The sequence below is a fragment of the Gemmatimonadota bacterium genome (genome assembly GCA_016714015.1).
Lineage (GTDB): Bacteria > Gemmatimonadota > Gemmatimonadetes > Gemmatimonadales > Gemmatimonadaceae > Pseudogemmatithrix.
In genome coordinates this window covers 288,357-400,792 of record JADJNZ010000004.1, presented here as the reverse complement: position 1 = coordinate 400,792, position 112,436 = coordinate 288,357, and the positions used below count along the sequence as shown (strand labels likewise).

Genomic DNA, 112,436 nt, shown 5'->3' with positions numbered 1-112,436 from the left:
TCCCCGCCGGGGCTTCCGTCTCCCCCGCCACCGTCGCCCTCGGCGGCGTCGCGTTCCGGTATCTCACCGCGGGCACGAGCACGGTGCAGGTCTCGCACGCGAGCCTGCTCGCGGCGACCACGGCCGGAACGGTGACGGTCACCGTGACGCCATGACGAGGCCGCGGCTGTAACGCTTCGTTCTACCGCTGGAATCAATTGATAGAGGCCGCCGGCACCCGCCGGCGGCCTATATCGTTCCATGACAACGAGTTGTCCGACACGGGTAGGACGGCACCAAGGTTGCCTAGTGAAGTATCGCCGGATCGAGCGATCCAGCCCCCTTCACTACCTCAGCCCCACCGCCGATGCGAAAGCTCGCTGCCCTGCTCGCCGTCACGCTCATCCTCGCCGCCTGCAACGATGTGAGCTCCACGTCGCCCGATCTCTCGAGCGCCTCCTCGTCGGCACTCGCCAAGGGTGCCAGCGGCGGCGGTGGCGGCACCACCACGCCGGTCCCGCAGATCCTCCCGACCACCGCCCCCGCCCCCGGCGTCCTCCTGCGCGAGTCGTTCGGCCAGGCCGACCTCCTCCGCCCCCACGGCGGAAAGGGCACGCTCCGCGAGACCTACATCCACACGACGATCGGCGGCTTCTGGCTCGAGTGGCCCGGCTCGAAGAACGCGCAGTGGATGACCCCCAACGGCGACCAGACCTGGAAGATCGCCGCCTGCACCGACGACCCGTACGAGACGCTCCCCGCGCCGCTCCAGCTCACCTACGGCAACGGCTGCATCTCCTCCGAGTGGTTCGACGCGGTCACCGAGTACCCGGCGGCGCTCCAGCCCTTCCGCGCCCCGTCCACCGCGTACGAGGTGAGCATCGACACCTGGGTCGCCCCGATCCCGGGCGCCTACATCGGCCTCGGCTTCACCAACTCCAGCATCCTCCTCAGCAACCTCGCCACCTCGGCGCCCATCTGGATCCGCATGACCGATCCGCTCGACGGCGGTGACCTGCAGTACGAGCTCCGCACCAACGGTATGTCCGGTCCGGTGCTCGCCACCGGCCGCGGCGGCGTCTCCGGCTGGGATCCCATCGCGCTGCGCTATGACCCGGTCGCGCAGACGGTCACGCTCCGCGTGAACGGCGAGACCATCGGCACCTACCCGTTCACGATGGCCCCGCCGCGCTACGTCGGCTTCGAGGGCGTCGGCGTGCTCGACAACTTCGTCGTGCGGCAGTAACGGACGCTCGTCCGGTCGAAGCGAGAGGGGCGGCGCCGCATCGCGGCGCCGCCCCTCTCGTCATCGCGTCGTCGAAGACGCTCAGCGCGGGCGCGCGATGGGGTTCGTCCGCCGCCCCGCCGCTTCGTCGAGCGCCTCGGTGATGTCCGGCGCATGGTCGGTGTACTCGCGCTTCCCCTTCGCCCGCTCGCTCGCCGCCGAGGCGGTGAGCTTGGTGCCGAGGGCCTTCGCATCGGCGGTGCGCCCCTGCGCCGTCGCCGCGCGCATGCCGAGCGAGAGGCCGAGCAGGTGCGTCGGCTGTGCCTTGAGGATGGTGTCCGCCTGCGCGCGCGCCGCCGCGGGGTCGCCGGCCGCGAGGCTGATCAGCCCGAGATCGTAGCGCCGGTGCTCATCGAGCGGCATGAGCGCGGCGAGGGCGTTGATCGCCATCGGCGCGAAGAACTCCACCGAGTCCTGCTGCCCCGCCGCGGCGAGCGCCATCACGCGATTGAACAGGCGATCGACGCGCTCCTCGGGCGAGAGCGACGAGATGTCCGGCGCGGCGATGATCGACGGGTCCTGCGCGAACGGGGCGCCCCCGGCCGCGACCGCCGCCGAGGCCGGCGCGCTCCGCGTGCCGATCACGTAGCCCACGCCGACGAGCATCAGCGAGGAGAGCACGAACCAGGGCACGAGCGTCGCGAGGCTCACCATCACCGCGCCACCCGCGGGCGCCGGCGCGCCGGCGGCGGGTGCCGACGCCGCCGCGGTCGCGTCGAGCGTGTTGCCGCAGTTGGCGCAGAAGCGCGCGTTGGGCGTGAGCGGGGTGCCGCAGTGCCGGCAGAACTTGGGGGTCGCCATGACGTTCGAGGTCGCGAGAAGGGGTACGGCGGAGACGCGCGGGGAGCGATGCGCCGCGGCTAGCGCGGCGCGCCGAACTTCGTGTCGATCGCCACGCCGCACGACTGCAGGAAGGCCGTCGGGAGCTCGCCACCGGCGAAGACGAACACGAAGTCGTTCTCCACCACGACGTCCGCGCCCTTGATCTCGTCACGGTACCGCACCTCGGTGCGCCCGATCTCCTGCAGCGTCGTCTTGTAGAGCACCTCCACCTGCCCCGCCTGGATCGCCTTGTCGATGCGCGAACGGTTGGCCGGCTTGAGGCGCGCGAACTTGTCGCCGCGATACGAGAGCTGCACCGTGTTCCCCGGCTGCGCCGAGAGCGCGAGCGCCGCCTCGATCGCCGAGTCGCCACCGCCGACGACGATGATCCGGTCGCGGTTGTACGCCTCGGCCTCGGCCAGATGGTAAAGCACCTTGGGCAGCTCCTCGCCCGGGATGCTGAGCTTGCGCGGCGTGCCGCGGCGGCCGATCGCGAGCACGACCCGCTTCGCGCGGTACATCCCCTGCCCCGTGAAGACATCGAATCCGCCGTCGCGCGCGACCACGCGATCCGCGCCCTCCTGCGTGTTCACCGTGAGCCCCGACTTGTGGACGATGTCGCCCCAGATGTCGATGAGCCGCTCCTTGATGATCTCCGGCCCCGTGAGCCGGCCATAGCCCGGCACCGAGAGCGGCCGCGTCATCACGAGCTTCTTGCGCGGGAAGAGCCGCACCGTGCCGCCGATGTCCTCGCGCTCGATCGTCGTGAGGCCGAGCCCGCGCTCCATCGCGTAGAGCGACGTCGCGAGCCCCGCGGGACCGCACCCCACCACCAGGATGTCGGCCGCTCCCGCCTCGTTGGAGATCGACCCTTCCTTGATGATGTTGTCCACCACCTGCTTCCCCTGCTCGAACGCGTTGCGGATGAGCCCCATCCCCGCGAGCTCGCCCACGATGTAGAGCCCTGGCACGTTCGACTCGAAGTTCCCCTTGATGCGCGGCAGGTCCACGCCGCGCTTCGACGTGCCGAAGACGAGCTGGATCGCGTCCACCGGGCAGCTCCGTTCGCAGAGCCCATGCCCCACGCAGCAGGCCGGCTGCACCGGATGCGCCTGGCCGTTCTTCATCACCAGCACGTCGCCCTCGGGGCAGACGTCGATGCAGCTGCCGGTGCTGATGCAGCGCGTCACGTCGACCACCGGATGCAGCGTCGCCGGTTCGTCGAGCCCCAGTTCCTTCGCCTCGGCCTCGGCCTCCTCGGCCACCCGCTCCTGCCGCCGCGAGCGCAGGATGAACGGCGTCATGATCCCGCCGATGAGCACCACGGCGATGCCGTAGAGGAGCATCGTCTCGTCCATCAGAACCGCACCTCGAAGCTCGTGAAGACCGTCGTGCTGGTCATGTTGTGGCCCACGCGCTCGGTCACCTGCAGGATCCCGTTGATCCGGTCGCCGAACGGCTTCCAGAGCCGGAAGTCGATGCCGTGGGTCTGCATCGTGTACGCCGGCTGCGTGACCGAGTAGAACTGGTAGCCGCCACGCAGGCGCGACTGGCCCAGGCGGTACTCGAACGAGGGGCTCGCGAGGAGCCCGGAGCCGCGTCCGTCGTCGAACCAGCTCGTGTGGAAGGCGAAGGTCCCGGCGCCGATCGCACGCGGCACCGAGACGGTCGCGCCCGCCGCGGTCCCCCGCTGGTCGCCGCTCGGGTCGTTGATCGACGCGTTGAAGTCGACGTAGCTCCCGTTGGCGAGCGACATGCTGAAGCCGGAGGTGAGCCGTTCGCGCCGCGTGAAGGCGGCGAGGATCGTGGTGTCGAGCGGCGAGAAGCGATCGCTCACCGCGGTCGCGTAGAGCGTCCCGCGCGGACCCGCGGGCAACGACAGGCGCGTGACGAAGCGCGAGATCCCCCAGCGCCCCATCGCCGTCGGCGGCGTCGCCTCGAGGTCCTGCGAGAGCGAGAAGCGCCCCACGCGCAGGTGCACCGCGAGGTCAGCCCCCGCGCGCCACTGCGTCCGGTCCTTCGGCATCGTCTGCGTCACCGCGAAGTCGGTGATGAGGTCCATCCGGCCGCGCGTGTGCCGCGTGCCGACGAACGCCGCGGCCTTGGGGCGCGTGAAGGTGATCTCCTCGTTGCCGCGCTCGGGCTCGAAGCCCGCCGCCACGCCGGCGCTCACGCCGCGCCCGTCGCCGAAGCGCACGCTGGCGCCGTCCCAGAAGGCGCTCTGATGGTCGAAATCGGAGTAGAAGCGACCCATGGTGAGGCGCGCGGTGCCGATCGAGCGCTCGAGCCGCGCCTCGTAGACGCGGATGCGCGTCGAGCGGTCCCACACGCTCGTCGGTCCCGTGCGCTGCTGCGCGCGCATGCTCAGGCGGAAGCGCGTCCGGTCGCCCGAGACCATCGTGTTGAACCGCACGGCAGGCATGCCGATGTCGCGCGTGGTGCGGATGGGGTCGGCGCCCAGGCCGACGGTCTCGCTGTGCGAGCCGTACATCTCCAGGGCCACCGCGCCATCCACGCGCGGCCCGCTCGCCACCGCCGGCGGAGCGCGCGGGCGGGTGGCCGCCATCGCGACAGGCGCGGGCATCCCCGTCACCGCGTCGCGGGGACGGGCCGAGATGAACAGCGTGTCGCCGCGCGTCACCGGGAACGGGGTGCCAGCGAAGGTCAGCACCGAGCGCGTGCGCGTCGCGGAGACGACCGTCAGTGCCCCCACCGGCGCGGCATCGGCGCGCTTGCGTACCGCGACCGTGTCGCCGGTGACGACGCCCGAGTCGGCGCCGACGCTCAGATAGACGTTCGCCCCCGCGATCTGCACGACGACGGTCGGCCGCGGGGCCTGTGCGTCGAGCGCACGGGCACCGAGGACCCACAGCACCGCGAGCAGCACGCGGCGCATCACGCGCGGCCGTTCGTGTGGCACGAGTAGCAGCGCGCGCTGTCGTACGAGTACCCCGACCGCCCCGAGTGCTTCGCGTTCATGCTCGTCTGATTGTGCTCGTGGCACGTCAGGCAGGTGAACGCCTTGTAGTCGCCCGGGGTCGTGTGGCAGGTGGCGCAGCTCGCCCACTGCCCGCGGTGCGCGCCCGAGTTGATCGGGAACTCGTTCGCGTGATTGAACGTCGAGCTCCAGTTGTTCTGCGTGTGGCAGCTCGTGCAGGTCTGCGGGAACTGCTGCGCGGCATGCTCGCGTTGCCAGTCGGGGAGATGGCACGAGACGCAGTCGCTGTTCCCCGCCGGCGCCGGCGCGAACTTGAGCGCGTTGCTCGGCTGGATGTGGCACGCCGAGCAGGGCTTGCTCGCATGGACACCCTGGAGCGCGAAGCCGCCGGCGACCGCCACGTGATCGAACGTGGCGCCGCCCCAGCTGTTCACGTTGTGGCAGTCCGCGCAGGTCGTCGAGAAGCCGCCCCCCGCGTGCTCGCGCGCGTACTCGTCCTGGTGGCAGGCGACGCAGTCCTGGTTGGTCGCCGGCGGCGGCGAGAAGGTCAGCGCGAAGCCGGGCGTGGTGTGGCAGGCCGCGCAGCGTTGCACCGCATGCGCGCCCTCGAGCACGTACCCGCCCGACACCGTCACATGGTCGAAGCTCGCGCCGCCCGACCACGAGAGCGTCACGTGGCACTGCGTGCAGTCGCGCGGGAAGCCGCCGTGATCCACGCCCGACGCCGACGCCTGGTCGAGCGCCGCCTGGTGGCAGGCCACGCAGTCGCGCGGCACCGCGGCGAAGACGCCCGCGCGCTCGGTCTTGTGGCACGCCTCGCAGGGCGTGGTGACGTGCGCACCGGTGAGCGGGAAGGCGGTCTTCTGGTGGAGCGAGAGCGACTCGACGTCGCGGAAGTCGTTCGTGTTGTGGCAGCTCGTGCAGTTCTGGCCGAGGTTGCCGCGATGCACGTCGGCGTGGCAGCTCGCGCACTGCGAGGCCTCCACCTTCGGCTCGTCGAAGCGCAGGTCGAGGTGGCAGCTCGCGCAGGTCACGGTCGCGTGCGCGCCGGTGAGCGAGAAACGCGTCTCGCGCGAATGGTCGAACTTCGGGTCGCGGCGGAGCGTCTTCCAATCACTGCCGGTATGACAATCCGAGCAGTCGGCCCCGGCCTTGAGCGGCCCATGCGGATTGGTGGGCATGGGCGTCTGCTGCCCCTGCCCCGCGCGGAACGGCAGCGCGAGCGCCGCCACCAGCATCGCCACCCTGATCGTGCTCATGGACGCCTCGGCGTCGTCGCGCCATGACAGGCGCGACAGGTTGTCTCGAGCGGACGGTACTTCGTGACGGCCGCGCCGTTGAGGCCGGTCGTCACCGTGTGACACTTGGCGCAGGCGACGTTGCGATGCGCCGCATCCAGCGGGTAACGGGTCTTCGCGTGATCGAACTGCGCGACCTTGAACGTCTCCGTCACGTGGCATTCGGTGCAGGCGCGCGTGCCGAACTGCCCCGCGTGCGGATCGACCGTCTTGTGGCACGAGGCGCAGTCGCGCGACGGCAGCTTGAACTGCGGCGGGCCGCCCGGGCGCACCGGCTGATGGCACTGCACGCAGGCCACGGCGACATGCGCGCCGGTCAGCTCGTACGTCTCCTTGTTGTGCCGCGCCAGGTCGTACACGCTCGGCAGCCACCGCGTCTCGTTGTGGCAGTTGGCGCAGTTGGCGCCGCCCGGCGACCGCGCGAAGGTGCCGTCGTGCGCATCCACATGGCAGGAGGCGCAGCTCGTCGCGTTGGGCGCGGGGTACATCGCGCGCAGCTGCGCCGGCGCCCAGGTCATCTTGATCGTCGCCGTCGCGCGCTGACGCGGGTCATGACAGGTCGCGCAGGCGAGCGGCGCGTGCGCGCCCACCAGGTCGAAGTCCGTCCGCGCGTTGTGGTCGAACCCCGACTCGAACCCCGAACGGTTCTTGAGCGCGCGCCAGCCGTCGGTGCTGTGGCACTGCTCGCAGCGCTGCGGCATCGCGCCCTTGTGGTAGTCCGCGTGGCAGGTGGTGCAGGTCTGGGACCGCACCCCGTTGTAGCGCGTCACCGGCTCGGCGATCCCCGGCACCGTCATCGGCTTGTGGCAGTCCGCGCACTCCACCGTGCGATGCTTCCCCGTGAGCACGTACTCCGACGAGTCGTGGTCGAAGCGCGGCGCCTTCTCCCACGTCGCCTCGTCATGGCAGGCGGTGCAGGTGCGCTGGCCGAACTGCGTGCCGTGGACGTTGTCGGTCTTGTGACAGTCCATGCACCCCGTGCCCAGCCCGAGGTAGGTGCGGCCGAGCACGCGGTGCCGCGTCGCGTAGGCGCGCACCGCCGCGTTCACCACGAGCTCCGGCTTGTGGCAGCTGCGGCACCCTTCCTCGCGGTGCGCGAGCCGCAGCTCGAAGCCCGCCTTCTTGTGGTCGAAGGTCGCCGTGTCGAAGCGCACCAGCTGGAAGTCGGTGCCGAAGTGGTCCTTGTGGCACGAGGCGCAGCTGCGGTTGCCGTAGGTGGCGTGCAGACCCTCGCGCGCCTGCACCCGCGCGCGCAGCGTCTCGTGGCACTGCAGGCACTTCGCATTGGAGATGCCCGGCTTCCCCAGCTCGTGGCACTGCGTGCAGTTGCTCATCCCCTCGAGCGACGCGTGCGCCTGCGCGAGCTTGCCCGGCGAGAGCAGTTGGGCCTCCGCCGCGCGCGGCAGGGCGAGCGACGCCACCGCCCCGAGGACCAGGCCGAGCCAGGTCCCGAGGAGCCGCAGGCGTCGCCGCGCGCGCCGCATCAGGTGAACCCGAACCCGAAGAGCGTCGCCACCGTGACGTGCACCGCGACGATCACGAACATCGCGATCGCCAGCGGGAGGTGGAGGATGTGCCAGTAGCGGAAGAGCTTCTGGAACGGCATCAGGTGCGCCATCTGGTGCTCGACCGTGAGCTGCCGCTCGACCAGCCGCAACGCGCGCGCGCGCTGCTGCGCCGTGAGCGGCGCCTTGGCGAGCACCTGCTTCACCTGGCGGACCGTGCGGCCGTGCGTGAGGTCGAACATGAAGGCCGACCAGATCGACGCGAAGAGCCCCTCGTTGGGCTTCGTCGGGGGCGCGGTGATGAGCTTCTCCACCTGTCCCGCGCGCGGTCCCAGGTCCGCCGCGAGTTCATCGAGCAGCTCGGCGCGCTGCACCCGGATCGCCGCGAGGTCCGCGAAGCTCCCCTGCATCGTCTTCGGGATGCGCACGTAGACGTAGCGCCCGAAGATCCCCGAGAGCGCGACGATCGCCATCGACCAGAAGGCGATGGAGACGAGCCCGCCCACCTTGAAGCTCGTGTGCAGCGTGACGAGGAACGGCCCGACCGTGCAGAGGAAGATGTGGAACTCGAGCCAGAACTTCAGCTTCCCCAGTCGCGCGAGCGCCTTGATCCGCTTGCGGGCCGTATAGAGGAAGACCCCTGCCGTGATGAGCCCGAACCCGATGATGCCGTAGCGCAGGCCCAGCCGGCCGGCCGGGCGCAGGTCATCATAGAAGTCGGAGAAGGGGCGCTCCGAGAGGGGGAGCGTGTAGTAGTCCACCCCCATGCCGACGCCCACGACCGCGACGAGTGCCGCGGTACTAAATAGGAAGAGCACCCAGAGCCGGCTCGCGATACGCGGAGGCCGTTCCGTGGGTGCCTTCGGGGGAGCCGCTGCGGTCACCAGTGGAAAGATTGCAGGTGAAGTAGTTTTGCCTGTAAGTAACCCTGAGGGAATCTCGGACATCCATAGGACTCGTGAAATCGGGATTCCCCTTACGGAATACTCTCATGACGAGCGAGGGGTCCTAACGTGAGTGGCGGCATCACGTTGTGATGTTCCAGGGGGTCGCTTGTGACGGCGCGCCCGGACGGTGGTGCGCTCGCCCCCGGACGCCCGTCGTTTGGCGATTTCGGGCGCTCTCCCGGGTCTGCAGGAGGTACCCCCGGGCTGCCCCGGGCCGTCCCGATCCTTCCGCCGAGCTTCCCGCGTCTGGATGGGGCGGATCCATCGAACTCCGGGTCGTTCCCGCGACTCCGACGGACGTTCCCGCGATTGCGTCTCGCGCGCCCGCGATTGCGTCTCACGCGCCCGCGCTTGCGTCTCACGCGCCCGCGGTTGCGTCTCACGCGCCCGCGATTCCGACACGCGCGCCCGCGATTCCGACACGCGCGCCCGTGATTCCGACACGCGCGCCCGCGATTGCGTCACACGCGCCCGCGATTCCGTCACGCGCGCCCGCGAGTCCGTCACGCGTTCCCGCCATTGCGTCACGCGTTCCCGCGCTTGCGTCACGCGTTCCCGCGCTTGCGTCACGCGTTCCCGCGCTTGCGTCACGCGTTCCCGCGCTTGCGTCACGCGTTCCCGCGCTTGCGTCACGCGCGCCCGCGCCTGCGTCACGCGCGCCCGCGCCTGCGTCTGACGTGACCGCGCTTGCGTGGAACGCGACCGTGCCTGCGACCCACCTTCCCGGGACTCCGCCCCACCGAACCTCCGCGGGGGATGCGCCGACACGCGCCGCGCCGCATCTTCTCGCATGCGCCTCACCGTGAACGGCGAATCCCGCGAGTACTCCGGCGATCCCGCCCAACCGCTCCTCTGGTTCCTCCGCGACGACCTCGCCCTCACCGGCACCAAGTTCGCGTGCGGCATCGCCGCTTGCGGTGCGTGCACCGTGCACGTCGACGGCGCGCCGGTGACCAGCTGCGTGACCGCCATGGCCGGGCTGGAGGGCAAGAGCGTCGTCACCATCGAAGGACTCGGCGGCGACGCCGGCGATCACCCCGTGCAGAAGGCATGGGCCGAGGCGAACGTCCCGCAGTGCGGCTACTGCCAGTCGGGACAGATCATGGCCGCCGCCGCGCTGCTCAAGGCCAAGCCGAGCCCGACCGAGCAGGACATCGACGACGCGATGACCGGCATCATCTGCCGCTGCGGCACCTATCCGCGCATCCGCGCCGCGATCCGCGCCGCCGCCGGACTCCCCGTTGCCGTCGAGGGCCGCTGAGATGACACAGCCTTCACATCCCTGGCTGCGCGGCGCCAAGCGCGCCGCCAAGGCCACCAACGAGAGCAGCACCAACAGCACCACCGAGCGCCACGCCGACGACCGCGCGCCCTCCACGCTCGACCGTCGCGACTTCCTGGCGCGCATGGCCGCGAGCGGCTTCGTCATCGCCCTCTCCGCCTCGAGCATCAGCTGCCTCGGCGAGCTCGGCGGCGCGCCCGACTTCGAACCCTCGGTCTACCTCCGCATCAGCGAGGACGGGACCGTCACGTTCATCGTCCACCGCTCCGAGATGGGCCAGGGCGTGCGCACCGCGCTCGCGATGGCCGCCGCCGACGAGCTCGAGGCCGACTGGTCGCGCGTGAAGCTCGAGCAGGCGATCGGCGACGAGAAGTACGGCAACCAGAACACCGACGGTTCCACGAGCGTGCGCGACGGCGCGTGGATGAACTTCCGGAAGGCCGGCGCCGCCGCGCGCCGCATGCTCGAGACCGCCGCGGCCGCCGAGTGGGGCGTGGACGTGAGCGAGGTGAAGGGCACCAACGGCGAGGTGCTGCACCCCGCGACCGAGCGCCGCCTGCCCTATGGCGCGCTCGTCGCGCGCGCGGCCAAGCTCCCCCTCCCCACGGACGTCCCGCTCAAGAACCCCGCGCAGTACCGCTTCATCGGCAAGACCGTCGCCTCGCTCGACCTCCAGGCGATGATCACCGGCAGGGCCGTGTACGCGCAGGACCTCAGCATGCCGGGGATGCGCATCGCCGTGATCCAGCGTCCGCCCGTGTACGGCGCGAAGGTCGCGAAGTTCGACGGCGCCGCCGCCCTCGCCGTGAAGGGCGTCGAGCAGGTGATCGAGATCCCCTGCGCCGACATCCCCGCCGCGTACAAGCCGCTCGGCGGCGTCGCCGTCATCGCGACGAGCACCTGGGCCGCCATCGAGGGACGCAAGAAACTCGCGATCGAGTGGACCGCGAGCCCCAACGATTCGCACGACTCCGCGGAGTACCGCAAGGAACTCGAGGCGTCCGTGCGTGCGCCCGGCAAGGTCGTGCGCGACCTCGGCGACGCCGCCAAGGCGATCGCCGGCGCGGCGCGGAAGGTGACCGCCGAGTATTACGTGCCCCACCTCGCGCAGGCGCCGATGGAGCCGCCCGCCGCGCTCGCGCACGTCGTGGACGGCAAGTGCGAGGCGTGGGCGTGCACGCAGGACCCGCAGAGCGCGCAGTCGACCGTCGCCGAGACGCTCGGCATCGACAAGAAGCAGGTGACGATCAACGTGACGCTGCTCGGCGGCGCATTCGGCCGGAAGTCGAAGCCCGACTTCATCGCCGAGGCGGCGTTCCTGTCGAAGGCGACGAGCAAGCCCGTGAAGGTCGTGTGGACGCGCGAGGACGATCTGCAGAACGGCTACCCGCACACCGTGAGCATGCAGCGCATGGAGGCCGGGCTCGATGCACGCGGCAAGATCGTCGGCATGCTCCATCGCGTCGCGTCACCGCCCATCGGCTCCACCTTCGCGCCGAACGACGAGTACCACTCCGATGGCGAGCTCGCCCTCGGCGTGCTCGACCTGCCGTACGCGATCCCCAACGTGCGCGCCGAGAGCTGCAAGGCCCCGGCGCACGTGCGCATCGGCTGGTACCGGTCGGTGAGCAACATCCCGCAGGCCTTCGCGATCGGCTGCTTCATGGACGAACTCGCGCACGCGGCCGGGAAGGACACGGTGCAGTTCCTCCTCGAGTCGCTCGGCGGCGACCGTGTGATCGACATGACCGCCACCGGCGCCGTGAAGGCGGTGGAGAACTACGGCGCGAAGTGGGAGGACCATCCGAACGACACCAAGCGATATCGCGGGGTGCTCGAGCGCGTGGCGGCCGAGTCGGGCTGGGGCACGCCCCTGCCCCGCGGCGAAGGGCGCGGCGTGGCGATGCATCGGTCGTTCCTGACGTATGTCGCCGCCGTCGTGCGCGTGAAGGTCGCAGCCGACGGATCGGTCTCGGTGCCGCACGTGGACATCGCGATGGACTGCGGCTTCGCCGCGCACCCGGAGCGGGTGCGGAGTCAGTGCGAGGGGGCGGTGATCATGGCGCTCTCGAACACGATGACATCGGAGCTGACGTTCGCGAGGGGGCGCGCGGTGCAGGCGAACTTCAATGACTATCGGGTGGTGCGGATGTCGGGGGCGCCCAGGGAGATCCGGGTGCATCTCGTGGAGTCGGGTGGGCCGATCGGCGGCGTGGGAGAGCCTGGGGTGCCGCCGGTGGGGCCGGCGTTCGCGAATGCGGTGGCGGCGGCGGGCGGCGCTCGTCTCCGTCAGCTGCCGAAGGTCGCCGACTAGTTCTGCAGGGTGCTCACCGACGCGTGAGCGCCCAGACCTGCACCTGTTCGCCGCCGAGCGAGTCGAGCCAGACGCCGGCGATCCGATCGCGGGTGATATCGAACGGTGTGAACCCCGCAGGAAGCCGCGCGCGCCCGACCGGTGACCCCGCCCTGTCGAACACGGTCCATTCCGCGACCGTGTCGGCGAGCGTGACGGTCTCGCGCACCCAGATCGCGCCCTCACGGTCCACGAGGAGCAGGTCGAAGGCGGGGAGTTCGGCCGGGAAGACGTCGTCGTTGGACAGCATGGTCCATTCACGGATGCCGTAGTCGTCGCGGACATCGCGGAGGACGCGCTCGCGGTATGCGCGACGGGTGGCGGCGGCGACAGGTCTTAACGGTCGGTCCACGCGAACGATGCTCGTCAATCCGCCGTGGGGTTCATAGAGCCGCAACTCGCGAGCGCCGCTCGCCACGACCACGACGACTGAGTCGTGGCCATCGACCAGTAGCTTGCGGCCATAGGGTGGTCGCCCGCCGGTGAGGCCACCGCTCGCATTGAGGCGAAGCACGCGCTCGTCCGCCGGATGTCCCCCGAACGCAGCGACGATCATGCCGCTCGCGTCGACTCGCACGAGCGAATCGACACCGGCGACCACACCTCGTTCGACCGGTGCCGGGAGTGGACCCGGCCGACGAACGAGAAGCTGGCCATCGGTGAAGCGCACGATCGGGATGAGCGACCCGAGTCCGAGGGCCGCAAGCGACATCACGGTCGGCTCGAACTGGGTCGTCGGCACTACGGTGACCTGCCTCAGCAGGGCGTCGAATAGCGCGACCATGCTGGTGTCGGTTGACTTCAACATCTGCAGGTGTTGGAACTCGAACGGGCCACGACCCGGCCGCCCGCGCACCTCGATCGTGGTCCCTTGGGTGTCGACCACGAAGAGCTGCTTGCTCGCGTCGGTCGAGAACATGATCCGATCCGCCGAGAGCACGCGGACGCCCGAGATCCTGAAGTACTGCGATGGACCTCCGTCGACTGGCGCGCCGATTCGCACCCTCGGGACGGTCCCGGTGCTCCATTCGGAAGCGCCGGCCGCGCTGGCACCGGGCACGCTCGTGATCCGTACTCCGCTGCTGTCGATGGAAACGACCTCGCTCGGCCTCGACTCGGGCGAGCGACATGCGCCCAGTGCGATCATTGCGCTCGCAAGGCACGCTTCCCATCCGCGGGCGGCACTCATGGCGACACTCGGGCCGAGACGAGGCTGTCCAGGACGCTACGCTGCGGCATACCACGAACCTTGACCTCGTTGACCAACACCACCGGCGTCCCCGTGACACCGAGTTCGTCAGCGACGGCTCGATCGCGCGCCAGTATCGTCGTGGCCGCATCACCGCTCAGACAGGCAAGGAAGGAGGCTGTATCCTCTATCCCCGCTCGCAATGCGAACTGCGTCCACGGCAGCGCGCCGATCGAATCCTGAGCACCGAACAGAGCATCGTGCATGCCCTCGAACCGCCCTACTTGATCCGCGCAGATCGCCGCCTGCGCCGCCCGGGTGGCATGAGGATGGAGATCGTCGATCGGGCGATGCCTGAAGACGAGACGCACCCGTCCCGGGTACCGTGCCAGCACGGCTCGCGCACTCTCCGCAAACTGCCGGCAGTAGGGACACTGGAAGTCTGAGAAGACGACCAACTGAACGGGCGCACCGGCCGCGCCGATGACGGCGCCTTCAGCGCCGTACTCACGCCACTGACGGAGCTCCGATACCAGCGGCACCGGCGCGTTCCGTCGCGCTTCGATCACACGGAATGCGACCGCGCCAAGCGCGACCACGGTCATCGCGACCATGAGTACGTTCACTACGCGATTCGAGATGTTCACGGCGATTGGGGGCTTGGGAGGATCACTCTACGCGGGTCGCGCGCTGGTTGGCGGACCGGAGGCGCGCGTCGTACTCGCCTCCGGTCGCCAGCCGTCAGTCCTCAGGTCTCACCGAGCGGACCGCAGACGTAGTGGCCATCCGTCGCGCACGCATTGCACGACTTCGCGCAGCACTTCGTCTCGCAATCCGCCGGTTCGACGTGCTCTCCATTCGAGAAGCACGCCCCCCCTTCTGCTCGCGCCGTCGAGGGCATCAACAGCATGCCCACGGTCAGGAACGACATCGCACACGTCCAGAGCTTCTTGCGCATTCGATTCTCCTTCGTTCGAGTGACGCACCGTGGACCGGCCGCGGTCGACCGGACGCGTGCGGCCACCGGTATTGGCGGCGCCACAGGATTGGAGCGTGTACCGGCGAACGCAATAGCTGATTCGAGACCCCACAGCAGCGTCTCGCCGTTGCGCCCCTGCCACACTGGCGTTCAGCCGTGCACAAGCTTATCGGGTACCTTCGCGACCCCAGCCGCGATCCAACACGTCCTGCCGCGAAGAATGAGTCGTCGGAAGCAGAGGGTCGAACGTGCGGCCGGCGCCCATTCGCTTCCGCACTCGCGGCGCACCCGGAGCGGATGCGGAGTCAGTGCGAAGGTGCGGTGATCATGGCGTTGTCGAACACGATGACGTCAGCGCTGACGTATACGAGGGCGCGCGCGGTGCAGGCGAACTTCAATGACTATCGGGTGTTGCGGATGTCGGGGGCGCCGCGGGAGATCCGGGTGCATCTCGTCGAGAGCGGTGGGCCGATCGGAGGTGTGGGGGAGCCGGGGGTGCCGCCGGTCGGGCCGGCGTTCGCGAATGCGGTGGCGGCGGCGGGCGGGCGCCGCTCCAGAGGCTAACCGACGCGGAAGAGCTCGAGCGCTCGCCCGTAGTTCCGGTTCAGCGTCGTCCGCATCTGCTTGTTCGCCGGCTTCGCCAGCAGCGGATCTTCATCGAGGAGCCGCTCGGCTCCTGCACGAGCGACCTCCGAGAGCTCTTCGTCGCGCAACGGATCGGCGACGCGGAACGTGGGCACCCCCGACTGCCGCTCCCCGAACAGGTCCCCCATCCCCCTGAGCCGCAGATCCTCCCGCGCGACCTCGAACCCATCCTCCGTATCCAGGAACACCTGCAACCGCAGCATCGCCTCCTCCCCCACATCCCCGAGCAGGATGCAGTAAGACTCCAACCCCGCCCCGCGCCCGACCCGCCCGCGCATCTGATGCAGCTGCGACAGCCCGAACCGCTCGGGATGCTCGATCAGCATCACCGTCGCATTCGGCACGTCGATCCCGACCTCGATCACCGTCGTCGCGACGAGCACGTCGAGGTTGCCATCGCGGAACGCCCGCATCACCGCGTCCTTCTCGTCCGCCGGCATCTTGCCGTGCAGCAGCGCCACCCGGCGCCCGTGCAGCGCCCCGGCGGTGAGCTCCTCGAAGGCTGACGTCGCCGCCTTGAGCGCGACCTTCTCCGACTCCTCGACGAGCGGATAGACCACGTACGCTTGGCGCCCGGCGTCGATCTGCCGGTTCACGAACGCGAACACCTTCTCGCGCGCCGTGTCCGGCCGCAGGGCCGTCGTCACCGGCTCGCGACCCGGGGGGCGCTCGTCGAGCACCGACACGCCGAGGTCGCCGTACATCGTGAGCGCGAGCGAACGCGGGATGGGGGTCGCGGACATGAGGAGCACATCCGGCTTCTCCTTCGCCCCGCGCGCCTCCGAGAGCACGCGCCGCTGGTCCACGCCGAAGCGGTGCTGCTCGTCGATGATCGCGAGCCCGAGCTTCGCGAACTTCGTCCCGTCGGCGACGAGCGCGTGCGTGCCCACGGCGATCAGCGGCTCCCCGGACTCGAGCCGCGTCGCGGCGAGCTTGCGCTCCTTCGCGCTGCGCGAGCCGGTGACGAGCACCGGCACGATGCCGAGCGGGGCCAGCAGCTTGTCGAGCGTCCGCGCGTGCTGCTCGGCGAGCAGCTCGGTCGGCGCCATCAGCGCCACCTGGTAGCCGTTCTCCATCGCGAGGAGCGCGGCGAAGACGGCGACGACGGTCTTCCCCGCCCCCACGTCGCCCTGCAGCAGGCGGTGCATCCGGCTGTCGCTGCACATGTCGGCGACGATCTCGCGCACGCAGCGCACCTGCGCCTTGGTGAGCTCGAACGGCAGCGCCTCGCGGAACCTCGTCGTCAGCTCGCGCTTGTTCACGAACTGGATCCCGTCACGCTTCTGCGCGGCGAGCTGGCGCGCGCGGCGGTGGAGGATGTGGACGAAGAGGAGCTCCTCGTACGCGAGCCGCGCGCGGCCCGCCAGCGCCGACGCGAGCGAGACGGGGCGATGCACGGCCTCGAGCGCGTCGCGCAGCGACGGGATCCCCGCCTCCTGGAGCATCCACGCGGGGAGGTACTCCTCCACCTGCGGCAGGAGCACGTCGAGGTGCGCCTCGATGAGCCCGCGGATCACCTTCACCGAGAGCCCCTCGGTGGCGGGATACACGGAGAGCACGCGCCCGCCGTTCGTCCCGTCGGCATCCTTGCCGAGGTTCACCCACTCGCGCGGGGCGAGCTGACGGCCATGGAAGAAGCGGACGGGGCCGCTCAGCAGCAGCACGTCGTCGGGGTTGATCTGCCGGTCGAGCCAGGGCTGGCCGGGCCATCCGCATTCGATCAGGCCGCTCGCGTCCTGCACGACGGCCTGGAAGACCCGCAGTCCCTTCCGCGTGGGAAGGATCCCCTTGGAGATGACCTTCGCGATGACGGTCGCGTCGTCGCCCACGCGGAGCTTCGCGATGGGGGTAACGGTGCTCGCGTCCTCGTACCGGTGCGGGATGTGGAAGAGGAGGTCGCGCGCGGTGAAGATGTTCAGCCGCTTGAGCAGCTCGGCGCGCCGCGGCCCCACCCCTTTCAGGTACGTGACGGCGGTCTCGAGCGTGAGCCCGATCATCCCTCGAGCAACTCGCGCGCGAAGGCGCCGGCGTCGAACGCCACGAGGTCCTTCGCCTGCTCCCCCGTCCCGATGAACTTCACCGGCACGTCGATCGCCTCGTGCACGGCGAGCACGACGCCGCCGCGCGCCGTGCCGTCGAGCTTGGTCACGACGAGTCCCGTCACCGGCACGGCGTCGGCGAAGGTCCTCGCCTGCTGCACCGCGTTCTGCCCGACGGTGCCGTCGAGCACGAGCAGCGCCTCGTGCGGCGCGCCGGGGAGCCGCTTCTCCACCACGCGCTGCACCTTCTTGAGCTCGTCCATGAGCGCGCCGCTCGTGTGCAGGCGGCCGGCGGTGTCGATGATGATCACGTCCACGCCCCGCGCGACGCCGGCGTCGATCGCCTGCCAGGCGAGCGCCCCGGGATCACCCCCCGGCGCCCCACCGACGAACTCGCTCTTGGTGCGCTCGGCCCAGACGCGCAGCTGGTCGATCGCGCCGGCGCGGAAGGTGTCGCCGGCGCCGAGCAGCACCGACTTCCCCTCGGCGCGCAGCTTCGACGCGAGCTTGCCGATGAAGGTCGTCTTCCCCGCACCGTTCACGCCGAGGACGAGCACGACCGCCGGCTTCTCGGATGGCAGATGGAGCGCCGGATCGCTCTTCCCCGCGCGCAGCGCCCCTTCGACGGCGACCTGCAACGCGCCGAGGAACTGCTCCTGCGTCTTCACCGTGCCGCGCGTCGCCTGGTGCTTCACCGCGTCGACGAGGCGCATGGTGACCGGCACGCCGAAGTCCGCCTCGAGGAGGGTCTGCTCGAGCTGCTCGAGCGATCCGGTATCGACGCCCCCCTTGGCGAGGACGGCGACGTCGGTGAGGGCGACGTCCTTGATCCGCTGCCAGAGCGACTTGCGGGGGGCTTCGTCCTTGCGGCGGAAGAGGAGGGACATGGTCAGGAATCTAGCGCGAGCGCGCGTTCGGTCAGAGCGGGCGAAGCGGGCTGCGGCGGGCCGGTCGCTGTCGTCCATGCCGCAACGAAACGACCAGCAGGTAGTTCGTTCTCGCGAGATAGGTGACGCGGTAGGCGCCCGCGACGATCTCGCGGAGATCCGGCAGGGTCGATCCTCCGGCCAGACGTCCGAGTCGAGGAAAGGAGCGCAATCGCTCGATCGCGTGATCGACCGGCGCGAACCAGTCGTCCACGGCCCTCCCGTTCGCCTGCATCCAGCGTTCGATCTCCAATACTCGTTGCGCCGCGCGGGGCGCCCAGCGAACCGCTAGCGCGAACGCAGCGCTCGCAACTCCTGCTTCAGGTCGTCGTGCGCGACGAGACCACCGTTCCGCTCCGCCTCGAGTCCGCTCACGGCGGCATCGAGGACGTGCACCCGTTCCACGAGGTCATGCCACGAATCGATGTCCACCAGCACCGCCGCACCACGGCCGTGCTGCGTCAGGACGATCGGCTCCTTCGTCTCGCGGACCTGCTCGATGAACTTCGCGGCGTTCGCGCGGAACTCGCTCACCGGCTGGATGGCTCGGGTCGGCTTCAGTCGCTGCACGGCTGTCTCACTGGCGGTATTGTACGATCTATTGTACAAAATCACGTACTCCTCCGCAAGAGACCTGGACCTGAGGAAGCTGCGACCCAAGCGTATCTTCCCGCCCATGGTCCCCCGTCATCGTCTCGCCGCACACGGTCCCGAATTCTCGCGCCTCGCCTACGGCACCTGGCGCCTCCTCAACGACGCCACTCCCCCCACCCCGCAGTCGGTCCTCGCGCGCCTCCAGCGCTGCGCCGACCTCGGCATCACCACCCTCGACACCGCCGAGATCTACGGGAAGTACCAGGTGGAGGAGGCGCTCGGCGCCGCCCTCGCCCTCGACAAGGGGCTGCGCCAGCGCCTCGAGATCGTCACCAAGGCCGGCATCTACGTCCCCAACGCCTTCCACCCCGCGCGGAAGGTCTCGTACTACGACGCCACCGGCGCGCGACTCATCAAGAGCCTCGAGAAGTCGCTCCGCTTCCTCGGCGTGGACCATGTGGAGCTCCTCCTCGTCCATCGGCCCGACTGGCTCACGCACCCGGACGAGACGGCCGAGGGGCTCAATCGCCTGCTCAAGGACGGGAAGATCCGCAGCGCCGGGGTCTCCAACTACAACGTCCACCAGTTCGACGCGCTCAACGCGCGGATGGACCAGCCGTTGGTGACCAATCAGGTGGAGTTCTCGCTGCTGCGCATGGACCCGATCTTCGACGGGGTCCTCGACCAGTGCATGCGGCTCGGTGTGTCGCCGATGGCCTGGTCACCGCTCGGCGGCGGGCGCCTCGTGCGCACGGACGACGAGGCGGGCGCGCGGGTGCAGCAGGCGGTCGCGGAGATCGCCGAGCGGCACGGCGGCGCGACGGTGGATCAGGTGGCGTACGCGTGGATCATGGCGCATCCGTCACGGCCGATGCCGATCATCGGCTCGAACCAGGTGGACCGGATCGAGCGAGCGGCGCGCTCGACGGCGATCCAGCTCACACGGGAAGATTGGTATGCGCTCTGGACCGCGGCGCAGGGGAAGAGGATACCTTAGGGGATGAAGGCTCAAGGATGAAGGATGAAAGTACGCGCTTTCATCCTTCAACCTTCCACCTTCATCCTAGCGTAGCCCTATCTTGCGCCGCAGCAGCCACTCCGCACACAGCGCGCTGATCGCGATCGCCGCGAGCCACCAAGCCAGCAGCGCGCGCGGGGCGCGATCCATCGGCGTGCCCTCCCCGACGGCGCCGGAGACGACGGTCGCTCGGCGCGGGACCCACTCGGCGCGGAGCACGGTGCGCGACGGGGCGATGCCCTCCGCCGCCCGCATGGCCGCGCCGCGGTCGTCGCCGACCCAATCGAAGACGCTGCCCCAGACCGCGTCGAAGGCGTCGGCGGTGCGGCCGCCGCGGAGTCGCCACCGCCAGAGGCCGCTCGCCGGCACCGTCACGGTGCGGCGCGCGCCGTCCTCGAGATGGAAGACCGTCCGCTCCTCGAAGCGCCGCGCGCGCCGGGCGATGACGGCCGGATAGCCGCGCGGGGCCATCGCGGCCACGTCGAGCGGCGGCAGGGAGTCCCAAGGCACGCCCGCGAGCGCGGCCGCGAGGGGCGAGTCACCGGTGCCGGCCGGGTAGTAGTCGTCCCCTGCCGCCGGCGGCGCGATGAGCACGGTCGCGCCGCGGCCGAGGGCGCGCGGTGCGCCGAAGACGGCGGTGTCGCCGTGAAGGACGAGGAGCGGCGCGCTCGCGGCAGCGGCGCGCACGGCGGCCTCGGTCACGGGGCGCATGGCGCCGTCAGTGCGCCACTGGTCGCGGGTGACGCGCCAGAAGGCCTGCACCGGACCGCGCCGCGTGCCGCGCAGCACGGCGAGGGCGAAGCGCGCGTCCTGGTCGGGGCTGGTGGAGATGAACGTCGCGGCGGCGGCACCGGAGACGACGAGCGGGGCGCTGGCGGTGTCGTTGGTCGCGACGGCGTCGGGCGTGGCCTGGACGATCCGCGCCGCGATGCGCCGGGTGGCGTCGGCGGCGGGCACGGGGATGCTGACGCGGAACTCGCGCTCCTCGAAGGCGCCGAGCGCGGGGAGCGGCGACGTGCTGATGACGCGGTCGTCGAGGCGGAGCTCGACGCTCGCCGCCGCCGATCCGTCGGTGCCGGCCTTGGCGACGATGCGGACGGGGATGGTGTCGCCGCCGAGGGCGCCGCCCGGGGCATCGAGGACGGCGATCGCCACATCAGGGGCGGCGGCGCCGGGGATGACGATCACCGCGGAGCCGCGGGGCAGCTTGGCGACGCGCTCGGGGTCATCGATCCGTCCGTCGGTGACGAGCACGAGGGGCCGCCCGGTCGCCATGGCGGCCTCGACGAGCGCCTCGACGCGCGAGGCGCGGTCGGCGGGGACGGTGGGGAGCGAATCGGTGCGGACGGAGTCACCGAAGAGGAGGACGGAATCGGCGCCGGCGGAGCGGAGCGAATCGACGCTCCGTCGCGCGGCATCCCAGCCGCCCTGGCCGAGGTTCCAGCTCGCGCTGGCGTCGACGCCGACCCACGGCGCGAGCGGGCGCGCGGGGGCGAGGGGCGCGTCGAGCAGGAGCGCGGCGGCGATCGCGCCGGCGACGAATCGCAGGGCGAAGACGAGTCGCGCGGAGTCCGCGGGGCGCGCGCCGTATCCGAGCGCGGCGAGCGCGTAGCCGCCAGCGAGGGCGAGAATCCAAGCAATCATGGGTCGCGTAATCTACGCGCGTCGAGCCTCTAGCGATGCGGAGTGCGGGCTCCCGCGTCCGGCTTCAGCGCCCGCATCGAGCGGTGTGCGGGCACCGGCGCGGTCGGAGGGCGCCCCTGCGCCCGGCCCTGCCGCTTAGACGCTGCGAGCCTCGCGCAACGGCGCGCGAGTCTCTTGCTACGCGGCGGGGCCGGTCTCCGGGACTCTGTCCTCCCGCGCCTGCATCTGCTACTTGAGGCGGGCGGGTGCGGTCACGCAGGACCGGCCTCGCGTGTAGCAAGAGACCCGCGCGCGGTTGCGCGGGGCTCGCCGCGTGAAGCACGCGTGGCCGGGACGGAGGGACCGCGCCCGACCGCCGAGCGGGGACAGACCTACGAGGTACGGGAGCGCGAGCCCGGAGGCCGCGCGGGCTCAGTGCGCGACGCGAACGACGCCGGCAGGCTGGTCGAGCGCGTAGACCGCGGCGGTGCGGATGCGCTGGAAGAGCGCGAGGTCCGCGCCGACGAGCGGCGGGCCTGCCGTCGCCTGGAGCACCAGGCGCGGGTCTTTCTGCACGCCGCCGATGAGCACCTCGAAGTGGAGGTGCGGCCCCGTCGCCAGGCCCGTCATGCCCACGTAGCCGATCGTCTGCTCGATGTTCACCCGCGCACCGCTGCGGATCCCCTCGGCGAAGCCTCGCAGGTGCCCATAGCGCGTCACGTAGCCGTTCGGATGGCGCACTTCGACCGTGTTCCCGTAGCCGCCCTTCCGGCCCGTGAACACCACCACCCCGTCGCCGATCGAGCGCACCGGCGTCCCGCTGTTGGCCGCGTAGTCCATCCCCTGGTGCTGCCGCCAGGTGCCGAGCACCGGGTGCTTGCGGCGGCCGAAACCGCTCGAGATGCGGCGGAACGAGACCGGCGAGCGGAGGAAGCTCGCCGCGAGGGAGCGCCCCTTCTCGTCGTAGTACTTGCTGCGGCCGTTGTCGACGTCCATGCGGATCGCCTGGACCTCCGTGCCCGCGCGCTGCAATCCCGCCGCGAGGACCGTTCCCACCTTCATCACGCCGCTCGGGAGCGACTGGCGCTCGAAGAGGACGCGGACCTCGTCGCCCTGCTGCAGCTCGCGCGACATGTCCACCCGGTACTCGTAGATGTCGGCGATGCTCCAGGCGAGCTCCTGCCGCGCCTTGGCGGGGAGGAGCTCGGCGGCACCGGATTCCACCGCCTCGTAGAGCGAGGAGTTCACCACGCCGCGGACGAGCAGCGTGTCCGTGACCCACGGGATGCGTTCATCGGTCGCGCGCCAGCCGGTCGTGGTGTCGCCGCGGACGACCTTCAGGATGCGGTCCACGCCGAGGAAGAAGCGGACCTCCTGGACCTGCGTCGTCGACGTGTCGCCACTCACCTCGATGGTGAGGCCGGCGGGGATGCGGCGCGGGTCGAGCGTCGTCGCGGCGAGGATGTCGCTCGCCTCACTGGCCGAGAGGCCGCGGCGCACGAGGAGTTCGCTGAGGGTCTCGCCGCGGCCGAGCGTGTCCTGCTGGAACCAGCGGCGCGAGAGGAGTTCGCCGGGGCGGCCGGGCCGGGGGGCCGGCAAACGCAATGCGGCGATCGCGAGCGCCGCGATCACCGCACCGGTCAGGAGGCGCGTGGCCCCCTTCAATCCATCTGTCTCCGAATGAACGTCGGGATCTCCATGTCGCTCAGATCCTCGAGCTGGCGCGGCGCGGGGCGCGGACGGGGCATCGCATTCCCGCTCGCGGCACCCGAGCCTCCCTGCCCGTGCCCATTGGCCGGCGACGACGTGTTCACGCTGATCGAGGGCCGCTGGCGCGCCTGGTCGAGCGGGATGATCGGCGTCGCGGCGGCGCGGCTGATGAGCCCGCCCTGCTGCGCCACCTTCCGGTCGAAGCCCGTCGCGATGACGGTGACGCGGACCTCTCCCTGCATCGCCGGCTCGTTGACCGCGCCGAAGATGATCTCGCTGTCCTCGCCGACGGCCTCCTTCACGATGTCACTGATGGTGGTGACGTCGCCGAGGGTGAGCTCCATGCCGCCGGTGATGTTGATGAGCACGCCGCGCGCGCCGGCGATGGAGACGTTGTCGAGCAGCGGGCTCTCGATCGCCATGCGCGCCGCGTCCACCGCGCGGTCGTCGCCGCGGCCGATGCCGGTGCCCATGATCGCCGAGCCGCCGTCCTTCATGACGGTGCGCACGTCGGCGAAGTCGACGTTGACGACGCCGGCCTTGGTGATGATCGAGGAGATGCCGCCGGTCGCCTGCAGGAGGACCTCATCGGCCTTCTTGAGCGCGTCCTGGAAGGGGATGCCCTTCCCGACCACGGCGAGGAGGCGCTCGTTGGGAACGACGATGAGCGTGTCGACGTGCTTCGCCATCTCGGCGATCCCCTCGTCGGCCTGGCGCATGCGCTTGCGGCCTTCGAAGAGGAACGGCTTGGTGACGATGCCGACGGTGAGCGCGCCGGCCTCCTTCGCGAGTTCGCAGACGATGGGGGCCGCGCCGGTGCCGGTGCCGCCGCCCATGCCGCAGGTCACGAAGACGAGGTCGGCACCGGAGATGGTGCGCATGACCTCATCGCGGTTCTCCTCGATCGCCTGACGCCCGATTTCCGGGCGGGCGCCGGCGCCGAGTCCCCGCGTGAGCTTCTTGCCGATCTGGATCTTCACGTCCGACTTGGAATTCAGCAGCGCCTGCGCGTCGGTGTTCACCGAGATGAACTCGACGCCCTCGAGGTGCTCCTCGATCATTCGGTTGACGGCGTTGCCACCGCCGCCACCGACGCCGACGACCTTCATGCGGGCGTGCTGCGCCGCGGTGTCCTCGAACTCGAAGATGCTCATCGGGGTGATGCTCCAGTCGGACGTGCGTGGACTTCAGGATCGAACAGCCAATATAGCCCTGCCGGGCCGCGGCTTCACGTGGGAGAGACGAGCGGAGGGGGAGGTCGGAAACGTCAGTGCCGCAACACGTTATCCACCGCGCATCACGATGTGAGGCAGAAATGTGACCTCCGTCAAGTCCGCCGCCGGTGCTCCGATACTCAGGAGAGAACAACCCCGACAACCCCAGGAATACACTCATGGCATCCCCCAAGGAAATCGACAAGGCGATCGGCGCGCACGGCATGTGGAAGACGCGCCTCAAGACGGCGATCGGCACCGGGAAGATCGACGTGCCCGTCGCGACCATCCGTGCCGATGACCAGTGCGAGTTCGGCAAGTGGCTCGCGGGCAGCGCGATCCCGGCCGCGGTGAAGGGCTCGCCCCGGTACGCCGAGGTCCGGAAGCTCCACGCCGAGTTCCACCAGCAGGCGGCGCGCGTGGCGGCGCTGGCGACGGAGGGGAAGAAGGCCGAAGCCGAGCAGGCGGTGGCGCTCACCGGCCCCTTCTCGGGCGCCTCGGCCCGCCTCACGGCGGCGATGCAGGGCTGGAAGACGGAGCTCGACAAGGCCTGAGGCATCACGATGTGACGCCGCACATCGCCAGACAGGGGCGCACTTCGCAAGTTCAGGGCGTGGGATACAGGAAGTCCCCACGCCCGACCCCATCCAGCGCACGGTCCACATGTCCGCCACGTCACAGATCGAGCAGGCCATCGGCACCCACGGCCTCTTCAAGCTCCGCCTCCGCAGCGCCATCAGCACGGGGCGCCTGGAAGGCTCGGTCGCGACCCTCGGCTCGCACCTGAACTGCCCGTTCGGGAAGTGGATGGACTCCCCCTCGGTGGCCCCGCCGACCAAGGCGTCGAGTCAGTACGCCAAGGTGGACCTGCTCCACGCGCGCTTCCACGTCGCCGCCGCGAAGGTCGCCGCCCTCGCGATCGCCGGGAAGGCGGACGAGGCGAAGGCCGCGCTCGAGGCCGACGGCGAGTTCGCCGTGGTCTCGGCCGAGTTCATGACCGCGATGCAGGAGTGGAAGGGGAACATCGGGGCGCTGGCAAGGCCATCAGCGCGGCTGTCGCGGCCGGTGGTGATGACGGAACTGATGGGATGACGGCTGAAGGTTGAAGGATGAAGGTCTGAACGACGATGCGGGGGCCGCGCTCAGCGCCGCCCCCGCATTCCGCATCGACCACTTTCATCCTTCAGCCTTCAGCCTTCATCTCAGAAGAAGTCCTGCAGCCACGTCTTGAACCGCGCCGCCAGGTTGTCCATGCTCGGCCCCGCGGTGCTGAGGCTCATGCGCTTGCCCTTCCCCGGGTTCGCGCCGAGCGCCACGCGATGGGCGCCGTACTGCACCAGACCCGTGACCGTCGCGAAGCGCGGGGCCTGCACGCTGTCGGCCAGCCCGCCGAGGAACTCGCCCGGGATGCCGATGCGCGCGCCGAGTCCGAAGACCTCGTTGGCGAGGTCGGCCGTGCCCGGCTGCGCGCTCGCGCCACCCGTCACCACCACGCCGGCGGAGAGCTTCTTGATGAGCCCCGCCGCCTCGATGTCGCGCAGGACCATCTCGAAGATCTCCTGCGTGCGCTGATGGATGATGTGCGCGAGCAGCGACCGCGGGATCTCGCGGTCGCCCTGCGCGCCGGTGCTGGGGAGGCGGATCTTCTCCTCGTGCGGGACGAAGCCCTCGAAGGCCGCGCCGTACTGCTCCTTGAGCCGCTCGGCGTCGGCCTGCGTCACGCCGAGGCCGTGGACGATGTCGCTCGTCACGTTGAGGCCGCCGTACCCGATGGTGCCGAGGTGGCGGATCTTGCCCTCGTGGAAGACGGCGACGTCGGTGGTGCCGGCGCCCATCTCGACGAGCGCGACGCCGAGCTCCTTCTCGTCGTCGGTGAGGACGCTGAGCGCGCTCGCGAGCGGCTCGAGCACGAGCTCCTGCACCTTGTAGCCCGAGCGCTCGACGGCCTTGCGGAGGTTCATCGCCGGCGAGGAGCCGATCGTGACGAGGTACATCTCCGTCTCGAGGCGCGTGCCGATCATGCCGATGGGATCGCGGATGCCGATGTTGCGATCGACGGTGTACTCCTGCGGGATCGCATGGATGAGCTCGCGGTCCTGCGGGATGCTCTGGGCGCGGGCGCCGGCGTTGGCGCGGTCGACATCGGCCTTGGTGATCTCGGCGCCCGTCACCGCGGCGACGCCGCGCGAGGTCATCGCCTCGACGTGCTCCCCCGCGATCCCGGCATAGACCGTCTCCACCTGCGCGCCCGCCATCCGTTCGGCGTCCTGCATCGCCTTGGTGATGGAGCGCTGCGTCTCCTCGATGTCCGCGACGACACCCTTGCGGAGGCCGGTGGTGCGGGACTGGCCCACGCCGAGGATGTTGACGGTGGGATGCTTCGGCAGGTCGCCCACGACCTCCGCGATGACCGCGGTGGTCTTGGCGGATCCGATGTCGAGGCCGGCGACGAGACGTTCGGTATGCATAGGGAGCGCTAAGGGAGTCGGGCGACCACCTGGTCCTTGAACCGGAGATCCAGTTCGGTGACCGTGCGACCGCGACGCGCGAGATCGAGTTCGACGGGCAGCACCTCGGCCAGACGGGCGGCCGAGACATCGGCCTTGGCGAGGATGCGGTGTTCAGCGAGCACGAGGACGATGTCGCCGCGGGAGCCACGTCGCGCCTCGCTCACGCGGGCGAAGAGTGACGGGATCTCCGCGCGCACCTCCCCGAGGAGCCGGAGGAGGAGCGTATCGCGCGACGCGAGCACCGGCAGGTCCACGTCGGTCCGTGTGGGATCCACCGGCAGGGGCTTCCCGTCCGCGTCGGTGACGACGAGCCCCTTGGTGGTGTTCACGAACGCCACCGGCGGGTTCTCGGTCACGCGAACGACGAGGGTCCCTGGGAGCCGCCGTCCGATGCGCACGTCGCGCACCTGGGGATGCTCCTTCACTCGCGCCACGAGGGGCGACACGTCGTCCCAGATCGAGGCGGTGGTCGTGTCGACCCTCAAGCGGGAAACGATTTCGTCAGGAGAGGCGTAACGGGCGCCCTCGATCACGACGCGGCGCACGCGGAAGAAGTCCATCTCCCGCAGGATCGCGCGGCCCCACCAGGGCGACGCGAGGAGCGTGAGGACCGCCGCGAGCTGCCCGATCCGGCGGACGCGCTTCTTCCAGCGCGGCTCGTCGCTCCCGGCGGCGCCGATCTGCGGCCGCGCCCCGGTGCTGCGGCGCGGCGCGGCCGCCCCTGCGTCAGGACCGAGGTCGTTGTCGCCGATGGGAGCCATGCGTGCCCTACGCGCCGAGGCGCGCGAGGAGTTCCGGACCGGTCTTGGTGATGTCCCCCGCCCCGACCGTGAAGACCACGTCGCCGTCGCGCACCGCGCTCGCGAGCCACTCGGCGGCCTGCGCGCGCGGCCCCATCCAGGCGGGCGCGTGCCCCACGGCGGTCGCCGCGTCGGCGATGAGCTGCGACGTCACGCCGGGCATGGGCTGCTCGCGCGCGGGGTAGATGTCGCAGAGCGCGATCACGTCGGCCTTGGCGAGCGCCTGCCCGAACTCGGCCGCGAAGTCGCGTGTGCGCGAGAAGAGGTGCGGCTGGAAGGCGACGACGATGCGCCGCCCCGGATACGCCTCGCGCGCCGCGGCGAGGGTCGCTTCGAGTTCGGTCGGATGGTGCGCATAGTCGTCCACCACCGACACGCCGGCGGCGCTCCCGATGCGCTGGAAGCGGCGTTCGGCGCCGACGAAGCGCGCGAGCCCGCCCGCCATCTCCTCGACCTTGAGTCCCCACGGCCCGATGCCGCAGGCGAGCGCGGCGAGGGCGTTGCGCACGTTGTGCAGGCCGGGCACGCCAAGGGTGACCTCGCCGCTCGGCTTGCCATCGTAGACGACGCTGAAGGTGGTGCGGCCGTCGTGATGGCGAATGTCCTTCGCGACGAGGCGGGCGTCGGGGCTCGTGATGCCGTAGCGGATCACCTCGGCCGTCGCCGGCGAGGGGAGGCGGTTCGCGCCGGCGTCGTCGGCGCAGAGCACCACGTACCGCGCGCGGCCGACGTACTCGCTGAAGGTCTCGTGGATGTCCTGCAGGTCGCGATAGATGTCGAGATGGTCGGCCTCGACGTTGGTGACGACCGCGACGGCCGGCGTGAGCGCGAGGAAGGAGCGGTCGTACTCGTCGGCCTCGACCACGAAGACGTCGTGCCCGCCCTTGGAGAGATTGCCGCCCCAGGCGGTGACGCGCGCGCCGACGACGCCGGTGGGGTTCTTCCCCGCGGCGGCGAGCGCTTCGGTGGTCATCACGGTGGTGGTGCTCTTCCCGTGCGTCCCCGCGACGCCGATGAGCATCCCGCCCGCGGTGGCCTCGGCGAGCGCTTCGGCGCGACGCACGACCTCGAGGCCCAGCGCGCGCGCGCGGAGGATCTCGGGATGGTCTTTGGGGATGGCGCTCGAGACGACGAGGGCGCGATGGCCGTCGAGATGCGCGGGGTCATGACCCTTCTGCACCGCGATGCCGAGGGCGACGAGGTCGGCCGCACCGTCGGGGTTCTGGTCGCAGCCGGTGACCGTCGCACCGCGGCGGTGGCAGAGCTCCGCGAGGGCGCTCATGCCGGCGCCGGCGATGCCCTGGAAGTGGATGGGCTTGGTGGAGGTCGGGTCGAGGAGAGGCATTCGGGTTCCAATCTAGCGGTGCAACGGCTTCACCACAGAGGACACAGAGGGCACAGAGAACGGCGGAGGACTGATGGGGGAATGGACGGAGTGAACTCGAGGACCCCCCCTGCACCGCCCCGCCCTCTGGCCCAGTTGCGGGACGACTCAGCCGAGCAACCGCGCGATGTGCCCCGCGATCTCGGCCGCCGCGCGCGGCCGACCGCGGGCCTTGGCGGCCTTGGACATCGCCGCGAGCTTGGCCGGATCGGCGAGCAGCGAGCGCAGTTCGAGGTCGAGCCGGTCCGCCGTCAGTTCGGACTCGGGCAGGTGCCGCGCGGCGCCAGCGGTCTCGAGCACCTTCGCATTCGCGGTCTGGTGGTCGTTCGCCGCCGTCGGCAGCGGGACGATCACCATCGGCACGCCCCAGGCGCAGAGTTCGCTCGAGCCCATCATGCCGCCGCGCACGAGGGCGAGGTCGGCGGTGGCGTAGGCTTCGGCGATGGGGGCGATGTAGCTCAGGACGCGCACGTCGGGGCGGTCGAGATGCTTGAAGGCATCGTAGTGCGCCTTCCCCGTGGCCCAGAGGACGCAGAGTCCCTTGGGGAGGCCGCGTTCGATCCAGTTCGCGACGGCGCGATTGAGCGCGCGCGCGCCCTGCGATCCGCCGAAGACGAGCAGCACCGTCGCCGCTGCGGGTAATCCCCACCGCGCGCGCGCCTCGGCGGCCGCGGGCTTGATGTCCGGCGGCGGTTCGATCGGGTTGCCGGTGTCGCGGAAGACGCAGCCGTTGTGCGGGAGGAAGCGCTCGGCCTCGGGATAGCCGAGGTACGCCTCGGTGCAGACGCGCGCGCTCCAGCGGGCGGTGATGCCGGGGATCGCATCGCCGATGTGCTGCACCACGCGGACGCCGCGCGCCCATCCCCAGAGGCTCGTGAGCCCCGCCGCGTAACCCCCCGTACCGACGACGAGGCGCGGATGCCGTTCGCGCATCAGCCGGTCCAGCTCGCCCCATCCGCTCATGGCGCCGCGGAGGGTCCGCCAGTTCTGCCAGACCTTGGGGCGGTAGAGCGGATGCAGGTCGAGCAGGAGGTGCGGGAACTCGGTCGTCGGCAGGATGTCGCGCTCGATGCCGCGCTGCGCGCCGACGAAGAACGGACGGACCTCGGGGCGCGCGCGGACGAGCGCGCGGGCGATCGCGATGCCGGGATACAGGTGCCCGCCCGTCCCGCCGCCCGTGAAGACGACGTCCACGCCGGTGGTGGCGCGGAAGGTCATGCGATCACCGCCGCGCCGTGAGCGGGTCCGTCGCGGCGTCGCCGATCACGCGCTCCTTCACGCTCCCGATGTTCACCAGGATGCCGGTCATGAGCAGCGAGAGGACGATGTTCGAGCGGCCGTACGAGATGAACGGCAACGTGAGCCCCGTCGTCGGCAGGAGGCCGATGACGACGCCGAGATGCAGGAAGGCGGTCATCACCATCGTGACCGTGAGGCCGATGGCGACGAGCTGCTGGAACGGCGAGCGCGCGGCCTTCGCGATGCGGAAGCCGAGCCAGCACCAGAGCGCGAAGGCGCAGATGAGCCCGGCGATGCCGATGAAGCCCCACTCCTCGCCCACGTTGCTGCCGATGAAGTCGTTGTACGGGAGCGGAAGGAAGCCGAACTGCTGGCGCCCCTGCCCGAAGCCGACGCCGAAGATCCCGCCCGAGCCGACGGCGATGAGCGACTGCTGCAGCTGGTGATTCACCGCCGCCGTGCTCTCCGCCGCGCCCGCCGCGAAGCCCATGATGCGGCGCATGACGTACTCGAGGCGGTTGATCTCGCTCCACGCCACCGGGATGAGCAGCATCCCGAGGAGCACGAAGTGCCCGATGCGCGCGCCGGCCGCGAAGAGCATCACGCCCATCACGATCACGTAGAAGAAGGCGACCGAGAGGTCGGGCTGCAGGGCGACGAGGAGGCAGAGGACGCCGAGGATGATCAGGAAGGGGAGCAGGCCCTTCGAGAGGCGGCGGAGTCCGTCCTCCCCGCCCTTCTTCACGATGAGCATCGCCGTCCAGACGACGAGCGCGAGCTTGGCGAACTCCGACGGCTGGATCGAGCCGCCGCGGAGGAAGCGGCGCGAGCCGCCGATGCGCGGCGCGATGAACTCGGTCCCCGGGATCACCGTAAGCAAGAGCGCGACGATGCAGGCCCCCATGATCCACCAGGCCCACTCGCGGAACTGCTCGGCGTCGAGCTTGGCGAGCACGGCGAAGCCGACGATGCCGACCATCGCGCCGGTCATCTGCTTCCAGAGGAAGAACCAGCTGGGCAGGTCCTTCTGCATCGCGACGTAGGCGCTGGCCGAGTAGAGCGTGGCCAGCCCGAACGCGAGGAGGGCCGCGGTGACGATGATCAGGGCCTTGGCCTCGGCCGACATGCGCCAGCGATCACGCACGAGCGCGGCCCCCTGCGCCTGCGAGGCGCGCGGGGTCTGCCGAGTGCCCGCCCCGCCGAGGATCCCGGCGGGCGAGGTCATGAGCCGAGCGCGAGGCGCCGGAAGTTGGCGCCGCGGTCCTCGTAGTTCTTGAACATGTCGTAGCTGGAGCAGGCGGGAGCGAGCAGGACCACGTCCCCGGGCGCAGCGAGCGCGCGGGCACGCGAGATGACCTGCTCGAATGACGATCCGAGCCGCTCCACGGGCACGTGCGGTCCCAGGTCCGCCTCGATGCGCTCCGCCGACTCGCCGTAGGCGAGCACGACCTTGGCATGCGCCTTCACCGCGTCGAGCATCGCGGTGTAGGGCTCGCCCTTGTGCCGGCCGCCGAGCAGGAGGATCGTCGGGCGGGTCATCCCCTCGAGCGCGACCTTCGCCGCGCCGATGTTGGTCGCCTTGGAGTCGTTCACCCAGAGCACGCCGCCGACCTCGCCCACCGGTTCGAGGCGGTGCTTGATGGGGACGAACGACGCGAGCCCTTCGGCGATCCGCGTGCGCGCCTCGAAGGTCCGTTCCGCGACCGGCAGGGCGTGCCAGGCGGCGAGCGCCGCGCAGAGGGCATTGGCGACGTTGTGCTCGCCGAGGAGCGGGAGGCGGTCGCGCTGGAGCAGCGGCGCGCCGGCGAGCATGAGCACCTGTGCCCCGGACTGGTACCAGGCCTGCGCGGCCCGATCCCGCAGGGAGAAGCGCGAGACGATGCCCGGGTACCCGCCCGTCCGGTGCATCACCTCGGCGTCGTCGGCGTTCACCACGCGAACGCTCGCGGCCGTCGCGTTCCGGAAGAGGCGTTCCTTGTCGGCGTAGTACTCGTCGAGCGTGTCGTAGCGGTCGAGGTGGTCTGGCGCGAGGTTCGTGAGCAGACCGATGCGGGGCGCGATCGACGGCGTATCGTGCAACTGGAAGCTCGAGAGCTCGAGGACCATCCACTCCGGCCGATGCGTCCCGAGCGCGATGTCGGCGACCGGGGTCCCGATGTTCCCCGCCTCCACCGCGTCGCGACCGAGCGCGCGCAGCAGGTGCGCGATGAGCGCGGTGACGGTCGTCTTGCCGTTGGTGCCGGTCACGCCGATGTACGGCACGCCGGGCAGCGCGCGCAGGCCGACCTCGATCTCGGAGAAGACGGGGATGCCGCGTGCGCTGGCCAGGGCGACCGGCGGCGCGTCGGGCGGGACCCCGGGCGACACGACCACCACCTGTGCGCGGCCGATCCGCTCGAGGTCATGCCGGCCGGCCTCGGCGTCGATCCCCTCGGCGCGCAGCCCGGCGGCCGCCTCCTGGGTCCGCTCCCCCGCCCCTGCGTCGCTCGCATAGACGCGCATCCGCTCGCGCGCGAGCAACCGCGCGGCCGCGCGCCCGCTCGCGCCGAGGCCGATCACGGCCACTTCGCCGCCGGCCGCCAGGGCGCGCAGCGCGTCGGTCATCGGATCTTGAGCGTGGAGAGCGCGAGGAAGGCGCAGGCCGCGCCGAGGATCCAGAACCGGATCACCACCTGCGTCTCCGGCCAGCCCTTCAGCTCGAAGTGGTGGTGGATGGGCGCGCGCAGGAAGACGCGATTGGCCTTGGCGTACTCCTCGCCATGACGCCGCTTGCGGAACTTGAACACGCTGCGCTGGATGATGACGCTCATCGTCTCGGCGACGAAGACGCCGCCGACGATGAGCACGAGGAACTCGCTCTTGAGCAGGATCGCCACCGCGCCGAGGGCGCCGCCGAGGGCGAGCGAACCGGTGTCGCCCATGAAGACCTGCGCCGGGTGCGCGTTGTACCAGAGGAACCCGACCGCCGCGCCGAACACCGCCGAGCAGAAGATCGTCAGCTCGCCCGCGCCACGCAGGTAGTAGATCTGCAGGTACTCCGAGGCGTCGAAGCGCCCCATCACGTAGGCGAAGACCGCCATGGTGAGCATCGCGATCGCCATCAGCCCCGACGCGAGCCCGTCCAGCCCGTCGGTGAGGTTGACCGCGTTGCTCGTGCCGGTCATCACGAAGGTGACGAAGGGCAGGTAGAGCAGCGGGATGGTGGGGATGATGAGCGTGTACTTGTAGAACGGGAGCGTGGTGCTCGCCCCGGGGAGCGTGTTGAGCGGGAACTGCCAGATGAAGAGGCCGAGCGCGAGCCCGATCGTCACCTGCCCGGCGAGCTTGTAGCGCTCCACGAGGCCGTCGTTGCGCTTCCCCTCGCGCTTCTGCTTGAGCTTGAGGTAGTCATCGAGGAACCCGATCGCGCCCATGAGCAGCGTGACGATGAGGGCGAGCCAGACGTAGCGGCTGTCGAAGCGCATCCAGAGCAGCGTCGAGCAGGTCACGGCGGCGAGGATGATGATCCCGCCCATCGTCGGCGTCTTCCCCTTCCCCGCGTGCGAGTCGGGCGTGCCGGCGCGCACCACCTGGTGCACCTGCATCCCCTGGAGCCAGCGGATGAACATCGGCCCCACGACGAAGCAGAACAGGATCGCCGTGATCGCCGCACCGGCCGAGCGGAACGAGATGTAGCGGAAGATGTTGAGCCCGCTCACCTGGTCCTGCAGGGGGAGGAGGAACTCGTACAGCATCAGCCGGTGGCCCAATGGGTGAGGAGGGGGACGATCCGTTCGAGCTTCACGCCGCGCGACGCCTTGAGGAGGATCGCCGCGTCGCGCTGGAGGCGCGGCTGCAGCGCGGGCCAGAGGTCATCGACGTCGCCTGCGGTGAGGACGCGCGGGTCACCCGGCGCGATACGTTCGAGGGCGGCGGCGAAGTCCCCGATGCCGCAGACCAAATCGTGTCCGGCGGCGAGCGCCGCCTCGGCCACCTCGAGATGCTTCGCCGGTGCATGCGCCCCCAGCTCGCGCATCGTGCCGAGGATCGCGACTCGCTGGCGCCCCTGCCCCACGTCGGCGAGGAGCGTGATCGCCGCGCGCGCCGAGCCGGGATTGGCGTTGTAGGCGTCGTTGATGAGCAGCGCCTGCCCGAGCGGCCCGATGGCGCTCCGCATGGGCGGGAGCGTGAGCTGCGCGAGCCCCTCGGCCATCTGCGCCGCGGTGAGGCCGAACTCCTCGCCCACGGCGAGGGCGAGCGCGAGGTTGCGGAGATTGTGCGCCCCGCGGAGCGGGCTCTCGAGACGCACGCCGTCCATCTCCATCCAGCCACGGCCGTCGGCGTGCAACCCGTGGGGACCGCGCAGCCCGGCCGCGACCACGCGGAGCGCCCGCGCCGAGGTGCCCGCCACCACGTCGGGTTCGCTCGCCGGCACCACCGCCACGTCCACGTCCTCGGTGAGCGAGAGCTCCTCCGCCATCACGCCCGCGAGGTCGCCGAGGCCCTCGAGGTGCTCCTCCTGCACGGTGGTGACCACCGCGAGGTCGGGGAGGATGATGTCGCGCAGGATCGCGATCTCGCCGGGGATGTTGGTCCCCGCCTCGATCACCGCGACGTCGGCGGCATCGTCGAGCGCGAGGAGCGTGAGCGGGACGCCGATGCGGTTGTTGAGGTTGCCGGTGGTCGCATGCACGGTGAAGCGGCTGCCGAGCACCGCCTTGAGCAGCTCCTTCGTGCTCGTCTTGCCGTTCGAGCCGCCGACGGCGATCACCGGACGGCTCCAGGCGAGGCGGCGGTAGCGGCCGAGCATGCCGAGCGCGATGAGCGTGTCGGGGACCTCGAAGACCGGCACGCCGAGCCGCGCCGCGCGGCGCGCATCGTTCACGACGAGTGCCGCGGCGCCCGCCGCGACCGCCTCGGCGAGATAGTCGTGGCCGTCGAAGGTCTCGCCGACGAGCGCCACGAAGCACTCGCCGGGCTGGACCTTCCGCGTGTCGGTCGTGATGCCGGCGATCGCGCGGGCGTCGGACGGGCCGTCGCCGAGCGCCTGCGCGAGGCGCTGCAGCGTCCAGAAGGCGGAGGTGCCGACGGGGCGGATGGTCGATGCGGTCACGTGGTCGCCTTGCGTCGGTCCTTCAGGAGGTCGTGCACGATCGCCTTCTCGTCGAACGGCAGCGTGGTGGCGCCGCGGATCTGGTAGGTCTCGTGTCCCTTCCCCGCGAGCAGGACGACGTCGCGCGCGGCGTCGGCGATCTCGATCGCGTGGAGGATCGCGCTGCGGCGGTCCTCGATGCGGTCGTAGCTGCCCTGCACGAGCGGGACGCAGATGTCGTCGAGGATCCGCTCGGGGTCCTCGGTGCGCGGGTTGTCGCTGGTGACCACGAGATGGTCGGCGTGCGCCTTGGCAGCCTGCGCCATGAGCGGCCGCTTCCCCTTGTCGCGATCGCCGCCGCAGCCGAACACCACGATGAGCTTCCCCGGCGTGAAGGGGCGCATGGCGACGAGCGCGCGTTCGAGCGCGTCCGGCGTGTGGGCGTAGTCGCGGAGGATGGTCGGGTGCTCGCTCAGCAGCTCGAGCCGCCCCGGCACCTGCCCGAGCGTGGAGAGCCGAGCGGCGATGGTCGGCGCGTCGAGTCCGAGCGCATGCGCGGCCGCGGCCGCGCCGAGCGCGTTGGTCACGTTGAAGTCGCCGATGAGCGGGAGGGCGACGGTGGCCGTGCCGGTGGGCGTGTGGAGCGTCCACTCGCTGCCGCGCGGCGTGTAGCGGATGTCGCTCGCGCGCACCTCTGCGTCAGTGCCCTCGCCGAAGCGCACGGTGCGCGGCGCACGGGGGAGCTTCGCCCAGGCGGCGTCATCGGCGTTCACGACCGCCGCGCCCTGTTCGGTGAGGAGGTCCACGAGGAGCGCCTTCGCCTCGAAGTACGCCTCCATCGTGACGTGGTAGTCGAGATGGTCGCGCGTGAGGTTGGTGAAGACGGCGGCGTCGAAGCGCACGCCGAGCACGCGGCGCTGATGGAGCGCGTGCGAGGAGACCTCCATCGCGATGGTGCGCACGCCACCGTCGCGCAACTGGCGCAGGATGCGCTGGAGCTCGATCGGTCCGGGCGTGGTGAGCCCGGCCCCGCCGGGGATCGTCGCGCCTTCGCTGCCGCGCAGCACGCCGAGCGTGCCGATGCTCGCCGCGGCGGCACCGGGCTCGTCGAGGAGGTGGCGGAGGATGCCGACCGTGGTCGTCTTGCCGTTGGTGCCCGTGACGCCGACGAAGCGGAGGTCCTTGGCGGGATCGTCGTGGAAGGCGGCCGCGGCGATCGCGGCGGCGACGCGGCTCTCCTTCACGACGAGCGCCGGCAGGTCGGTGCCGGCGGGATCCTCGCAGATCACGAGCGACGCGCCGGCCGCGGCCGCGCCCGGCAGATACTGATGCCCGTCGTTCGCGCTCCCCCGCACCGCGACGAAGCAGGTGTGCGGCGTGAGCTTCCGGCTGTCGTCGGTGATCGCGTAGACCTGCTCGGGCAGGTCGCCGCGGGTGGAGAGGAGCTGTCCCGCGCGTTCGAGCGCGGCACGCAGGCGCGCCACCGGCGCGGGAATGCTGATCGGGGTGATCCTCATCGCTGCGATGCGAGTCTCACGGTGGTGCCGGCGGGGAGCACCGTGCCCGCGGCCGGCGAGGTCTGGGACGAATCGCCGCCGCGCACGAGCGAGACGCGGAAGCCGGCGCGATGCAGCTCGTGCACCGCCTGACGCGTGGGGAGACCGCTCACATCCGGGACCGGGCGCGCGGTGACGACGCGCTTGGGCGTCGGCGCGGGCGCGCCGAGCTCCACGACGTACGGGGCATTGGGCTGCGCCGCCTCGACGGCCTGCTCCTCGGCCGCGCGCACGGCCTCGGTCATCGTCGTCTCGGCCGCCACCGCCTCGGCGCTCGCGAGCTGCTGCGGCCGCGGACCGGTGAGCGTGCGCACGTCGAGCGCGCCGTCGCGCGAGGCGAGGGCCATCTCAAGCACGGCCTTGGTGACCGGCGCCGCGATCTTGCCGCCGTAGTACGCGCCTTCGGGATCGTCGAGCTTGACGAGGATCACCAGCTGCGGCTTGTCCGCCGGGAAGAGTCCGACGAAGCTCGCCGTGTAGCTCCCCGCCTCGTAGCCGGTGCCGTTGGCACTCACGCGCCGCGCGGTCCCCGACTTGCCGGCGAGCTCGTAGGTCGCGAGGCGCGCCCCGGTCGCGGTGCCGGACGAGACGACCTCGCGCAGGAGGCCGCGCACGGTGCGGGCCGTCTCCTCGCTCATGATGCGGCGCACCACGCGGCGCTTCGCCTCGTACACGACCTTGCCGTCATCGCGGCGCAGCTCCTTCACCAGCGTCGGCTCGAGGAGCTCGCCGCCGTTGGCGATCGCGCCGTAGGCGAGGGCGAGCTGGAGCGGCGTCACCGCGACCTCGTACCCCATCGCGAGCGAGGCCTGCGAGAACCCGGACCAGCTCGCCGGCGTGCGCAGGCGCCCCGACGACTCCGACGGATACGGCACGCCGGTCGCCATGCCGAAGCCGGCGTCGCGCAGCGTCTCGTACTGCTCCGCCGCGGTGAGGCGCTCGGCGAACTGCACGATCCCGATGTTGGACGAGAACTGGATCACCTCGCCGAAGGTCATCCGCGCGGCGCGGTGGACGTCGGTGATGGTGCGGCCGTTGATCTTCCAGGTGCCGTTGTAGGTGTTGACGGCCTCGTCGAGCGTCACCCGCCCGCGCTCGAGGAGGGCGGCGGCGATGAACGGCTTGAGGGTGGAGCCCGGCTCGTACGGTTCGGTGAGCGCGGTCGCGCCGCTCGCGTCCACGCGGGCGCGACGGCTCGCGAGGGCGCGGATCTCGCCGGTGTGCGGGTCGAGCACCACGATGTCCCCGCCCTGCGCCTTCATGGAGACGATGGCGTCGCCGAGCGCGCGCTCGGCGATGTCCTGCAGGCCCTGATGGAGCGTGAGCACCGCGGTGCGACCGGGGGCCGGCGCCTGGTAGTTCTCCTCCGGCGACGAGAGCCGTCCGGCGCTCCCGGCGCGCACGAGGACCGTCCGCCCCGGGGTGCCGCGCAGCGCTCCGTCGAGCGCCGCTTCCATGCCACCCACCGCCTTGCCGTCACGGTCCACGGTGCCGAGGAGGCGACGCAGTCCATCGGTGGAGGGCGGCACGCGCTCGAGCACCGGGCGCGAGTGGACGCCGCGCATCTTGAGGAGGTCCTCGACGTCGCTGGTGAGGAAGCGACCGGGGAGTTCGACCCACTTCCGCTTGCGATCGACCGCGCGGCGCACGAACTCGGGCGCGACGCCGATGCGGCGGAGCGCGTCGGCGAGGGGGCGCGATTCCTTCACCTCGGTGGGCGCGATGTCGAGGCGGACGAGCGCACGGCTCTCGACGAGCACGGCGCCCGAGGCGTCGAGGATCGCGCCGCGGACGGCGGGGATCTCGGTCTCGACCGTCTGCTGGGACTCGGCACGCGCGCGCCAGCGGTCCGCCTGCCCCACCTGGACCCAGGCGGCGCGACCGACCAGCGCGACGGCGAACAGGACGAAGGCACCGTGGACGATGCCGACGCGGGAGACGCGGATCACTGCTTGGGCTTTTCCGGAACGGGACGGGGCAGTCGGATCACGAGGCTTTCGGGCGGCACGCGCATGCCGAGACGCTCCTCGGCGGTGCGCGCGAGCCGGGCCCGGCTCGACGCGTCACGGATCGCCCCTTCGAGGGCGGCCTGCTGCGCATCGAGTGCGTCCCGGCGTTCGCGGAGGTCCTTGAGCTCGGTGGCCATGTCGTAGCCGAGGCTCCGCCTCCATATGACGCCCGTGGTCACCAGGACGAAACCGAAGAGCAACAGGGCAACGATCGACCGTCCGCGCATCTACGCCTCCGCCTTCCGCCAGACCCGCAAGTGTGCGCTCCTCGCCCTCGGGTTCACCGCGACCTCGCCCTCCGACGCGGTGATCGCGCGCTTGGTCACGACCTCACCGAGGGAGACCCCACCGCAGTTGCAGATCGGCTGGCGCGGCGGGCAGGTGCAAGCGGTGCTCCAGTCGCGGAAGGCGTGCTTCACGATGCGGTCCTCCCCCGAGTGGTAGGTGATGACCGCGATCACGCCGCCCGGCGCGAGGCGGTCGCGCAACGCAACGAGCCCGCGCGCGAGCCCGCCGATCTCGTCGTTCACCGCGATGCGCACCGCCTGGAAGAGCCGAGCGAACTCCGGCGCCCCGCTGCGGCTGCCGAGCACCGCCCGGATGGCCCCGACGAGATCGTCGCTGGTGGCGAACGGCTGCCGCTGACGTCGATGCACCACCTCGCCGGCGAGCCGCCGCGCCTTCGGCTCGTCCCCGTACTCTTTGAAGACGCGCGCGAGCTCGGCCTCCTCGCTGTCGTTCAGGAAGGCGGCCGCGTCGAACTCGGCGTGCGGATCCATGCGCATGTCGAGCGGGACGCCGGCGCGGAAGGAGAAGCCGCGCGCGTCCTCGTCGAACTGGCGCGACGAGACGCCGAGGTCGAGGAGGATGCCGTCGAAGGTGCGATCGGTGAGCGCGAGGATGGCGTCGATGTCGTCGTGATTCCCCTCGACGGCCTCGAACGCCCCGCTGCGTACGGCGCCGGCGAGGCGTCCGCGGGCTTCCTCGAGGGCGTTGGCATCGCGGTCGATGCCGACGACCTGAGCGCCGCGTTCGAGCAGCGCGGCGGTGTGCCCGCCGCCGCCGAGGGTGCCGTCGAGGAGGTGCGCGCCCTCGAGTCCGGTCCCGCCCTCGGTGCGGCGCGCGGCGAGGGCGTCACAGCACTCGCGGACGAGGACCGGGGCGTGCCAGCCGGTGGCGTAGGTGGCGGACGGAGCGGGATCCGGGGGGATCATCACGGAAAGATGACGGGGCGCGAGGGGGAATGCACGAGGCCCGCCGTCCGTCGGACGGCGGGCCTCGGGACGAGCGGGAGGTGCGCTACTTACAGAGCGTCTTGACCGACTGCTCGAAGTACGGCGAGAGCTGATTCAACCCCTGCATGAGCTGTCCCGCCGTCTGCGGATTGTCACGCCCGCCCTGCTGGACGTAGATCATCGACTCGACCGCGGCCGCCTGCCCCATCTTGGCCTCCTCGCAGCTCTTCGACGCCTGCAGTCCACCTGCGATGACCTGCGCGATGTAGAAGTGCGTCACGCCGATGAGGAGCTTCGCATTGGTGCGCTGCGCGACGTTGGTCGCGGTCGCGCTGTCGGCGAAGTAGAGGTACGGCTGTGCCGCCTGGAAGGCCGCGACGGTCTTCGTCGAGTCCGCGACCGCCGCACGGTAGAGGCGATTGCCGATCAGGAGCGCGATCTGACCGACGTTGTCGCCGTTGTCCCCCGCCGCCTTCGCCGCGCGCAGCGCGATGAGCGCGCTGTCGGGCATGTTGAGCTCGTTGTACGCGATCGCGACCTGCGTCCACCCGTTGGCGATCTGCGGGTTGACCTCGAGCGCGCGCTTGGCGGCGGCGATCGACTGCTGCACCTGCCCGGCCTTCTTGAGCGTGGCCGAGTAGAGCTGCCAGAGGTCGGCGTCCTGCGGGTACTTCTGCGTCGCGCGCGCGGCCATCTCCGCCGCCTTCTGCGGCTGGCTGTCGGCGTCGTACAGGCCGACCATGCGCTGGTAGTACGGGACGTCGGCGAGCGAGGTGTCCATCTGGACCATCTCCTCACCGGTCTTGAGCGCGTTCTTGTAGTCCTTGGCGGCGCTCAGGATCTTGAACTGCAGGCCGATGAGCGCCATGTCGCCCGGGTTCTGCGCGACGGCCTCGACGACGACGGCCTTGGCGCGCTCGAAGTCGCCCGAGGCGGCGAGCGCCTCGATGACCTGGTTCGCGAGCTGGGCATCGGTCGGGTTGGCGGCGAGCAGGCGGAGCAGCAGGTCGTTGGCGGCCGCGGCGTTGCCGAGCTTGCGGTTCGCGTCGGCGGCGATCGCCAGCGCGTTCTTGGAGTTGGGATCGATCGCGAGGATCTCGTTGGCGGCCGCGAGCTTGAGCGAGTCGGAGGCCTCCTGACGGATCAGCACGTTCATCTTGCAGTAGCGGACGAGCGTCCCCTGCGGGTACTCGAGGATGCCGGCCTCCGCGGCGGCGAGCGCCTCGGCGTACTTGTTGTCGCGGGCCGCCGCCATGCACTTCTTCTCGTCGTCGAGCTGCTTGCGCGCGTCCTGGATGGACTTCACCAGCGCGGCCACGGCGCGGTCGGCGCGGTTGCCGGTCGCGGCGGGGAGCGGCTGGGTGAGCGAGTTGTCGCGCGTGAGCACGATCATCGCCTCGACCTTGTACATGTCGCCCTCGCGGACGACGCGGCCACGGATGTACTCGTCGGCGCGCTGGGCCTTGGCCAGCTGCGCCTCGTCCGACGGCGGAAGCTGCTGGAGGGTATCGTATCCCGACTGCTCCAGAACGGACAGCACGTCCTTGCGATCGATCACCCAGAGGATGCGCGACGGGAACGCGCGGATGAGGCGCTCGCGGAGTTCATCCGAGGCGAGCGGCCCCGCGACCTTGTCGGCCGAGCCGAACACCTGCACCATGAGGCGCGGGGTGTCGGGACGGGGCGGCGTGCGCGTCACCGCCGCCTGGGCGGAAGCGGTCGCCGCGGTGGCGACGAGTGCCGCGAGAGCGACGAGGGTGCGGGCATCGAGCCGAGCCTTCACTGTCATCTCCTCCAAGTCGTTGAACCATCGTACCCCGCCGGTCGGCCGGTGGTCCGGCTCCCCTTTGGGATGGGCGAAGAGGGATTCGAACCCCCGACACCCTGCGTGTAAGGCAGGTGCTCTAACCGGCTGAGCTATTCGCCCCACGGGCCACCCTGCGCCCGCAGGATGACCGCTACTTCATGATCGCGATCGGGACCAGAATGCAATAGCCGATGACCAGGAGGATCGGGGCGATGGTCTCGCCGCCGCGCCAGAGATCCGCGTACCCGAGCAGCAACGTGACCGTCGCCAGGCCCCACCACAGGCCCGCCTTCGACCCCGCCGATTCCCGCGCTTCCGTCGCCTTGGTCATAGGGGCATGAGTCTAGACCAACCTTATATGCCTGTCAACCAAAATCCCCCGGCCTTCACCAACCCTTAATCCGGCGCGGCGTCACGGGTTGGGGGCTGCCGCGACCCCTCGCCCAACAAGGCGGCGAGAGCACTCTCCCGTTCCCGAGCCTCCTGCTGCGCGTCCGCCTCACGCATCCGGGCCAACCGCTCCTTGAGCCGTCGGCGCCGATTCCACCAGAGCGGCCCCAGCAGGAAGACGAGGAAGACCGAGAGGACCGAGAGGTCGGCCGCCAGCGCCAGCGCCCCGTACTGCCGCCGGACCTTGGAGCGCCAGGACCGCTCGAAATCGGCGCTGGTCATGCCGTAGGCGCGCCGGAGCGCGCGCTCGAACGACCCCTCCGCTGCCCAATATTCGAACAGCAGGTCCAGTCCGTGTTCGCGGCCCATCGCCGAGAGTTCGGCGACCGCCCGGTGCGACAGGGCGTACGCCCGGTTCGCGCGGTCGGGGCCGGCGTAGAAGAGGGAGTCGAGCCCCCGGAGCGACGGGATCCCCCGCCAGACCAGCCCGAAGGAGGTCGCGAGCACCTCATCGCGCCCCCACTCCCCGGCGGCGAAGGAGGCATACCCCTCGTCGAACCAGCGCGGCACCCGCCCGCCGAGCGCCTCGGCGAGCGCCAAGTGCGCGAGCTCGTGCCGGAGCGTCACCCGCGGATCCCCCGCATCCCCCCGCGCATTGGCCCCCTGCATGAGGATCAGCCGCTCCTCAGGGAAGGCGAACGCCCCACCCCAATCGGGCGCCCCGGACCCGGCGAGCTGCCGGAACTCCTCCGCATCCCGCGCGAGCACGATCCGCACCGTATCCCGCATCCGCGGCAGCCCAGGGAACGTGTCCCTCATCCCCGCATCATCGAGAAGCGCACGCGCCAGCCGTTCGGAGGCCGGATCCGCCCGCACCTCGAACCGCCCCGAGCGGTAGAGCTTCCCCGCATCGAGGATCTCCTGCGCCCCCACCCCCCGCATCGCGATGAGGCCGATCACGAGTCCCCACCACCACACCCTCACCCCACCCCCCGCATCGAGTGCATCGGAACCGCGAGGATGTGGATGGTCCCCGCATCCCGTCCCCATCCCGTACCCCGTACCGCCCGTGCACCCCGCATCACGCATCCCGCAGCAGTTCCCCACCCTCCTCAACGAGCTTGAGCGTCGCCGCGCACCGCTTCCCCCACGGATTGAACTTGTTCGCCGCGAACCCGGCCTTCCACGTCTCCTTCGCCTCGTCCTGCTCGTCGTTGAACCAGTGCGCCCGCCCCAGCTCGAAGTACGCCTCGATCAGGTTCGGCCCCAGCACGAGCGTCTTCCGGAAGAAGGTCTGCGCATCCTCGTACATCTCGCGCTCGAGGTACACGAGCCCGAGATAGAAATGCGCGTACAGCGTCGCCTTCCGGTCGTTGTCGAGCCGGATCGCCTTGGAGAGGTGCTCGATCGCCTCCCCGAAGATCTTCTTCTTGAGGCAGATGTACCCCACGTTGATGCGCGCCAGCGAGTTGGCCGGCTCGCGCACCAGCACCTTCTGGAAGTTCATCAGCGCGTCATCGTACTTCTCCTGCAGCATCTGCGCCCAGCCGAGCAGCGCCTCGCTCTGCGGATCGCCCGGCGAGAGCTCGATGGCCTTGAGGAGCGCCTGCTCCGCCCCCTCATGGTCGCCGAGGGAGAGCCGGCTCCAGCCCTTCTCGATGAAGGTGCTCGCGCCGATGTGGTCGGCGTGCACGACCGGTTTCTCGCCCGAGAACTGCGGGGCGACGCTCGCCGCGACGTTCCCCGCCTTCCACTTGTCGACGAGCTGCTTGATCTCGTCCTTGAGCGCGGTCAGCTCGGCGATCTGCTGCTCCACCGACTTGAAGAGCGTGACGATCTCGACCTTCACCGCCGGACGCTCCGCGTCGGTGAGGCCGGCATCGAGCCGCTTGTCGATCGTCGTGTACTTGGCCTTGTAGGCGGCCAGCGTCTCGTCAGCCATTCCCCGCTCCCGCCTCGATCACGCGCGCCATCTCGATCCGCTCCGTTGAAGTCAGCAACCGGTCGGTGGCGAGCACCACGAAGATGTCGCCCCCCTGCCGCACCACGCCTTCCAGGTATTCCTTCGCGAGCCCGCGGTAGATCGCCGGCGGCGGCTCGAACGCCGCCGCGTCGACGGTCCGCACCGCGAGCACCGCATCCACCGTCACGCCGATGCGCGTCTCCCCCACCGCGACGACGAGGATCCGCGACGTCTCCGTCGGCGGCACGAGCTCGAGGCCCAGCCGTTCGCGCAGGTCCACGAGCGGGATCGTCATCCCGCCGTGCGCGAGCACCCCGCGCAGCCAGGGGGCCGCGTTGGGGAGCAGGCGCGGCGTGACGTATCGCAGCACGCGCTCCACCGCGAAGATGTCGGCGGCGAAGAGCTCCCCCGCCGCCTCGAACGTCACCAGCTGGCGGCGAGCGGCCGCCGTGCCGGTCGTCCTTGCGGTACTCGTGCCGGTCGTCATGCCGCCTCCGTCGTGAGTCGTGCGGCCATCGCCGCGCGCAACGCATCCATCGCCACCGCGCCCGCGATCCCGTCCCCCAGGTCGATCACGTCCTCGAGCATCGCCGTCATCGCGCCGCCCGTCGCCGGGAGCGCGCGCCGGCGCGCGGGGTCGACCTCGACCATGTCGAGCACATCATCCACGCGGAGTCCGAGACGCCCCGCGACCGTGTCGATGAGCAGCAGCACCCCTTCGCCCGGCGCGCGCGGCACGCCGAGCATCACCCCGCCGTCGAGCACGGGCACCAACCGGTCGCGGTGCGTGCACTGCCCGGCGACGCCGGCCGGCGCGAGCGCGAGCGGCGTCACCGTCGGTGCCTCGACCGCCTCCATCACATCGGCGATCGGGAACGCGAACGTCTCCAGGCCCACGCGGGCGAGCAGCAGGCGCGCGCTCATCGAGCGTCCCTCCGCACTCGCGCTCATCGCCGGCCCTCGGCACGGCGCGGCACGCCGGATTCGCTGTGCTGCAGCACGAGCCAGGCGACGGCATTCGCCACCTCGGGCAGCGCCACCGTGCGATCGGCACCGGCCTCGGCGAGCGCGACCGCCGGCATCCCGTAGATCACCGAGGTCGCGCGATCCTGCACCACCGCCCCGCCACCGGCCGCGCGGATCGCCTTCAGTCCGGTCGCGCCGTCGCGACCCATGCCCGTGAGCACCACACCCACGCTCCGCTCGCCGAAGACCCGCGCCACCGAGGTGAAGAGCGGATCGGCCGCGGGGCGCACGCCGTGCTGCGTGGGCCCGTCATCGAGATGGATCGTCGCACCGTCGGCTCCGGCCACGACCGTCATGTGGCGTCCCCCCGGCGCGAGATAGACGCGGCCCGGCTCCAGCGCCTCACCCTGCGTCGCCTCATGCACCGGCAGCGCCGCGAGCTGGTCGAGCCGTCGCGCCAGACCGCTCGTGAAGCCGGGCGGCATGTGCTGCACGACGAGGACCGCCGCGTCGAGCGTGGCGGGGAGGGCCGGCACGACCTCGGCGAGCGCCCGCGGGCCACCGGTCGAGCTCGCGATCGCCACCGCGGCCGTCGCGCGTCGCGAGGCGGGCGCGAGCGGCGCCGGCGTGCGGAGCCGCGGCCGCGCGAGCATCCCCACGCCGCCGAGGTTCACCTGCGCGGCGGCGCGCAGCGCCTCCTCGATCCGGCGTCGCGTGCCCGCCCACGCGGTCATCGTCGTGCCGGACGGCTTGCGGACGAAGTCCACCGCGCCGAGTTCCAGCGCACGGATGGTCAGGTCCACCGTGCCCCGCGTGGTCGCGGCACTCACCATCACCACCGGCCGCGGGAGCTCGCTCATGATATAGCCGAGCGCGGCGATGCCGTCCACGCCGGGCATCTCGATGTCGAGCGTCACGATGTCGGGATCGAGCTGATGGACCATCCGCAGCCCTTCCTCGCCGTCCTTCGCCACCGCGATCACGCGGAAGCCGTCGATCGCGTCGATGAGCTCGCGGAGCACCGCGCCCAGCAGCGCGTTGTCGTCGATGACGAGGACCCGGCGCTCGCGCTCAGAGGACACGTTCGCCTCCCCGCACCGAGCGCACGGTCATCGCGCCCGAGTTGACGTCGAGCGCGACGCTGCGCCCGCTCACCCCGCCGGTCTCCTCGGCGATGAGGGCGATCCCCGCCTCGGCGAGCGCGGTCTTGGCGGCGGCGATGTTCCGCTGGCCCATCTGTCCCGCCTTGCCGCCGCTGAGCATCGACCCGAAGAGCGCGGCACCGCCGGCGATCTTCGCGACGAGCGCGCCGCGCGCGCCCATGGCCCGCATCTCGTCGACGAGCAGGGGCACCGCGGTGGACGCGAAGCGGGCCGGGTTGGACGCATCGCGTGCGACGCTCGGATCGGGGAGCAGCACGTGCACGAGTCCCGCGACACGGAAGCGGCCGTCATGCAGCGCGATCGCGACGCAGGAGCCGAGCCCGATGGTGACGAGCCGGCCGCTGCCGCGGGCGACCGCGAGATGCGCGATGCGCACGTGCTGGTCGGTCATGCGGCCTGCCGCCGGAAGATCCGCTGCCGCGCATCGACCACCTCGAACAGCCCGCGCGCCTCGCCGAGGAGCGTCTCCACCTTGCCCAGCACCAAGTACCCGCCGGGCACGAGCGCCCCGCGGAACTTCTGCATCAGCGGCACCTGGCTCGGGCGGTCGAAGTAGATCACGACGTTCCGGCACGTGATGAGCTGGCACTCGCTCGCGGGTGCGGGCTCGGCGAGCAGGTCGCGGCGCTCCACGTGCACGAGCGCGCGCAGCTCGGGGGCGGCGCGGAACGGCGCGTCGGCCGAGAAGTAGCGCGACCGCAGGTCGGCGGGCATCTCCTTGAACGCCTCGTTGGCGTAGGCGCCGGTGCGCGCCGCCTCGAGCGAGGCGCGGTCGATGTCGGTGCCGATGATGCGCACCCGCGCGAGGCGCCCCTCGGTGCTCGTCCGCACCGCCTGCCGGTGCACGAGTGCCGCGAGCGTGTAGAGCTCCTCGCCGGAGGAGCAGCCGGCGCTCCAGATGGTGAGCCGCGGGAGGTCGAGGGCCCAGAGCGCGGGGATGACCGTGGCCGCGAGCTGGTCCCAGACCGAGGCATCGCGGTAGAGCTTCGTCACGTTGATCGTGAGCGCATCGAGCAGCTGGTCGTACTCGGCGGGATCGCGATCGAGCAGCGCGCGATAGTCGGTGTAGGTGGTCATGCCGCGCGCCCGCATCCGCACCGCGATGCGCCGCCGCAGGCAGCCATCCTTGTAGTTGGCGCAGCCGAAGCCCCGCTCCGTCGCGATCTTCCGTGTGAGGGCGAGGAACCCGGCCTCATCGGCGGGGCCGGCCATCATCGCTCGCGACGCGCGGCGGCGAGCCGCTCACGCGCCTCGGCGTGCGTGGGATCGAGCTGCAGCGCGCGTTCCCAGGCCGCGACGGCCTCGTCCACGTGGCCGAGCGCGGCGCGCAGACCGCCGATCCGTGCCCAGACCTCGGGACCGAGCGTCTCGTGGTGCTTCACCGCCCGCAAGTACGCATCGAGCGCCGCGTCGCGGTTCCCCTGCGCGAGCAGGAGGTCGCCGCGATTGCGGTGCAGTGGCGCGAGCCCCGGATCCTGCGCGAGCCCCGCCTCCACCACGTGCAGCGCTTCCTCGGACCGCCCCATGGTCCCGAGCGCCACCGCGAGGTTGTTGAGCAGCGCCGCCGCGTGCGGGTGGGCGCCGGTGCCCTCGGTGAGCAGGGTGATCGCCTTGTCGACCTGCCCGGACAGCGCGGCCGCGAGACTCGCCGAGTGGAACCAGACGGCCGCGGGCGGCCGCGTGCCGTAGTGGGGACGCGCCTCCATGAAGTGCGCGTCGGCCTCGGCGAAGCGCCCTTCGCGCAGCGCGAGCACGCCGAGCGACAGATGGACGCGCGGCTCCTGCCCGCCGCCCTTCACCAGCGCTTCCTCGAGCGCCCGGCGCGCATCTTCGAGGCGACCGAGGCGTTCGAGGGCGAGCGCGAGGTCGACATACACCCCGGCCTTCGCGAGCCGGTGCCGCGCCGCGACCTCGAGGTGCGTGAGCGCCTCCGACCACTTCCCCAGTCGCAGGTGCGACAGCCCGAGATAGAAGCGTGCGCCGAGGTCGTCGGGGCGCAACTCGGCGACGCGGCGGAACTCGCGGACGGCCTCGTCGAGCATCCCCGTCTTGTAGAAGGCCACGCCGAGATTGCGGTGCTCCTCCACCCGCTGCTCGGCGGCGACCTCCTCCTGCGGCTTCGTCTTGCCCACGCGGTGCAGGAAGCCCGCCGTCGCGAGCCCGAAGAGCGCCTTGCCGACCTCGAACTCCACGAGGCCCGACTCGTCCACGAGCGAGGCGACGTCGCGGCGGCCGTCGATGAGCGGCAGCAGCGACTGCTGCGCCTCGGTGAGCTTCTCCCCCATCTCGCCCATGCGCTGGCGGTCGATCTCGAACACGATGTCGAACGACGGGACCTTCTTCTCGATGAGGCTCCACTCGTCGACGCGACGCGCGCCCTCGAGCAGCAGCGACTCGGGGTTGATCGAGACCAGGAAGTCCTGCTCCTCCGGCCGGATGTCCGACTCGAAGTTGAAGGTCCCTTCGGCCCAGGTGAAGAGGAAGTAGACCGCCTCCTCGATCTGGATGCGGATCTGGCCGTGCAGCTCCTCGCGCGAGATCATGCCCTCATCCACGAGCAGCTCGCCGAGGCGCTTGCCACGCGCCTTGTCCTGCTTGGCGATTGCGGCGTCGAGCTGTTCCTGCTTGAGCACGCCGCTCTTCACGAGGATGTCGCCGATGCGGTCGCGGCGGTTGACGATGGACGCATACGAGATGCGCCCCTTGTCGAAGAAGATCGACCCGAAGTTGTTGCGGTGCGTGACCGAGAGGCAGCCGCTCTTCTTGCCCATCGAGAGCAGCTGGAGCACGTCGGGGAGCGACGCTTCCTTGAGGGAGCCGCGGATCGCCATTAGCGGAGATCCTCGATGAGACGCGCGGTGACGTCGGGCCAGTCCCAGACCACGCGTTCGCGGTCGAGGAAGGTGCGGTCACCCGCAGCGACGGCGGCCGCCGCCGGCGCCAAGGTCGTGGTGGCGTCGGCGCCGAGGCCGAGCTCCTCGCGCGCGAGGGCGGCATCGAGCGGCGTCCCGCGCGCGTCGGCCGCGGCGGCGAGCCGGTTCACCACGCCGATGAGCTCGCGCACGCTCGCCACCGGCGGGTCGCAGACGATGTCGAGCAGGTCCGTCGGCGCGGGGCGCCCGAGCTGGCCGAGGAAGCGCGCGACGAGCTGCTCGCGCAGCGGACGGTCGGGCGGCTGGATCTCGGCGGTGAGGCCGCCCTCGAAGCGCGAGCGCAGCCGCGCGGCGAGGTCCGGGATCTCGGCCGCCGTCCGGTCGCTCGAGAGGATGATCTGCTTCCCCGCCTCGGCGAGCTCGTTGAAGACGAGGAAGAACTCGTCCTGCGTCCGCTCCTTGCCGGCGAGGAACTGCACGTCGTCCACGATGAGTGCGTCGGCGGCGCGATAGCGGTTGCGCCACCGCTCGACGGTGCCGGTCTCGATCGCCTGGATGAGCTCGTCCACGAGCGCCTGCGCATGGACGCAGCCCACGGCGAAGCCCGGGCGTGCGGCCGCGGCGATCGCGTTGCCGATCGCGTGCACGAGGTGCGTCTTCCCCACCCCGCTCGCCCCGGTGATGAGCAGCGGGTTGTAGCGCGTGCCCGGCTGCGCGATCACCGCGTCGGCGGCGTGCGCCGCGAGCTGGTTCGCCGCGCCGACATCGAACCCGCTGCGCGTGAACGCGGGATTGGGGCCGGCCGGCGGCATCTCCCCCGCGAGGGCCCGCTCCACGAAGTCCTCGGCGTCGGCGAGGCGCTCGGGGTCGCGGAACAGCGCGTGCCCGCCGAGCGCGCGGTCGACCTTGGTCGCCTCGGCTTCGAGCGCCCGCAGGTGCTCCACCGCCTCGACGTACACCGCGACGAGCGCCGGCACGTCCGGGTCCTTCGGTAGCAACAGCGCGCGCTCGAGCACCGCGGTGCGATAGCCCTCGCCGCTCCAGTACGCGATCGTCTCGCGCAGCCGCACCTGCCACGACTCCACGTGCGACTGCACCGCGCTCGCGACGTCGGTGAGGAAGCTCAGGAACTCGCCGGAGCGGCTGTGCCCGTCGCCGCTCCCGGGGCTCGGCGTGCGCGTCACCGTCTCGCGCGCGCCGCCGAGCGTCTGCTTGGCGATCCACTGGTTGAGCGCGCCCTGCAGTTCGCGCACCGAGACCACGTTGCGCTTGGCGAGCCCGTCGATCGCGCCGTCGGGCACCACCACGCCGCGGTCGCGGCAGGCGGTGCGGAGGATCGCGACGCGCGCCTCGTACTCCGGGGCCCCGACATCGACGACGAGTCCGCCCGAGAGCCGCTGGATGAGGCGCTCGTCGACGTCGCTGATCTCGCCGGGCGGACGGTCGCTCGCGCAGATGATCTGGCGGCCGGCCTCCTGCATGGCGGTGAAGACGCGCAGCAGCTCGGCCTGCATCTCGCGGCGGCCGGTGAGGAACTGCAGGTCGTCGAGCACGAGCAGGTCGACGCGGGCGAGCCGCCCGCCGAAGACCGAGGTCTCGCCGGCCGAGACGGCGGCGTAGAACTGCTCGCTGAACTCGTCCATCGTGAGCGCCATCACCTGGGCGTCGGGCTGGACCTGCAGGAGCAGGTGCGCCGAGGCGGTGAGGAGATGCGTCTTGCCGAGCCCCGAGCCGCCGTAGATGAAGAGCGGGTTGTAGGTCGTGCCCGGCGCCTCGGCGACCGCGTGCGCGGCGGCGGAGGCGAGGCGATTCGCCGCGCCGACCACCAACCGGTCGAAGGTCAGCCGAGGATCGAGCCGCATGCTACCGCCGCTCCCCCGTGCTCAGGCGACGGAGCACCTGTTCGGAGATCCCGCGGAGCGTCTCGAAGACGCCGGGTCCGTGCAGCGCGTCGGCCGGGAAGGACGGGACGTTGCGGAAGTTCAGCACCTCGTCGAGCTCCGCCATCGGCGTGATGATCTCGGGCGGGAGGTCCGTCTTGTTGTACTGGATGACGAGCGGCATCTGGCGCGCGTCCACGCCCTGCTCGGCGAGGTTCGCGTGGAGGTCCTGGAAGCTCTCGATATTCTCGTCGAGCTGGCGCGCCTGGCTGTCGGCGACGAAGACGACGCCGTCGGCGCCCTGGAGCACGAGCTTGCGCGTGGTCTGGTAGTAGACCTGGCCGGGCACCGTGTAGAGCTGGAAGCGCGTGGTGAAGCCCGAGATCGTGCCGAGGTCGATCGGCAGGAAGTCGAAGAAGAGCGTGCGGTCGGTCTGCGTGGCGAGCGACACCATCTGGCCTTTGCGGTCCCCCGGCACCTGCCCGTAGATGTAGTGCAGGTTCGTCGTCTTCCCCGACCGTCCGGGGCCGTAGTAGACGATCTTGCAGGTGATCTCGCGCGTCGCGTAGTTGACGAGGCTCACGGGCGGGTCCGGTGACGAGGGCGGGAAACGAGGGGCATCAGCGCTTCCCGAACAGGGCGGCGAGGTTGGTGTTGAGGTCGCGCTCGAAGTCCTCCGCGAGCGCGGGCGGGGCGTCCTCGTCGGCCGGCGCCGACGCGGCGAGCGCGGCGTGCAGTTCGTCGAGGTAGAGCTGAACGATACCGAGGGAGCTCTCCCGGTCGAAGACCGAGAGGAGCAGCAGCACCCCGTCGCCGACGTGGAGCTGGGCGAGATGCATCTGCCGCGCCGCGCCGGCGTAGTGCAGCCCGCGGAACGGCGCGCCGTCGATCATCGTGCCGAGCGAGTCGGCGGTGGCGTTGATCGCCGCGGAGAGGGCGCAGGCCGTCTGGACGTCCATCCGGCTCTGGAACCCATGCTGCGCCAGCACCTGCCCGCTCCGGTGCATGAGCACCGTGAACTGCAGGCGGGCATCGTCCACATACCGCTTCAAGGGGCCGTCCGCCCAGCCCACCATCACCGAGTGGCGGATCACAGGCCCTCCGCCGCGCGCACGAGTTCGACGCGCAGGAGCCCGACGTTCACGCGCGGCTCGGCCACCGCCACGATCACGAGCCCGTTCCGCCCCGCCGCCATGACGCGGCCGCGCTCGGCCTCGAGCTCGAAGTAGGTCACGGCGCCGAAGCCGGCCGACTCGGCGGCGCGCGCCGCCTTGCGGTAGAGCGACGCGGTGAGCGCCGCGAAGGCCGAGGTGCTCACGCCCACGTGCGCCGTGCCGTCGACGAGGATGCCGTCCTCGTCCGCCACGACGAGGCAGGCCTGCACGCCGCGGTGGCGCGTGACGGCGGCGATGAGCGGGGCGAACTGGCTCATCAGCCCTCCCCCAGCCACTGCCGCGCGACCGTCAGGCAGCGTTCGAGGGTGCGCCGCACGAAGCCGAGCGGCACCTCCTTCGACGCGGCGACGAGCACCGCGCCCTTGTCGGTCGGGGCCATCTCGATCGTCGCCGCCTCGGTCTCGATCACCATGCGGTGCCAGAGCCCGAGCTTGAAGTGGCGCATGGCGCGCTCGGCCTCCTCGCCCACGCCGCTGAGGTGCGCGCCCAGCTCGCTGCCGAGGTCGCGCCCCTCGCCGGTCACGTAGCTCCCCGCCGCGACGAGTCCGTCGCTGTCGAGCAGGAGGGCGACCTGCTTGCTGTCCTCCAGCACATGATCGAAGAGCCGGCCCGGCTCATCGCCGTGCGGATCATTCCCGACGCCCTCATCACCGGTCGCGACCGGCGCCGCGGGGTTGGACGCGCGGAGCGTGGACGGATGCGCGACGTACGCCGACGCGCGCGGCCCGGGCTCGGCGTTGACGGGTGTGATCCCGGCCGCCGCCTCGGCCGAGGCCACCGCCTCGTCGAGGATCGCGTCGGGGCTCGCCGGGGCCGGCGGGGTCGCGGCGAGCGCGGCGGCCGTGCCGGCCGCGTCGCGCTGCGCGATCACGCCGTGCACCGCCTCGAGCGCGGCGCGGACGACGTTGTCGCCCGGGTCCTGGTGCGCCGCGTACGCGAGATGGTCGCGGGCCTCGTCGAGCCGTCCCTGCCGGTAGCGCAGCAGGCCGATGCCGCGATGCGCGGTGGCGAGGGTCGCATCGATGCGCAGCACGTCGCCCCACGCCTCCTCGGCGCGCGGCTCGTCGCCCATCGCCAGGGCGACGCGCGCGACGAGGTCGTGCGCGTCGAGGCGCGCCGGATGCCGCTGCGCCCCGCGTGACGCGACGCGCGCCGCGCGCGCCAGATCACCACGCATGAGCAGCGCCTCGGCCAGCTGCAGGAAGACGAGGCTCGCCGGATCCTTGGCGAGCGTCTCGCTCATGGCGTGGATGTCATCACCGGACATCCGGCACCTCCCGGGCGAGGATGTCGCGCAGCGTCGTCGCCGCGGCGATGGCCTCGCGGATGGCGGCGATCCCCGGGTACTGCGGGACCGACTTGGTGAACTGCGACCAGACGGCGATCCCCTCGCTGAACTCGCCGCGTCGGAAGGCCGAAGCCCCGCGCCGCAACGGCTCGACCGTCATGTCGACCGGCGTGAGCCGCGCATCGACGGGCTTCGGCTCCATGGGCAGCGGCGTCTGCCGCGAGATCCGCTCCGACTGCCGGAGGCGGATCACGCCGGTGCTCACCATCCCGTAGGTGATGCGCGCGACGTCGAACTCGCTCATCGCGAGCGTCGTCGCGATCTCGCGGAGGTCATGGGTCCCGTCGATCATCGAGAGCACTTGCCATTCACTCGGGAGCAGGTCGAGCAGCGGAGGATGGTCCTCGTCGGGCGGCGTGAGGTACGGGACCATCGCGAGGTTCGGCACACGGTCGGCGATGCGCGACCACTCGTCGATCCGGCGCGCGCCCTCCATGAGCAGCGATTCCGTCGGGAAGGCGACCGTCCAGTCGCGCCAATGCCCGTCGTCGATCCCCTCCTGGAAGCGGAAGTGTCCCTCGCGCCAGGACATGAGCTCGAAGACGACCGCCTCGATCTGCAGCCGCACCTGCCGCTCGATCTCCTTGCGCGTGACGAGCCCGAGCGCGACGAGGATCTCGCCGAGCCGCCGGCCGTCGCCGCGCTGTTGCGCCGCCTGCGCGCGCGCCATGTCGGCGTCGGTGAGGCGTCCCGACCGGATGAGCAGGTCGCCCAAGCGGTGCGGGTTGGAGCGGATGTTCGCACTCACGATCTTGCCGTTCTCGAACAGGACCGTCCCCTCGTTGTCCCGGAGTTCCGAGACCACGGTCAGCGTCCCCGTCTTCCGGCTCAGGTCGAGCAGCTGGAAGACGTCGTGGATGCCGAGCTCCTGGAGCGGGCCTTCGATCGCCACTAGCCCTCCCCGCCCTCGAGCCGGTGCTGCACCTTCCGGCTCTCGCGGAAGGCGCGACGCGCCCACTCGCTCTCGGGGGCGAGCATCGCCACGCGCCGCCAGCTCGCGAGCGCCTCGCGGAAGCGCTCCTGCGCGGCGAGGAGCAGCCCCTGATGGAAGATCGCGCCCACGTGCGACTCGTCGAATCGCAGGATGCGCTGGATCGCGACGGCGGCATCCGCCATGCGGCCCTGCTCGAGGAGCAGCTCGCCCAGCGCGAGGAGGCCGGTGAAGCTGTACGGGTCGCGCTCGAGGAACTCCACCAGCAGCACCAGCGCCTCGCGCGGCCGGCTCGTCGCGCGATACACCCCGGCCAGCGCGAGCGTCGCGTCGGCGTAGGTGGGCACCGCGTCGAGCGCGAGCGTGAGCTCGTGCTCGGCCTCGCTGAAGAGCCCGCGCTGCATGAGCAGCTGCGCGAGATCGAAGCGCACGGCCGCGAAGTCCTCGTCGAGCGCCAGCGCGTGCCGGTACGCGGCGATCGCCTCGTCGAGGTCGCCGAGCGCGCGCGTGGTGTTGCCGATGCCGCGCAGGACGTCGGCGCGGTGCGGCGCGACCTCGCGCGCATGCGCGAGCGCCCGGAGCGCGCCGTCCGCGTCCCCCGCCTCGAAGCGCGCACTCGCCAGCAGCAGGAGCGCATCGGCATCGTCCGGCGCGATCGACGCGAGCCCTTCGGCGACGGTCCCCGCCTCCTCGCCGCGCCCGAGCGCGAGCAGCGCCTGCACCTGGCCGCGCAACGCGCCGGCGTGGCCGGCATCGCGCGACCGCGCTTCCTCGAAGCGCTCGAGCGCGTCGCCCCACGCGCCCTGCCGTCCGAGCGCCTCGCCGAGGAGCACGTTCCCGGTCACCGCATCGGCGCCGCGCGCGAGCGCGCGCCGCGTCTCGGCCATCGCGCGGTCGGTGAGCCCCTTGGAGAGGAAGTCCGCGGCGAGGCGATAGGGATCGCTCTCGAGCGGCAGCGGCGCCGCCTCGGGGGGCGGCGCGAGCTCGGTGAAGAGCGAGTCGAGCAGCGTCGGATCGAAGGTGAAGGTGTCCACCTCCTCCGTGAGCCGGTGCTCGCCGCCGAGGTCGGGGACCACCGAGAGGTCGGGGTCCTCGTACTCGAGGTCGATCGCGAGCGAGAACTTCTGCGGCACGTAGTACGGGTCGAGCTCGAGTGCGAGCTTGGTCTCGCGCAGCGCGCCGTCGAAGTCGCCGAGGTTGGAGAGCGTGAAGCTGAGGTTGTAGTGCGCCTCGGCGAACTCGGGCTTGGCCTGGATGGCGCGCGCGAACGCCGTACGCGCATCCTCGAACTTGCGCAGCTCGGCCAGCACCATGCCCACGCCGTTCCAGGCCGTCGCGTTCTCGGGCGCCGACTCCAGCACCTGCCGGTACGCCTCGAGCGCGAGCTGGTAGCGCCGGTGCCGCGTGAGCAGCAGCGCGAGGTTCAGCCGCGCCTTCACGAAGTGCGGATCGCTCTTGAGCGCCGAGCGGAAGGCGTCGATCGCGTCGTCGGCCTGCCCGGCGTGGAAGTAGGCGACGCCGAGGTTGTTGCGCGCGAGCGCGTACCGCGGCTCCACCTCGAGCGCGTGGTGGTAGCTCGCCGCCGCCTCGAGATGCTGCCCCGCCTGGTGCAGCGCCACGCCGCGCTCGTTCCAGAGCTTCGGACTGTCGGGCCGGTCGGCGAGCAGCGTGTCGTACAGCTCGATCGCCGGCTTGGGATCCTTCTGGATCAGGTGCAGCTCGGCCATCGCCTGCATCACGAGCTGGCGGTCCTCGCCCCGCTCGAGCGCGTTCTGGTAGGCCTTCATCGCCTCGGCGATGTAGCCCTGCTGCCGGTAGGCGAGCCCCAGCGCGTACTGCGCGAGCGGCTCCCCTTCGGCGATGGCCATCTGCTGCTGCGAGCGGCGCGCCTGCCGGCCGGGGAGCAGCGCCTCGTACTTCTTGGGGTCGTACTGGTCGAGCGAGAGGTTCGCCTGCGCGCGCTTGAGCGACGGATTGAGGTGCACCGCGCGCTTGCTGGCCTCCCCCGCCTCGGCGTGCTGGCCGAGGTCGCCGAGCACGAACGAGAGCAGGAAGTGCGCGTCGGGGTTGTCCGGGTTGAGCTGGATCGCCCGCCGGAGCGCGGCGAGGGCCTCCTCGGTCGCGCCCTGATTGTAGAGCGCCTCGCCGACGTAGAGGTGCAGGATCGAGCTGTGCGGATCGACCTGGAGCGCGCGACGGAACCAGAGGAGCGCATCGCCCAGCCGGCCGCTCGCCTTCTCGGAGAGGCCCAGCTGGATCATCGCCGCGACATCGTTCGGCCGCGCCTGGAGGATCGCGCGGAACTCCGGGAGCGCATCCTCGTGCTGGCCGAGCAGCGCGAAGGCGCGGCCGAGGTCCCATCGGGCGTCGCGGTCCTCGGGGCGCTGGCGGATCCGTTCGCGCAGCTCGCTCACCCGCTGGTCGTAGTACCCGGTGTTGAAGTACGCGACCTCGAGGTTGCGCTGCGCGACCTGCATCTTGGGGTCGAGCTCGAGCGCCTGCGTGAAGCAGGCGACGGCCTCCTGGTAGAGCCCCTTGTTGAAGTAGAGGACGCCCAGGTTGTTGTGCGCCCCCGCATCGGACGGATCGATGCGCCGCGCGAAACCGCGCAGGACGTCGCGGTCCCGTTCCGAGATGCGGGTGACGGCGGGCTCGGTCACGCGACCCGGATGGTCTGGAGGATGCGGCGCAGGCTCGCCGGGTCGGGGAGGAGCAGGAAGAACCCGCGGAGGCGCTCCTGCGCCTCCTGCAGGTGGAACTCGCTCTCCACGCACATGAGGTGCGTCGCGCCCTGCGCGCTCTCGACGTACGTCGACGAGAGCACCGCATCGCTCATGTCCACCGCGAGGCTCGGCGGCGACGGGAGGAGCGTCATCCCCATGAAGTCGGCGAGGGCGTTGAGGTAGGCGGCGCTGAGGATGTTCCCCGCCTCGCGAATCGCCGACTCCTCGATGGCGCCGAGGGCGGTGACCGTCTTCCGCATCATGAGCCCCGCCACGCGGAGCGCGATGGGGTGCGGGAAGACGAGCAGCGTGAGGCCCGTGAGGTCCCCTTCCATGCGCATCAGCACCGCCGCCACCGGCTCCTCCGGCGCGGCGATCTGGTTCGGGATCTCGTCGAGCGCCGCCACCGTGAGGCGCGGCACGCTGATCATGATCTGCTGGCCGGTCATCGTCGAGAGCGCGGTGGCCGCGTGGCCGGCGCCCATGTTCGCCACCTCGCGCAGCGCGTCGAGCTGGCGCGGCGTGAGCGCGCGGAGGTCCTCCCCGGTCGGCGTGGTCACAGGAGGCTCCCCACGTCCACGATGAGTGCCGGTGCGCCATCCGCCAGGATCGTCGCGCCGCTGAAGAGCGAGGCGCCATCACGCACCGCGTCGAACGACTTCACCACGATGTCCTCCTGTCCGGTGAGCTCATCCACCACGAGACCGGCCCGGCGGTCGCCGCGCTCGATCACCACGATCTCCTCCAGCCCCGCCCCCGCGCCCGACAGCTGCACCACGTCGCGCAGGCGGAGGATCGGGAGCACCTCGTCCCGCAGCACGAAGACCTCCTTCCCCTGCACCTGCGTGATCGTCGTCGGGCGACGCTCCATCGTCTCGCGCACATGCGTGAGCGGCAGCGCGTAGCGCTCGTCCCCCACGCGCGCGAGCAACGCCCGCACGATCGCCAGCGTCACCGGCAGCCGGATCGTCACCGACGTCCCCTTCCCCGGCTCGGTCTCGATGCCGAGCGACCCGCCGAGCGCGCGCACGCGGCTCTGCACCGCGTCGATCCCCACGCCGCGCCCCGAGACCTCGGTCACCTGCTCCTTCGTCGAGAAGCCCGGGTGCGCGATGCACATCATGAGCGCCGCATCGTCCAGCCGCGACGTGCCGGCCTCGACGAGCCCGAGCTCGAGCGCCCGCTGCAGCACGCGCGCGCGGTCGATCCCCTTGCCGTCGTCGCGCACCGTGATGAGCACCGCTGACCGGTCACGCGCCGCGGCGAGCGTGAGCATGCCGCCCCGCGGCTTGCCCTGCGCCTCGCGCGTCTCCGGGGCCTCGAGCCCATGGTCGATCGCATTGCGGAGCAGGTGCACCACCGGCTCGCCGAGCTCGTCGAGCACCGAGCGGTCGAGCTCGATCTCCTTGCCCTCGACGACGAAGGCGATCTCCTTGCCGAGCTGCCGCGCCAGGTCGCGCACGAGCCGCGGGAAGCGGTCGAAGATCTGCCCCACCGGCACGAGGCGGCTCGTCATGATCTCCGTCTGCAGCTCGGTCACGAGGCGCGAGGCATCGGTGACCGCCTCGTGCAGCGCCGGTTCGGGCAGGCCGCGCACGAGGGCCTGCAAGCGTCCGCGCACGATCACGAGCTCGCCGATGAGGTTCAGGAGCGTGTCGAGGCGCGAGAGCTCGATGCGCACATGGCGCGTCCGCTGCACCGGCGACGCCCGTTCGGCCGTCGTGAGCAGCTCGTCGGCGAGCACGTCGCTCGCGCGGCGCCCGAACGCGGCCCCCTGGTCCGACGCGCGGCGCGCCAGCGGCGCGCCCGCTCCCGGCAGCGGCGGCGGCACCGGGATCACCGGCACGGCGGCCGGCGTCGCGCGCCGCTCGATGGTCACCGACTCCACGTCGCCCGCGCCGCGCACCGCCTGCTCCAGCGCCGAGCTGTCCGCCGCGGTCCGCAGCGTGACCGTGATGCGCTGCGGCACCGTGGCCGCCTGCAACACCTCGACCGCGGGCTCGCAGGCGGTCACCTCGCCGAGCGCGCGCAGGCGCTGCACGACCATGAAGCCGCGCACGCCGGGCAGCAGCGCACTGCTCGCCTGTCCGACGCGCACCACGACCGTCTGCCGCGCCGCATCCGCCTCGGCATCGCTCGTCGTCGCCTCGGGTGCGGTGCCCGGCGCGAGCGGGGGCGTCACGGGCTCCGGCGCGATGCCCGGCACCTGGAACTCGGACGTCACGCGGAACACGTCGCTCTTGCGGAAAACACGGAACTCCGACGTCGAACGCCCGCCGGCGAGATCGTGCAGGCGCTCGATGACCTTGTGCATCGCCGGCGTCATCGGCGCGTCCTCCTGCGCCTGCTCGATCCCGTCCTCGAGGGCATCGGCGGCGGCGAAGAAGGTGTCCATGAGCTCCGTGGAGAGCATCTGCTCGCCCGAGCGCACCTTGTCGAGCAGCGACTCGAGCTCATGCGAGAACTCCGCGACGCCCGTGTAGCCCATCGTCGCGCTCATCCCCTTGATCGTGTGCACGCCGCGGAAGATCGCGTCCACCGGCTCGCGCGCCGCCTCACCCTGCTCGAGCGAGAGCAGGGCGCCGTTGATCGCCGAGAGCTGGTCACGGCTCTCGGTGCGGAAGAGGTCGGCGTAGCGGGAGCGATCCACGAAGGGGCGGCGGGCTGGGGACGGAGTGCGGGACGCGGGGCCGGCCGGTCAGCCGAGGACGCGTTGCACCGCCTCCAGCACCCGGCTCGGCTGGAAGGGCTTCACGACGAAGTCCTTCGCCCCGGCCTGGATCGCCTCGACGACGAGGCTCTGCTGCCCCATCGCGCTGCACATCAGCACCTTCGCGTTCGGGTCGAAGCGCGTGATCTCGCGCACCGCGTCGATGCCGCCCATGTCCGGCATGACGATGTCCATCGTCACGAGGTCCGGTCGCAGCTGCTTGTACTTGTCCACCGCCTGCGAGCCGGTCTCGGCCTCGCCGACGATCTCGAATCCCGCCTGCTGCAGGATGTCGCCGACCATCGTGCGCATGAAGATCGCGTCATCACAGATCAGAACCGTCGGAGCCACGTTCCCCCCATCAGCAGTTGGAGTGCCAGATCACGCCGTCGCGAGCACCGTCCGGCAGAGTTCCGCGGCATCGACCAGCGCCGCCGGACCGTCTGCCAGCCGCACCATCCCCATCACCAGCCCATCGGCCGCACGCGCGGCCTCCACCGGTTCGACCGTCGCCTCCTCGGCGTTGGCCACCACGCGGACGCGGTCCACCCGTGCCCCGAGCGTCCGCGCCTCCACGTCTAGGACGACTATCGACGCCGCATCTCCCGCGCGGAGCCCGAGCCGCGTCGCCAGGTCGACGACCGTCAGCACTGTCCCGCGCAGGTTGAGCAGCCCCAGCACCCACTCCGGCGACCCCGGCAGGCGGGTGACCGCACGAGCGGGCACGATCTCCCGGATGGCCGCGAGCTCCCAGGCGAAACGCTGCCCCCCGGCCTCGACGACGAGGTACCGGGGTGCCGCACTCTCACCCGTTCGCTCTATAGAAGCCAAGGTACTCCAGTGGATCTGGGTGGGCAAACCAATCGGGCTCACCCGCCGCGGTCGCGAGCGATCGCTTGAGGTCGTCAGGCAGCGGCGAGCGAAGGTCCATGAGGACCCCCGACACCGGGTGAGTAAAGACGAGCCAGGCGGCATGAAGGAAATGCCGCTTGGGCGGGAGCCCGACGAGCCGGCGGCCGCCCCCTCCCCCGTAAGTGTCGTCACCCACGACCGGATGCCCGATCGAGGCCAGGTGGACGCGGATCTGGTGGGTGCGGCCGGTGTGCAGGTGGGCCCGGAGGAGGTCGGCGGAGTCGAAGCGCGCCAGACGCTCGAAATCGGTCCGCGCCGTCCGTCCTTCGGGCCGGACCGCCACCCGCGTGCGGTCGTTCGGGTCGCGCCCGAGCGGCTTGTCGACGGAGATACGATCCTGGTCGAGGTGCCCCCACGCGAGACAGGCGTACCGTCGGGTGATCCGCCGGGCGGCGAGCGCGGCGCTCAGCGTGCGGTGCGCCCGGTCGGTCTTGGCCACGATGAGGAGTCCCGACGTCTCCTTGTCGAGCCGGTGCACGAGTCCGGCGCGCTCGGGACCGCCGCCGGCCGCGAGCCCCTGGCCGCGCCCCATGAGCGCGTTCACGAGCGTCCCCGTCCAGTTCCCCGGCGCGGGGTGCACCACCATCCCCGCGGGCTTGTCGACGACGACGATCTCCTCGTCCTCGTACGCGATGCGCACGTCGATCCGCTCCGCGACGATCTCGCGCCCGGGCGGCGGCGTGATGGTGACCGACAAGGTCTCGTCCGGCTCGCAGCGGAAGCTCGCGCGCTCGGTGCGGCCGCTGACGGTGACCTTGCCGGTGGCGATGAGCGTCGCCGCCTGCGTGCGCGAGAGGCCGGTGAGCCGCGCGACCGCGAGGTCGAGCCGCTCGCCGGCGACGTCGTCGGTCGGGAAGGTGTGCGCGCCGGGACCGAGCGGCCCGGTCACGCGGGCGGCTCGTGCGCGGGCGCGCTGGTCGCCGGCCGCTCGTCCTCGTGCCAGAGCACGATGGCGAGGAGGATCGCCCCCGTGCTCACCGCGACGTCGGCGACGTTGAACGTCGGCCAGCGCGTCGCCCCGACGCCGACGTCGAGGAAGTCGACCACGCCCCGCGGCGAGTGGATGCGATCGACGAGGTTGCCCGCGGCACCGCCGCTCACGAGTGCGAGCGCCCAGGTGCGCCACGGCGCCCCCGCCGGTCCGGTCCGGAAGAGCCGCCACATGACGACGAGCGCGCCGACGGTCAGCGCGAGGAAGATCCAGCGCGACCAGGGCCCCAGATGGAGGCCGAAGGCCGCGCCCGGGTTGTAGACGAGCGTGAGTCGCACCCACTCCCCGAGCACCGGGTGCGGCACGTAGGCCGGCGTGAGCCGGTCCACCGCGAGCATCTTCGTGAACTGGTCCACGAGGACGATCACCGCCGCGATGCCTGCGAATCGCGACGGCGCCATCCGCCAGGCGTCACTTCTTTCCATCTTCCTCACGCTGCTTGCACTCGATGCAGTACCGCGCGTGCGGGAGCGCGTCGAGGCGGTCGAACCCGACCTCGCCGCCGCAGTTGTGGCACTTCCCGAACTCCTCCGGGTGCCGATAGAGCCGCCGGAGCGCCTGGTCGACGTGCCACAGGAAGCGCCCTTCCTTGCTCGCGAAGAGGAACGCCTTCTCGCGCTCCATCGCGTCGGTGCCCTGGTCGGCCATGTGGAACGAGTACGCGCTCAGGTCGCCGTCGGCGCCCTGCGGGGTGTTCCCGAAGGTCTCGTCGTAGTGCCCGAGCTCCTTCAGCACGCGCCGCCGCTCCTCCATCAGCCGCTTCTCGAAGTACTGGATCTGCTTCTTCGGGAAGGGCTTGAACTTCTTCTCGCCACCGGGCGTCGGGGTCGACGGCATCTTCAACTGTCCTTGGAAAGGGCGATGTGGACCACGGGCCCGTCGAGCTCCACCTCGACGGTCGCGGCCCACGCGGGGGATGGGAGCTCCGCCTCCATGCGGCACTCCCGAGCCAGCACCTCGCCTGCGATCCACTCCGCGTGGATGCGCAGCGCGTCGAGCACCTCCACCGGGCCGGCGATCACCAACCGGATCCGGTCACTCACCGCGAGCCCGCTCTCCTTGCGGAGGCGCTGCACGCGGCTCACCACCTCGCGCGCCATCCCTTCGGCGCGGAGCGCCGGCGTCACCGCCGGGTCGAGCGCGACGGACATCCCGTCGCCCTGCTGCACCACCAGCGCCGTCGCCGCCTTCGCGGTGATCGCGACGCGGGTCGCATCGAGCATCAGCGCGCCATGGCCCGGCACCTCCACCTCGACGGAGCCGCCGCCCTCGATCGTGCGCAGCTGCGCCTGCGAGAGCCCCTCGACGATCGGCTTGGTGGCCTTCATCGCCGGTCCGACGATCTTGCCGAGCACGGGGAAGTTCGCCTTCCCCTCGAGCCGCACCCAGTCCGCGGCGCTGTCGGCGAAGGTCACCTGCTTCACATTGAGCTCGGCGGCGACGAGCGGGGCGATCATCGCGTGCCACGACGCGGCCACCCCCGGCGCGACACAGGTGAGGGCACCGAGCGGCTGCCGCACCTTGATGCCCGCCGCCTCACGCGCCGCGCGCCCGAGGGTCGCGAGCGTGCGCGCGGTCGCCATCGCCTGCTCCAACGCCGCATCGGCCGTCGGCCAGCCGCCCTCCGCCCGCTGGCGCCGGAACGGCGCCAGATGCACCGACCCGCCGGTGAGCTCGACGTGCATCCAGTCGCTCACGAAGGGCGCGAAGGGTGCGAGCAGGCGGCAGGTGACGACCAGCACCTCGTGCAACGTCGCGAAGGCCGCGCGGTTGTCCGCGCCCGTCGTCTCGTAGAAGCGCGACCGCGAGAGCCGCACGTACCAGTTGGCGACGTCCTCGCTCACGAAGTCCATGAGCACGCGCGCCGCCGCCGTGGCGTCGAAGCGCGTGAGGATCGCATCGACCTCGGCCTCCACCGACACGAGCCGCGACAGGATCCAGCGGTCGAGCACCGGGCGATCCGCCGGCGCCGGGTCGGCCGCGCTCGGCGACCACCCGAAGTTCGCATACTGCGCGAAGATCCCCGAGTAGACGTTCCGCAACGTGACGAGGAACCGTCCCGCCGTCTCGCGGATCACCGCCTCGTCGAACCGCCGCGGCACCCACACCTGCGAGCTCGCCATGAGGAAGAGCCGCACCGCATCGGCGCCATGCCGTTCCATCACCGCGCGCGGATCGACCGTGTTGCCGCGCGACTTGGACATCTTCTGCCCGTTCGCGTCGAGCACGAGGTCGTTGACCACGACCGCACGATAGGGTGCCGCGACGGCCGCCGTGCCCCCTTCCGCCTTCGACCGTGCACTCCCCTGACCCGGCAGCGCATCGCCCAACCCGGTCGCGATCGCGAGCAGCGAATAGAACCATCCGCGTGTCTGGTCCACGCCCTCGGCGATGAACTCCGCGGGATAGTAGCGCGCGAGCTTCTCGGCGCTCCCCGCCTGATGCGGATAGCCCCACTGCGCGAACGGCATCGAGCCCGAGTCGAACCAGGTGTCGATCACCTCGCTCACGCGGCGCATCGTCCCCGTCCCGCTCGGCGCGGGCCAGGTGTACTGGTCGATGTGCGGCTTGTGCGGGTCGAAATCCGCGGGCAGCGGCGCGCCCACCTTGGTCGCGAGCTCCGCGAACGACCCGATGACCTCGAGCTCGGTCGGATCCGCGTCGTTGACCCAGACCGGCAGCGGCGTGCCCCAATACCGGTCGCGCGAGATCGCCCAGTCGATGTTGTTCTCCAGCCACGACCCGAAGCGTCCCGCCCCCACCTCCGGCGGGTTCCAGTCCACCGCCGCGTTGCGCGCCAGCATCTCGTCCTTGTACGCGGTCGTGCGCACGAACCAGGACGAGCGGGCGTAGTACAGCAACGGCGTGCCGCACCGCCAGCAGTGCGGATAGCTGTGCACGAACTTCTGCGCCTTCCAGAGCTGGTCGCGCCGCGTCAGCTCCTCGATGATGAGCGGATCGGCATCCTTCACGAAGCGGCCGCCCACGAGCGGCATCTCCGCGGGGAACTCGCCGCGCGCGTTCACCGGGTTCACGAACGCCAGGTCGTGGCGCTTCCCCGCCGCGTAGTCGTCCGCGCCGAACGCCGGCGCCATGTGCACGACGCCCGAACCGTCCTCGGCGGACACGAACTCCTCGCCGACGATGACCTCGGTGTTCCCCTCGGCCGGATACGCGATCCAGTCGAGCGGACGCTTGTAGCGCTTCCCGACGAGGTCCGCGCCCTTCATGGTCGCCACGACGTCCCAACGCTCGGTGTAGTCGTTGCCGAGGACTGCTCCCGCGCGCGCGTCGGCGAGCAGGATCGTCCAGTCGGTCACGTTCTTCTTGCGCAGTTCGACGTAGGTGAGCTCGGGATGCACCGCGAGCGCGACGTTGGAGACGAGGGTCCACGGGGTCGTGGTCCAGACGATGATGCGGCGACGAACGGCGGACGAAGGCCGAAGGCTCGAGGAGGAAGGTCCACCACCTTCATCCTTCATCCTTCCGCCTTCATCCAGGTCAAGCGCCACGTAGACCGACGGATCCTCGACATCCTCGTACCCCTGCGCGACCTCGTGCGACGAGAGCGCCGTCCCGCAACGCGCGCAGTACGGCAGGATCTTGTGCCCGAGGTAAAGCAGCTGTTTGGCGTGGAGCGTCTTGAGCGCCCACCACACCGACTCGACGTACGCGTTGCTGTAGGTGACGTACGGATCGGCGTAGTCGAGCCAGTAGCCCATCCGCTCGCTCACCTGCTCCCAGTCCCCCTTGTACGTCCACACCGATTCGCGGCAGCGGCGATTGAACTCCGCCACGCCGACGCGCTCGATGTCCTGCTTCCCCGAGATCCCGAGCTGCTTCTCGACCTCGATCTCGACCGGCAGGCCATGCGTGTCCCACCCCGCCTTCCGCGGCACGTGGTACCCGAGCATCGCGCGGTGACGGCAGAAGAGGTCCTTCACCGTGCGCGCGAAGACGTGATGGATGCCCGGCTTCCCGTTGGCGGTCGGCGGCCCCTCGTAGAACGTCCACGCGGGCGCGTCGGCGCGCAGCGCCTGCGACGCCGCGAAGACGCCGTCCCGCGTCCAGCGCTCCATCACCTCGCGCTCAAGGGCGTCGCCCGTGAGGTCGCTCGGCAGCTGGCGGTAGCGCTCCGTCGTGCGGGTCTCCGTCACATCGTCTCCAGCACGCCCTGCACGAGCGCGGTCAGGTGCGGTTCGGCTCGCGCGGCGACGGCGAGGATCTTGTCGAGCGACGCCTCCTCGAGCGCGTCGGGGAGGCACTGGTCGGTGATGATCGAGCAGCCGAGCACGCGCATTCCCGCGTGCCGCGCCACGATCACCTCGGGCACCGTGCTCATCCCCACGACATCAGCGCCCATCGCGCGCAGCATCCGGTACTCGGCGCGCGTCTCGAGGTTCGGGCCCTGCACGGCGACGTAGACCCCCTCGCGCACGGTGAAGCCCTGCGCGCGCGCGACCGCCTTGGCCGCGTCGCGCAGCGCGACGTCATAGACCGTCGACATGTCCGGGAAGCGCGGGCCGAGCGACGCGTCGTTCGGCCCGATCAGCGGGTTGTCGCCGAGCAGGTTGATGTGGTCGGCGATGAGCATGAGGTCGCCCGGCGCCCAGAGCGGGTGCATGCCGCCGCACGCGTTGCTGACGATGAGGGTCCCCGCCCCGAGCGCGCGCATCACGCGCACGGGGAAGGTCGCCTGCTGGAGCGTGTAGCCTTCGTAGCGATGGAATCGCCCCTGCATGGCGACCACGCGCCGGCCGCCGAGCGTGCCGAGCAGGAGGCGCCCGTGATGCGACTCGACGGTCGAGATCGGGAAGCCCGGGATCTCGTCGTACGCGATCGCCGTCTCGACGGCCATCGCCCGCGCGAGCCCGCCGAGGCCGGTGCCGAGGATGATCGCGACCTCCGGCACGAGCGCGGAGCGCGCACGCACGGCACGCACCGCCGCCTCGATCGCCGCGGGGGTGTGGAGCTCCATGCCGGCCACGCGTCCGCTCATCCGCTTACACGCCCTCGCCGAAGCCGGGCTGCTGCGCGAAGGCCGCGGCCTCGGCCAGGTGCCGCTCGGCGGTCGCGCGCATCTGCGCGAGGTAGGTGCGTCGCGCATGCTCCAGGCGATCGAGGTCGTGCTTGAGCACCGCGAGCTCGGCGCGCCCCGCCTCGAGCACCCGCGCCGATTCGGCACGAGCCTCGTCGAGGAGCCGTTCGGCCTTCGCCTGCGCCTCCTGCACGATGAGATCGGCCTCGCGCGAGGCCTGCTCCTTCATGTCGCCGCGCAGCTGCTGCGCGCTGACCAGCGCCTCGTTGAGCGCGCGATCGCGCTCGCGGAAGGCCCGGAGCTGCTCGTGGAAGTTGCGCGCCTTCTCATCGAGATCCTGGTTGGCGCGCATGAGCCGTTCCATCTCGTCGGCGACCTGGACCTTGAACTGGTCCACGCGCGCGCGGTCGTAGCCGCGCATGACGGTCTGGAACTCGTAGCGGCGGACATCGACCGCCGTGAGGTGGAATGCGTCGTCCTGTTCCATCGTTTCAGCTCCTTGCGCCGAAGAGGATCGTGCCCAGCCGCACCAGCGTCGCCCCTTCCTCGACCGCCACTTCGTAGTCGCCCGACATCCCCATCGAGAGTTCCGTCGCCGGATGGCCCGCCGCGCGCAGCACCGCCGCGCAGTCCCGCGCGCCAGCGAACACCGTCCGGAGCGCCCGCTCCTCCGCGTCGAACGGCGCCATCGTCATCACGCCACGCACGCGCAGGGACGGCATCGCCGCCAACCGCTCGGCGAGGGCCGGCACCTGCGCCGGCGTGTAGCCGCCCTTGGAGTCCTCGCCCGAGATGTTCACCTGCACGAGCACCTCGAGCACCTGCGATGACTTCACCGCGACCGCTCGTGCCGCGTCGACCAACCCATCCCGATCGAGCGCGTGGAACAGCGCGAACCGCGGCAACGCCTTCGCCTTGTTCGTCTGGAGGTGCCCGATGAGGTGCCACCGGACCCCGCCCTTCGTGCACGCGGCGTCGACGAGCGCGTCCATCTTCGTCGCCGCCTCCTGCACCTTGTTCTCGCCGACGTCGGTGATCCCGGCGGCCCACGCGGCCTCGACGGCCTCCGGTCCGTGGGTCTTGGTGACGGCGATCAAACGGACCTCCTGCCCCTGACCTCCACGCGCCCGCGCCTCCGCGATCCGTCCACGGACCTCAGCGACGCGAGCGAGCAGGTCTGGAAAAGCCATAACAATCGAAATTACCGGGAGTGGAGTCCATACGGTAGAGGAAGGCTCAAGGTCGAAGGAGGAACGACGGAAGCGATGCGGGGGCAGGGAACAAGTCCCCGCCCCCGCATCGCCGTGCACATTCATCCTTCACCCTTCAGCGTTGATCCTCAGGCCGGTGTCGGCTCCGGTCCCGCGAGCGGGGGCAGCACCCGCGTCGGCTCCGGGCGCAGCACCGGCGCGGCGGGCACGAGCGGCGCCGTCGTCGGCGGATCGATCCGCGGGGGCAGCGTCTCGCCCTTCTCGAGGATCGCGATGTCCTCGCGCGTGAGCGTCTCGCGCTCGAGCAGCGCGGTGGCGATGCTGTCGAGCAGCGGGCGATGCGCGGTGAGCGTGTCCATCGCGCGGTTGTACGCCTCGTTGATCACGCGCGCCACCTCGTCGTCCACCTGCTGCGCGGTCCGCTCCGAGACCTGCCGACGGCTCGTGAGCTGCTGGCCCAGGAAGACCTCCTGCTCGTTGTCGCCCACGAGGATCGGGCCGATCGCATCGGAGAGGCCCCACTGCGACACGTAGCGCCGCGCGATCCCCGTCGCCTGCTGGATGTCGCTCGCCGCCCCGGTCGTCACGTGGTCGCGCCCGAAGATCATCTCCTCGGCCACGCGCCCGCCGTACGCCATCACGAGCCGCGCCTCGAGCTGCTCGCGCGTCACCGACACGCGATCGTCCTCGGGGAGCGTGAACGCCAGGCCCAGCGCGCGGCCACGCGGCACGATGGTCACCTTGTGCAGCGGGTCGTTGCCCTTCACGCGGATCGCGCAGACCGCATGGCCCGCCTCGTGGAACGCCGTGAGCCGGCGCTCCTCCTCGCGCATCACGAGCGACTTGCGCTCGGCGCCGAGCATGACGCGGTCCTTCGCGTTCTCGAAATCCACCATGTAGATCTTGTCGTGATTGTTGCGGGCCGCGAGCAGCGCCGCCTCGTTCACGAGGTTCGCCAGGTCGGCACCCGCCATCCCCGGCGTGCCGCGCGCGAGGCGGTGGATGTCCACGTCCTCCGCGAGCGGCTTGTTGCGCACGTGCACCTTGAGGATCCCCTCGCGACCGCGGAGGTCGGGGGAATCCACCACGATCTGGCGGTCGAAGCGGCCCGGGCGCAGGAGCGCCGGGTCGAGCACGTCCGGGCGGTTGGTCGCGGCGATCAGGATCACGCCGTCGTTCGACTCGAACCCGTCCATCTCGACGAGCAGCTGGTTGAGCGTCTGCTCGCGCTCGTCGTGCCCGCCGCCGAGACCGGCACCGCGGTGACGGCCCACCGCGTCGATCTCGTCGATGAAGATGATGCAGGGCGCACTCGCCTTGCCCTGCTCGAAGAGGTCACGCACGCGCGAGGCGCCGACGCCGACGAACATCTCGACGAAGTCGGAGCCCGACATGGAGAAGAACGGGCGCCCCGCCTCGCCGGCGACGGCCTTGGCGAGCAGCGTCTTGCCGGTGCCCGGCGGACCGACGAGCAGCGCGCCCTTGGGCAGGCGGCCGCCGAGCTTGGTGAACTTCTGAGGGTCCTTCAGGAACTCGATGATCTCGCGGAGCTCGACCTTCGCTTCGTCCGCGCCCGCCACGTCGGCGAAGGTGATCTTGGGCGTGTCGCCCGAGAGCAGCTTCGCCTTCGACTTGCCGAACGAGAAGGCCTTGTTCCCGCCGGCCTGCATCTGCCGGAAGAGGAAGATCCAGATGCCGAGGATGAGGACCCAGGGGAGCAGCGAGACGAGCACGGCGACCAGGCTCGGCCGCGGCTCCTGCGCCTTGAGCACGACGCCCTTGGCCTCGAGCCGCTTCATGTCCTCGGGGTTGTTCGCGATCGGCAACAGCGTCTTGAAGCCCTTGACCTCGCGGCCACGGACGAGGAAGCGGTTGCGGAACTCGCCGACGATCTCCTTGCCGCCGATCACCGTCACCTTGGAGATGTTGCCGGCGTCGAGCTGCTGGTAGTAGACCGACGCGTCGACCTCGACGACCGCCTCGCTCCCCTTCATCGCGTACTGGATGAGCACGATGGGGATGAGGAACGCGATCAGCCAGAACGAGAGCGTCCGCGAGAACTTGCCGAAGCCACCGGGCTTCTGCGGGGTGTTGGGCGTGGCCATGCGTCTCCTTACTGCAGGCTCGCCACGTACGGGACATGGCGGAAATCCTCCGCATGGTCCAATCCGTAGCCGACGAGGAATTCATGAGGGGCATCGAACCCGATGAACTTCGTCGGGTGATGCAGTTCAGTGGCGATGTGCTTGTGCAGCAGCGCGCAGATCTCCAGCGAGCGCGGCTGCCGTTCCCGGAGCAGGTCCATGAGCTTCTGCAACGTCCGCCCCGAGTCCACGATGTCCTCGACGAGGAGGATGTGCTTCCCCGCGAGGGAGGTGTTCGGGTCGTAGACGAGCTTCACGTGCCCCGAGCTCACCGTGGCGTCCCCGTACGACGAGGCCACGAGGAAGTCCACATGGAGCGGACGCTCGATGTGGCGCACGAGGTCGGACAGGAAGATGAAGCTCCCCTTGAGGAGCCCGAGCACGAGGAGGTCGCCGTCCGGATAGGCGGCGGTGATCTCCCGGCCGAGTTCCTGCACTCGGCGGGCGATGGTCTCCTCGTCGAAGGCGATGCGCTTGACGGCGCGCCCCTTCAGCCGCGGGTCGGCGACAGGAACGGTCATTGCTCCAATATATAGTCGGGAACGGGCGCCGTCGTTCCCGACGCGCGCACCACGAACGTGGACGCCGTCCGGACGATGCGCGCGTCACCGGCGAGCGGGATGCCCTGCCCCGTCCGCGCGCGCGGTGCCCATGCCGCGGCGCGCGCGATGCCGCGACGGTCCATCACCACGCCCACGCGCGCCGCGACCGCCGGCCACAGCACCGCCCACTCGTCCGCCCCACAGGACGCGAACGGCGCGACCGGGACGATGACGCTGTCCGGAGCGATCCGCTGCACGCCGGCGTCGACGAGCAACTCGTCCATCCGCGCCCGCCACTCCGCCGCGCGCTCCCCGAGCTGCCAGCACCAGTCGGCGAAGCCCGGCCGCGCCCGCTCGAGGGCGGGGAGGAGTTCGTGACGCACCCGGTTCCGCTGGAATGTCGGCTCGGCGTTGGTGGGGTCCTCAAGCCAGGGCACTCCGGCTTCCGCGGCGTACGCGTGCACGCTCGCGCGCGGGACCTCGAGCAGCGGCCGCACGCGCGCCCGTCCCTCGAGCGCCCGCGCGGACGCGCGCATGCCCGCGAGCCCGCGCGGACCGGCCTCGCGCAGCAGCCGCTGCACCACCGTCTCGATCTCGTCGTCGCGCGTGTGCGCGGTGACGACGGCGGCATCGAGCTCCTCGGCCCATGCATCAAGGAACCGGTGTCGCGCCGCGCGCCAGGCCGCCTCGGTTCGGGCCACGGCGCGCGCAGCGGAGCCCGAGACGGCGCGCACGCCGAGCCGCTCCGACTCCCGCATGACCAGGTCGACGGCGCGCCGGGCGGGCAGGCCGCTCCCGTGGTCGAAGGTGGCGACCGCCGCGATCTCCCCCGGACGGCCGGTGGCCATCGCATGGAGGAGCGCCATGGAGTCTCGGCCGCCCGAGACCGCGAGCAACCATCGCCCGCCGGGAAGCGCGGCGATGGCATCCGGGACCCGCTCGCGAACCCCCCGTTCCCTTTGCGCGTTCACGTCCTTAAGATACCCTGCGTACGGCCATCGACCCACCGCAACCCGCACGGAGCACAGCAGATGGAACACCAGATCGGCGGTCCGCTCGGTACCCTCATCGCCGGACTTGGCATGGGCGCGTACTACATCGGGCTCACCTGGATCAACATGCTGCTCGGCATCGTGCTGACGCCCTTCTTCCTCATCCCGATCACGTGGGTGCAGGATGCGATGGCGAAGAAGAAGGAACAGTCCGCGGCCTGAGTCCCCCGGCTCGATGGCCCCACGGGAGGTGACGCCGCGCGCGTTACCTCCCGTCGTGTTTCGTGATAGGATTCCGCAGGCGTCCCGCTCGCTCGCCGTGCCCCGTCGTCCTCATCCTCGGAGCGTCGCATGCTGTTCGCACTGGTGGTCATCGCCGCGGTCTTCCTTGCTTGGCTCGTCGCGGCGTACAACGGGCTGATCGCCCTCCGGGGCCAGACGGAGAACGCGCTCAAGCAGATCGACGTCCAGCTCAAGCGCCGCCACGACCTCATCCCCAACCTGGTGCAGGCCGTCCAGGGCGCGATGGACTTCGAGAAGGACACGCTCGCCGCCGTCATCAGTGCCCGGAACGGCGCGATCATGGCCGCCGCCGGGCTCGACCCGCAGCACGTCGCCGCCTCCGCCGCGGCCGAACAGCAACTCAGCGGCGCGCTCGGCAAGCTGATGGCCGTGGTGGAGTCCTATCCCGACCTCAAGGCCACCGCGAACGTCCGGCAACTCCAGGAAGAGCTGACCTCGACCGAGAACAAGGTCTCGTTCGCCCGGCAGGGTTACAACGACACGGCCACGTCGTACAACATCAAGCAGCAGCAATTCCCGACCAACCTGGTCGCGAACATGGCGGGCGCGGCGGTCGCAGAGCTGTGGGAGATCGAGGACGCCGCCGAGCGTGCCGTCCCCAAGGTCGAGTTCCGCCGGAACTAGGCCCACCCCGGCCACCCCGCGCCCGCCGCCCGGGCCATGAACCTCTTCGAGCAGCAGGCCGCCAACCGCCGGAAGTCCCGGTGGCTGGTCGCGGCGTTCGTCCTCTTCTTCGCCTGGCTGGGCTTCGGGGGCGACTACCTGGCCTGGGAGATGACCCGATATGGCCCGCCGGGGGCGTACCGCCACGCCTTCCCCTGGGGGGGGGTCGCGCTGTTCGCCATTGCGGCCGTCACGGTCACCTGGATCCGGCGGACCGGCCCGGACAAGGTCCTTTGGTCCGCCGGCGCCTACCCCCTCCCCGAGGGCCGGATGGACGAGAATCGGCAGCTCGAGAACGTCGTGGAGGAGATGGCGATCGCCGCCGGCGTCCGGAAGCCCAAGATCTACCTGATCGACGATCCGGACCCCAATGCGTTCGTGACCGGGACCGACCCCGACCACCCGCACCTCGCGGTGACGACCGGCCTCGTGTCCATGTTGAGTCGAGATGAGCTCCAAGCGGTCGTCGCCCACGAGCTCGGGCACGTGAAGAACCTCGACATGCAACTGATGACGATGGTCGCCGGGCTCGCCGGGGCGATCGCGCTCATCGCGGACGGACTCGGCCGGTCGATGCGGATCGGACGACACCGCAGCGGGGGCGGCGGGCGGGACCGCGGCGGCAAGCTCGGGGGGCTCCTCCTGGTCCTCCTGGTCATCTGGCTGATCAGCTGGATCCTGGCGCCCCTGATCACCCGGATGCTGGCAATGGGAATCAGCCGGAAGCGAGAGTACCTCGCCGATGCGATGGCGGCCCAGTTCACCCGGAACCCGATGGCCCTCGCCGACGCGCTCGACCGGATCGAGAAGGCGGGCGCACCGACCAAGACCATCAAGGGCGGGGTTGCGCACCTTTGCATCGCCGACCCCCTGGGCAGACGCGTGAGCCAGAAGGTGGGGTTCGTGGGGGACCTGTTCGCGACGCATCCCCCCATGGCGTTGCGGGTCGCCCGGCTCCGCGCGATGGCCTATCAGTCCGCGAAGGCGAGTGGTGACCTTGCGCCTGAATGACAGTCTGGTAGCTTGAAGGCAAGCGAGAGTTGGCGTTCAAACTTTTCCACACGAAAGCACTCCGCTACCGGATCTCTCCGCGAGCGGATCGAATGTGGAAAGAAGCGGGGATGTGGATATCTATCTCCCTTCGCGGAACGCCCCTCATCCAGCTCCTGTGTGGATTATCGTGATTGTGAGAATCGATCGCGACCAGGAGGCTGAGCGGACGATATGCATAGCAAGATGCATAAATTCTCGCCGTTATGCATTTCTCAATGAGCTTTAGTCATGCTCGGTAAATAGGCATTTTCATTGCATTTATCGAGTGTTGTATGATCTATCGAAAGATATGATGGTCTTTACAGGTTCAATCTTTCAACAAAACCGCAATGACGCCGCCGACGGTAGCCATTTTGATCGGCCCAGACTATGAGGACCTCGAGGTCTGGTACCCGAAACTACGCTTGGAGGCGGCCGGCATCAGCGCGCCGCTCGTCGGTGTCCCCGGGCAGGTCTTCAGCGGGAAGCATGGGTACCCTGCCCCGGTTGATGTATCTATCGATGATGTCGATACCGCCAATTTGGCTGGTGTGCTCGCGCCCGGTGGGTGGGCGCCGGACAAGATCCGACGCGACCCGCGGGCGCTTCAGCTCGTTCGCAACGTGCACGAGCGCGGTGGTCTCGTCGCCACGATATGCCACGGACCGTGGATCCTGATCAGCGCCGGGATAGTCCGTGGGCGCCGGCTGACCTCCACAGTCGGGATCCGGGACGACGTGGTGAACGCCGGGGCGGAGTGGGTCGACGCGCCGGTGGTGACGGACGGCAACCTCATCTCGAGCCGAGTCCCGAAGGACCTTCCGGCCTTCGGCGAGGCGCTGGTCGGCTGGTTCGAGGGGCGGCGGTAGAGCCGCCGCGGGGGCCCTTGGGGGCCCTCAGGAACGGGTCAGGGAGCCGTGATCGTGAGCTGCAACGGCAGGCTGTACGCCCCCGGGCGGTCCAGCGTCCACTGGTAGACGGACCGCAGATACAGGTTGACGGTCGTCCCGGCGGTGGCCGCGCCGGTCCCGATCGTCACCGCGGTGGTGCTCATGTTCGCGAACGGACCGCCTGCCGCCGTCCCCCACTGCAGCTCGCCCACGGGTTTGTTCGGACGTGCTTGCGGCCCCGTTCCCGTCCAGGTTCCGGCGGTCGAACGGAGCGTGACTGTCCAGCTTCTGTTCGCCCGAATGAGGAGCGGTGTGAGCGCCGGCGTGCCGAACCCCGCGGCGAATTCCGTCGCCGTGGCGGTCCCCAAGGGAACCACGGTGGAGGGGATCTGGAGCCTCACGACGGTCGTCACGGTGAGGTTCATTCCGTAGTTCGCCGTGCCCCCGACCGTGCATGTCGCCCGGTTGTTGACCGTGCAGTTCCCCTGCCCCGAGACGATCGCTGGGAGGCTCCCGAGCAGCAGCGCCGCCAGCAGGAGATGTCGGCCGGATCGAAGCCTGCGGGGCATCAGGGCGCCGCCTTCACCGCGACGAAGTTCCCGCTCCGCCCCGAGGAGACCTCGATCCACGCCCCCCGGATCGTGTCACCGACGATCCGGCCGACGTGCCGCCGCTCCGTCGCTGCGAGCAGCACGTCGAAATCGACGTCCGAATCCTCGATCACGCGGCCGCTGACCGGCCCGCCGTCGGAGCGCACGCCGCCTGCCACCCCCTGTTCCTGCCAGGAGAGTTGGCCGCTGATCACATCGTCGCGTTGCGTGGAGATGAGCAGGGTGCCGTCGAGGGTGAGGGCCGGAGCGGCCTGATCCCCGGAATAGTGCCAAGTCCCGCGCACATCCGCGACCTCCCCGGCCGGGTCGGTGGGGAAGGAGCAACCACACGCGATCAGTGCGGGGATGAACAGGGTGGCGGACCGGAGCGCACGAAGCGACCTCACCGGCGACCGTCGCCCTTGGGCGGCATGCTCGCCTCGTCCCGTGCAGCCTGACCGGTCCGGCTGCGCGCCCCGCGCGGCTCGCCGGCACGGGATGGCGGCACCGTGATGCGCACCGCGCGCCCGCGCAGCGCGATCGGGACCGTCCGCCGCTCGCGCGGCCGCACGCCGATCGTCACGGTCTCATCGGTCCGGAGCGGCTCGGCGAGCATGGAGAAATCGAAGCGCGTTGTGTAGTCGCCGGCCGGCACATCCTCGAAGACGAGGGTCGAGTCGTCGGCGTGGCGACCGACCCATTCGAACCCGGTCCCGTCGCGCAGGAAGATGCGGACGTCGGCGAGCTTCACGTCCGGGGCGCGACCGTCCTCGTCGCGGACGATCCGAAGCGCGAGCGAGACGGTGCCGGTCGCGAGCAACGGGATGTCGCGACGCTCGAGCGTGTCAGCCGAAAGGAGCGGATGCGCCAGGAGTCCGGCCGGCAGGCTCCCCTGCTCCACGCGCGTCCGGCCGCGCACGCGCGCGGGGAGGCGGTAGTGCCCGTTCCGGTCGGACGTCACCCGTGCGTCGCCGCGCCGGAGCACGACGCCCGCCACGCCCGGCTCGCCCGGGTCCCGTCGCCCATTGCCGTCGCGGTCGGCGTACACGACGCCCTGATCCCCACTGTTGCTCACCGGGCGGAGAAGGGTCGAGACCGAGAGCCGCATGGCGGCCATCCACCCGGCACGGCCGGTCCGGTCGCGATAGTACGGGTTGCGCTCCGCGCTCATCGCGAGATCCAGCCCGCCCGGGAGGGCCATCGTCATCGAGGTGCGCGTGACGAGGAAGGACTGGATGGCCCCAAGGCGCTGGTACTGCGCCTCCGAGTCGAGCCGGACGGCCCGAGCGCCGCGGGTGAGCGGCAGACCGGACCAGCGCAGCGACGCGACCCACACGTCCCCCGGCATCCCGACACCCGCCTCGGTCACCTGCACGCCGAGCGATGCGTCGATCGCCCCGAGTCGCTCGAGAGCGCGTGTCGCGAAGACCCGGGCCGCGCTCTGGCCGGCTATCGACGTCACCTCGCGCCCGTCGAGCAGTTCGGTGGTGCGCGTGACGGCGCCGAGACTGCCCTCACCCGACAGGGACAGCAGTCCGCGGCGCCATTCGTAGCCGGCCGTCAGGTCGCGGGAGCCTGACCCGAACGACCCGAACGCCCCTGAGGCGGACCGCGCATCGAACTCGGTGAACTGCCCGCGGAGTGACACGGCCGACGCGTCGGAGAGCGCGAAACGCTGCCCGACGCTCCACGAATCGACGCGCATGGCGCGGAAGACATTGCTCGCGTCGCGCGTGCGCGAGAGCGATCCGTCGAGCGACCACCGATCGGAGAGGTCGCGCGCGGCCTGGAACTGGAACTCGTCGGTCGCGCGCGCGAAGGCGCCGCTGCCGCCGGGCGCATGCACGATACTCATCGAGACACGGTCGTGGGGGCGCTCGTTGACCGCACGGAAGCTGTAGCCGGCGTTCACGACGCCGTAACTCTCGCGGTAGGCGAGGCCGGTCCCGAGCGTGAGCGCACCGATGGGCCGCGTCTCGTACTCGGCGGCGAGCGCGGTGAGGTCGCGGCCGCGCGAGACGCCGCCGCGCTCGGCGAGGTACGACATCGCCCCGCCGACCCGACCGAATGCCCCTTCGCGCCAGAGTCCGGCGCCGAACAGCTGTCCGCCGAGGTCGCTCGCGGTGCCGCCGGCGGATGGCCGACCGACGATCGCACGCCCTTCCCACTCCCCGCGCGTTCCCGAAGCGGTGACGCCTTCCCCGAGCACGTTCACGCCGGCCAGATCCGAGAGTTGCACGAGGGCATTGCCCGCGTTGACCTCCCAGTTGCGACCAGCGAGGCTCGCCGAGAAGGGACTCTGGTACGCCCCGACCGCGCTCAGCCCCTGCGCCACGATCCCGAAGCTGCGGACGCGCGGCAGGAGGCGTGCGCGGAGTTGGACGGTCTCGCTGACCGGGCCATCCAGGGTCGCGCCGCCGAAGGTGGCGCTGCCGTCGCTGCTCGTCGCGGCGGCGAGCACCGGATGGAGCGTCAGCCCGCTCACGGTCGTGCCGTTGGAGTGCACGCGGAGGACGGTGCGAAACTGCGCCGTGGGGGCCTCGGTGGGCGGCCACGTCGCGCCCGCGTCGAGGATCACCGAGTAGTCGCCGATGCCGGCGGCTTCCGGGATCGCGACCGTGGTCGCGATCTCGACGGTCGCGCCGAGGGGCACGCTGATGGTGCGCGGGACGTCGGGCGTGACGCGCCACCCTTGGGGCGTGCGCAGCCGGAGGTTGAGGGCCTCGGCGGCGTTGCCGCGGTTGACGAGACGGAAGACCAGGTCGACGCGGTCACCGGCGCGGAGCGCCGTTACCTCGGCGGTGCCGAGCGCGAGCACCTCGCGCCGGAGTGGCACGCGGACCGAGACCGGCTGGATGACCGAGGGACGCCCCGCGGCGCGGAACTCGACATCCGCGAGGTCGAGCTGTCCTGCCCGCGCGTCGCTCGGGACCCGGAGTGTCAGGACGAGGGAGCGGGAGGAGCCGCGCGGGATGGTGAGCACGCCGGACAGCATCCCGACGACGCTCGCGCCATTCAACGGCTTGATGACGTACGCGACCTCGGCGAGGTCGCGCAACGACTCCGGGATCGGGACCTGCACGGTGATGATCGCGCGCGCCTCGGCCTCGACGACGACGGAGGGGAGGCGCACCGCGTCGTCCGCGGAGGTGGCGGCGGCGAGCGAAGGCGTCGCGAGCAGGAGCGCGACGAGCCACGCACGGCGCGCCGGACGCGTCATGGTGCGGCGACCACCAGCTGCAACTGCACGCGGAACTGAGTCGCCGCGGTCGGCGGCGTGGTCGCCCAGTTGAGCAGGTAGCGGAACTGGATCGTATTCGACCAGGGGTCGTTGGTGCCGTTGAACGTGACGTTCCGGGTCTCGACGAGGGCCTGAGTCGTCGTCAGCGTGTTCCAGGTCCCGAGATCACCGCGCCGCCACTGGAGCGCCGCGGCGTTGAGGGTCCCGGTCGCCGGACAGGGCGCGAAGCACCTGACGCTCACCGTCGTCGCGCGTGGCGAGAAGGCGGGGCGATTGCTGATCGCGTTCACGTTGAACGTGAGCGTGCCGAGGATGACCGAGCCCGCGTCGAAATCTGCGGGCGTGGTCTGCGTCACCGTGAACGGGAGCCCCGTGACGGTGAGCGTCGTGCGGCGCCCGCGCTGGGCCGCGGCGGGTGCGGCGACGACCGCGAGCACTCCGCTCAGGAGTGCCACCTGCCCCACCCCGTACCACCAGCGCGTGCCGATCAAGGGACCTTGAACTCCACCTGCGCCGCCGTGATCTCGTCCCCACCGAAGTCGACCATCACGAGCGCGACGTAGTCACCCTTGGCGAGCGTCGGGAGCGTGATACGCTGATCGCGGACCGCGTTGGGCGTGATGAGCGCCTCGGGGGCACTCACCTTCTGCAGCAGCAGGCCGTCCACGTCCCGGATCTCGATGGTGGTCTTCAACTTCAGATGCTCGTTGCCCGCGCTGGTGAAGCGGACGTCCGCCTGCCAGACCTTCACCGAATCGCGCTTGGCGCCGGCGGGGACCTCCTTGGGGATCCACGCCTCGACGACGTCGGCGAAGGCGATCTCGCCGGCGCGGACGGGAGCCGCAGGATGGACGTAGACCTTCACGCCGGTCCGGATCTCGATGGAGAGGAACGAACCCTGTTGCTCGTTGCGCGGCGGCGGCGGCTGGACCGACTCGAAGAGGACGATCGACCAGCAGCCGGCGAGGTCGCCGGCACCGTCGAAGGTGACGCGGACGTACTCGACGGCCCCCGGCGCGACCTGGAAGGTCATCGGGAAGACCTTGACCTTGTCGCGGCAACTGCCGGCGGTGGCACCGACGGGGAGGAACTCGTTGCGGCCGAGCGTGTCGCGCTGCCAGTCGTTGAGGACGACGCGGACCTGCTGGACCTTGTCCTGCTCGTTCCGGACCGGGATCACCTGCGTGAGGGGACCGCGTCCGGGCGCGAGCTGGAAGTGCATCTCGAGCTCGTCGACCGCGACCTGCGCGCGGGCCGTGCGAGGCACGGTCAGCAGGGCGACGAAGAGGGCGAGGACGGCCGCACTCGCGTGCGCCCGTCCTCGCCCCTGCCGGCTACATGCGCCGGACATCATGCCTGTGCGTCCCGGGTGTGAGGCCGGGGCCTCACGGCGCGGTGAGCGTCAAGGTCAGGCCGAGCGCGTACGAGCCCGGGCGGTTAGCCGGGTCACTGTAGTCGGCGGGGATGGTCGCCTGGAACTGCACGTTGACGTTCTGCCCGTTGCTCGCCGCGCCGGTCGCGACGGTTGCCGCGGTCTGCGAGATGGCAGCGAAGGCGCCGCTGTTGATGGAGTACTGGAGCGTGTTCGCGGCGCGGACACCGGCGGCCGAGCCCGTGTAGGTCCAGTCGGCGGCGTTGGCAGCGATGGTGAGGTTCCAGGCGGCGTTGGCGCGGACGTTCACGTCACCGAACGGGCCCGCGACGACGGCAGCGCCGCCGCTGATGTCCGTGATCGACGAGCCGTCGAGCGTGACGGCGAGCGACGGGACCTGCATGCGCACGATCGTCGGGATCGTGAGCGTCGCAGTGGGCTGGAGCGAGCAGCTGGACTGCTGGGCGCAAACGAGCTGCGCCTCGGCGACCGCCGGGAGGGCGATCAGCGCGGCGGCAGCGACGAACGTCGCGGTGCGGCGGAGCATCTGGAATCCTCGATCTAGGGGTGAAGTGCTGGCGCAGGAGCCGCCGGTAGGGCAACTCCTCACGCCGCTCCTTGACGAGGGGTTCTCGACCGAGGTCACAGTGCGTCACCATTCGCCGGTGAACGAACCGGGTCGACGAACTGGCCGCGGTGTAGGGGAATCGGCTAAGACGATTCCTCATAAACACTTACTGTTTCCGACCCGACGGGCGCCGAGCTTGCACAGGTCCACGGTCGATGGGTCCGTCTTACCGCTCGTGTCGGGGCCGGGTACGTTTGCCTCGCCTCGCGCATCGATCCGCGGCGTTCGAGCGTCGTCTCCCCCCTGTCCACCCCGACCCTCACTCCCACGCTCATGTTGATAGGCGTCCCCACAGAACGCGCGTCGAACGAACTTCGCGTCGCGCTCGTCCCCGACAGCGTCGGCCGGCTCGCGAAGGCCGGCGCCCAGGTCGTCGTCGAACGCGGTGCCGGCCAGCGGGCCGGCTACCCGGACGCCGCCTTCGAGAAAGCGGGCGCGGGTCTCGGCGACACCGCGGCGGTCCTCGCCGCCGACCTGATCTGCAAGGTCCAGAAGCCGACGACCCCCGAGATCGCCGCGATGAAGCCCGGCGCGCACCTCATCTCCCTCCTCCAGCCGGCATCGTCAGCGGAGGCGATCGCGGCCCTCGAGACGCGGGGGGTCACGGCCTTCGCGCTCGAGCTGGTCCCCCGCATCACGCGGGCGCAGTCCATGGATGTGCTCTCGTCGCAGGCCACCGTCGCCGGCTACAAGGCGGTGCTGGTTGGGGCCTCGTCGATGGTCAAGTTCCTGCCGATGCTCACGACGGCGGCGGGCACGATCGCCCCGTCGAAGGTCTGCGTCCTCGGCGCGGGCGTGGCCGGGCTGATGGCGATCGCCACGGCGCGGCGGCTGGGCGCGGTGGTGAGCGGCTTCGACATCCGCGCCGCGGCGGCCGAGCAGATCAAGTCGCTCGGCGCGAGCGTGGTGGCGGAGAACCTGATCTCGGCCGACGCCCAGACGGCAGGGGGCTACGCGAAGGAGCAGAGCGCGGAACAGCAGGCGGCGATCCAGGAGGCGCTGAAGGCGCATCTCGCCGGCATGGATCTGGTGATCACCACGGCGGCGATCCCGGGTCGCGCCGCCCCGCGGCTGATCAGCACGGCGACGATCCAGACGATGACACCGGGGTCGGTGATCGTCGACCTGGCCGCCGAGACGGGCGGCAACTGCGAGCCGACGAAGGCGGGCGAGACCGTGGACGTGAACGGCGTGCAGGTGATCGGCCCGGTGAACCTCGCGGCGACGATGCCGAACCACGCGTCGGCGATGCTCAGCCGTAACATCCTGACCTTCGTGCAGCACGTGATGACGAAGGACGGCACCCTCAACATCGACCGCGCCGACGAGATCACCGGCGCGATGATCGTCACCGGGAGGACGGCCAAGTGACCGGCATGGACCTGATCGGATTCATCGTGGTCTTCATCCTCGCGACGTACCTCGGGGCGTCGCTCATCGGGCGCGTACCGCCCACCCTGCATACGCCACTCATGTCCGGGGCGAACGCGGTCTCCGGCATCACGGTAGTCGGCGCGATGGCGATCGCCGGCCACACGGACTACGGCGTGCTCGGCACGGTCCTCGGATTCGTCGCGATCGTCTTCGCGATGATGAACGTCGTCGGCGGCTACGCGGTGACCGACCGCATGCTCGAGATGTTCAAGAAGGGCCCGCAGGGAGGTGGCAAGTGATCTCCGTCGCCTTCGAACGGCTGTTGTACCTCGTCGCCGCGGTCCTCTTCATCACCGGCCTGAAGCAACTCCAGAGCCCGGAAACGGCGCGGAAGGGGAACCAGATCAGCGCGGTCGGCATGCTCATGGCGATCGTCATCACGTTGCTGTCGACGAAGACGATGACGTACGGGACGATCATGGCCGGCCTCGCGGTCGGCGGCGCGATCGGCCTCTACATGGCGCGCTCGGTGGCGATGACATCGATGCCGCAGATGGTCGCACTGCTGAACGGCGTCGGCGGCGGATCGTCCCTGCTCGTGGCGACCGCGGAGTTCCTCCACATGCACGAGAAGGGCGAGATCGCCTCGGTGGACGTCGCGCTCTCGACGCATCTCGGCGTGCTCATCGGTGCGGTGACCCTCACCGGCTCGGCGATCGCGTGGGCGAAGCTCCAGGAGGTGATGCCCGGCAAGGCGATCACCTTCGGCGGGCAGAAGATGGTCAACGGCCTGCTCTTCGCCGTGATCGCGGGACTCGCCGCCTGGCTGATCGCCGTGCCCACCGCGCCGATGTGGGCATTCTACGCGCTGACCGGACTGTCACTGCTCATCGGCGTACTGCTCGTGATCCCGATCGGCGGCGCGGACATGCCGGTGGTGATCTCGCTCCTCAACTCGTACTCCGGCATCGCGGCCGCCATGACGGGCTTCGTCATCAAGAGCGAGGTGCTCGTCATCTCCGGCGCCCTCGTGGGCTCGTCGGGCATCATCCTCTCGCAGATCATGTGCAAGGCGATGAACCGCTCGCTCGGGAACGTGCTGTTCGGCGCGTTCGGCGCGACGGCCGGCAAGAGCACCAAGACGGCCGAGGGGCTGTCGGTGAGCGCGACGAACGTCGAGGAAGCCGCGCTGCAACTGGCGTACGCGCAGAGCGTGATCGTCGTCCCCGGATACGGCCTCGCGGTCGCACAGGCGCAGCATCAGGTCCGCGAGTTGATGGACCTCATCGAGAAGCGTGGCGGCACGATGAAGTTCGCCGTACACCCGGTGGCGGGCCGCATGCCCGGCCACATGAACGTGCTCCTCGCCGAGGCGAACATCCCGTACGACAAGCTCATCGACATGGACGACATCAACCCGGAGTTCGAGCGGACCGACGTGTGTCTGGTGATCGGCGCGAATGACGTCGTGAACCCGGCGGCGCGAACGGACCCGTCGTCCCCGATCTTCGGCATGCCGATCCTCAACGCGGACCACGCGAAGCGGATCATCGTGATGAAGCGCGGGATGAGCGCCGGCTTCGCGGGGATCGAGAACGAACTGTTCTACAACGCGAAGACGCAGATGCTGTTCGGCGACGCGAAGGGGACGCTGACGAAGCTCGTCGCCGAGGTGAAGCAGGTGTGAGGACGGCAGGCAGGAGGTAGAAGGAGGAAGACCGTATGCGCAACGGCGATGCGGGGCTCATGCCTCGCATCGCCGTTCGCCATTCCTCCCTTCCTCCTTCAGCCTTCATCCGTACGTCCGCGACCGCCACTGCGTCGGCCGCCGCGCCGAGGAGATCACCAAGCGCAGCGTAGCCAACGGGTCCGCGAACGGGGAGAGCCACCAGGTGAGACCACGGCGCGAATAGCTCGGGGCGAGGGCCAGCAGGAGGAGCCAGCGGATGACGACGAGCCCCGCGGTGCTCGCGCCGAGCACCGCGCGCGCGGCGCCGGGCGGCAGCGAAGGCCAGGCAGCGGCCACGAGGGCCGCGGCGGGGAGTTGCGTCCCCTGCGCGGCGACCACGAAGGCGGTGTCGAGGAACTGGCGCGCCTTCGACGTGGCGTCCTTGAGGTCGAGCGATCGCCCCCACTCCCGCCACATCTGTCCCGCCCCGCGGTAACTCCGCACCCGATAGAGCCACGCGCCATCGAGGAATCCCACCGACGCGCCGCGGGCGGCAAGATGACGGACCAGACTGACATCCTCGGCGAACGAGGCGCGCACCGGCTCGTAGCCGCCGTGCGCCAGCAGGACCTCACGCTTGAGCAGGAAGCACTGCCCATTGGCGATGACGCGGTCCGGGGTCACGCGCGGGTCGCCGACGGCCCCCGAGCGGTAGATGAGCGTGACCAGTAGTGCCGGCTGCAGCCATCGTTCGGCAGCCGACTGTCCGTCGAACCTCGGGGCGAAACTCACCGCGTCGAACCCTTCACGGAGCGCCGCCTCCAGGACGGCGGCGGCACACCCCGGCTCCGCCTGCGTGTCGGCGTCCATGCCGAGCACCCAGGGCGTGGTCGCGAGCGTGGTGCCGTGCTGCAAGGCCCAGGCCTTCCCGATCCAGCCGGCGGGGAGCGGCGGATCGGTGACGAGGCGGATGCGCGGATCGAGTCGCGCCGCGGCCTCCACCATATCACGGGTCCCGTCGGTCGAGCCGCTGTCCACGACGAGGATCTCTGTGACCGGACGGCCCTGCGCGCGAAGCCCGTCGAGGCACGGCCCGATCCTGGCCGCCTCGTTGAGCGTCGCGACGATGATCGTGAGTGGCGGACCGTCGATCCCGTCGGGGAGAGGCCGCTCCGCCGGCCGGCGGGTGCGGCCTCCCGCAAGGCGGCTCATGAGGAGCAGCAGCAGCACGGCCTGGAGCGCGGCGAGAGCAGTGAGCATCGGGTGGTAAACGTAGCGGCGCTCCAAACCGTGCGCGCGCTTGCCCTGTCGAATGCGTGAACCCCGGGCGCACCGACGCCCGTACGGCCCTTCGGACCCACACCCGAGCCTGCCATGCGATCCCCGTTGCGCGCCCTCGTTGCCCTGCTCCTCCCCGCCGCGCTCAGCGCCCAGGAACGTCATGTCCTGAGCGGCACCACCGCGTCGATCTTCAACCTCGCAGGCCAGGTCCGCCTCGAGTCGGGGTCCGGCAGCGAGGTCGTCGTCGAGGTCACGCGGCGCGGGCCGGACGCCGAGAAGCTCGAAGTGCGGCTGCGCGGGGGGCAACTCGTCGTGCGGTATCCCGCGACCGAGATCGTCTACCGCGAGGACGACCGCAACGAGCGGTGGAGGAACAACTCGAACCTCCGCGTCCGCGAGGACGGGACCTTCGGCGGCGAGTGGGCCGATGGCGGGCGGCGCACGGTGATCCGCTCGCGGGGTACCGGACTCGAGGCGCACGCCGACCTCGCGGTGAAGGTCCCGGCCGGCAAGCGCGTCGAGCTCCATCTCGCCGCCGGCCGGATCGAGGCGACGAACGTGAACGGCGACCTCGACATCGATGTCTACTCCGCGAGCGTCCGTGCGACCGGGACGAAGGGGCGACTGTTCATCGATGCGGGGTCCGGGTCGGTACGCGTGGCCGATGCGTCGGGCGATCTCGAGATCGACACCGGGAGCGGATCGACCACGCTCGAGGGGCTTCGGATGTCGAGCGTGAAGGTCGATGCGGGCTCTGGCTCGGTGGACGCGCGCGACGTCGAGGCCGCCCGGTTCTCCGTGGACGTGGGCTCCGGTTCCGTTCGCGCCGAGCGGCTGAGCACCGACGACCTGCTGGTGGACACCGGGTCCGGCGGCGTGCGCCTCGACCTCGCCAAGGTGCCACGGCGCTCGGGGATCGACACCGGCTCGGGCGGCGTGACGCTCGCGCTCCCGGACGACGCATCCGCGGACCTCGACATCGACACCGGCTCGGGCGGGATCAGCTCCGACTTCCCCGTGACCGCGGACACGTTCCAGCGCCGCGAGTTGCGTGGACGGATCGGGGGCGGCGGGCCGCTGATCAAGGTCTCGACGGGGTCCGGCGGGGTGACCCTGCGCAAGCGCTGAGCGGACCGGATCGCGGGACGGGCGCGGGGAGCGTCGCCATGGGCGACGCTCCCCGCGCCCGCTTCACTGCACGAGTCCCTGCCGCACCTGGTCGATGATGAAGGCGTAGCGGAAGGCCTGCTCCTTCAACCGTTCGTACCGGCCCGACGACCCGCCGTGCCCGGCGCCCATGTTCATGCGCAACAGCAACGGGTTCGCGTCGGTGCGCATCGCGCGCAACCGCGCCACCCACTTGGTGGGCTCGAAGTACCCCACGCGCGAGTCGTTGAGTCCGCTCGTCACAAGCATCCGCGGGTACGCCTTCGCGGTCACGTTGTCGTACGGCGAGTACCGGCGCATGTAGCGGTACGCCTCCGGCGAGTTCGGGTCGCCCCACTGCTCCCATTCCTGCGCGGTGAGCGGGAGGCTCGCGTCGAGCATCGTGTTGATGACGTCGACGAAGGGGACGTCGGCGACGATCACCTTGAACAGGTCCGGACGCAGGTTGGCGACCACGCCCATGAGCAGCCCGCCCGCACTTCCGCCGTTGGCCGCGAGGCGATCCGCCGACGTGTACCGCTCGCGCACCAGGAACTCGGCGACGTCGATGAAATCGGTGAAGGTGTTCATCTTCCGGAGCATCTTGCCCTCGTCGTACCACTGACGGCCCATCTCCTGTCCGCCACGCACGTGCGCGACCGCATAGGTGATGTCGCGGTCGACGAGCGAGAAGCGCTGGGAGCTGAAGGTGGGCTCGGTGGTGGCTCCGTACGACCCGTAGGCGTAGAGGAGGAGCGCGGACCCGCCATCCCGCCTGGCGCCCTTCCGGTGCACGAGGGAGATCGGGATGCGGGTACCGTCGCGGGCGGGCGCGTACAGGCGCTCCACCTCGTACCGGTCGGGATCGTACCCGCCGAGGACCTCGTCCTGCTTGCGTCGCGTCCGCGCCCGCGTGGTCATGTCATAGTCGAACACCGTTGTCGGCGTGACGAGGGAGCTGTACGAGAAGCGCAGCGTCGTCGCGTCGTACTGCGGATTGCTGCCAGGGAAGACGCCGTACGCCGCCTCGGGGAAGCTCACGTCATGCGTGGCGCCGCCGTCGAGTGCGGTGATCCGGAGCTGCCGGAGCCCGTCGCGGCGCTCGATCACCACCACGTGACGCCGGAAGGCCATGACGCCTTCGACGAAGACGTCGGTCCGATGCGGGAGCCAGTCGGTCCAGGCCGCGGGCGCGTCGAGCGGCGCCGTCATCACCTTGAAGTCGCGCGCGCCCTGGTTCGTGAGGATGTAGAAGACCCGCTCGCCCGGCTCGACCTCGTACTCGACGCCGGGGCGGCGCGGCGCGATCACGCGCGGCGCCTCCGTGGGGCGGTCGGCGGGGATCGCGTGCCACTCGCTCTGCGTGAACGACCCACTGGAGATGAGGATCCACTCGCCGTTGCGCGAGCGCGAGAGGTTCACGTTGAAGAGGACGTCGGTGTCCTGGTAGACGCTCACGTCCGTCGCGCGCGGCTCGCCGACGACGTGCCGCCAGACGCGGTCGCCGCGCTTGGCGGAGTCGGGCGTCATGTAGAACAGCGTGCGATTGTCGCTCGCCCACGCGAGCCCCCAGCTGAGCTTCTCCAGTTGCTCGTCGATCCAGCGGCCGGTGGTGAGGTCCTTCACCCGCAGGTGGAAATCCTCGTAGCCGGTGGTATCGACGAGGACGGCGAGCCGGCGGTGGTCCGGACTCACCTCCATCCCGCCGAGCGAGTAGAACTCGTGCCCCGCGGCCTCAGCGTTCTGGTCGAAGTAGACCTCCTCGGCCGCGTCCAACGAGCCGCGCTTGCGTGCGAAGATCGGGTACGCCTTCCCCCGCTCGGTGCGCGAGTAGTAGAACCAGCCGTCGCGCTCGACGGGGACCTGGCTGTCGTCCTCCTTGATGCGCCCGAGCATCTCGTCGTAGAGCTGCCGCTGCAACTCGGCCGTGTGCGCCATCATGGCGTCGGTGTAGCGGTTCTCCGCCTCGAGGTACGGGATGGTCTCGGGGTGGGTCCGGTCCTTGAAATACGCGTAGTCGTCGACGCGGCGTTCGCCGTGGAGCGTCGTGACGACGGGGATCTTCTTGGCGACCGGGGGGCTCGGGAGCTGGGCGACGACTGGGGTGCTCATCAGGATCAGGGCGGCGGCGAGGACGGGACGCATGCGGTCTCCGCATTGGGGCGGACCCCGCGGGGGCTCGCGGGAGGCAGGATGTCCGAAAGATGGGGCCCGCGCCTCCGCGGCGGGATACGACGCACGGATTAACTTCCCTCCCCTCACCCTTCCGCCGCCCCCATCATGCCCGCCTCTCCCGGAACGCGCCTGCTCGGCCTCTGGCGCACGCTGAGCCCGCTCCCCGGCGGCCAGTGGCTCTTCGCGATGCTCTTCTCGCGCATGGTGCCCTATTCCGGCTCCGTCGGACCACGGATCCGCCATCTGGAGCCGGGCCACTGCCGCGTCGAGATCCCGGATCGGCGCTCGAACCGCCAGCATCTCGGCTCGGTGCATGCGATCGCGCTCATGAACGTGGCCGAGATGGCGAGCGGGATGGCGATGATGTCCGGCCTGCCGGACGGCGTGCGCGGCATCGTCACGCACATCGCGATCGAGTACCTGAAGAAGGCGCGTGGACCGATCACCGCGGTGAGCCGCGTGGCGGTCCCGACCGTCACCACCGACCAGGACTTCGACGTCATCAGCGAGTGCCTCGACCGCGAGGGGATCATCGTCGCGCGCGCGACGGTGCGCTGGCGGCTGGGGCCGGTGCGCGAGCGTGCGTCGGCGGCGTCCGCCGCGGGGGCGCGCTGATGGAGACGCCATTCACACGCCAGGCGCGGGTCGACGTCCCGCTCATCTGCGGCCCGATGTACCCCTGCTCCAACCCGGAACTCGTCGCGGCGGTGAGCGAGGCGGGGGCACTGGGCATCGTGCAGCCGATCGCGCTGACCTACGTGCACGGACACGAGTTCCGCGCCGGGCTCCGCTTCATCAAGTCGCTCACCGCGAAGCCCATCGGATTCAACGCGCTCATCGAGGGGAACAACAAGCTCTACAAGGAGCGGATGACGCAGTGGATCGACATCGCGCTCGAGGAAGGGGTCCGGTTCTTCCTCACCTCACTGGGCAACCCGAAGTGGGTCTGCGATCGCGTGCACGCGGTCGGGGGCGTGGTCTACCATGACGTGACCGAGCGGAAGTGGGCCCAGAAGGGGATCGACGGCGGCGTGGACGGGCTCGTGGCGGTGAACGCGCGGGCGGGCGGGCACGCCGGTCGCAAGTCGCCGGAGGCGCTCCTGGACGAGCTCCGACCGTTCAACGTCCCGATCGTGTCGGCGGGAGGCGTCGGGACACCCGAGGAGTTCACGCGGCACCTCCGGATGGGCTACGCGGCGGTCCAACTCGGGACGCGCTTCATCGCCACACCGGAATGCAAGGCGAGCGATGCCTACAAGCAGGCGATCGTCGACGCGAAAGAGGAGGACATCGTCCTCACCGAGCGCCTCACCGGCGTGCCGGTGGCGGTCATCTGCAATGCGTACATCGAGAAGCTCGGCACCGACGCCGGCTGGTTCGCGAAGTGGATGCTGCGCGGCCGGCGCACGAAGCACTGGATGCGCACCTGGTACGCGCTCAATTCGGTGCGGCGGCTCAAGCGGTCGCTCCACTCGGCGAACGTGTCGACCGACTACTGGCAGGCCGGGAAGTCGGTGGCGGGGATCCATGACGTGCGTCCCGCCGGGCAGATCGTGCGCGAGTTCGCCACCGCGCTCGACTGAGGTCGAGCGCGCGCTACTGCCGTCGCGCCGGGAGCGGTTCCCAGACGAGTCCTTCCGGCCGGCGGAAGACGAGCCGCGGCGCAGGCAGCAGGCTCAGCGACGCCTCGAGCTCCATGACGCCGCCCGCATCGTCGTAGCTCACGAGGACGATCGTGGAATCCGCCTTGGGGGTCTGCTTGAGGTCCGTGATCTTGTACCCGATCATGGGGGCCCCGGGCTGTACCGCCATGAAGATCGAGTCCTTGGTGAAGGCGAGCCGTCGGCCCGCGAAGTTGTTGTGCGTGCAGGTCCACTCACGAACGAGTGCCTCCGGCACGACGACCTCGGCCTGCGGCCAGAACTTCCAGATCGAGACGCCGATGACGACGATCACGGCGAGCACGGGCATGAACTTGAGCGAGACGCGCGAGGTGATGCCCGAGAGGTCGATGCCCGCCGACGGGGCCGCGGCCTTCGCCGCCGCCGCGATCTCCTCCGCCGTCGGCTCCTTGGGCGGCAGCCGCATCAGCATGCCGACGTCGTTCAGTGCCGCGCGGAGTTCTTCGGTATCGACCTTCTCGGGCTTCTTGGTCATCGTGAGGCGGGGGTGAGGCGTCAGTACTTGGAGGCGAGGCCGATGTAGCCGCCGTCGTTCCCGAGCACGACATCGTCGCGGCTGGGCAGGTCGGAGAGCGGCAGGCTCGTGAGGCCGTCGGGACCGGTGCTGTAGAGGTCGAAGCGCGAGTTGATCGGGACGAGGAAGCGGTCCTTTCGCGGGTCGGGCGCGGGGCCGCTCACGAGGAGTGGCACGTACGTGTACGGCCGACCCCAGGGGTCGCGCAGGGAGCCGCGGCCGATGAGCGCGAGCGACGCGGGGAGCGAGTCGAGCGCGGAGAGGTCCTGGGCGATCTGGCGCATGTCGGAGATCGCGCGCGCGACCTTCGCCTTGTCGATCGACCCCGAGATCGGGGGGACGGCGACGGTCGACAGCACGCCGATGATGATCATCGCGGCGAGGAGCTCGATGAGCGTGAAACCGTGTCGCCTGCGACGAGCTCTGCTCGTTCCCTGTGGCATGGTGCGTCTCCCGGCGAGTCCGAATCGTCCTTCCACCTCGTCAGTGGACGATTCACCCCGGACCGAGGTCTCGCGGCCGCCACTACGTGACGGGATGACCCTAGGGGACGGGGGCCTCGGCGACGGCAGGCGGGACGCCCGGCCACCAGCGGTGGACGAGGACCGTCACGGTACCCGGGCGGACGGTGACGGTACCCAAGGAGTAGGCCTCCCCGTCGCGCGTGACCTCGACCAGGTGCTCCCCCGCCGGGAGCCGCATGCGCGAGACGACGACCCGGTCCGGGAGGACCTGCCAGGCCCGAAGGTCCGGCTGGTCGAGCACCTGCGAGCTCACGTGGAGGGCGAGCATCCCGATGCCGGCGAGGATCAGGCCGGCGGCCGCGAGCCCGGCGTTCCCCCCTTCGGACTTCTTGTCGTCCTTCTTGCTGCCCTTCTCGCCCTTGCCCGACTTCGACTCGTCGTCCTCGTCGGTCAGCACGTCGCCGGCGGCGCTGAACGCGCCTTCGGCGGCATTGGCCGTCACCTCGCGGACCGCCGCGCGTGCGAGGGCGCGGGCGATGCGGCCGGGCTGTTCGCGCTCGAAGTCGGCGCGCACCGCGCGGCTCACATCGAGCGTGATGGCGTCGGCGATCACCGGGCCGCTCCCGAAGGCCGCGTCCCACTGTCGCGGCAATCCCGTGGCGCGCGCGCCGAGCCGACCGACGGTGGCCTCGGGGTTCACCGGACCCATCACGGGCCAACGGAGGCTCACGTTTCGATAGCGCTCAGCGCGCCAGTCACGCTGGATGCCGCGGCGCCCGTCGATCCTGCGATAGGTGTCGAGCCGCACGGCGCCGTCGGCGCTCTCCAGCATCGCGACCTCGTCCTGCGCGACCCAGAAATCGAGCGCGGTCGGTTCGGGTCGCGCGACGAACCCGTCCTCGATCAGAACGACGACGTCGCCATGCGCCGAATCGGGCGGGATGGTATCGCCGGGCAACCGACCGAGGAGCGCGGCGGCGTTGCGATAGGCGACGTCGGCATCGGCGCGCTCGCCGGCGACCTCGAACATCACGCCAGAGATGTATCGCATGGCGCCCATGAAGGCGGAGTCCGGGTTGTTGCTCGCATCACTCGCGAGCAGGACCCCCATGCGACGCGCCTCGACCGCGGTCTCGTCCCGCTCGTTGCGCGCCAGCCAGTTGAGCCCGCCATAGTACGGGATCATGAGCCGTTCGGTGGGCCCGACATTGTACGGCAGGGCCCCTTCCCCGGTGACCATGCTCTGTGCCCCGTCGGAGAGACGGCGGGTGTAGCGCTGGTAGGAGATCTCCCAGGCGCGATCCAGTGCGCGGCTCCCGAGTTCGTTCTGCCCGGCGTGCACCGCGATCAGCCCCTTGTACAGGTGCCGGAGCAGCGCATCCGCGGGCGCGATCTCCTTCTGCTTGATGGACTCGAGCGCCGTCCCGTACTGGCCCGCGACGAGCTGGGCCCGGATCTGTCGTTCCGCCGGGATCCCGGCCGGACCCGCGCGCCAGCTCTGGCCTGCGGACGCGCAGGCCTGGAGCAGGAGCGTGAGCACGAGCAGGAGGCGCATGGACGGGCGATGAAGGCTGAAGGGGGAAGGAGGAAGGAGCCGGCGCGTCTGGGGCGCGGCGCCGACCGGGGCTGCCGCACCAGACTCACCTCACCTGCTTCTCGAGCACGACGATCCGCTGCTGCGCCATGGCGATCGCCTCCGCCATCTTGGCGTTCGCGTCGCCCTGCGCCTTGATCCGCTCGAGGTCGAGCGAGAGCAGGAACCGCTGATAGCGCATGAGCGCCTCCTGCGGCCGGAGTTGCAGGTCGAGCAGCCGCGCAGCCTTGTACTGGACCTCGGCGTTGTCCGGGTCGAGCACGCTCGCCCGGTCGTAGCGGTTGAGCGCGCCGGCCATGTCGTTCGCGGTGACCAGATCGTCTCCCTCGCGGATCAGCGCGTCGGCGGCCGCCTTGCCCTGTGCCTGCGCGGACGCGTCCTGCGGCTTGCTCGCGACCAGGATGCCCTGCGGCCCGCGGCGCGACAGGACGGCGGCGCGGCCGGCTTCCATCTGGACCATCACCATCTCGCCGACCTTGTCCTTCGGCGACATCGAGACGCGAGCGGGCACGAGGACCGCATCGCTGCCGGCGCGGCGCACGACCCACGCCACCGGCGCCGTACGCGTCGCGGCGTAGACCTGTACCTCGTTCATACCGATGGTGACCTCACCGCGGGCGATCGCCTCGCGAACCGCCGTGGGGGCCCCGGCGGTCGCCAGAGCGTAGACGGAATCGATGCTCGCCCGCGCGGCGTTGCGCTCGTCCTCGACCATCGGGGCTGCGGTGGAGGCATCGGTGGCGGGGACGCGATCCCCGTTGACCATGATCGGCGATTCGTTGACGCGCTGCGGGTAGGGTGCGCACGCGTTGAGCGCGAGGAACGCGCTGGCGGAGAGATAGATGGTCGGGCGCATGTCGGGCGGAAGGCTGAAGGTGGAAGGAAGAACGCGTGGTCAGCGTGGGCGAGCGCTCACGGCGTGAGTCGGCGCCGCTGGATGTACTTCTTGATCTTGTGCTGGCCCACCCAGACCTTCGCGTTACTCTCGAGATCGATCAGCGTCGCGTCGATCTGGTAGAACGTGATCTTCTCTCGCCCCTCGGAGTCCTCGATCGCCTGGACATCGCCCTGCAGCATGAAGCGCGCGCCTTGCTCACGCGCCATCCGCGCGCGCGACTCGGCGGTCGCGTTGACCTGCTGGTCGGCGCGCTCGTCGCGGACGTCCTGACGCTCCTCGCGGCTCGCGACGACACGGACCGCGCCGGACGTGATGTAGGCCCGCTCGAGGTCGCGAACGAACGTCCCGACCGCGATGTGCTCCATGGTGCGATTGCGGAACTCGCCGACGATGATCGTGGGCGACTGCCCGTTGTTGGCCGCGGCCCAGTCGCGCGCCCAGGAGGCGCCAAGGGACTGGCCGATGAGCTCGTTGGCGACGAGTCGCGAGTCGGTGTCGTTCCAACGGCCCGAGAGATCGGTGACGCTGTTGGGGTCGACGCGGCTGACGCGCTTGATGCCGCACGCCGAGACAGCGAGTGCGGCGACGACGAGGGCGAGGATGGGGCGACGGGCGAGCATTGAGGCCTCGGGTGGGCTGGGGTTCGGTTCCTATGAATGCAGGACGAGTGCCAACGCGTGCAGGTTTCGTAAGTCATTGATCCGCATGGGCTTTGCCGTCGTGCTCGCCCCGATCTGTCCGCTATTTGGGACGAGTGTGTCGCGGGTCACATTGTTCGAAGAAGGCTGAAGGGGGAAGGATGAAGGCGGAGCCGCGGCGCTCGACGCATGGCGAGCGAGACGGTGACGGAATGACCGCCGTCGGGACGCTAGATTCTCCGCATCCCGCGCCCGCGCCGTTCGTGCGCTTCCACCCTCCTTCCTTCCACCTTCCTCGATCCCAATGGCCGCTGACATCATCGACTACCGCATCGTAGGTGACGACATGCAGGGCGTCATCATCACCCTGGATCCGGGTGAAGCCGTCTTCGCCGAGGCTGGCGGCATGATGTACATGGAGGACGGCATCCAGATGGCGACGACGCTCGACCCGAACAATCAGGGCGGCGGCCTCTTCGGCAAGCTGCTCGGCGCCGGGAAGCGCCTGCTCACGGGCGAGTCGTTCTTCATCACGCTCTTCGGGAACTCCGCTGCGGTGCGCCGCGACGTGGCCTTCGCGACGCCGACCCCGGGGAAGATCTTCGTCGCCGACCTGAAGCAATGGGGGGGCGAGATGATCGCGCAGAAGGACGCGTTCCTCTGCGCCGCCCGCGGGATCGACCTCGACATCGCTTTCACCCGCAAGCTCGGCGCCGGCTTCTTCGGCGGCGAAGGCTTCATCCTGCAGCGGTTGCGCGGCGATGGGCTCGCGTTCCTCTCGGCCTCGGGCACGCTCATCGAGCGCGACCTGCGCCCGGGCGAGACGCTCCGCGTGGACACCGGCTGCCTCGTCGCGTTCCAGTCGAGCGTGAACTACGACATCGAGATGGTGCGCGGCATCAAGAACATGGTGTTCGGCGGCGAAGGCATGTTCTATGTGAAGCTCACCGGCCCGGGCCGCGTGATCCTGCAGACCCTGCCCTTCTCCCGGCTCGCGGCGCGCGTGATCGCCCACGCGCCGGCAATGCAGCGGCAGGGCTCGGCCGCGGCGGGCATCCTCGGCGGACTGATCGGGGATCAGGGCTGATGACCGACCGGCACGCGGCGCAGGCGAAGGGGAGTCGACTCATCGCAGTGCCGCGCCGCGTGACGGGAGCCGTCTCCGTGCTCGCACTCGCGGGTGCACTCTGGGTGGGGTTCAGGCCCATCGGCGCGGTCCCACCGATCGGGTCGCTGCTCGACCCGGCGCACGGTGTCTGGGCGGCGGCCCGCTTCGCCGAGTTGCCGGGCGAACAATCCCTCGTGCTCGACGGGCTGACGGGCCCCGTCGAGGTGCGGTTCGACGACCGCGGCGTGCCGCACATCTTCGCCACATCGGTTCCCGACGTCGCCCGCGCGCTCGGCTGGGTCCATGCGCGCGACCGTCTCTTCCAGATGGAGCTGACCGCGCGCAAGGTGACCGGCACTCTGAGCGAGCTTGCGGGGCGCCCCACGCTGTCGATCGACCGGCAGTCGCGCGAACGCGGGCTCGCCGTCGCCGCCGAGGCGCGGTGGAACGCGCTCCCCGTCGACTCGCCCACGCGGAAGGTCATCGAGGCGTATGTCGAGGGGATCAATCAGTGGGTCCGCGACGCCGATGTGGCCGAGTGGCCGGTGGAGTACAAGTTGCTCGGCGCGCGGCCGCGGATCTTCCAGTCGCGTGACGTCTACTACCTGCTCGCCGAGATGGGGCAGGTGCTCGCGTGGCAGAGTGAGGAGCTCGAGCGCAGCGCCGTCGAGGCGCTCGTCGGCGTGGCCGCGACCGACGCGCTCTTCCCGGTGAACGCGCCGATCCAGGAGCCGATCGAGCCGGTCCCCGGCCGGACCAAGCCACGGTGGGCCGTGGTGCGGTTCCCCGCCCCGGCGCTGCCGGACGCGCGCGCCGTCGCGAGCGCGTCCCGACTCGGCGCCACGATCGCGCGGCTCTCGCCCGAGACCTTCACGCGCGGTGAGGCGGTGGTCGGCTCGAACAACTGGGCCGTCGCGCCCGAGCGGACCGCGGCGAAGCACGCCCTGCTATCGGGCGATCCGCACCTGCAGCTCTCGTTGCCGAGCGTCTGGTACGAGGCGCATCTGGTGGTGCCTGGCGAGCTCGACGCGTACGGCGTGACCTTCCCGCTCGCGCCGAACATCCCGATCGGCTTCAATCGCGACGTCGCGTGGACCGCGACGAACACCGGCGCCGACGTGATGGACTTCTACCGGGAGACGGTCGACGACTCCGCGTCCCCGACGCGCTACCGCGTCGACGGCGAGTGGCGCGCGGTGACCCGCCGCGTGGAGGAGTTCCGCGGCCGCAATGGCGAACGGCTCGCGACCGACACGGTGTACGGCACGCATCGCGGTCCGATGCTGCGCACCGCGGAGGGGTGGCTGTCGATGCGCTGGACCGTGCTCGAGCCGAGCGACGAAGCGAGCGCGTTCCTTGGCGCGATGCGCGCCAGGAGCGCGGAGGAGTGGTACCGCGCGATGGAGTCGTACAAGGCACCGGCGCAGAACTTCCTCGTGGCCGACCGGAGCGGTGCGATCGGCATCCGGAGTACCGGGCGTTATCCGATCCGTCCCGGCGATGGTCGCGGGGACCGCATCTTCGACGGCAGCACGTCGGCGAGCGACTGGGTGGGCGACTGGCCGCTCGCGCAGTATCCGCAGGCGTTGCGCCCTGCCCAGGGGTATCTCGCGAGCGCGAACCAGCAACCGCTCGATCCCGCGGTGCGTCCGGGCTACCTCGGCTGGGACTGGCCGACTCCGTGGCGAGCGATGCGGATCAACGAGATCCTTCGCGGCGATTCGGCGATGACGCCCGAGAAGATGCGCCTCGCGCACACCGATCCGCGCAGCGTGATGACCGAGCCGGTGCGGAGCGTGGTGCGAGCCGCGGTGACCGCCGCAGGGGCCGTCGCGAGCGCCGAGGAGCGCGAGGCGATGGCGTTCCTCGACGCATGGGACGCGCGGTTCGACACGGAGAGCAAGGGCGCCGCGCTGTTCGCGGAGCTCGTGCAGGAACTCACCAAGCGGACCTGGGACGAGTTCAGCGTGCCGGGCGAGAGCCGTCGCGTGGCGACGCCGAACACGATGCAGTTGGTGCGGCTCTTCGATGACCCCGGGTCGGCGTGGTGGGACGACCGCTCGACGACCGCGGCGCGCGAGACGCGCGACGCGATCGTGCGCGCGTCGCTCGCGGCAGCGTGGACGACGATGCGGGAGCGGCGCGGGGACGACGCGAGCCGGTGGCGATGGGGCGACCTGCGCCAGGCGAACATCCGCCATCTGCTGCAACTGCCGGGCTTCGGACGGGAATCGCTGGAGGTGCAGTCGGGTCCCGGCACGCTGAGCCCGAACGAGGGCCGCGGGACGAACGGCGCATCGTGGCGTTTCGTGGTCGAGCTCGGCGATGCGGTGACCGCGTGGGGCACGTATCCCGGTGGGCAGTCCGGGAACCCGGTGTCGTCGCGGTATGATGACCGGCTCGAGCTCTGGCGCACGGGGCAGCTCGCGCCGTTGCGGCTGCCGTACAAGGCGGAGGATCTCGCCGGTGACCAGCTCGTGAGCGTCCTGCGGTTCACCCCGATGGGAGGTGCTCGATGAAGGCCGGACTGTGGTTCCTCGCGCTGGTCGCGGCGATCGCGGCCGGCACCTGGTTCGTGGCGTGGTGGACGGTGCCGGTGATCGGCGCGGTCTGGGGCTATGTGAAGCGCGAGGACGCCTCCGCCGCACTGGCGGCCGGGCTCGCAGGGATGACGGCGTGGGGGGCGCTCCTGATGGTGGCGGCCGCAGGGGCACCGCACGGGTCGGTGATGACATCCGTGGGAACGGCGCTGCAGGTCGGTCCGGCGGCGTTGGTTGCGCTGACGGTGGCCTTCCCGGGGTTGCTGGCGGCCGCGTCAGCTGGTGCGGTGCGGGCGGCGGTGGCACGTGATGCCATCTGACGCCGTGACTTCTCCGCCCTCGCGCGTCACCATTCATATGGTGGCGAGCCTCGACGGCTTCATCTCCCGGCGCGATGGCCGCGTCGACTTCCTCGACACGGCCGACGAATACCCGACCGGCGCGACGATGAACGCCGAGGAGATCGCAGCCTTCCTGCGCACGATCGACTGCTACGTGATGGGCTCGCGCACCTACGAGACCGCGCTCGGATTCGAGGCGCAGGGACATGGATGGGCGTACGGGAACACCCCGACGGTCGTGCTCACGTCCAGGACGCTGGCCCGGACGCGCGACACGATCGAATTCCACGATGGCGACCTCGCCGAGCTCCTGAGCGACCGCCTCCGTCCGAGGTACCGGAACATCTGGATCGCGGGCGGCGCGGCGGTCGCGGCAGAGTGCCTGCGTCGCGGACTGGCGGACGAGTTGCGCTACTCGGTGGTGCCCGTCGCGATCGGCGATGGCGTGCGGTTCTTCGAGGGGCTCGACCGCGACGCGGCGCTCCATCTCGTGGAGACGAAGGCGTACCGGAACGGCCTGGTCGAACTCCGCTACGCGGTGCGCGGGGGACGGGACGCCGGGCCGCGCTGACGGGGCCTTCTGGCGCCCCTGACGGAGATTTCGTTGTCGCGCCGCCGCATCACCCGATCAACCGTCCATCGGTCGATCATTTGCATCGCGTTGCCCCACAACGAGATACGAGAAGTCGGCGAGTTCGGAACACTAGGTATCACTGTTGCAAAGTGATAGGTCGAGTCCCACCCGCTCGATCATCCGATCGCCCCCTTCTTAAAAGGTACCTGTCGCATGTCCCTGATTCGTTCGCGCTCCGTCCGTGGAGCGACCCTCGCCCTGGCCACCGCGCTGCTCGCGACGGCGTGCGCCGAGGGCGCGTCCGACCCGATGGGTCTTTCGATGGCGTCGCCGCTCACGGCCGACGCGATGACCACCGAAACGACGGTCGGAAGCCCCGGTGCTCGACGACCCGACACAGTGGTATCGTCGCATCTGGGTCTGCAAGGTCGGCACGAACGCTGATTTCGCGGTGAGCGTCAACGGCGCCGCGCCCACGACTGTGGCACTCCTGGATGGGCAGTGCAAGATGGTGCACTACATGGATTCGACGGACCCGCTCCAGATCGACACGGTCACGGTCACCGAAGTCGCCTCGGCGCTGACGGTCCTCGACTCGATCGTCGTCGACTCGACGCACAACCTGCTCAAGTTCCGGCTCCCGACGATCACCGGCACGAACGAGGCGCGGACGTACACGTTCCGCTCCAAGGGCGCGATCGCGACGTTCTACAACCACGTCGCCCCGCCCCCGCCGCCGCCGCCGCCGACGGAAGCCGGTGAGGGCTGCACGCCGGGCTACTGGAAGCAGCGCCATCACTTCGCCAACTGGACGCTCCCGTACGCGCCGGGCACCAAGTTCAAGAACGTCTTCGCCAACGCCTTCGGCAACAAGACGCTCTACCAGGTCCTGAATGCGCGTGGCGGTGGCCTGAACGCCCTCGGCCGTCACACCGTGGCCGCGCTCCTCAACGCCGCGAGCTCGGGCGTTGACTACGACCTCACGGTCGCCCAGGTGATCGAGCAGTTCAACGCCGCGTATGCCAGCGGCGACTACGAGGCCCAGAAGGACGTGTTCGCGGACCTCAACGAGCAGGGCTGCCCGCTCGGCCGCCCGTCGAACGACAACGACGGCGATGATCACGACGACCACGATGACGGCGACGACTGCGAGGACGAGGATCGCGATCACGGCGGCCACCACGGCCACCACCACCGCTCTGTGTGGGAGCTCAAGGATTGCGACCGCGACGGCCACAATAACCATGGCAACGGCAACGGCAGCAGCTGGGGCTGGGGTCGCGGCCGCCCGTAGTTCGCGGCGCGCTCGACCACTGGACGAAGCGGGGTCCGGCCATCGGCCGGACCCCGCTTCACGTTCGCCGATGCCGGCCGCAGGAAGACGCCGTAGAATTGGGATGCGGCGCCCGATCCTCCTCTACGGCCTCCTTTGTGGCCTCCTCATCGCCCTGCTCCAGTTCATCGAGTACCGGTGGCTGGTGGTCGACCGTCGGGTGGAGATCTACGGGGCGCTCATCGCCGCGCTTTTCGCGGGCGTCGGGATCTGGCTCGGACTGCGGATCACCGGACGAGCGGAACGGGTGGTGGTCCGCGAGGTGCCGGTGCCGGTCGAGGTGCACGTGGAAGTGCCGGCCCCGGTGGACTTCGTCCGGGACGAGGCGCAGGTGGCGTCGCTGGGGCTGACGCCGCGGGAGCTCGAGATCCTCGCGTTCATCGCGGCGGGGTTGAGCAACCGCGAGATCGCCGAACGGGCGTTCGTGAGCGAGAACACGGTGAAGACCCACGTCAGCCGGGTCTTCGAGAAGCTCGGCGCCGGGCGCCGGACACAGGCGGTGCAGCGCGGCAAGTCGCTCCGGCTCATCCCTTGACGCTACGAGGCGTCCACCGCGCCACTCTTTCGAATGATTTTCCTCCCCGGGCGCGAAAATCACCCCTTCGGGTGACGCGCGCGGCGGCGAGACGACGCTAGGATCGCTCGACCCTCACTTCCCGGGAGTGCTCGATGCGCAAAGTGGTCCTGACGTTCGGCCTGCTGGGCGGCGCCGTGATGTCCGCGGTGCAACTCGGCTCCCTCCCCTTCACCGACGAGATCGGTGACAAGGGCGTCCTTCTCGGCTACACCGCGATGGTGATGGCCTTCCTGATGGTGTACTTCGGCGTTCGGTCCTACCGGGACCAGGTGCTCGGGGGCCACATCACCTTCGGGCGCGCCCTCCTCGTGGGGGGCCTGATCTCGCTGGTGGCGAGCGCCTGCTACGTCGCGACGTGGGAGTTCATCTATTTCCAGTTGGGATACGGCGCCGAGTTCACGGCGCAGTACACGCGGATGACCCTCGACAGGCTCCGCGAATCCGGGGCGAGCGAGGCGAAGCTCGCCGCGACCGCACAGGAGATGGCGGCCTTCGCGACCAAGTACGACCGGCCGCTGTACAACGCGATGATCACGCTCCTGGAGCCGCTGCCGGTCGGGCTCCTGTTCACGGTGGCGAGCGCGGTCCTGCTCCGCGGGGTCGCGCGCCGCCCCGCCACGCCGTAAGCTCTCCTCACCTTCACCCCCCGGAGTCCCCCGATGTCCCCGCTCCCCAAGTGGTTCAAGCCGTTGGCCGTGATCGCCCTCATCTGGAACCTGATGGGCTGCGCCGCCTACCTGATCGACGTCACGATCACGCCGGAGGCGCTGGCGCAGATGACGCCCGAGCAGCAGGCCCTGTATGCGTCGCGTCCGACGTGGGCCGTCGCGATGACCGCCATCGCGGTGTGGGGGGGCGCACTCGGCTGCGTCGGGTTGCTCCTGCGGAAGAAGTGGGCGAAGGGCGCCCTGCTCGCGTCGCTGCTCGGCGTGATCGGCCAGGACGTCGGCCTCTTCGGGCTCAGCGGCGTGCCGATCGACGCGGCCGTGTATGCGATGCAAGGGATGGTCGCTGTCGTCGCGGTGCTGCTGGTCGTGTTCGCGCGGACCGCCGCCGCGCGCGAATGGATCGCCTGACCGTCGCGCCCTCCCCTTCCTCCTCCTGGATACACCGATGCAACTCGGCACCTTCTCCGTCTCGCTCGCCGTGAAGGACCTCCCGGCCTCGCGCGCGTTCTACGAGGCCCTCGGCTTCTCGAGCATGGGCGGCAACGGCACCAACTGGCTGATCCTCAAGAATGCGGGGTGCGTGATCGGCCTCTTCCAGGGGATGTTCGAGAAGAACATCCTCACCTTCAACCCGGGGTGGGACGGCGACGCGAAAGAGACGGCATCGTTCACCGATGTCCGCGAGCTGCAGCGCCAGCTCAAGGCCAAGGGGATCGTGTTCGCGACCGAAGCGCCGGAGGGGACCACCGGGCCGGCGAGCTTCGTGATCGCCGACCCGGACGGGAACACCATCCTGGTGGACCAACACCGGTGAGCCGGACGGTGCCGCAGCGCCTCTCCCGTCGCGCACTGCTCGGCCACACGCTCGGGCTCGTGGGGCTCGTCGTGCTCCTGCCCGGCCGAGCGTTCGCCACACCGCGCCATCGACCACGTCCCCTCGGTCCGCACCCGACGCCGCGGCCGGGCATCACGGCGGCAAAGATGATGACGCCCGCCGAGCTGTCGCAGCGCAGTGACGTCTCGGACGCCTTCGAGGCCGTGCGGGCGATCCCGCAGGTGATCGACGGGCTCCGATGCCACTGCGGGTGCGCGGAGATCCCCGGCTTCTACTCGCTCCTCTCCTGTTACGAGGGCACGGGCGCGATGGCGCTCATCTGCCCGATCTGCCAGGGGGAGGGGCGCATGGCGGCGCGCCTGCACAAGGATGGCGCGACCCTCGCGGAGATCCGTGAGGCGCTGGACGCGAAGTACGGCTGAGTCGTGCCCGACCTCGTCGACGCACCTCGCGTCGGCGATCCATCCCCTGCGCCCCCCTCGATGCGATCGCTCACCCGTCTCCTCTCCGCCATGCTCGTGCTCCTCGCGTCGGCCCCGAGCCCCGTTCGCGCGCAGATCCGCGCGAGCGAACTCGCGGTCACGCGGCAGACCATCGACGGCACGGTGATCACGCTCGAGTACTCGCGTCCGCGGGTGCGCGGGCGCCCGGTGATGTTCGGCGAGCGCGGACGGTCGATCGTGCACTGGGAGGAGGTGTGGACACCGGGCGCGAACTATGCGACGACGCTCGAGACGAACAAGCCGATCACGCTCGCCGGGCGGGCGATCCCGGCCGGCAAGTACTCGTTGTGGCTCATCCCGCATGCGCAGGGCGCCTGGACGATGGTGTTCGATCCGAAGTGGCGGGCGTTCCACACCGAGATGCCGGATTCCCTTCCCACCCAGATCAGGTTCCCCGTCACTCCCGTGGGAGGGGCATTGGAGGACGCGCTCACCTTCGCGTTCGTCGGCCTCTCCGTCTCCGGCGCGACGCTCGAACTCCGCTGGGGCACGACGCGCATCGCGATGCCCATCACGGTCATGCCCTCGCTTCGCATGACAACGCCGGTGACGGAGGCCGAGCAGTTCGCGGGGCGGTACGAGTGGCGGTTCGTGGAGGGCGACACGACGCGCTACCTGATGACGCTCGGTCCCTCGCAAGGGTACCTGATGGGCACGTTGCGGCCCGTGACCTGGCCCGGCGACTTCGCGATGGTGCGCGTGCACCCCACGCGCGACTGGTACAGTTTCGCGCTCTTCGAGAAGGGCGAGATCTACGAGGTGGAGACGACGTGGGTGGCCGAGTTCTCGCGGAGCGCGGACGGGCGCGTCACCGGATTCGTCGTGCGCAATGACACGGACAAGATCGATGTCCGTGCGACGAGGCTCCCATGACCATCTGGCACGTCGACCTCCTCTGGGCCTTCATGCTGCTCGGCGTCGCGCTGTGGACGACCGGTTGCCTCGTCTTCAATCCGGTGCTCACGAGCATCCGCGTGATGGGGCTCGGCCTCGCGTACGGCGTGCTCGTCTGGATGCTCGTCACCTTGCCGTGGCTCGACGCGGTGGTCACCTGGTGCCTCTTCGCGACCTTCGGCGGCGTGGTGTCCTTCGCCTATGAGCTGTGGGCGCGCCACCACTATCGGACCCGCGGACGCGTGCCGCGGCCCCTCGTCGCCGTGCAGGGCTTCGTGCTGTGGCCGACGATGATCCCGGATGCGGTCGAGGGCGTGCTCGTCGATGCGGGCGTGCTCCCCGGGGCGATGCGCACGGGCGAGCACGACGGATTCGATTGAGGCGCGGCTATGGCGCGCGCCGGACCGGCCGCGCGCTCGCCCCGGTGCAGCCGGGCAAGCGGAACGCTCCGATTCGCGTGGAGTACGCGGTCTCGTCGCGCTTGAGATAGTCGCCGACGTACCAGATGGTGCAGTCGTCCACCGGATCGATCGCCGTCTGCGTGTAGTCCTCCCATCGCAGCGTGCTCTCCTGGGCGGCGCCGCCCTCCACGAGCACCGTCTCGGCGATGTTGAGCTCGCCGCGCGCGGCTTCGTGCGTGCGTCCGGCGAAGCGCTGCCCCGGGAAGGCGGTCGCGCTCCCGTACGAATAGCCGATGCCGATGTTGCCGAAGCGATCGATCGCGGGGCTCCCCATCCAGCGGTAGGCGCGGTCGGGGGCGAAGGTGCCCTGCTGGAGCAGCTCGAGGGCGCGGCCGTCGCGGACGCGCAGCTCGTACCAGCGGATTCCCCCGCTGCCCGCCGCCGTCGCGACGGAGTGCACGGCGACGAGCGCCTCGTGCGTGGAGAATCGGCGATACACGAGCCGCGCCATCAACTTGTCCCCCTGCGAGTCGAGCCGCATGGCGGAACCCGGCTGCGGGACGCACCGGGTGAGCTGGCCGCCACAGAGATACGTGTACGGCGCGACGGCGATGCGCGTCGGGCCGACGAGCCGGGTGCGTGACGGATCGGCCCAATCGACGTGCATGTTCCACGCGAGCAGTTCGCTGGCGGTCGTGTCGCCCTTGAGTTGCGCCCCGCCGGCCGCGAGCACGATGTTCGGCGACCCGACCGGCGGGACCGCCCGACCGTCGAGGTCGGCGGTATTGAGGAAGTTCACGCCGGGCACGATGATGCACTGCTCGGTGGCGTCAGCACCGAGGAGCATCATACGACGGTCGACGACGCAGACGTGCTTCTCGATGACGTCGTCGCCGGTGCTCGTGGGCGTGTACCATCCGTCGGGCCAGACGGCGGGGCGGGGATAGTCGGGGAAGAGCGGGCGCGTGAACTCGTAGCGATACCATCGCCCCATCGGATCGTTGGTGGCGCTCACGGCGTAGCACATCGCGTACGCTCCCTCCGTGGGCCCGAGTTCCGGTGGGCGCGGCGCGCGGGGCGCGTTCGGAGCCGGTGCCGCGGGCGGCGGGGTCGGTGCCGCCGGCGGAGGGATGAAGAGCGGTGCCTCACGCGGTCCGGGCGGCGTGGTGCGGGGCGCCACGCGTCGGAACACCGGCATCACGAAGAGCCAGCGCTCCGCGAGCTGGTCGTAACGCACCACGACGTCCCCGCTGTTGCTCTGCTCGCACGCCCCGCCGAAGTCCTTGAACAGGGCGTTGGAGGGCACGGGACCGTAGAGCACGCGCCCGGTGGTGTCGTACTTCGCGCCGGCCTTGGTGAAGATCGCGACGCGCGTGTTGATGGTCTGCACGATGTGATCCGGCCCGACGGCGAGCGAGTTGTCGGAGGGATTGCGCTGGTGCGAGTTGCCCTGTGGGCCGACGAAGCCGACGCCGAGTCCATCGAAGCTCGCGACGACGGGCGTCGGGCGCTCGCCGCCCATCGCACGCTGCTCCGCGTGCGGAACGGCGGGAACGGCGGGAACGGCGGGAACGGCGGTCGGTTGGGCGATCGCCGCCGCGGACGGCACGCAGAGCAGCACGATGGGGAGCACGAATGCGCGCATCGAGGGTCTCGAGAGTGGGCGAAGGGATCGTCGGCGAGGGGAATATGGGTGTCGCGACCCTTGCCTGCACCGGCGTCGGCCGCGGAGATTGCGTCATGCCCTCCCGTGCGCGATCCCGACGTGCCTCCGCACGCGCCTTCGCCGTGGGCGCGGCGGTCATCGCGGCAGGGGCACTCGCGGCGATCGCGGCGTGCAGCGACGCCGGCGCGCCAGCCGGCCCGGGCACACCGGGCTCGTCCATCCACGAGTACCCACCGGTCCCCTTCGGCTCCCCGCCCGGGGCGTCGTCTGGTGCGCGGAGCGCGGCTGCGGCACTCGGTCGCGGGGTCAACCTCGGCAACATGCTCGAGGCGCCCACGGAAGGGGCGTGGGGCGTCGCGGTCACGCCGGACATCGTCGACCAGGTGGCGGCCGCGGGGTTCCAGTCGGTGCGGCTGCCGGTGCGCTGGAGCAACCACGCGGAGGCGAACGCCCCGTTCACCATCGACCCCGCCTTCCTCGCGCGCGTCGACACGGTGGTGGCCGCGCTGCTCGGCCGCGGCCTGACGGTGGTCCTCAACATGCATCACTACCGGCAGCTCGATGGCGACGCGCTCGACTACGGTGAGGTCGCCGTTCCGGCAGGCGTCGTCGACGTGCGGTTCGTGCGCCTATGGGAGCAGATCGCGACGCACTTCCGCGCGCACCCCTCGGGCCTGCTCTTCGAGCTGTACAACGAGCCGCATGGGCGGCTCGACTCGACAGCCTGGAACGTCCTCGCGGCGCGCGCGTTGGGCGCGGTGCGGCGCACGAATCCGACGCGGGTCGTGGTCATCGGGCCGAGCTGGTGGAACTGGGCGGGCGTCCTCTCGTCGCTCAAGCTGCCGAACGACCCGCACCTCGTGGCGACGATCCACAACTACGCGCCGTTCACGTTCACGCATCAGGGCGCGGAGTGGGTCTCGCCGCGCCTCCCGACCGGCGTCACCTGTTGCGACCCCGCGCAGGTGGCGGAGATGACCGGCCCGCTGAAGGTCGCCAGACCGTGGGCGGACGCGGTCGGGTATCCGATCTTCGTCGGCGAGTTCGGCGCCTACAGCACCGCCCCCACCGCCTCGCGGGTCGCGTTCAACCGGCACATGCGCGACTCGATGGAGGTCCTCGGCATGCCGTGGCACTATTGGGAGTTCGCCGCGGGGTTCGGGGTCTACGATCCGGTGGCGCGCACGTTCCGTGCGGAGCTGCTGGCGTCGCTGCTCGGTCCGCCGACACCGTGAACCTGCTGAGCGTGATCGGCCTGGCGCTGAACTTCGTGCTCCCGCGCGGCGCGTTCGTCGACGACTACGGGAACCGGTTCGCGATCTCGGCCTCGCGACTGGAGCAGCAGCCGCACGGGGTCTTCCACTTCGTGGAGTGGCACGCGGACTCGCTGTACGTAGTCGCACGGAACGACGACGCCAACCGCGCCGACCCCGGCGCGTGGACGCGGATCGACTGGATGCCGCTCGACATGCCACCCTACACGTGGGCGTTCTGCTTCACGGCATGGAACGCCGCCTCGCGCGACGCGGCGCGGGCGACGCCTGCGGCGGATCGCTCCAGGCCGCGCACCGGCTGCAACCGGCATCCGTTCTCCCGCATGGCCCCCGCGCCGTGAGCGAGTTCGCCGTCTACCTGCGGCTCGGCTTCACGCACATCGCCGACCTGCGCGCCTACGACCACATCCTGTTCGTCGCCGCGCTGACGGCGGCCTACGGGGCGCGCGAATGGCGCCGCATCGCGTGGCTCGTCACCGCCTTCACGCTCGGGCATACGGTGACGCTCGCGCTCGCGACGCTCGACCTGATGCGCGTCCCGGCGACGATCGTCGAACCGGCGATCGCGGCGACGATCGTCCTCACGGCCCTCACGGCGATCCACGACCAACGCGACGTGGCGCATGCCCCGTCGGGTCGCGCATGGTGGCGGAGGTACGGCATCGCGGCGCTGTTCGGCCTGGTGCACGGACTCGGATTCAGCGGCTACCTGCGCGCGCTGCTCGGCGGAGAGGAGTCGATCGCGCTCCCGCTCTTCGCGTTCAACGTGGGACTCGAAGCGGGACAGATCCTGATCGTCGCGGTGGTGTTCGCGCTCGGGATCTCGGCGGTGCGGGTGCTCGGCTGGGCTCGGCGCGATTGGGTGCTCGTGCTCTCGGGCGCGACGGCGGGGATCGGTGCGACCATGCTGCTGGATCGGCTGCTGGGATCGTGACCGCAGCGGAAGGACGAGGCAGGGCTCGTGCCCCGTCTCGTCCTTCCACCGCGGGCCATCGTCCCAGCCCGCGACGATCAGTTGAGCTTGGCCTTCTTCAGCTCATCCATCGTCCATGGCGTCGTGCGCGACTTGGTGGCCGCACGGACCTTGGCGACCATCTCAGGCGTGACGGCCGAGGCGTTGTTGCCCCACGAGCTGCGCTCGTAAGTGAGGATCGCCGCGATCTGCGCATCGCTGAGCGCGTTCCACGGCATCATCATCCCGTTGTAGGTCGTGCCCTTCACCGTGATCGGACCGTTCAGCCCGTGGAGCACGATGGCGATCGGGAGCGTCGGGTCACCCGTCAGTGTGGCCGAACCCGCGAGCGGCGGGAAGGCACCGGGCAGCCCCTGACCGGTCGGCTGATGGCAGGCGGCACAGACGGCATACTCGGTCTGGCCATTGAGGCCTCCGGCATCCGCGACGGCGGGTGTGGCAGCGTCACCCGGCGCCGCCGCGGATGCGCCCGTGTCGGCGACAGCCGCCGACGTGGTGGCCGGAGCGGCGGCGGGAGTGGAGGCCGCTGCCGCGTCGGTCGCGGGCTTGTCGGCGTTGCCGCCGCAGGCGGCGGCGAGGAGGAGGGCGAGCAGGAGCGTCGGGCGGTTCATCGGCGTGGTGGGTTGGGTGGGTGGAATGGAACGGAAGGATCCGTCAGCCGCGCGACGGGCGCACGACGACAGTGACGGTGAGCGTAAGACCGTCGGGGCAATGCAGGACGAGCGGGAAGCGGTCCCCGGCGCGCAGATCGCGCACGAGTCCGCTCACCACGAGATGCGGGCCATCGGGCCGCATCTGCAGGCGCTGATGGGCCGCCACAACGAACCCGCTCGAGTAGAGCGACCGCGAGGGTCCGTCCGCCGCGAGGTCCGTGCCCTGCACGGCCCGCGCGAGCTCGGAGGTCGCCCGGACGACGGTGAGCGACTGGTCCGACTGGTTCTCGAAATGGAGGAAGAGCTTGGCATCGCTTCGGGCGGACGCCGGGAGCATCCAGGCATCACGCAGGAAGAGTTCTCCGTCGCGCGACGCCGGTACGGGCGCACTGGCGAGTGCGAACGCCAGCACGCCCGCCACGAGGGCGGTGTGCATTAGGGACTCCAGGACCGAAGGGCGACGGCGGCGTCGGCGCGGGGTGCGCGGACGACCGGGACGCCTCGTGACTAGACGGTCGGAGTCGCGGGCGGGCCGTTGGCGAAGGGCAGCGCCCGCGCGAGGCGACGATCGCGGGGGGCGGCGTCGGCGTCCGGATAGGCGGCTACGTCGCTCGGCCGAGCGTCCGCAACGAACGAAACGCTCGCTGACGAGGGCGGCGCGGGGAGGAGCACGAAATGACAGGGCCCCACGCAGCTGCAGGGCTCCGCCGGGGCTTCCGGAGTTGCCGGACCCTCGGCGTCCATCCGATGGTGTGCGTGCTCGTCCGCGGTCGGCGTCGCGGCATGCGACCTCCCGCCGGCACCGTGCCCCTCAACGGCGCAACAGCGGTACGCGCCGCCGAGCGACGGCGAGCCCACGGTCAGCGCCGCGAGGAGCAGCGTGACGAGGGGCCAGCGGCGACGCGAGGACGCGAACAGGGCGAGGGACATGCGCCGCGAAGATTCGCGGCGCGGGCGCCTCTCGTCAAGCGCGGGGACTGCCGCCGCCGAGCTGGGGGTATAGGTTGCAGTATGCTCGTGCGACTTCGCTGCCACCGTCCGATCGCCCTGCTGCTGGGAGCGTGGTTCGCGCTCTTCAGTACTGCGGCGCCGACGGCGATGCCCTGCCCTATGTCGCATGGCGTGGCGGATCACGAAGCCGATCCCGCGAGCGAGGCGTCTGACGCACACGCGGCGCATGGCGCGCACGCCCCGCAAGATGCCCCGGGCGACGCGCCGGCGGTGCCGTGCGACTGCGACGCCTCGTGCTGCAGCGTCCCGACCGCCCTGATCCCCACGCCGCCGGCGACCGTCGTCGCCGTCTCGATCGTGCCCTCGCGACGCGTGGTGGCGGGCCCTGCGCCACGACCGGCGGCGACGCGCCCGCACCTGCTCCCTTTCGCGCAGGGTCCTCCGGCCTGAGTCTCGGCTGCGCTGGGCCGCCGCCTCACGCACGAGCGCGGCGCAGGACCATCCGGAGTGCCATCCATGCTTCCGTTCCCGTCGACCGACGCGGCGCTCGCGCCGCGGGTCGTGCCATCGCTCGCACCACGATGCGCGCCGCTGCGGGCACCGCTTCGCGCGGTGCTCCTCGCGGCGTTGCTCGCGGTCGCCTGCGATGAAGCGGCGGGCCCGATCCGCGTCGAGCGCGCGGCGATCGTCCCGCTCGCGAGCGCGCCGACGGCGCTGTACTTCACCGTCCGCAACACCAGCGCGCGTCCCGTGCGGATCGCACGGGTGGCGGTGGAGGGCGCATCGGTCACGGAGATGCGGACGACGACCGCGCACCGGATGGCGCCGGCCGACTCGCTGATGGGGCCGACCAGCGTGCTGACGCCCGTCGCGTCGATCCAGATCCCGGCGCTCGGAACGCTGCGCTTCGCGCCGGGCGGCTACTCGGTCGTGCTCGACTCGCTCGCGCGTCCATTCGCCGTCGGCGACTCGGCGCGCGTGACCGTCTGGCTCGAGAGCGGAGAACGGGCGCGCGGGACCGCGGCCGTGGTCCGCTATGCCGACCTCGACACCCTGCTCGTGACGAGTCCAGGCGCCGCCGTGGCCACCGAACCCAGTCTCGCCGAGGGGCGCGCGCTCTATGCGTCCGACGGCTGCGCCGGCTGTCATGGCACGACCGGCCACGGGGACGGTCCCGTGGCGCACACCCTCACGCCGCCGCCGCGCGACTTCCGCGAGGCATCGGCCTTCAAGAACGGGGTCGACGAGTCCGCGATCGCTCAGACGATCGCGACCGGCATCCCGAACGGCGGCGCGATGCCGCTCTACGCTCACCTGTCCGAACGCGAGCGACGGTCGCTCGCGCGCTACGTGATCTCGCTCCGCACTCCCTCAACCCAGGATGTCGACCCATGAATCCCCTGCGTTCACTCCCTCGCGCGGCGACGCTGTCGCTCGCCCTCGGTCTCTCCCTCGTGGCGCGCGCGCCGCTCGAGGCGCAGACCGCCACCGTCACGGCCAGCGACGCCTGGGTGCGTGAGGTGCCGGCCGGCCGCGCCGTGACCGGCATGTTCCTGCTCCTCAAGAACAGCGGAGCCACCGAGCGATCCCTGGTCCGCGGGAAGGCGGACGTGGGCGACACGCTCGAACTGCACGAGATGAAGCGCGAGAACGGCATGATGCGCATGTCGCCCGTGCAGGCGATCACGGTCCCGGCGGGCGGCGAGACGGCGCTGCGGCCGGGCGGATATCACCTCATGCTCTTCGGCCTGAAGAAGCCGCTGGCGGTGGGTGACACGGTCCGCGCCACGCTCACGCTCGACGACGGCACGCAGGTTCGCGTGGTGGCCCCGGTCCGCGCGATGGGACAGATGCCATGAGCGGGACGCGTTCCCGCTGGCGGCGAGCCGGCGCCGCCGCCGTGCTCCTGGCAACGATGGCCGCCGGGAGCTGCGCGCCACCGGCACCGACCATCGGCGGCGACTTCACCCTCACCGACCACACGGGAGCGCGCTTCGAGCTGCAGTCCCAGCGCGGGAAGCTGCTACTGGTGTTCTTCGGATACACGATGTGCCCGGACGTCTGCCCGACCACGCTCTCCAAGCTCTCGGCGGTCATGCGGCGGCTCGGGGACGCGAACGGCGAGGTCCGGACGCTCTACGTCTCCGTGGATCCCGAGCGGGACACCCCCGAGGTGCTCAAGGCAGACCTCGCGTTGTTCCAGCTGGATGCGGTGGGGCTCACCGGTACGCGCGCCGAGGTGGACGAGGTGGTCAAGCTCTTCGGTGCGTCGTACGAGATCGTGCCCACCCCGGAATCCGCGGGCCGATATTCGGTGTCTCACTCGACAACGCTGTATCTCCTCGATCGCGAGGGGCGGGTGCGTCAGACGTTCCCCTACGAGGCGACGGTCGACGAGATCGCCGCGGGCATCGAGTCGCTCCTAGGACGCCCCGCCGTCCGGCGCTAGGCTTCATCCACGACACTTCTCCAGGGATCCCTGTGCAACTTCGCCCCTTTCTGCTCCTTGCGCTGCTCGCGGGTCCGACGGTCTCGGCCGTCGCGCAGCAGGCGCCCTCCGCTCCGCGCGGTCCGCAGTGGCTCAATGCGGATTCCACGAAGCGGACCAATCAGTCGAACTTCCGCGCGCTGGAGGAATGGCCGGCGCCCAATGAGTACCGCAACGCGGCCGGCAGCCCCGGCCCCAAGTACTGGCAGCAGCAGGTCGACTACGTGATCCGCACGACGCTCGACACCGTGGAGCACAAGGTGACGGGCACGGAGCGGATGACCTACCACAACAACTCGCCGGACCGACTCGCATACGTCTGGGTGCAGCTCGATCAGGACATCGAGCGCACCGATTCTCGGGCCGCGCTTGCGCAGCGCGCGCTGCCGCGCAACATCCCCGAGCAGGCGCGCCGATTCCTCGCGCCGGAGCCGGTGACGAACGGCGGCTACACCATCCCCCGGGTGCAGCTCGTCGCCGCCGACGGGAAGAAGACGGACGCGAAGTTCTTCCGGAACGGTACGCAGATGCGGATCGACCTCGCGACGCCGCTGGCGACCGGACAGAAGGCGGTGATCGAGATCGACTGGTCGT

The 112,436-nt window shown here is 70.6% G+C and carries 111 protein-coding genes and 1 tRNA gene (2 of these 112 cut by a window edge); 37 read left to right on the top strand and 75 right to left on the bottom strand.

Annotated elements, in window-relative coordinates; all coding sequences use genetic code 11:
* Both IPJ78_08990 and IPJ78_08985 read left to right on the top strand, forming a co-directional pair.
* Positions 1-155: the final stretch of a hypothetical protein gene (locus tag IPJ78_08990; GenBank protein MBK7906689.1), read on the top strand. Its footprint begins 5,845 nt before the window's first position; only the last 155 of its 6,000 coding nucleotides appear in the window; its start codon lies off the left edge, out of view; the stop codon is at positions 153-155.
* 191 nt (positions 156-346) lie between these two features.
* Positions 347-1,225: a hypothetical protein gene (locus tag IPJ78_08985; GenBank protein ID MBK7906688.1), complete on the top strand. Its 879-nt coding sequence runs from the start codon at positions 347-349 to the stop codon at positions 1,223-1,225.
* A gap of 81 nt (positions 1,226-1,306) precedes the next feature.
* On the opposite strand, the gene IPJ78_08980 is transcribed toward IPJ78_08985, so the two are convergent.
* From IPJ78_08980 to IPJ78_08955, 6 genes are read right to left on the bottom strand one after another with little or no spacing between them, the layout of a single operon-like run.
* Entirely contained in the window at positions 1,307-2,065 is a 759-nt protein-coding gene (locus IPJ78_08980; protein ID MBK7906687.1) for a zinc ribbon domain-containing protein, read from the bottom strand.
* 59 nt (positions 2,066-2,124) lie between these two features.
* On the bottom strand, positions 2,125-3,444 hold the full coding sequence (locus IPJ78_08975; GenBank protein ID MBK7906686.1) for an NAD(P)-binding domain-containing protein: 1,320 nt from the start codon (positions 3,442-3,444) through the stop codon (positions 2,125-2,127).
* A complete protein-coding gene (locus tag IPJ78_08970; GenBank protein ID MBK7906685.1) occupies positions 3,444-5,006 on the bottom strand; it encodes a hypothetical protein in 1,563 nt (520 codons plus the stop codon). The genes IPJ78_08975 and IPJ78_08970 overlap by 1 nt, the downstream gene beginning before the upstream one ends.
* Positions 4,982-6,283 (bottom strand): hypothetical protein, encoded by a 1,302-nt coding sequence (locus IPJ78_08965; protein ID MBK7906684.1) that lies wholly within the window; start codon positions 6,281-6,283, stop codon positions 4,982-4,984. Before IPJ78_08965 ends, IPJ78_08970 begins: the two co-directional genes overlap by 25 nt.
* Entirely contained in the window at positions 6,280-7,806 is a 1,527-nt protein-coding gene (locus IPJ78_08960) for a hypothetical protein (protein MBK7906683.1), read from the bottom strand. The genes IPJ78_08965 and IPJ78_08960 overlap by 4 nt, the downstream gene beginning before the upstream one ends.
* Positions 7,806-8,711, bottom strand: coding sequence for a hypothetical protein (locus tag IPJ78_08955; GenBank protein ID MBK7906682.1), 906 nt, complete (start codon positions 8,709-8,711; stop codon positions 7,806-7,808). Before IPJ78_08955 ends, IPJ78_08960 begins: the two co-directional genes overlap by 1 nt.
* A gap of 853 nt (positions 8,712-9,564) precedes the next feature.
* On the opposite strand from IPJ78_08955, the gene IPJ78_08950 reads away from it, so the two are divergent.
* Together IPJ78_08950 and IPJ78_08945 are read left to right on the top strand one after the other, a co-directional pair.
* Complete coding sequence (locus IPJ78_08950) at positions 9,565-10,035, top strand: (2Fe-2S)-binding protein (protein ID MBK7906681.1); 471 nt, start codon at positions 9,565-9,567, stop codon at positions 10,033-10,035.
* Position 10,036: 1 nt separating this feature from the next.
* Entirely contained in the window at positions 10,037-12,370 is a 2,334-nt protein-coding gene (locus tag IPJ78_08945; GenBank protein MBK7906680.1) for a xanthine dehydrogenase family protein molybdopterin-binding subunit, read from the top strand.
* Between the two features lie 13 nt (positions 12,371-12,383).
* Here the strand turns inward: IPJ78_08945 and IPJ78_08940 are convergent, their stop codons facing one another.
* Together IPJ78_08940 and IPJ78_08935 are read right to left on the bottom strand one after the other, a co-directional pair.
* Positions 12,384-13,328, bottom strand: coding sequence for a hypothetical protein (locus IPJ78_08940; GenBank protein ID MBK7906679.1), 945 nt, complete (start codon positions 13,326-13,328; stop codon positions 12,384-12,386).
* A gap of 266 nt (positions 13,329-13,594) precedes the next feature.
* Positions 13,595-14,245: a thioredoxin domain-containing protein gene (locus IPJ78_08935; GenBank protein ID MBK7906678.1), complete on the bottom strand. Its 651-nt coding sequence runs from the start codon at positions 14,243-14,245 to the stop codon at positions 13,595-13,597.
* A 653-nt stretch (positions 14,246-14,898) separates the two neighbouring features.
* On the opposite strand from IPJ78_08935, the gene IPJ78_08930 reads away from it, so the two are divergent.
* Positions 14,899-15,141: a hypothetical protein gene (locus IPJ78_08930; GenBank protein ID MBK7906677.1), complete on the top strand. Its 243-nt coding sequence runs from the start codon at positions 14,899-14,901 to the stop codon at positions 15,139-15,141.
* On the opposite strand, the gene recG is transcribed toward IPJ78_08930, so the two are convergent.
* Genes recG through IPJ78_08910 form a run of 4 tightly spaced genes read right to left on the bottom strand, consistent with a single transcriptional unit; the run spans position 15,138 to position 18,757 of the window.
* Entirely contained in the window at positions 15,138-17,219 is a 2,082-nt protein-coding gene (gene recG / locus IPJ78_08925; protein ID MBK7906676.1) for an ATP-dependent DNA helicase RecG, read from the bottom strand. The two genes, IPJ78_08930 and recG, sit on opposite strands and share 4 nt — an antisense overlap.
* Positions 17,216-18,148, bottom strand: coding sequence for a signal recognition particle-docking protein FtsY (gene ftsY, locus IPJ78_08920; protein ID MBK7906675.1), 933 nt, complete (start codon positions 18,146-18,148; stop codon positions 17,216-17,218). Before ftsY ends, recG begins: the two co-directional genes overlap by 4 nt.
* A gap of 31 nt (positions 18,149-18,179) precedes the next feature.
* Positions 18,180-18,440, bottom strand: coding sequence for a type II toxin-antitoxin system RelE/ParE family toxin (locus IPJ78_08915; GenBank protein MBK7906674.1), 261 nt, complete (start codon positions 18,438-18,440; stop codon positions 18,180-18,182).
* A 35-nt stretch (positions 18,441-18,475) separates the two neighbouring features.
* The gene (locus IPJ78_08910) at positions 18,476-18,757 is read right to left on the bottom strand and encodes a type II toxin-antitoxin system Phd/YefM family antitoxin (protein MBK7906673.1); all 282 of its coding nucleotides are present in this window, start codon (positions 18,755-18,757) and stop codon (positions 18,476-18,478) included.
* Positions 18,758-18,863: 106 nt separating this feature from the next.
* On the opposite strand from IPJ78_08910, the gene IPJ78_08905 reads away from it, so the two are divergent.
* A complete protein-coding gene (locus tag IPJ78_08905; GenBank protein ID MBK7906672.1) occupies positions 18,864-19,778 on the top strand; it encodes an aldo/keto reductase in 915 nt (304 codons plus the stop codon).
* Positions 19,779-19,844: 66 nt separating this feature from the next.
* Here IPJ78_08905 and IPJ78_08900 read toward each other — a convergent pair whose 3' ends face one another.
* From IPJ78_08900 to ftsZ, 3 genes are all read right to left on the bottom strand, one after another.
* Positions 19,845-21,443, bottom strand: a complete 1,599-nt coding sequence (locus IPJ78_08900; GenBank protein ID MBK7906671.1) for a hypothetical protein — start codon at positions 21,441-21,443, stop codon at positions 19,845-19,847.
* 411 nt (positions 21,444-21,854) lie between these two features.
* Complete coding sequence (locus IPJ78_08895) at positions 21,855-23,087, bottom strand: M23 family metallopeptidase (GenBank protein MBK7906670.1); 1,233 nt, start codon at positions 23,085-23,087, stop codon at positions 21,855-21,857.
* The gene (gene ftsZ, locus IPJ78_08890; GenBank protein MBK7906669.1) at positions 23,084-24,286 is read right to left on the bottom strand and encodes a cell division protein FtsZ; all 1,203 of its coding nucleotides are present in this window, start codon (positions 24,284-24,286) and stop codon (positions 23,084-23,086) included. The genes IPJ78_08895 and ftsZ overlap by 4 nt, the downstream gene beginning before the upstream one ends.
* 239 nt (positions 24,287-24,525) lie before the next feature.
* Between ftsZ and IPJ78_08885 the strand changes: the two genes are divergently transcribed.
* Positions 24,526-24,900, top strand: a complete 375-nt coding sequence (locus tag IPJ78_08885) for a CZB domain-containing protein (protein MBK7906668.1) — start codon at positions 24,526-24,528, stop codon at positions 24,898-24,900.
* Between the two features lie 109 nt (positions 24,901-25,009).
* Positions 25,010-25,438, top strand: coding sequence for a CZB domain-containing protein (locus IPJ78_08880; GenBank protein MBK7906667.1), 429 nt, complete (start codon positions 25,010-25,012; stop codon positions 25,436-25,438).
* Between the two features lie 110 nt (positions 25,439-25,548).
* On the opposite strand, the gene ftsA is transcribed toward IPJ78_08880, so the two are convergent.
* The 44 genes from ftsA to tilS all read right to left on the bottom strand — a co-directional run bounded on the left by ftsA (position 25,549) and on the right by tilS (position 71,783).
* Positions 25,549-26,814, bottom strand: a complete 1,266-nt coding sequence (gene ftsA, locus IPJ78_08875) for a cell division protein FtsA (protein ID MBK7906666.1) — start codon at positions 26,812-26,814, stop codon at positions 25,549-25,551.
* A gap of 8 nt (positions 26,815-26,822) precedes the next feature.
* The gene (locus tag IPJ78_08870) at positions 26,823-27,617 is read right to left on the bottom strand and encodes an FtsQ-type POTRA domain-containing protein (GenBank protein ID MBK7906665.1); all 795 of its coding nucleotides are present in this window, start codon (positions 27,615-27,617) and stop codon (positions 26,823-26,825) included.
* A gap of 7 nt (positions 27,618-27,624) precedes the next feature.
* Positions 27,625-29,001 (bottom strand): UDP-N-acetylmuramate--L-alanine ligase, encoded by a 1,377-nt coding sequence (murC, locus tag IPJ78_08865; GenBank protein MBK7906664.1) that lies wholly within the window; start codon positions 28,999-29,001, stop codon positions 27,625-27,627.
* Between the two features lie 147 nt (positions 29,002-29,148).
* Positions 29,149-30,258: a UDP-N-acetylglucosamine--N-acetylmuramyl-(pentapeptide) pyrophosphoryl-undecaprenol N-acetylglucosamine transferase gene (locus IPJ78_08860; GenBank protein ID MBK7906663.1), complete on the bottom strand. Its 1,110-nt coding sequence runs from the start codon at positions 30,256-30,258 to the stop codon at positions 29,149-29,151.
* A gap of 4 nt (positions 30,259-30,262) precedes the next feature.
* On the bottom strand, positions 30,263-31,504 hold the full coding sequence (locus IPJ78_08855; protein ID MBK7906662.1) for a cell division protein FtsW: 1,242 nt from the start codon (positions 31,502-31,504) through the stop codon (positions 30,263-30,265).
* Positions 31,501-32,883, bottom strand: a complete 1,383-nt coding sequence (gene murD / locus IPJ78_08850; GenBank protein MBK7906661.1) for a UDP-N-acetylmuramoyl-L-alanine--D-glutamate ligase — start codon at positions 32,881-32,883, stop codon at positions 31,501-31,503. Before murD ends, IPJ78_08855 begins: the two co-directional genes overlap by 4 nt.
* Positions 32,880-34,013 (bottom strand): phospho-N-acetylmuramoyl-pentapeptide-transferase, encoded by a 1,134-nt coding sequence (locus IPJ78_08845; GenBank protein ID MBK7906660.1) that lies wholly within the window; start codon positions 34,011-34,013, stop codon positions 32,880-32,882. Before IPJ78_08845 ends, murD begins: the two co-directional genes overlap by 4 nt.
* The gene (locus tag IPJ78_08840; GenBank protein ID MBK7906659.1) at positions 34,013-35,371 is read right to left on the bottom strand and encodes a UDP-N-acetylmuramoyl-tripeptide--D-alanyl-D-alanine ligase; all 1,359 of its coding nucleotides are present in this window, start codon (positions 35,369-35,371) and stop codon (positions 34,013-34,015) included. The genes IPJ78_08845 and IPJ78_08840 overlap by 1 nt, the downstream gene beginning before the upstream one ends.
* Positions 35,368-36,867, bottom strand: coding sequence for a UDP-N-acetylmuramoyl-L-alanyl-D-glutamate--2,6-diaminopimelate ligase (locus tag IPJ78_08835; protein MBK7906658.1), 1,500 nt, complete (start codon positions 36,865-36,867; stop codon positions 35,368-35,370). Before IPJ78_08835 ends, IPJ78_08840 begins: the two co-directional genes overlap by 4 nt.
* Positions 36,864-38,855, bottom strand: coding sequence for a PASTA domain-containing protein (locus IPJ78_08830; protein MBK7906657.1), 1,992 nt, complete (start codon positions 38,853-38,855; stop codon positions 36,864-36,866). The genes IPJ78_08835 and IPJ78_08830 overlap by 4 nt, the downstream gene beginning before the upstream one ends.
* Positions 38,852-39,142 carry a cell division protein FtsL gene (locus IPJ78_08825; GenBank protein ID MBK7906656.1) on the bottom strand — a complete coding sequence of 97 codons (291 nt, stop codon included), beginning with the start codon at positions 39,140-39,142 and terminating at the stop codon, positions 38,852-38,854. Before IPJ78_08825 ends, IPJ78_08830 begins: the two co-directional genes overlap by 4 nt.
* Positions 39,143-40,129, bottom strand: a complete 987-nt coding sequence (gene rsmH / locus IPJ78_08820; GenBank protein MBK7906655.1) for a 16S rRNA (cytosine(1402)-N(4))-methyltransferase RsmH — start codon at positions 40,127-40,129, stop codon at positions 39,143-39,145. It abuts the gene before it with no gap.
* An 85-nt stretch (positions 40,130-40,214) separates the two neighbouring features.
* Positions 40,215-41,939 (bottom strand): hypothetical protein, encoded by a 1,725-nt coding sequence (locus IPJ78_08815; GenBank protein ID MBK7906654.1) that lies wholly within the window; start codon positions 41,937-41,939, stop codon positions 40,215-40,217.
* A gap of 64 nt (positions 41,940-42,003) precedes the next feature.
* Positions 42,004-42,077: transfer RNA gene (locus IPJ78_08810), tRNA-Val, on the bottom strand.
* A gap of 31 nt (positions 42,078-42,108) precedes the next feature.
* On the bottom strand, positions 42,109-42,288 hold the full coding sequence (locus IPJ78_08805) for a hypothetical protein (GenBank protein ID MBK7906653.1): 180 nt from the start codon (positions 42,286-42,288) through the stop codon (positions 42,109-42,111).
* 65 nt (positions 42,289-42,353) lie between these two features.
* Entirely contained in the window at positions 42,354-43,331 is a 978-nt protein-coding gene (locus IPJ78_08800) for a hypothetical protein (GenBank protein ID MBK7906652.1), read from the bottom strand.
* Positions 43,332-43,428: 97 nt separating this feature from the next.
* Positions 43,429-44,289, bottom strand: a complete 861-nt coding sequence (locus IPJ78_08795; protein ID MBK7906651.1) for a tetratricopeptide repeat protein — start codon at positions 44,287-44,289, stop codon at positions 43,429-43,431.
* Positions 44,282-44,797: a purine-binding chemotaxis protein CheW gene (locus tag IPJ78_08790; protein MBK7906650.1), complete on the bottom strand. Its 516-nt coding sequence runs from the start codon at positions 44,795-44,797 to the stop codon at positions 44,282-44,284. The genes IPJ78_08795 and IPJ78_08790 overlap by 8 nt, the downstream gene beginning before the upstream one ends.
* Positions 44,794-45,234: a CheW domain-containing protein gene (locus IPJ78_08785; GenBank protein MBK7906649.1), complete on the bottom strand. Its 441-nt coding sequence runs from the start codon at positions 45,232-45,234 to the stop codon at positions 44,794-44,796. Before IPJ78_08785 ends, IPJ78_08790 begins: the two co-directional genes overlap by 4 nt.
* Positions 45,235-45,257: 23 nt before the next feature.
* Positions 45,258-46,358 carry a chemotaxis-specific protein-glutamate methyltransferase CheB gene (gene cheB / locus IPJ78_08780; GenBank protein MBK7906648.1) on the bottom strand — a complete coding sequence of 367 codons (1,101 nt, stop codon included), beginning with the start codon at positions 46,356-46,358 and terminating at the stop codon, positions 45,258-45,260.
* Positions 46,348-46,830 carry a chemotaxis protein CheD gene (locus IPJ78_08775; GenBank protein MBK7906647.1) on the bottom strand — a complete coding sequence of 161 codons (483 nt, stop codon included), beginning with the start codon at positions 46,828-46,830 and terminating at the stop codon, positions 46,348-46,350. Before IPJ78_08775 ends, cheB begins: the two co-directional genes overlap by 11 nt.
* On the bottom strand, positions 46,827-47,651 hold the full coding sequence (locus IPJ78_08770; GenBank protein ID MBK7906646.1) for a protein-glutamate O-methyltransferase CheR: 825 nt from the start codon (positions 47,649-47,651) through the stop codon (positions 46,827-46,829). Before IPJ78_08770 ends, IPJ78_08775 begins: the two co-directional genes overlap by 4 nt.
* Positions 47,651-49,270, bottom strand: a complete 1,620-nt coding sequence (locus tag IPJ78_08765; protein MBK7906645.1) for a tetratricopeptide repeat protein — start codon at positions 49,268-49,270, stop codon at positions 47,651-47,653. Before IPJ78_08765 ends, IPJ78_08770 begins: the two co-directional genes overlap by 1 nt.
* Entirely contained in the window at positions 49,270-51,174 is a 1,905-nt protein-coding gene (locus tag IPJ78_08760) for an ATP-binding protein (protein ID MBK7906644.1), read from the bottom strand. The genes IPJ78_08765 and IPJ78_08760 overlap by 1 nt, the downstream gene beginning before the upstream one ends.
* A 1-nt stretch (position 51,175) precedes the next feature.
* Positions 51,176-51,775, bottom strand: coding sequence for a GTPase domain-containing protein (locus IPJ78_08755; GenBank protein MBK7906643.1), 600 nt, complete (start codon positions 51,773-51,775; stop codon positions 51,176-51,178).
* Between the two features lie 37 nt (positions 51,776-51,812).
* Positions 51,813-52,286 (bottom strand): hypothetical protein, encoded by a 474-nt coding sequence (locus IPJ78_08750; GenBank protein MBK7906642.1) that lies wholly within the window; start codon positions 52,284-52,286, stop codon positions 51,813-51,815.
* Positions 52,283-52,624: a roadblock/LC7 domain-containing protein gene (locus IPJ78_08745; GenBank protein ID MBK7906641.1), complete on the bottom strand. Its 342-nt coding sequence runs from the start codon at positions 52,622-52,624 to the stop codon at positions 52,283-52,285. The genes IPJ78_08750 and IPJ78_08745 overlap by 4 nt, the downstream gene beginning before the upstream one ends.
* Entirely contained in the window at positions 52,624-53,634 is a 1,011-nt protein-coding gene (locus tag IPJ78_08740; protein MBK7906640.1) for a roadblock/LC7 domain-containing protein, read from the bottom strand. Before IPJ78_08740 ends, IPJ78_08745 begins: the two co-directional genes overlap by 1 nt.
* Complete coding sequence (locus IPJ78_08735) at positions 53,624-54,607, bottom strand: DUF4388 domain-containing protein (protein MBK7906639.1); 984 nt, start codon at positions 54,605-54,607, stop codon at positions 53,624-53,626. The genes IPJ78_08740 and IPJ78_08735 overlap by 11 nt, the downstream gene beginning before the upstream one ends.
* Positions 54,607-57,306, bottom strand: coding sequence for a tetratricopeptide repeat protein (locus IPJ78_08730; GenBank protein ID MBK7906638.1), 2,700 nt, complete (start codon positions 57,304-57,306; stop codon positions 54,607-54,609). Before IPJ78_08730 ends, IPJ78_08735 begins: the two co-directional genes overlap by 1 nt.
* Positions 57,303-57,929 carry a chemotaxis protein CheC gene (locus IPJ78_08725; GenBank protein MBK7906637.1) on the bottom strand — a complete coding sequence of 209 codons (627 nt, stop codon included), beginning with the start codon at positions 57,927-57,929 and terminating at the stop codon, positions 57,303-57,305. The genes IPJ78_08730 and IPJ78_08725 overlap by 4 nt, the downstream gene beginning before the upstream one ends.
* The gene (locus IPJ78_08720; GenBank protein MBK7906636.1) at positions 57,926-60,019 is read right to left on the bottom strand and encodes a chemotaxis protein CheA; all 2,094 of its coding nucleotides are present in this window, start codon (positions 60,017-60,019) and stop codon (positions 57,926-57,928) included. The genes IPJ78_08725 and IPJ78_08720 overlap by 4 nt, the downstream gene beginning before the upstream one ends.
* A 48-nt stretch (positions 60,020-60,067) precedes the next feature.
* The gene (locus IPJ78_08715) at positions 60,068-60,430 is read right to left on the bottom strand and encodes a response regulator (protein ID MBK7906635.1); all 363 of its coding nucleotides are present in this window, start codon (positions 60,428-60,430) and stop codon (positions 60,068-60,070) included.
* Between the two features lie 30 nt (positions 60,431-60,460).
* Entirely contained in the window at positions 60,461-60,910 is a 450-nt protein-coding gene (locus IPJ78_08710) for a chemotaxis protein CheW (protein ID MBK7906634.1), read from the bottom strand.
* Complete coding sequence (locus IPJ78_08705) at positions 60,885-61,880, bottom strand: RluA family pseudouridine synthase (protein ID MBK7906633.1); 996 nt, start codon at positions 61,878-61,880, stop codon at positions 60,885-60,887. The genes IPJ78_08710 and IPJ78_08705 overlap by 26 nt, the downstream gene beginning before the upstream one ends.
* Positions 61,877-62,383 (bottom strand): signal peptidase II, encoded by a 507-nt coding sequence (lspA, locus tag IPJ78_08700; protein MBK7906632.1) that lies wholly within the window; start codon positions 62,381-62,383, stop codon positions 61,877-61,879. Before lspA ends, IPJ78_08705 begins: the two co-directional genes overlap by 4 nt.
* Positions 62,384-62,393: 10 nt before the next feature.
* Entirely contained in the window at positions 62,394-62,819 is a 426-nt protein-coding gene (locus tag IPJ78_08695) for a TraR/DksA C4-type zinc finger protein (protein MBK7906631.1), read from the bottom strand.
* A 2-nt stretch (positions 62,820-62,821) separates the two neighbouring features.
* Positions 62,822-66,139, bottom strand: a complete 3,318-nt coding sequence (locus IPJ78_08690; protein MBK7906630.1) for an isoleucine--tRNA ligase — start codon at positions 66,137-66,139, stop codon at positions 62,822-62,824.
* Positions 66,136-66,960, bottom strand: coding sequence for a purine-nucleoside phosphorylase (locus IPJ78_08685; GenBank protein MBK7906629.1), 825 nt, complete (start codon positions 66,958-66,960; stop codon positions 66,136-66,138). Before IPJ78_08685 ends, IPJ78_08690 begins: the two co-directional genes overlap by 4 nt.
* Positions 66,961-66,985: 25 nt before the next feature.
* The gene (locus tag IPJ78_08680; GenBank protein MBK7906628.1) at positions 66,986-67,507 is read right to left on the bottom strand and encodes a DivIVA domain-containing protein; all 522 of its coding nucleotides are present in this window, start codon (positions 67,505-67,507) and stop codon (positions 66,986-66,988) included.
* Positions 67,508-67,511: 4 nt separating this feature from the next.
* Positions 67,512-68,210 carry a YggS family pyridoxal phosphate-dependent enzyme gene (locus IPJ78_08675; GenBank protein ID MBK7906627.1) on the bottom strand — a complete coding sequence of 233 codons (699 nt, stop codon included), beginning with the start codon at positions 68,208-68,210 and terminating at the stop codon, positions 67,512-67,514.
* 149 nt (positions 68,211-68,359) lie between these two features.
* On the bottom strand, positions 68,360-70,336 hold the full coding sequence (gene ftsH / locus IPJ78_08670; protein ID MBK7906626.1) for an ATP-dependent zinc metalloprotease FtsH: 1,977 nt from the start codon (positions 70,334-70,336) through the stop codon (positions 68,360-68,362).
* 8 nt (positions 70,337-70,344) lie between these two features.
* Complete coding sequence (gene hpt / locus IPJ78_08665; protein ID MBK7906625.1) at positions 70,345-70,896, bottom strand: hypoxanthine phosphoribosyltransferase; 552 nt, start codon at positions 70,894-70,896, stop codon at positions 70,345-70,347.
* The gene (gene tilS / locus IPJ78_08660; GenBank protein MBK7906624.1) at positions 70,893-71,783 is read right to left on the bottom strand and encodes a tRNA lysidine(34) synthetase TilS; all 891 of its coding nucleotides are present in this window, start codon (positions 71,781-71,783) and stop codon (positions 70,893-70,895) included. The genes hpt and tilS overlap by 4 nt, the downstream gene beginning before the upstream one ends.
* A 165-nt stretch (positions 71,784-71,948) precedes the next feature.
* Here tilS and IPJ78_08655 point away from each other — a divergent pair, with 165 nt between their 5' ends.
* From IPJ78_08655 to IPJ78_08640, 4 genes are all read left to right on the top strand, one after another.
* Positions 71,949-72,131, top strand: coding sequence for a hypothetical protein (locus tag IPJ78_08655; protein ID MBK7906623.1), 183 nt, complete (start codon positions 71,949-71,951; stop codon positions 72,129-72,131).
* 129 nt (positions 72,132-72,260) lie between these two features.
* Positions 72,261-72,836, top strand: a complete 576-nt coding sequence (locus IPJ78_08650) for a LemA family protein (protein MBK7906622.1) — start codon at positions 72,261-72,263, stop codon at positions 72,834-72,836.
* Positions 72,837-72,872: 36 nt separating this feature from the next.
* The gene (locus IPJ78_08645; protein MBK7906621.1) at positions 72,873-73,886 is read left to right on the top strand and encodes a M48 family metallopeptidase; all 1,014 of its coding nucleotides are present in this window, start codon (positions 72,873-72,875) and stop codon (positions 73,884-73,886) included.
* A gap of 371 nt (positions 73,887-74,257) precedes the next feature.
* Positions 74,258-74,776 carry a type 1 glutamine amidotransferase gene (locus tag IPJ78_08640; protein ID MBK7906620.1) on the top strand — a complete coding sequence of 173 codons (519 nt, stop codon included), beginning with the start codon at positions 74,258-74,260 and terminating at the stop codon, positions 74,774-74,776.
* A gap of 38 nt (positions 74,777-74,814) precedes the next feature.
* Here the strand turns inward: IPJ78_08640 and IPJ78_08635 are convergent, their stop codons facing one another.
* From IPJ78_08635 to IPJ78_08610, 6 genes are all read right to left on the bottom strand, one after another.
* Positions 74,815-75,366 carry a hypothetical protein gene (locus tag IPJ78_08635; GenBank protein ID MBK7906619.1) on the bottom strand — a complete coding sequence of 184 codons (552 nt, stop codon included), beginning with the start codon at positions 75,364-75,366 and terminating at the stop codon, positions 74,815-74,817.
* On the bottom strand, positions 75,366-75,692 hold the full coding sequence (locus IPJ78_08630) for a hypothetical protein (GenBank protein MBK7906618.1): 327 nt from the start codon (positions 75,690-75,692) through the stop codon (positions 75,366-75,368). The genes IPJ78_08635 and IPJ78_08630 overlap by 1 nt, the downstream gene beginning before the upstream one ends.
* Before the next feature lie 98 nt (positions 75,693-75,790).
* Positions 75,791-78,607 carry a hypothetical protein gene (locus tag IPJ78_08625; GenBank protein MBK7906617.1) on the bottom strand — a complete coding sequence of 939 codons (2,817 nt, stop codon included), beginning with the start codon at positions 78,605-78,607 and terminating at the stop codon, positions 75,791-75,793.
* Positions 78,604-79,119: a hypothetical protein gene (locus IPJ78_08620; GenBank protein ID MBK7906616.1), complete on the bottom strand. Its 516-nt coding sequence runs from the start codon at positions 79,117-79,119 to the stop codon at positions 78,604-78,606. Before IPJ78_08620 ends, IPJ78_08625 begins: the two co-directional genes overlap by 4 nt.
* A complete protein-coding gene (locus IPJ78_08615) occupies positions 79,116-79,982 on the bottom strand; it encodes a hypothetical protein (GenBank protein ID MBK7906615.1) in 867 nt (288 codons plus the stop codon). The genes IPJ78_08620 and IPJ78_08615 overlap by 4 nt, the downstream gene beginning before the upstream one ends.
* 31 nt (positions 79,983-80,013) lie before the next feature.
* Positions 80,014-80,547, bottom strand: coding sequence for a hypothetical protein (locus IPJ78_08610; GenBank protein MBK7906614.1), 534 nt, complete (start codon positions 80,545-80,547; stop codon positions 80,014-80,016).
* Between the two features lie 354 nt (positions 80,548-80,901).
* On the opposite strand from IPJ78_08610, the gene IPJ78_08605 reads away from it, so the two are divergent.
* From IPJ78_08605 to IPJ78_08595, 3 genes are read left to right on the top strand one after another with little or no spacing between them, the layout of a single operon-like run.
* Complete coding sequence (locus IPJ78_08605) at positions 80,902-81,999, top strand: NAD(P) transhydrogenase subunit alpha (GenBank protein MBK7906613.1); 1,098 nt, start codon at positions 80,902-80,904, stop codon at positions 81,997-81,999.
* Positions 82,000-82,004: 5 nt separating this feature from the next.
* A complete protein-coding gene (locus IPJ78_08600) occupies positions 82,005-82,301 on the top strand; it encodes an NAD(P) transhydrogenase subunit alpha (protein MBK7906612.1) in 297 nt (98 codons plus the stop codon).
* Positions 82,298-83,689: an NAD(P)(+) transhydrogenase (Re/Si-specific) subunit beta gene (locus IPJ78_08595; GenBank protein ID MBK7906611.1), complete on the top strand. Its 1,392-nt coding sequence runs from the start codon at positions 82,298-82,300 to the stop codon at positions 83,687-83,689. The genes IPJ78_08600 and IPJ78_08595 overlap by 4 nt, the downstream gene beginning before the upstream one ends.
* A gap of 105 nt (positions 83,690-83,794) precedes the next feature.
* On the opposite strand, the gene IPJ78_08590 is transcribed toward IPJ78_08595, so the two are convergent.
* Entirely contained in the window at positions 83,795-84,931 is a 1,137-nt protein-coding gene (locus IPJ78_08590; protein ID MBK7906610.1) for a glycosyltransferase, read from the bottom strand.
* A 114-nt stretch (positions 84,932-85,045) separates the two neighbouring features.
* Here IPJ78_08590 and IPJ78_08585 point away from each other — a divergent pair, with 114 nt between their 5' ends.
* Positions 85,046-86,080 (top strand): DUF4097 family beta strand repeat protein, encoded by a 1,035-nt coding sequence (locus tag IPJ78_08585; protein MBK7906609.1) that lies wholly within the window; start codon positions 85,046-85,048, stop codon positions 86,078-86,080.
* Between the two features lie 63 nt (positions 86,081-86,143).
* On the opposite strand, the gene IPJ78_08580 is transcribed toward IPJ78_08585, so the two are convergent.
* Positions 86,144-88,243 (bottom strand): S9 family peptidase, encoded by a 2,100-nt coding sequence (locus IPJ78_08580; protein MBK7906608.1) that lies wholly within the window; start codon positions 88,241-88,243, stop codon positions 86,144-86,146.
* A gap of 135 nt (positions 88,244-88,378) precedes the next feature.
* On the opposite strand from IPJ78_08580, the gene IPJ78_08575 reads away from it, so the two are divergent.
* Both IPJ78_08575 and IPJ78_08570 read left to right on the top strand, forming a co-directional pair.
* On the top strand, positions 88,379-88,888 hold the full coding sequence (locus tag IPJ78_08575) for a DUF4442 domain-containing protein (protein ID MBK7906607.1): 510 nt from the start codon (positions 88,379-88,381) through the stop codon (positions 88,886-88,888).
* The gene (locus IPJ78_08570) at positions 88,888-89,856 is read left to right on the top strand and encodes a nitronate monooxygenase (GenBank protein MBK7906606.1); all 969 of its coding nucleotides are present in this window, start codon (positions 88,888-88,890) and stop codon (positions 89,854-89,856) included. The genes IPJ78_08575 and IPJ78_08570 overlap by 1 nt, the downstream gene beginning before the upstream one ends.
* Positions 89,857-89,869: 13 nt before the next feature.
* Here IPJ78_08570 and IPJ78_08565 read toward each other — a convergent pair whose 3' ends face one another.
* From IPJ78_08565 to IPJ78_08545, 5 genes are all read right to left on the bottom strand, one after another.
* Entirely contained in the window at positions 89,870-90,430 is a 561-nt protein-coding gene (locus tag IPJ78_08565) for a hypothetical protein (GenBank protein MBK7906605.1), read from the bottom strand.
* 20 nt (positions 90,431-90,450) lie between these two features.
* Positions 90,451-90,912 (bottom strand): type II secretion system protein, encoded by a 462-nt coding sequence (locus IPJ78_08560; GenBank protein MBK7906604.1) that lies wholly within the window; start codon positions 90,910-90,912, stop codon positions 90,451-90,453.
* A 100-nt stretch (positions 90,913-91,012) separates the two neighbouring features.
* Positions 91,013-92,488 carry a hypothetical protein gene (locus IPJ78_08555; GenBank protein MBK7906603.1) on the bottom strand — a complete coding sequence of 492 codons (1,476 nt, stop codon included), beginning with the start codon at positions 92,486-92,488 and terminating at the stop codon, positions 91,013-91,015.
* Between the two features lie 85 nt (positions 92,489-92,573).
* The gene (locus tag IPJ78_08550; GenBank protein ID MBK7906602.1) at positions 92,574-93,383 is read right to left on the bottom strand and encodes a hypothetical protein; all 810 of its coding nucleotides are present in this window, start codon (positions 93,381-93,383) and stop codon (positions 92,574-92,576) included.
* Between the two features lie 56 nt (positions 93,384-93,439).
* On the bottom strand, positions 93,440-94,045 hold the full coding sequence (locus IPJ78_08545; protein MBK7906601.1) for a penicillin-binding protein activator LpoB: 606 nt from the start codon (positions 94,043-94,045) through the stop codon (positions 93,440-93,442).
* 322 nt (positions 94,046-94,367) lie between these two features.
* Here IPJ78_08545 and IPJ78_08540 point away from each other — a divergent pair, with 322 nt between their 5' ends.
* The 12 genes from IPJ78_08540 to IPJ78_08485 all read left to right on the top strand — a co-directional run bounded on the left by IPJ78_08540 (position 94,368) and on the right by IPJ78_08485 (position 103,816).
* The gene (locus tag IPJ78_08540; GenBank protein ID MBK7906600.1) at positions 94,368-95,150 is read left to right on the top strand and encodes a TIGR00266 family protein; all 783 of its coding nucleotides are present in this window, start codon (positions 94,368-94,370) and stop codon (positions 95,148-95,150) included.
* Entirely contained in the window at positions 95,150-97,690 is a 2,541-nt protein-coding gene (locus tag IPJ78_08535) for a penicillin acylase family protein (GenBank protein ID MBK7906599.1), read from the top strand. Before IPJ78_08540 ends, IPJ78_08535 begins: the two co-directional genes overlap by 1 nt.
* Positions 97,687-98,031 (top strand): hypothetical protein, encoded by a 345-nt coding sequence (locus tag IPJ78_08530; protein ID MBK7906598.1) that lies wholly within the window; start codon positions 97,687-97,689, stop codon positions 98,029-98,031. Before IPJ78_08535 ends, IPJ78_08530 begins: the two co-directional genes overlap by 4 nt.
* Positions 98,032-98,035: 4 nt before the next feature.
* A complete protein-coding gene (locus IPJ78_08525; GenBank protein MBK7906597.1) occupies positions 98,036-98,623 on the top strand; it encodes a dihydrofolate reductase in 588 nt (195 codons plus the stop codon).
* Positions 98,624-99,005: 382 nt separating this feature from the next.
* Positions 99,006-99,920, top strand: a complete 915-nt coding sequence (locus tag IPJ78_08520) for a hypothetical protein (protein ID MBK7906596.1) — start codon at positions 99,006-99,008, stop codon at positions 99,918-99,920.
* Between the two features lie 103 nt (positions 99,921-100,023).
* Entirely contained in the window at positions 100,024-100,494 is a 471-nt protein-coding gene (locus IPJ78_08515; protein MBK7906595.1) for a helix-turn-helix transcriptional regulator, read from the top strand.
* Positions 100,495-100,628: 134 nt separating this feature from the next.
* Entirely contained in the window at positions 100,629-101,162 is a 534-nt protein-coding gene (locus IPJ78_08510) for a DUF4199 domain-containing protein (protein ID MBK7906594.1), read from the top strand.
* A gap of 33 nt (positions 101,163-101,195) precedes the next feature.
* Positions 101,196-101,612: a hypothetical protein gene (locus IPJ78_08505; protein MBK7906593.1), complete on the top strand. Its 417-nt coding sequence runs from the start codon at positions 101,196-101,198 to the stop codon at positions 101,610-101,612.
* Positions 101,613-101,649: 37 nt separating this feature from the next.
* Complete coding sequence (locus IPJ78_08500; protein ID MBK7906592.1) at positions 101,650-102,018, top strand: VOC family protein; 369 nt, start codon at positions 101,650-101,652, stop codon at positions 102,016-102,018.
* On the top strand, positions 102,015-102,461 hold the full coding sequence (locus tag IPJ78_08495) for a hypothetical protein (GenBank protein ID MBK7906591.1): 447 nt from the start codon (positions 102,015-102,017) through the stop codon (positions 102,459-102,461). The genes IPJ78_08500 and IPJ78_08495 overlap by 4 nt, the downstream gene beginning before the upstream one ends.
* Positions 102,462-102,521: 60 nt before the next feature.
* On the top strand, positions 102,522-103,415 hold the full coding sequence (locus IPJ78_08490) for a DUF2911 domain-containing protein (GenBank protein ID MBK7906590.1): 894 nt from the start codon (positions 102,522-102,524) through the stop codon (positions 103,413-103,415).
* Complete coding sequence (locus IPJ78_08485) at positions 103,412-103,816, top strand: hypothetical protein (protein MBK7906589.1); 405 nt, start codon at positions 103,412-103,414, stop codon at positions 103,814-103,816. Before IPJ78_08490 ends, IPJ78_08485 begins: the two co-directional genes overlap by 4 nt.
* A 7-nt stretch (positions 103,817-103,823) precedes the next feature.
* On the opposite strand, the gene IPJ78_08480 is transcribed toward IPJ78_08485, so the two are convergent.
* On the bottom strand, positions 103,824-105,482 hold the full coding sequence (locus tag IPJ78_08480) for a hypothetical protein (GenBank protein ID MBK7906588.1): 1,659 nt from the start codon (positions 105,480-105,482) through the stop codon (positions 103,824-103,826).
* A 95-nt stretch (positions 105,483-105,577) separates the two neighbouring features.
* Between IPJ78_08480 and IPJ78_08475 the strand changes: the two genes are divergently transcribed.
* The 3 genes from IPJ78_08475 to IPJ78_08465 are packed head-to-tail and all read left to right on the top strand — an operon-like array spanning position 105,578 to position 107,711.
* Positions 105,578-106,738 (top strand): glycoside hydrolase family 5 protein, encoded by a 1,161-nt coding sequence (locus IPJ78_08475; protein MBK7906587.1) that lies wholly within the window; start codon positions 105,578-105,580, stop codon positions 106,736-106,738.
* Positions 106,735-107,118 (top strand): hypothetical protein, encoded by a 384-nt coding sequence (locus tag IPJ78_08470; GenBank protein ID MBK7906586.1) that lies wholly within the window; start codon positions 106,735-106,737, stop codon positions 107,116-107,118. Before IPJ78_08475 ends, IPJ78_08470 begins: the two co-directional genes overlap by 4 nt.
* Positions 107,115-107,711: a HupE/UreJ family protein gene (locus tag IPJ78_08465; protein MBK7906585.1), complete on the top strand. Its 597-nt coding sequence runs from the start codon at positions 107,115-107,117 to the stop codon at positions 107,709-107,711. The genes IPJ78_08470 and IPJ78_08465 overlap by 4 nt, the downstream gene beginning before the upstream one ends.
* 77 nt (positions 107,712-107,788) lie before the next feature.
* On the opposite strand, the gene IPJ78_08460 is transcribed toward IPJ78_08465, so the two are convergent.
* Positions 107,789-108,361 carry a cytochrome c gene (locus IPJ78_08460; protein MBK7906584.1) on the bottom strand — a complete coding sequence of 191 codons (573 nt, stop codon included), beginning with the start codon at positions 108,359-108,361 and terminating at the stop codon, positions 107,789-107,791.
* 43 nt (positions 108,362-108,404) lie between these two features.
* Positions 108,405-108,839, bottom strand: coding sequence for a copper chaperone PCu(A)C (locus IPJ78_08455; protein MBK7906583.1), 435 nt, complete (start codon positions 108,837-108,839; stop codon positions 108,405-108,407).
* 1,031 nt (positions 108,840-109,870) lie between these two features.
* On the opposite strand from IPJ78_08455, the gene IPJ78_08450 reads away from it, so the two are divergent.
* The 4 genes in view from IPJ78_08450 to IPJ78_08435 are tightly spaced (at most 32 nt apart) and all read left to right on the top strand, a layout consistent with a single transcriptional unit that may run on beyond the window.
* Positions 109,871-110,749: a copper chaperone PCu(A)C gene (locus IPJ78_08450; protein ID MBK7906582.1), complete on the top strand. Its 879-nt coding sequence runs from the start codon at positions 109,871-109,873 to the stop codon at positions 110,747-110,749.
* The gene (locus IPJ78_08445; protein ID MBK7906581.1) at positions 110,746-111,213 is read left to right on the top strand and encodes a copper chaperone PCu(A)C; all 468 of its coding nucleotides are present in this window, start codon (positions 110,746-110,748) and stop codon (positions 111,211-111,213) included. Before IPJ78_08450 ends, IPJ78_08445 begins: the two co-directional genes overlap by 4 nt.
* Positions 111,210-111,803 carry an SCO family protein gene (locus IPJ78_08440; GenBank protein MBK7906580.1) on the top strand — a complete coding sequence of 198 codons (594 nt, stop codon included), beginning with the start codon at positions 111,210-111,212 and terminating at the stop codon, positions 111,801-111,803. The genes IPJ78_08445 and IPJ78_08440 overlap by 4 nt, the downstream gene beginning before the upstream one ends.
* Before the next feature lie 32 nt (positions 111,804-111,835).
* On the top strand, positions 111,836-112,436 hold the 5' end (the start) of the coding sequence (locus IPJ78_08435; GenBank protein ID MBK7906579.1) for a M1 family metallopeptidase. 1,493 nt of this gene lie beyond the right edge of the window; 601 of the gene's 2,094 nt are visible here — the first part of the coding sequence; its start codon is at positions 111,836-111,838; its stop codon lies off the right edge, out of view.

What these genes read in the sequence shown, in the direction of transcription:
- IPJ78_08570 (MBK7906606.1), top strand. Translation starts at nt 88,888, where the DNA reads ATGGAGACGCCATTCACACGCCAGGCGCGGGTCGACGTCCCGCTCATC.
- ftsZ (MBK7906669.1), bottom strand. Translation starts at nt 24,286, where the DNA reads ATGAGCATCTTCGAGTTCGAGGACACCGCGGCGCAGCACGCCCGCATG.
- IPJ78_08475 (MBK7906587.1), top strand. Translation starts at nt 105,578, where the DNA reads ATGCCCTCCCGTGCGCGATCCCGACGTGCCTCCGCACGCGCCTTCGCC.
- IPJ78_08775 (MBK7906647.1), bottom strand. Translation starts at nt 46,830, where the DNA reads ATGACCGACCAGCACGTGCGCATCGCGCATCTCGCGGTCGCCCGCGGC.
- ftsH (MBK7906626.1), bottom strand. Translation starts at nt 70,336, where the DNA reads ATGGCCACGCCCAACACCCCGCAGAAGCCCGGTGGCTTCGGCAAGTTC.
- IPJ78_08790 (MBK7906650.1), bottom strand. Translation starts at nt 44,797, where the DNA reads ATGACGACCGGCACGAGTACCGCAAGGACGACCGGCACGGCGGCCGCT.
- IPJ78_08515 (MBK7906595.1), top strand. Translation starts at nt 100,024, where the DNA reads ATGCGGCGCCCGATCCTCCTCTACGGCCTCCTTTGTGGCCTCCTCATC.
- IPJ78_08490 (MBK7906590.1), top strand. Translation starts at nt 102,522, where the DNA reads ATGCGATCGCTCACCCGTCTCCTCTCCGCCATGCTCGTGCTCCTCGCG.
- IPJ78_08685 (MBK7906629.1), bottom strand. Translation starts at nt 66,960, where the DNA reads ATGGAGCTCCACACCCCCGCGGCGATCGAGGCGGCGGTGCGTGCCGTG.
- IPJ78_08550 (MBK7906602.1), bottom strand. Translation starts at nt 93,383, where the DNA reads ATGCGCCCGACCATCTATCTCTCCGCCAGCGCGTTCCTCGCGCTCAAC.
- IPJ78_08445 (MBK7906581.1), top strand. Translation starts at nt 110,746, where the DNA reads ATGAATCCCCTGCGTTCACTCCCTCGCGCGGCGACGCTGTCGCTCGCC.
- lspA (MBK7906632.1), bottom strand. Translation starts at nt 62,383, where the DNA reads ATGGCGCCGTCGCGATTCGCAGGCATCGCGGCGGTGATCGTCCTCGTG.
- IPJ78_08545 (MBK7906601.1), bottom strand. Translation starts at nt 94,045, where the DNA reads ATGCTCGCCCGTCGCCCCATCCTCGCCCTCGTCGTCGCCGCACTCGCT.
- recG (MBK7906676.1), bottom strand. Translation starts at nt 17,219, where the DNA reads ATGATCGGGCTCACGCTCGAGACCGCCGTCACGTACCTGAAAGGGGTG.
- IPJ78_08585 (MBK7906609.1), top strand. Translation starts at nt 85,046, where the DNA reads ATGCGATCCCCGTTGCGCGCCCTCGTTGCCCTGCTCCTCCCCGCCGCG.
- IPJ78_08870 (MBK7906665.1), bottom strand. Translation starts at nt 27,617, where the DNA reads ATGGCTCCCATCGGCGACAACGACCTCGGTCCTGACGCAGGGGCGGCC.
- tilS (MBK7906624.1), bottom strand. Translation starts at nt 71,783, where the DNA reads ATGGCGCTCCTCCATGCGATGGCCACCGGCCGTCCGGGGGAGATCGCG.
- IPJ78_08615 (MBK7906615.1), bottom strand. Translation starts at nt 79,982, where the DNA reads ATGATGTCCGGCGCATGTAGCCGGCAGGGGCGAGGACGGGCGCACGCG.
- IPJ78_08880 (MBK7906667.1), top strand. Translation starts at nt 25,010, where the DNA reads ATGTCCGCCACGTCACAGATCGAGCAGGCCATCGGCACCCACGGCCTC.
- IPJ78_08950 (MBK7906681.1), top strand. Translation starts at nt 9,565, where the DNA reads ATGCGCCTCACCGTGAACGGCGAATCCCGCGAGTACTCCGGCGATCCC.
- IPJ78_08815 (MBK7906654.1), bottom strand. Translation starts at nt 41,939, where the DNA reads ATGACAGTGAAGGCTCGGCTCGATGCCCGCACCCTCGTCGCTCTCGCG.
- IPJ78_08885 (MBK7906668.1), top strand. Translation starts at nt 24,526, where the DNA reads ATGGCATCCCCCAAGGAAATCGACAAGGCGATCGGCGCGCACGGCATG.
- IPJ78_08555 (MBK7906603.1), bottom strand. Translation starts at nt 92,488, where the DNA reads ATGCGCCTCCTGCTCGTGCTCACGCTCCTGCTCCAGGCCTGCGCGTCC.
- IPJ78_08580 (MBK7906608.1), bottom strand. Translation starts at nt 88,243, where the DNA reads ATGCGTCCCGTCCTCGCCGCCGCCCTGATCCTGATGAGCACCCCAGTC.
- IPJ78_08975 (MBK7906686.1), bottom strand. Translation starts at nt 3,444, where the DNA reads ATGGACGAGACGATGCTCCTCTACGGCATCGCCGTGGTGCTCATCGGC.
- IPJ78_08645 (MBK7906621.1), top strand. Translation starts at nt 72,873, where the DNA reads ATGAACCTCTTCGAGCAGCAGGCCGCCAACCGCCGGAAGTCCCGGTGG.
- IPJ78_08680 (MBK7906628.1), bottom strand. Translation starts at nt 67,507, where the DNA reads ATGGAACAGGACGACGCATTCCACCTCACGGCGGTCGATGTCCGCCGC.
- IPJ78_08855 (MBK7906662.1), bottom strand. Translation starts at nt 31,504, where the DNA reads ATGACCTCGCCCGCCGGGATCCTCGGCGGGGCGGGCACTCGGCAGACC.
- IPJ78_08805 (MBK7906653.1), bottom strand. Translation starts at nt 42,288, where the DNA reads ATGACCAAGGCGACGGAAGCGCGGGAATCGGCGGGGTCGAAGGCGGGC.
- IPJ78_08510 (MBK7906594.1), top strand. Translation starts at nt 100,629, where the DNA reads ATGCGCAAAGTGGTCCTGACGTTCGGCCTGCTGGGCGGCGCCGTGATG.
- IPJ78_08795 (MBK7906651.1), bottom strand. Translation starts at nt 44,289, where the DNA reads ATGGCTGACGAGACGCTGGCCGCCTACAAGGCCAAGTACACGACGATC.
- IPJ78_08985 (MBK7906688.1), top strand. Translation starts at nt 347, where the DNA reads ATGCGAAAGCTCGCTGCCCTGCTCGCCGTCACGCTCATCCTCGCCGCC.
- IPJ78_08765 (MBK7906645.1), bottom strand. Translation starts at nt 49,270, where the DNA reads ATGGCGATCCGCGGCTCCCTCAAGGAAGCGTCGCTCCCCGACGTGCTC.
- IPJ78_08485 (MBK7906589.1), top strand. Translation starts at nt 103,412, where the DNA reads ATGACCATCTGGCACGTCGACCTCCTCTGGGCCTTCATGCTGCTCGGC.
- IPJ78_08980 (MBK7906687.1), bottom strand. Translation starts at nt 2,065, where the DNA reads ATGGCGACCCCCAAGTTCTGCCGGCACTGCGGCACCCCGCTCACGCCC.
- IPJ78_08860 (MBK7906663.1), bottom strand. Translation starts at nt 30,258, where the DNA reads ATGACCTTCCGCGCCACCACCGGCGTGGACGTCGTCTTCACGGGCGGC.
- IPJ78_08480 (MBK7906588.1), bottom strand. Translation starts at nt 105,482, where the DNA reads ATGCGCGCATTCGTGCTCCCCATCGTGCTGCTCTGCGTGCCGTCCGCG.
- IPJ78_08650 (MBK7906622.1), top strand. Translation starts at nt 72,261, where the DNA reads ATGCTGTTCGCACTGGTGGTCATCGCCGCGGTCTTCCTTGCTTGGCTC.
- IPJ78_08455 (MBK7906583.1), bottom strand. Translation starts at nt 108,839, where the DNA reads ATGCACACCGCCCTCGTGGCGGGCGTGCTGGCGTTCGCACTCGCCAGT.
- IPJ78_08900 (MBK7906671.1), bottom strand. Translation starts at nt 21,443, where the DNA reads ATGATTGCTTGGATTCTCGCCCTCGCTGGCGGCTACGCGCTCGCCGCG.
- IPJ78_08605 (MBK7906613.1), top strand. Translation starts at nt 80,902, where the DNA reads ATGTTGATAGGCGTCCCCACAGAACGCGCGTCGAACGAACTTCGCGTC.
- IPJ78_08600 (MBK7906612.1), top strand. Translation starts at nt 82,005, where the DNA reads ATGGACCTGATCGGATTCATCGTGGTCTTCATCCTCGCGACGTACCTC.
- IPJ78_08440 (MBK7906580.1), top strand. Translation starts at nt 111,210, where the DNA reads ATGAGCGGGACGCGTTCCCGCTGGCGGCGAGCCGGCGCCGCCGCCGTG.
- IPJ78_08960 (MBK7906683.1), bottom strand. Translation starts at nt 7,806, where the DNA reads ATGCGGCGCGCGCGGCGACGCCTGCGGCTCCTCGGGACCTGGCTCGGC.
- IPJ78_08675 (MBK7906627.1), bottom strand. Translation starts at nt 68,210, where the DNA reads ATGGCTTTTCCAGACCTGCTCGCTCGCGTCGCTGAGGTCCGTGGACGG.
- IPJ78_08640 (MBK7906620.1), top strand. Translation starts at nt 74,258, where the DNA reads ATGACGCCGCCGACGGTAGCCATTTTGATCGGCCCAGACTATGAGGAC.
- murD (MBK7906661.1), bottom strand. Translation starts at nt 32,883, where the DNA reads ATGACCGACGCGCTGCGCGCCCTGGCGGCCGGCGGCGAAGTGGCCGTG.
- hpt (MBK7906625.1), bottom strand. Translation starts at nt 70,896, where the DNA reads ATGACCGTTCCTGTCGCCGACCCGCGGCTGAAGGGGCGCGCCGTCAAG.
- IPJ78_08945 (MBK7906680.1), top strand. Translation starts at nt 10,037, where the DNA reads ATGACACAGCCTTCACATCCCTGGCTGCGCGGCGCCAAGCGCGCCGCC.
- IPJ78_08530 (MBK7906598.1), top strand. Translation starts at nt 97,687, where the DNA reads ATGAAGGCCGGACTGTGGTTCCTCGCGCTGGTCGCGGCGATCGCGGCC.
- IPJ78_08655 (MBK7906623.1), top strand. Translation starts at nt 71,949, where the DNA reads ATGGAACACCAGATCGGCGGTCCGCTCGGTACCCTCATCGCCGGACTT.
- IPJ78_08940 (MBK7906679.1), bottom strand. Translation starts at nt 13,328, where the DNA reads ATGTTCTCGACCGACGCGAGCAAGCAGCTCTTCGTGGTCGACACCCAA.
- IPJ78_08635 (MBK7906619.1), bottom strand. Translation starts at nt 75,366, where the DNA reads ATGCCCCGCAGGCTTCGATCCGGCCGACATCTCCTGCTGGCGGCGCTG.
- IPJ78_08785 (MBK7906649.1), bottom strand. Translation starts at nt 45,234, where the DNA reads ATGAGCGCGCGCCTGCTGCTCGCCCGCGTGGGCCTGGAGACGTTCGCG.
- IPJ78_08610 (MBK7906614.1), bottom strand. Translation starts at nt 80,547, where the DNA reads ATGCTCCGCCGCACCGCGACGTTCGTCGCTGCCGCCGCGCTGATCGCC.
- IPJ78_08760 (MBK7906644.1), bottom strand. Translation starts at nt 51,174, where the DNA reads ATGCGGCTCGATCCTCGGCTGACCTTCGACCGGTTGGTGGTCGGCGCG.
- ftsY (MBK7906675.1), bottom strand. Translation starts at nt 18,148, where the DNA reads ATGTCCCTCCTCTTCCGCCGCAAGGACGAAGCCCCCCGCAAGTCGCTC.
- IPJ78_08965 (MBK7906684.1), bottom strand. Translation starts at nt 6,283, where the DNA reads ATGAGCACGATCAGGGTGGCGATGCTGGTGGCGGCGCTCGCGCTGCCG.
- IPJ78_08500 (MBK7906592.1), top strand. Translation starts at nt 101,650, where the DNA reads ATGCAACTCGGCACCTTCTCCGTCTCGCTCGCCGTGAAGGACCTCCCG.
- IPJ78_08505 (MBK7906593.1), top strand. Translation starts at nt 101,196, where the DNA reads ATGTCCCCGCTCCCCAAGTGGTTCAAGCCGTTGGCCGTGATCGCCCTC.
- IPJ78_08540 (MBK7906600.1), top strand. Translation starts at nt 94,368, where the DNA reads ATGGCCGCTGACATCATCGACTACCGCATCGTAGGTGACGACATGCAG.
- IPJ78_08450 (MBK7906582.1), top strand. Translation starts at nt 109,871, where the DNA reads ATGCTTCCGTTCCCGTCGACCGACGCGGCGCTCGCGCCGCGGGTCGTG.
- IPJ78_08460 (MBK7906584.1), bottom strand. Translation starts at nt 108,361, where the DNA reads ATGAACCGCCCGACGCTCCTGCTCGCCCTCCTCCTCGCCGCCGCCTGC.
- murC (MBK7906664.1), bottom strand. Translation starts at nt 29,001, where the DNA reads ATGCCTCTCCTCGACCCGACCTCCACCAAGCCCATCCACTTCCAGGGC.
- IPJ78_08825 (MBK7906656.1), bottom strand. Translation starts at nt 39,142, where the DNA reads ATGCGCGGACGGTCGATCGTTGCCCTGTTGCTCTTCGGTTTCGTCCTG.
- rsmH (MBK7906655.1), bottom strand. Translation starts at nt 40,129, where the DNA reads ATGATCCCCCCGGATCCCGCTCCGTCCGCCACCTACGCCACCGGCTGG.
- IPJ78_08835 (MBK7906658.1), bottom strand. Translation starts at nt 36,867, where the DNA reads ATGAGGATCACCCCGATCAGCATTCCCGCGCCGGTGGCGCGCCTGCGT.
- IPJ78_08745 (MBK7906641.1), bottom strand. Translation starts at nt 52,624, where the DNA reads ATGAGCCAGTTCGCCCCGCTCATCGCCGCCGTCACGCGCCACCGCGGC.
- IPJ78_08565 (MBK7906605.1), bottom strand. Translation starts at nt 90,430, where the DNA reads ATGACCAAGAAGCCCGAGAAGGTCGATACCGAAGAACTCCGCGCGGCA.
- IPJ78_08695 (MBK7906631.1), bottom strand. Translation starts at nt 62,819, where the DNA reads ATGCCGTCGACCCCGACGCCCGGTGGCGAGAAGAAGTTCAAGCCCTTC.
- IPJ78_08845 (MBK7906660.1), bottom strand. Translation starts at nt 34,013, where the DNA reads ATGCTGTACGAGTTCCTCCTCCCCCTGCAGGACCAGGTGAGCGGGCTC.
- IPJ78_08590 (MBK7906610.1), bottom strand. Translation starts at nt 84,931, where the DNA reads ATGCTCACTGCTCTCGCCGCGCTCCAGGCCGTGCTGCTGCTGCTCCTC.
- IPJ78_08905 (MBK7906672.1), top strand. Translation starts at nt 18,864, where the DNA reads ATGGTCCCCCGTCATCGTCTCGCCGCACACGGTCCCGAATTCTCGCGC.
- ftsA (MBK7906666.1), bottom strand. Translation starts at nt 26,814, where the DNA reads ATGCATACCGAACGTCTCGTCGCCGGCCTCGACATCGGATCCGCCAAG.
- IPJ78_08560 (MBK7906604.1), bottom strand. Translation starts at nt 90,912, where the DNA reads ATGCCACAGGGAACGAGCAGAGCTCGTCGCAGGCGACACGGTTTCACG.
- IPJ78_08770 (MBK7906646.1), bottom strand. Translation starts at nt 47,651, where the DNA reads ATGGCCGGCCCCGCCGATGAGGCCGGGTTCCTCGCCCTCACACGGAAG.
- IPJ78_08740 (MBK7906640.1), bottom strand. Translation starts at nt 53,634, where the DNA reads ATGTCCGGTGATGACATCCACGCCATGAGCGAGACGCTCGCCAAGGAT.
- IPJ78_08575 (MBK7906607.1), top strand. Translation starts at nt 88,379, where the DNA reads ATGCCCGCCTCTCCCGGAACGCGCCTGCTCGGCCTCTGGCGCACGCTG.
- IPJ78_08535 (MBK7906599.1), top strand. Translation starts at nt 95,150, where the DNA reads ATGACCGACCGGCACGCGGCGCAGGCGAAGGGGAGTCGACTCATCGCA.
- IPJ78_08625 (MBK7906617.1), bottom strand. Translation starts at nt 78,607, where the DNA reads ATGACGCGTCCGGCGCGCCGTGCGTGGCTCGTCGCGCTCCTGCTCGCG.